The organism is Rhodococcus sp. APC 3903 (genome assembly GCF_030407755.1).
Lineage (GTDB): Bacteria > Actinomycetota > Actinomycetes > Mycobacteriales > Mycobacteriaceae > Rhodococcus_F > Rhodococcus_F erythropolis.
Map to the genome: position 1 here is coordinate 1 of NZ_JASDCV010000009.1, position 115,343 is coordinate 115,343.

General features: G+C 63.4%; 104 protein-coding genes, 2 tRNA genes and 1 pseudogene (1 of these 107 running past the window's edge). 30 read left to right on the top strand and 77 right to left on the bottom strand.

Annotated features, from left to right (window positions below; all coding sequences use genetic code 11):
- Window positions 1–217 precede the first annotated feature (217 nt).
- Window positions 218–952 carry a hypothetical protein gene (locus QMA15_RS14370; RefSeq protein ID WP_084326627.1) on the top strand — a complete coding sequence of 245 codons (735 nt, stop codon included), beginning with the start codon at window positions 218–220 and terminating at the stop codon, window positions 950–952.
- 115 nt (window positions 953–1,067) lie between these two features.
- On the opposite strand, the gene QMA15_RS14375 is transcribed toward QMA15_RS14370, so the two are convergent.
- Window positions 1,068–1,874: an AraC family transcriptional regulator gene (locus QMA15_RS14375; RefSeq protein WP_279163807.1), complete on the bottom strand. Its 807-nt coding sequence runs from the start codon at window positions 1,872–1,874 to the stop codon at window positions 1,068–1,070.
- A 144-nt stretch (window positions 1,875–2,018) separates the two neighbouring features.
- Between QMA15_RS14375 and QMA15_RS14380 the strand changes: the two genes are divergently transcribed.
- The 3 genes from QMA15_RS14380 (at window position 2,019) to QMA15_RS14390 (ending at window position 4,621) form a co-directional block, all read left to right on the top strand.
- The gene (locus tag QMA15_RS14380) at window positions 2,019–3,026 is read left to right on the top strand and encodes an iron-siderophore ABC transporter substrate-binding protein (RefSeq protein WP_232252705.1); all 1,008 of its coding nucleotides are present in this window, start codon (window positions 2,019–2,021) and stop codon (window positions 3,024–3,026) included.
- An 82-nt stretch (window positions 3,027–3,108) separates the two neighbouring features.
- Complete coding sequence (locus QMA15_RS14385; RefSeq protein ID WP_019747974.1) at window positions 3,109–3,342, top strand: hypothetical protein; 234 nt, start codon at window positions 3,109–3,111, stop codon at window positions 3,340–3,342.
- A gap of 97 nt (window positions 3,343–3,439) precedes the next feature.
- Window positions 3,440–4,621 (top strand): RtcB family protein, encoded by a 1,182-nt coding sequence (locus QMA15_RS14390; RefSeq protein ID WP_279163808.1) that lies wholly within the window; start codon window positions 3,440–3,442, stop codon window positions 4,619–4,621.
- 65 nt (window positions 4,622–4,686) lie between these two features.
- Here the strand turns inward: QMA15_RS14390 and QMA15_RS14395 are convergent, their stop codons facing one another.
- From QMA15_RS14395 to QMA15_RS14420, 6 genes are all read right to left on the bottom strand, one after another.
- Complete coding sequence (locus tag QMA15_RS14395; protein ID WP_003942715.1) at window positions 4,687–4,992, bottom strand: DUF2469 domain-containing protein; 306 nt, start codon at window positions 4,990–4,992, stop codon at window positions 4,687–4,689.
- A 37-nt stretch (window positions 4,993–5,029) separates the two neighbouring features.
- On the bottom strand, window positions 5,030–5,710 hold the full coding sequence (locus QMA15_RS14400) for a ribonuclease HII (RefSeq protein WP_024487346.1): 681 nt from the start codon (window positions 5,708–5,710) through the stop codon (window positions 5,030–5,032).
- A gap of 50 nt (window positions 5,711–5,760) precedes the next feature.
- Window positions 5,761–6,564 (bottom strand): signal peptidase I, encoded by an 804-nt coding sequence (gene lepB / locus QMA15_RS14405; RefSeq protein WP_003942787.1) that lies wholly within the window; start codon window positions 6,562–6,564, stop codon window positions 5,761–5,763.
- Window positions 6,565–6,619: 55 nt separating this feature from the next.
- A complete protein-coding gene (rplS, locus tag QMA15_RS14410; protein WP_003942791.1) occupies window positions 6,620–6,961 on the bottom strand; it encodes a 50S ribosomal protein L19 in 342 nt (113 codons plus the stop codon).
- 89 nt (window positions 6,962–7,050) lie between these two features.
- A complete protein-coding gene (locus QMA15_RS14415) occupies window positions 7,051–7,938 on the bottom strand; it encodes a hypothetical protein (protein ID WP_003942742.1) in 888 nt (295 codons plus the stop codon).
- A gap of 105 nt (window positions 7,939–8,043) precedes the next feature.
- Window positions 8,044–10,377, bottom strand: a complete 2,334-nt coding sequence (locus QMA15_RS14420; RefSeq protein ID WP_070796224.1) for a Tex family protein — start codon at window positions 10,375–10,377, stop codon at window positions 8,044–8,046.
- 75 nt (window positions 10,378–10,452) lie between these two features.
- On the opposite strand from QMA15_RS14420, the gene QMA15_RS14425 reads away from it, so the two are divergent.
- The gene (locus QMA15_RS14425; protein ID WP_029255127.1) at window positions 10,453–11,439 is read left to right on the top strand and encodes a serine hydrolase; all 987 of its coding nucleotides are present in this window, start codon (window positions 10,453–10,455) and stop codon (window positions 11,437–11,439) included.
- 26 nt (window positions 11,440–11,465) lie between these two features.
- Here QMA15_RS14425 and rffA read toward each other — a convergent pair whose 3' ends face one another.
- Entirely contained in the window at window positions 11,466–12,608 is a 1,143-nt protein-coding gene (gene rffA, locus QMA15_RS14430; protein WP_060938670.1) for a dTDP-4-amino-4,6-dideoxygalactose transaminase, read from the bottom strand.
- Complete coding sequence (locus tag QMA15_RS14435; RefSeq protein WP_019747967.1) at window positions 12,598–13,584, bottom strand: glycosyltransferase; 987 nt, start codon at window positions 13,582–13,584, stop codon at window positions 12,598–12,600. Before QMA15_RS14435 ends, rffA begins: the two co-directional genes overlap by 11 nt.
- Window positions 13,585–13,756: 172 nt before the next feature.
- Between QMA15_RS14435 and QMA15_RS14440 the strand changes: the two genes are divergently transcribed.
- Both QMA15_RS14440 and QMA15_RS14445 read left to right on the top strand, forming a co-directional pair.
- A complete protein-coding gene (locus tag QMA15_RS14440; RefSeq protein ID WP_279163809.1) occupies window positions 13,757–15,955 on the top strand; it encodes a hypothetical protein in 2,199 nt (732 codons plus the stop codon).
- The gene (locus QMA15_RS14445) at window positions 15,952–16,398 is read left to right on the top strand and encodes a GtrA family protein (protein ID WP_020969332.1); all 447 of its coding nucleotides are present in this window, start codon (window positions 15,952–15,954) and stop codon (window positions 16,396–16,398) included. The genes QMA15_RS14440 and QMA15_RS14445 overlap by 4 nt, the downstream gene beginning before the upstream one ends.
- 5 nt (window positions 16,399–16,403) lie before the next feature.
- Here the strand turns inward: QMA15_RS14445 and QMA15_RS14450 are convergent, their stop codons facing one another.
- Complete coding sequence (locus tag QMA15_RS14450) at window positions 16,404–16,982, bottom strand: TetR/AcrR family transcriptional regulator (protein ID WP_020969331.1); 579 nt, start codon at window positions 16,980–16,982, stop codon at window positions 16,404–16,406.
- Window positions 16,983–17,050: 68 nt separating this feature from the next.
- On the opposite strand from QMA15_RS14450, the gene QMA15_RS14455 reads away from it, so the two are divergent.
- Window positions 17,051–17,626, top strand: a complete 576-nt coding sequence (locus tag QMA15_RS14455) for a dihydrofolate reductase family protein (protein ID WP_046378394.1) — start codon at window positions 17,051–17,053, stop codon at window positions 17,624–17,626.
- Here the strand turns inward: QMA15_RS14455 and trmD are convergent.
- From trmD to QMA15_RS14575, 24 genes are all read right to left on the bottom strand, one after another.
- Window positions 17,623–18,327 (bottom strand): tRNA (guanosine(37)-N1)-methyltransferase TrmD, encoded by a 705-nt coding sequence (gene trmD / locus QMA15_RS14460; RefSeq protein WP_019747962.1) that lies wholly within the window; start codon window positions 18,325–18,327, stop codon window positions 17,623–17,625. The two genes, QMA15_RS14455 and trmD, sit on opposite strands and share 4 nt — an antisense overlap.
- Window positions 18,328–18,336: 9 nt before the next feature.
- Window positions 18,337–18,909: a ribosome maturation factor RimM gene (rimM, locus tag QMA15_RS14465; protein ID WP_021343908.1), complete on the bottom strand. Its 573-nt coding sequence runs from the start codon at window positions 18,907–18,909 to the stop codon at window positions 18,337–18,339.
- Window positions 18,910–18,923: 14 nt separating this feature from the next.
- Complete coding sequence (locus QMA15_RS14470) at window positions 18,924–19,166, bottom strand: RNA-binding protein (protein WP_003939023.1); 243 nt, start codon at window positions 19,164–19,166, stop codon at window positions 18,924–18,926.
- Entirely contained in the window at window positions 19,163–19,633 is a 471-nt protein-coding gene (gene rpsP, locus QMA15_RS14475) for a 30S ribosomal protein S16 (RefSeq protein ID WP_003942818.1), read from the bottom strand. Before rpsP ends, QMA15_RS14470 begins: the two co-directional genes overlap by 4 nt.
- Window positions 19,634–19,842: 209 nt before the next feature.
- Window positions 19,843–20,925 (bottom strand): amidohydrolase family protein, encoded by a 1,083-nt coding sequence (locus tag QMA15_RS14480; protein WP_060938667.1) that lies wholly within the window; start codon window positions 20,923–20,925, stop codon window positions 19,843–19,845.
- A 3-nt stretch (window positions 20,926–20,928) separates the two neighbouring features.
- Window positions 20,929–22,506: a signal recognition particle protein gene (ffh, locus tag QMA15_RS14485; RefSeq protein WP_003942713.1), complete on the bottom strand. Its 1,578-nt coding sequence runs from the start codon at window positions 22,504–22,506 to the stop codon at window positions 20,929–20,931.
- Window positions 22,507–22,621: 115 nt separating this feature from the next.
- On the bottom strand, window positions 22,622–25,129 hold the full coding sequence (locus tag QMA15_RS14490; RefSeq protein WP_069146078.1) for a [protein-PII] uridylyltransferase: 2,508 nt from the start codon (window positions 25,127–25,129) through the stop codon (window positions 22,622–22,624).
- Window positions 25,119–25,457 (bottom strand): P-II family nitrogen regulator, encoded by a 339-nt coding sequence (locus QMA15_RS14495; protein ID WP_003942772.1) that lies wholly within the window; start codon window positions 25,455–25,457, stop codon window positions 25,119–25,121. Before QMA15_RS14495 ends, QMA15_RS14490 begins: the two co-directional genes overlap by 11 nt.
- A 56-nt stretch (window positions 25,458–25,513) precedes the next feature.
- Window positions 25,514–26,773 (bottom strand): ammonium transporter, encoded by a 1,260-nt coding sequence (locus QMA15_RS14500; RefSeq protein ID WP_042450902.1) that lies wholly within the window; start codon window positions 26,771–26,773, stop codon window positions 25,514–25,516.
- Window positions 26,774–27,020: 247 nt separating this feature from the next.
- Window positions 27,021–28,469 (bottom strand): signal recognition particle-docking protein FtsY, encoded by a 1,449-nt coding sequence (gene ftsY / locus QMA15_RS14505; protein ID WP_279163810.1) that lies wholly within the window; start codon window positions 28,467–28,469, stop codon window positions 27,021–27,023.
- 42 nt (window positions 28,470–28,511) lie between these two features.
- Complete coding sequence (gene smc / locus QMA15_RS14510) at window positions 28,512–32,099, bottom strand: chromosome segregation protein SMC (protein ID WP_279163811.1); 3,588 nt, start codon at window positions 32,097–32,099, stop codon at window positions 28,512–28,514.
- 26 nt (window positions 32,100–32,125) lie between these two features.
- Window positions 32,126–32,410 (bottom strand): acylphosphatase, encoded by a 285-nt coding sequence (locus QMA15_RS14515; protein WP_290285115.1) that lies wholly within the window; start codon window positions 32,408–32,410, stop codon window positions 32,126–32,128.
- A 5-nt stretch (window positions 32,411–32,415) separates the two neighbouring features.
- Window positions 32,416–33,339, bottom strand: coding sequence for an SMP-30/gluconolactonase/LRE family protein (locus tag QMA15_RS14520; RefSeq protein ID WP_047888817.1), 924 nt, complete (start codon window positions 33,337–33,339; stop codon window positions 32,416–32,418).
- Window positions 33,339–33,791 carry an OsmC family protein gene (locus tag QMA15_RS14525; RefSeq protein ID WP_020907278.1) on the bottom strand — a complete coding sequence of 151 codons (453 nt, stop codon included), beginning with the start codon at window positions 33,789–33,791 and terminating at the stop codon, window positions 33,339–33,341. Before QMA15_RS14525 ends, QMA15_RS14520 begins: the two co-directional genes overlap by 1 nt.
- A gap of 41 nt (window positions 33,792–33,832) precedes the next feature.
- Entirely contained in the window at window positions 33,833–34,702 is an 870-nt protein-coding gene (gene mutM / locus QMA15_RS14530; protein WP_019747953.1) for a bifunctional DNA-formamidopyrimidine glycosylase/DNA-(apurinic or apyrimidinic site) lyase, read from the bottom strand.
- A gap of 8 nt (window positions 34,703–34,710) precedes the next feature.
- Window positions 34,711–35,484, bottom strand: a complete 774-nt coding sequence (gene rnc, locus QMA15_RS14535; protein ID WP_019747952.1) for a ribonuclease III — start codon at window positions 35,482–35,484, stop codon at window positions 34,711–34,713.
- Window positions 35,485–35,503: 19 nt separating this feature from the next.
- Window positions 35,504–35,686 (bottom strand): 50S ribosomal protein L32, encoded by a 183-nt coding sequence (gene rpmF / locus QMA15_RS14540; protein ID WP_007729318.1) that lies wholly within the window; start codon window positions 35,684–35,686, stop codon window positions 35,504–35,506.
- A 2-nt stretch (window positions 35,687–35,688) separates the two neighbouring features.
- Entirely contained in the window at window positions 35,689–36,249 is a 561-nt protein-coding gene (locus QMA15_RS14545; RefSeq protein ID WP_007729319.1) for a YceD family protein, read from the bottom strand.
- Between the two features lie 189 nt (window positions 36,250–36,438).
- Complete coding sequence (locus QMA15_RS14550; protein ID WP_003942696.1) at window positions 36,439–37,200, bottom strand: DivIVA domain-containing protein; 762 nt, start codon at window positions 37,198–37,200, stop codon at window positions 36,439–36,441.
- 131 nt (window positions 37,201–37,331) lie between these two features.
- On the bottom strand, window positions 37,332–37,826 hold the full coding sequence (gene coaD / locus QMA15_RS14555; RefSeq protein WP_003942776.1) for a pantetheine-phosphate adenylyltransferase: 495 nt from the start codon (window positions 37,824–37,826) through the stop codon (window positions 37,332–37,334).
- Window positions 37,823–38,389, bottom strand: a complete 567-nt coding sequence (gene rsmD, locus QMA15_RS14560) for a 16S rRNA (guanine(966)-N(2))-methyltransferase RsmD (RefSeq protein ID WP_003942746.1) — start codon at window positions 38,387–38,389, stop codon at window positions 37,823–37,825. The genes coaD and rsmD overlap by 4 nt, the downstream gene beginning before the upstream one ends.
- Window positions 38,386–41,790, bottom strand: a complete 3,405-nt coding sequence (locus QMA15_RS14565) for a pyruvate carboxylase (RefSeq protein ID WP_020969323.1) — start codon at window positions 41,788–41,790, stop codon at window positions 38,386–38,388. Before QMA15_RS14565 ends, rsmD begins: the two co-directional genes overlap by 4 nt.
- 120 nt (window positions 41,791–41,910) lie before the next feature.
- The gene (recG, locus tag QMA15_RS14570) at window positions 41,911–44,172 is read right to left on the bottom strand and encodes an ATP-dependent DNA helicase RecG (protein WP_029255116.1); all 2,262 of its coding nucleotides are present in this window, start codon (window positions 44,170–44,172) and stop codon (window positions 41,911–41,913) included.
- 73 nt (window positions 44,173–44,245) lie between these two features.
- Window positions 44,246–45,955, bottom strand: coding sequence for a DAK2 domain-containing protein (locus QMA15_RS14575; protein ID WP_020907273.1), 1,710 nt, complete (start codon window positions 45,953–45,955; stop codon window positions 44,246–44,248).
- Between the two features lie 348 nt (window positions 45,956–46,303).
- Between QMA15_RS14575 and rpmB the strand changes: the two genes are divergently transcribed.
- Window positions 46,304–46,495, top strand: a complete 192-nt coding sequence (rpmB, locus tag QMA15_RS14580; protein WP_003942669.1) for a 50S ribosomal protein L28 — start codon at window positions 46,304–46,306, stop codon at window positions 46,493–46,495.
- Window positions 46,496–46,626: 131 nt separating this feature from the next.
- Window positions 46,627–47,421 carry an enoyl-CoA hydratase-related protein gene (locus QMA15_RS14585; protein ID WP_019747947.1) on the top strand — a complete coding sequence of 265 codons (795 nt, stop codon included), beginning with the start codon at window positions 46,627–46,629 and terminating at the stop codon, window positions 47,419–47,421.
- 66 nt (window positions 47,422–47,487) lie between these two features.
- Here the strand turns inward: QMA15_RS14585 and QMA15_RS14590 are convergent, their stop codons facing one another.
- The 3 genes from QMA15_RS14590 to QMA15_RS14600 are packed head-to-tail and all read right to left on the bottom strand — an operon-like array spanning window position 47,488 to window position 49,721.
- Window positions 47,488–48,159 (bottom strand): uracil-DNA glycosylase, encoded by a 672-nt coding sequence (locus tag QMA15_RS14590; protein ID WP_020907272.1) that lies wholly within the window; start codon window positions 48,157–48,159, stop codon window positions 47,488–47,490.
- Entirely contained in the window at window positions 48,159–48,680 is a 522-nt protein-coding gene (locus QMA15_RS14595) for a gamma carbonic anhydrase family protein (protein WP_020969320.1), read from the bottom strand. The genes QMA15_RS14590 and QMA15_RS14595 overlap by 1 nt, the downstream gene beginning before the upstream one ends.
- A 9-nt stretch (window positions 48,681–48,689) precedes the next feature.
- Complete coding sequence (locus QMA15_RS14600) at window positions 48,690–49,721, bottom strand: thiamine-phosphate kinase (RefSeq protein ID WP_279163812.1); 1,032 nt, start codon at window positions 49,719–49,721, stop codon at window positions 48,690–48,692.
- A 77-nt stretch (window positions 49,722–49,798) separates the two neighbouring features.
- Between QMA15_RS14600 and QMA15_RS14605 the strand changes: the two genes are divergently transcribed.
- Entirely contained in the window at window positions 49,799–50,491 is a 693-nt protein-coding gene (locus QMA15_RS14605; protein ID WP_259118614.1) for a DUF3515 domain-containing protein, read from the top strand.
- On the opposite strand, the gene QMA15_RS14610 is transcribed toward QMA15_RS14605, so the two are convergent.
- The 3 genes from QMA15_RS14610 to QMA15_RS14620 all read right to left on the bottom strand — a co-directional run bounded on the left by QMA15_RS14610 (window position 50,492) and on the right by QMA15_RS14620 (window position 53,817).
- Window positions 50,492–51,598, bottom strand: coding sequence for a D-alanine--D-alanine ligase family protein (locus tag QMA15_RS14610; RefSeq protein WP_024487352.1), 1,107 nt, complete (start codon window positions 51,596–51,598; stop codon window positions 50,492–50,494).
- Window positions 51,599–51,670: 72 nt separating this feature from the next.
- Window positions 51,671–52,822, bottom strand: a complete 1,152-nt coding sequence (locus QMA15_RS14615) for a cystathionine gamma-lyase (RefSeq protein ID WP_279163813.1) — start codon at window positions 52,820–52,822, stop codon at window positions 51,671–51,673.
- Entirely contained in the window at window positions 52,819–53,817 is a 999-nt protein-coding gene (locus QMA15_RS14620; protein WP_029255111.1) for an NAD(P)H-dependent glycerol-3-phosphate dehydrogenase, read from the bottom strand. Before QMA15_RS14620 ends, QMA15_RS14615 begins: the two co-directional genes overlap by 4 nt.
- Window positions 53,818–53,943: 126 nt before the next feature.
- Between QMA15_RS14620 and cofC the strand changes: the two genes are divergently transcribed.
- The 3 genes from cofC to QMA15_RS14635 are packed head-to-tail and all read left to right on the top strand — an operon-like array spanning window position 53,944 to window position 57,932.
- A complete protein-coding gene (gene cofC, locus QMA15_RS14625) occupies window positions 53,944–54,693 on the top strand; it encodes a 2-phospho-L-lactate guanylyltransferase (protein WP_346771970.1) in 750 nt (249 codons plus the stop codon).
- Between the two features lie 51 nt (window positions 54,694–54,744).
- Window positions 54,745–56,988 (top strand): RNA degradosome polyphosphate kinase, encoded by a 2,244-nt coding sequence (locus QMA15_RS14630; RefSeq protein ID WP_003942685.1) that lies wholly within the window; start codon window positions 54,745–54,747, stop codon window positions 56,986–56,988.
- A gap of 17 nt (window positions 56,989–57,005) precedes the next feature.
- The gene (locus QMA15_RS14635; protein WP_019747939.1) at window positions 57,006–57,932 is read left to right on the top strand and encodes an NUDIX hydrolase; all 927 of its coding nucleotides are present in this window, start codon (window positions 57,006–57,008) and stop codon (window positions 57,930–57,932) included.
- Window positions 57,933–58,097: 165 nt separating this feature from the next.
- On the opposite strand, the gene QMA15_RS14640 is transcribed toward QMA15_RS14635, so the two are convergent.
- From QMA15_RS14640 to leuC, 3 genes are all read right to left on the bottom strand, one after another.
- Window positions 58,098–58,727 carry an HU family DNA-binding protein gene (locus QMA15_RS14640; protein ID WP_019747938.1) on the bottom strand — a complete coding sequence of 210 codons (630 nt, stop codon included), beginning with the start codon at window positions 58,725–58,727 and terminating at the stop codon, window positions 58,098–58,100.
- A gap of 157 nt (window positions 58,728–58,884) precedes the next feature.
- A complete protein-coding gene (gene leuD / locus QMA15_RS14645; protein WP_019747937.1) occupies window positions 58,885–59,493 on the bottom strand; it encodes a 3-isopropylmalate dehydratase small subunit in 609 nt (202 codons plus the stop codon).
- A 28-nt stretch (window positions 59,494–59,521) separates the two neighbouring features.
- Window positions 59,522–60,943: a 3-isopropylmalate dehydratase large subunit gene (gene leuC / locus QMA15_RS14650; protein ID WP_046378385.1), complete on the bottom strand. Its 1,422-nt coding sequence runs from the start codon at window positions 60,941–60,943 to the stop codon at window positions 59,522–59,524.
- A 178-nt stretch (window positions 60,944–61,121) separates the two neighbouring features.
- Here leuC and QMA15_RS14655 point away from each other — a divergent pair, with 178 nt between their 5' ends.
- From QMA15_RS14655 to QMA15_RS14665, 3 genes are all read left to right on the top strand, one after another.
- A complete protein-coding gene (locus tag QMA15_RS14655) occupies window positions 61,122–61,823 on the top strand; it encodes an IclR family transcriptional regulator (protein WP_007729342.1) in 702 nt (233 codons plus the stop codon).
- Between the two features lie 59 nt (window positions 61,824–61,882).
- The gene (locus QMA15_RS14660; RefSeq protein WP_020907263.1) at window positions 61,883–62,380 is read left to right on the top strand and encodes a PPOX class F420-dependent oxidoreductase; all 498 of its coding nucleotides are present in this window, start codon (window positions 61,883–61,885) and stop codon (window positions 62,378–62,380) included.
- An 89-nt stretch (window positions 62,381–62,469) separates the two neighbouring features.
- The gene (locus QMA15_RS14665; RefSeq protein WP_007729345.1) at window positions 62,470–62,667 is read left to right on the top strand and encodes a DUF5302 domain-containing protein; all 198 of its coding nucleotides are present in this window, start codon (window positions 62,470–62,472) and stop codon (window positions 62,665–62,667) included.
- Between the two features lie 139 nt (window positions 62,668–62,806).
- On the opposite strand, the gene QMA15_RS14670 is transcribed toward QMA15_RS14665, so the two are convergent.
- From QMA15_RS14670 to QMA15_RS14715, 10 genes are all read right to left on the bottom strand, one after another.
- Window positions 62,807–62,879, bottom strand: a tRNA-Glu gene (locus tag QMA15_RS14670).
- Window positions 62,880–62,974: 95 nt separating this feature from the next.
- Window positions 62,975–63,046: transfer RNA gene (locus QMA15_RS14675), tRNA-Gln, on the bottom strand.
- A 156-nt stretch (window positions 63,047–63,202) separates the two neighbouring features.
- Window positions 63,203–64,678 carry a glutamate--tRNA ligase gene (gene gltX, locus QMA15_RS14680; protein WP_279163818.1) on the bottom strand — a complete coding sequence of 492 codons (1,476 nt, stop codon included), beginning with the start codon at window positions 64,676–64,678 and terminating at the stop codon, window positions 63,203–63,205.
- Window positions 64,679–64,751: 73 nt separating this feature from the next.
- Window positions 64,752–65,912: an alkane 1-monooxygenase gene (locus QMA15_RS14685; RefSeq protein WP_020969312.1), complete on the bottom strand. Its 1,161-nt coding sequence runs from the start codon at window positions 65,910–65,912 to the stop codon at window positions 64,752–64,754.
- A gap of 390 nt (window positions 65,913–66,302) precedes the next feature.
- Window positions 66,303–67,076, bottom strand: a complete 774-nt coding sequence (locus QMA15_RS14690) for a fumarylacetoacetate hydrolase family protein (protein ID WP_020969311.1) — start codon at window positions 67,074–67,076, stop codon at window positions 66,303–66,305.
- Window positions 67,077–67,160: 84 nt separating this feature from the next.
- On the bottom strand, window positions 67,161–68,174 hold the full coding sequence (locus tag QMA15_RS14695; RefSeq protein ID WP_279163819.1) for a 3-isopropylmalate dehydrogenase: 1,014 nt from the start codon (window positions 68,172–68,174) through the stop codon (window positions 67,161–67,163).
- Window positions 68,175–68,248: 74 nt separating this feature from the next.
- Window positions 68,249–69,841 (bottom strand): phosphoglycerate dehydrogenase, encoded by a 1,593-nt coding sequence (gene serA / locus QMA15_RS14700; RefSeq protein ID WP_003944758.1) that lies wholly within the window; start codon window positions 69,839–69,841, stop codon window positions 68,249–68,251.
- 250 nt (window positions 69,842–70,091) lie between these two features.
- On the bottom strand, window positions 70,092–71,093 hold the full coding sequence (gene ilvC, locus QMA15_RS14705; protein ID WP_029255107.1) for a ketol-acid reductoisomerase: 1,002 nt from the start codon (window positions 71,091–71,093) through the stop codon (window positions 70,092–70,094).
- A gap of 53 nt (window positions 71,094–71,146) precedes the next feature.
- Window positions 71,147–71,650: an acetolactate synthase small subunit gene (gene ilvN / locus QMA15_RS14710; protein ID WP_003944718.1), complete on the bottom strand. Its 504-nt coding sequence runs from the start codon at window positions 71,648–71,650 to the stop codon at window positions 71,147–71,149.
- On the bottom strand, window positions 71,647–73,587 hold the full coding sequence (locus tag QMA15_RS14715) for an acetolactate synthase large subunit (RefSeq protein WP_019747929.1): 1,941 nt from the start codon (window positions 73,585–73,587) through the stop codon (window positions 71,647–71,649). Before QMA15_RS14715 ends, ilvN begins: the two co-directional genes overlap by 4 nt.
- Before the next feature lie 266 nt (window positions 73,588–73,853).
- Here QMA15_RS14715 and QMA15_RS14720 point away from each other — a divergent pair, with 266 nt between their 5' ends.
- The 3 genes from QMA15_RS14720 (at window position 73,854) to QMA15_RS14730 (ending at window position 78,630) form a co-directional block, all read left to right on the top strand.
- Window positions 73,854–74,375 carry a PH domain-containing protein gene (locus tag QMA15_RS14720; protein ID WP_030535410.1) on the top strand — a complete coding sequence of 174 codons (522 nt, stop codon included), beginning with the start codon at window positions 73,854–73,856 and terminating at the stop codon, window positions 74,373–74,375.
- A 72-nt stretch (window positions 74,376–74,447) separates the two neighbouring features.
- A complete protein-coding gene (gene ilvD, locus QMA15_RS14725; protein ID WP_019747927.1) occupies window positions 74,448–76,289 on the top strand; it encodes a dihydroxy-acid dehydratase in 1,842 nt (613 codons plus the stop codon).
- Between the two features lie 805 nt (window positions 76,290–77,094).
- Window positions 77,095–78,630 (top strand): amino acid permease, encoded by a 1,536-nt coding sequence (locus QMA15_RS14730; protein WP_020907256.1) that lies wholly within the window; start codon window positions 77,095–77,097, stop codon window positions 78,628–78,630.
- Window positions 78,631–78,698: 68 nt separating this feature from the next.
- On the opposite strand, the gene QMA15_RS14735 is transcribed toward QMA15_RS14730, so the two are convergent.
- Window positions 78,699–79,526: a DoxX family protein gene (locus QMA15_RS14735; protein WP_020907255.1), complete on the bottom strand. Its 828-nt coding sequence runs from the start codon at window positions 79,524–79,526 to the stop codon at window positions 78,699–78,701.
- A 90-nt stretch (window positions 79,527–79,616) separates the two neighbouring features.
- Between QMA15_RS14735 and QMA15_RS14740 the strand changes: the two genes are divergently transcribed.
- A complete protein-coding gene (locus QMA15_RS14740; protein ID WP_279163820.1) occupies window positions 79,617–80,747 on the top strand; it encodes a PQQ-dependent sugar dehydrogenase in 1,131 nt (376 codons plus the stop codon).
- 140 nt (window positions 80,748–80,887) lie between these two features.
- The gene (locus tag QMA15_RS14745; RefSeq protein WP_019747921.1) at window positions 80,888–81,934 is read left to right on the top strand and encodes an NAD(P)-dependent alcohol dehydrogenase; all 1,047 of its coding nucleotides are present in this window, start codon (window positions 80,888–80,890) and stop codon (window positions 81,932–81,934) included.
- Between the two features lie 89 nt (window positions 81,935–82,023).
- Here the strand turns inward: QMA15_RS14745 and gatB are convergent, their stop codons facing one another.
- From gatB to QMA15_RS14765, 4 genes are all read right to left on the bottom strand, one after another.
- Window positions 82,024–83,535, bottom strand: coding sequence for an Asp-tRNA(Asn)/Glu-tRNA(Gln) amidotransferase subunit GatB (gatB, locus tag QMA15_RS14750; RefSeq protein ID WP_019747920.1), 1,512 nt, complete (start codon window positions 83,533–83,535; stop codon window positions 82,024–82,026).
- Window positions 83,536–83,560: 25 nt separating this feature from the next.
- Window positions 83,561–84,592 carry an ATP-dependent 6-phosphofructokinase gene (locus QMA15_RS14755; RefSeq protein ID WP_019747919.1) on the bottom strand — a complete coding sequence of 344 codons (1,032 nt, stop codon included), beginning with the start codon at window positions 84,590–84,592 and terminating at the stop codon, window positions 83,561–83,563.
- Window positions 84,593–84,707: 115 nt separating this feature from the next.
- On the bottom strand, window positions 84,708–85,370 hold the full coding sequence (locus QMA15_RS14760) for a response regulator transcription factor (RefSeq protein WP_007729374.1): 663 nt from the start codon (window positions 85,368–85,370) through the stop codon (window positions 84,708–84,710).
- A gap of 9 nt (window positions 85,371–85,379) precedes the next feature.
- Window positions 85,380–86,654 (bottom strand): histidine kinase, encoded by a 1,275-nt coding sequence (locus QMA15_RS14765; RefSeq protein WP_279163821.1) that lies wholly within the window; start codon window positions 86,652–86,654, stop codon window positions 85,380–85,382.
- Window positions 86,655–86,818: 164 nt separating this feature from the next.
- Here QMA15_RS14765 and QMA15_RS14770 point away from each other — a divergent pair, with 164 nt between their 5' ends.
- Window positions 86,819–87,493, top strand: coding sequence for a hypothetical protein (locus tag QMA15_RS14770; RefSeq protein ID WP_029255103.1), 675 nt, complete (start codon window positions 86,819–86,821; stop codon window positions 87,491–87,493).
- Complete coding sequence (locus tag QMA15_RS14775; RefSeq protein WP_290285149.1) at window positions 87,490–88,878, top strand: alpha/beta-hydrolase family protein; 1,389 nt, start codon at window positions 87,490–87,492, stop codon at window positions 88,876–88,878. Before QMA15_RS14770 ends, QMA15_RS14775 begins: the two co-directional genes overlap by 4 nt.
- A gap of 57 nt (window positions 88,879–88,935) precedes the next feature.
- On the opposite strand, the gene gatA is transcribed toward QMA15_RS14775, so the two are convergent.
- Together gatA and gatC are read right to left on the bottom strand one after the other, a co-directional pair.
- A complete protein-coding gene (gene gatA, locus QMA15_RS14780) occupies window positions 88,936–90,414 on the bottom strand; it encodes an Asp-tRNA(Asn)/Glu-tRNA(Gln) amidotransferase subunit GatA (protein ID WP_021343887.1) in 1,479 nt (492 codons plus the stop codon).
- On the bottom strand, window positions 90,411–90,710 hold the full coding sequence (gatC, locus tag QMA15_RS14785; RefSeq protein WP_003944747.1) for an Asp-tRNA(Asn)/Glu-tRNA(Gln) amidotransferase subunit GatC: 300 nt from the start codon (window positions 90,708–90,710) through the stop codon (window positions 90,411–90,413). Before gatC ends, gatA begins: the two co-directional genes overlap by 4 nt.
- Window positions 90,711–91,011: 301 nt before the next feature.
- On the opposite strand from gatC, the gene QMA15_RS14790 reads away from it, so the two are divergent.
- The gene (locus tag QMA15_RS14790; RefSeq protein ID WP_020969299.1) at window positions 91,012–91,662 is read left to right on the top strand and encodes a hypothetical protein; all 651 of its coding nucleotides are present in this window, start codon (window positions 91,012–91,014) and stop codon (window positions 91,660–91,662) included.
- Window positions 91,663–91,675: 13 nt separating this feature from the next.
- Here QMA15_RS14790 and QMA15_RS14795 read toward each other — a convergent pair whose 3' ends face one another.
- From QMA15_RS14795 to QMA15_RS14835, 9 genes are all read right to left on the bottom strand, one after another.
- Window positions 91,676–92,164 carry a GNAT family N-acetyltransferase gene (locus QMA15_RS14795; protein ID WP_019747912.1) on the bottom strand — a complete coding sequence of 163 codons (489 nt, stop codon included), beginning with the start codon at window positions 92,162–92,164 and terminating at the stop codon, window positions 91,676–91,678.
- Window positions 92,165–92,211: 47 nt separating this feature from the next.
- A complete protein-coding gene (ligA, locus tag QMA15_RS14800) occupies window positions 92,212–94,314 on the bottom strand; it encodes an NAD-dependent DNA ligase LigA (RefSeq protein ID WP_195791154.1) in 2,103 nt (700 codons plus the stop codon).
- 61 nt (window positions 94,315–94,375) lie between these two features.
- On the bottom strand, window positions 94,376–95,398 hold the full coding sequence (locus QMA15_RS14805) for a methionine synthase (protein WP_021343883.1): 1,023 nt from the start codon (window positions 95,396–95,398) through the stop codon (window positions 94,376–94,378).
- Window positions 95,395–96,507 carry a tRNA 2-thiouridine(34) synthase MnmA gene (mnmA, locus tag QMA15_RS14810; protein ID WP_003944736.1) on the bottom strand — a complete coding sequence of 371 codons (1,113 nt, stop codon included), beginning with the start codon at window positions 96,505–96,507 and terminating at the stop codon, window positions 95,395–95,397. Before mnmA ends, QMA15_RS14805 begins: the two co-directional genes overlap by 4 nt.
- Entirely contained in the window at window positions 96,507–97,736 is a 1,230-nt protein-coding gene (locus tag QMA15_RS14815) for a cysteine desulfurase family protein (RefSeq protein WP_279163823.1), read from the bottom strand. Before QMA15_RS14815 ends, mnmA begins: the two co-directional genes overlap by 1 nt.
- Window positions 97,737–97,788: 52 nt before the next feature.
- Complete coding sequence (locus QMA15_RS14820) at window positions 97,789–98,688, bottom strand: lysophospholipid acyltransferase family protein (RefSeq protein ID WP_020907246.1); 900 nt, start codon at window positions 98,686–98,688, stop codon at window positions 97,789–97,791.
- Window positions 98,688–99,524, bottom strand: a complete 837-nt coding sequence (locus tag QMA15_RS14825; RefSeq protein WP_080910884.1) for a GNAT family N-acyltransferase — start codon at window positions 99,522–99,524, stop codon at window positions 98,688–98,690. The genes QMA15_RS14820 and QMA15_RS14825 overlap by 1 nt, the downstream gene beginning before the upstream one ends.
- Before the next feature lie 135 nt (window positions 99,525–99,659).
- Window positions 99,660–100,616 (bottom strand): electron transfer flavoprotein subunit alpha/FixB family protein, encoded by a 957-nt coding sequence (locus QMA15_RS14830; RefSeq protein ID WP_003944698.1) that lies wholly within the window; start codon window positions 100,614–100,616, stop codon window positions 99,660–99,662.
- A 48-nt stretch (window positions 100,617–100,664) separates the two neighbouring features.
- Window positions 100,665–101,465: an electron transfer flavoprotein subunit beta/FixA family protein gene (locus QMA15_RS14835; RefSeq protein ID WP_279163824.1), complete on the bottom strand. Its 801-nt coding sequence runs from the start codon at window positions 101,463–101,465 to the stop codon at window positions 100,665–100,667.
- Between the two features lie 271 nt (window positions 101,466–101,736).
- Between QMA15_RS14835 and QMA15_RS14840 the strand changes: the two genes are divergently transcribed.
- Genes QMA15_RS14840 through QMA15_RS14850 form a run of 3 tightly spaced genes read left to right on the top strand, consistent with a single transcriptional unit; the run spans window position 101,737 to window position 105,337 of the window.
- Window positions 101,737–102,531 carry a class I SAM-dependent methyltransferase gene (locus tag QMA15_RS14840; protein WP_084326032.1) on the top strand — a complete coding sequence of 265 codons (795 nt, stop codon included), beginning with the start codon at window positions 101,737–101,739 and terminating at the stop codon, window positions 102,529–102,531.
- 29 nt (window positions 102,532–102,560) lie between these two features.
- A complete protein-coding gene (locus QMA15_RS14845; RefSeq protein ID WP_021343881.1) occupies window positions 102,561–104,096 on the top strand; it encodes a glycoside hydrolase family 57 protein in 1,536 nt (511 codons plus the stop codon).
- Entirely contained in the window at window positions 104,093–105,337 is a 1,245-nt protein-coding gene (locus QMA15_RS14850) for a glycosyltransferase family 4 protein (RefSeq protein ID WP_020907242.1), read from the top strand. The genes QMA15_RS14845 and QMA15_RS14850 overlap by 4 nt, the downstream gene beginning before the upstream one ends.
- A 10-nt stretch (window positions 105,338–105,347) precedes the next feature.
- On the opposite strand, the gene QMA15_RS14855 is transcribed toward QMA15_RS14850, so the two are convergent.
- Both QMA15_RS14855 and QMA15_RS14860 read right to left on the bottom strand, forming a co-directional pair.
- Window positions 105,348–105,983, bottom strand: a complete 636-nt coding sequence (locus QMA15_RS14855; protein ID WP_019747902.1) for a maleylpyruvate isomerase family mycothiol-dependent enzyme — start codon at window positions 105,981–105,983, stop codon at window positions 105,348–105,350.
- Between the two features lie 97 nt (window positions 105,984–106,080).
- Window positions 106,081–106,845 (bottom strand): acyltransferase, encoded by a 765-nt coding sequence (locus QMA15_RS14860; protein WP_279163825.1) that lies wholly within the window; start codon window positions 106,843–106,845, stop codon window positions 106,081–106,083.
- Window positions 106,846–106,982: 137 nt separating this feature from the next.
- Between QMA15_RS14860 and QMA15_RS14865 the strand changes: the two genes are divergently transcribed.
- The gene (locus QMA15_RS14865; RefSeq protein ID WP_007729417.1) at window positions 106,983–108,290 is read left to right on the top strand and encodes a PQQ-binding-like beta-propeller repeat protein; all 1,308 of its coding nucleotides are present in this window, start codon (window positions 106,983–106,985) and stop codon (window positions 108,288–108,290) included.
- A gap of 1 nt (window position 108,291) precedes the next feature.
- Here QMA15_RS14865 and QMA15_RS14870 read toward each other — a convergent pair whose 3' ends face one another.
- From QMA15_RS14870 to QMA15_RS14890, 5 genes are read right to left on the bottom strand one after another with little or no spacing between them, the layout of a single operon-like run.
- Entirely contained in the window at window positions 108,292–109,449 is a 1,158-nt protein-coding gene (locus QMA15_RS14870; protein WP_279163826.1) for a class I SAM-dependent methyltransferase, read from the bottom strand.
- 1 nt (window position 109,450) lies between these two features.
- Entirely contained in the window at window positions 109,451–110,467 is a 1,017-nt protein-coding gene (locus QMA15_RS14875; RefSeq protein WP_003944733.1) for a class I SAM-dependent methyltransferase, read from the bottom strand.
- Window positions 110,468–110,520: 53 nt separating this feature from the next.
- Window positions 110,521–111,300 (bottom strand): enoyl-CoA hydratase-related protein, encoded by a 780-nt coding sequence (locus QMA15_RS14880; RefSeq protein ID WP_003944701.1) that lies wholly within the window; start codon window positions 111,298–111,300, stop codon window positions 110,521–110,523.
- Between the two features lie 10 nt (window positions 111,301–111,310).
- Entirely contained in the window at window positions 111,311–112,129 is an 819-nt protein-coding gene (locus QMA15_RS14885; protein ID WP_003944751.1) for an NUDIX domain-containing protein, read from the bottom strand.
- Window positions 112,130–112,185: 56 nt separating this feature from the next.
- The gene (locus tag QMA15_RS14890; protein ID WP_003944728.1) at window positions 112,186–113,007 is read right to left on the bottom strand and encodes an ABC transporter ATP-binding protein; all 822 of its coding nucleotides are present in this window, start codon (window positions 113,005–113,007) and stop codon (window positions 112,186–112,188) included.
- Window positions 113,008–113,058: 51 nt separating this feature from the next.
- Between QMA15_RS14890 and glgX the strand changes: the two are divergent.
- Window positions 113,059–115,101 (top strand): annotated as a pseudogene (gene glgX, locus QMA15_RS14895) (glycogen debranching protein GlgX); the annotation flags it as partial.
- Here glgX and QMA15_RS32785 read toward each other — a convergent pair.
- Window positions 115,014–115,343, bottom strand: partial view of a membrane protein gene (locus QMA15_RS32785; RefSeq protein WP_341464805.1) — the final stretch only. The gene runs 465 nt beyond the window's last position; only the last 330 of its 795 coding nucleotides appear in the window; its start codon lies beyond the right edge, outside the window; it ends in the stop codon at window positions 115,014–115,016. The pseudogene glgX and the gene QMA15_RS32785 sit on opposite strands and share 88 nt — an antisense overlap.

Below are 115,343 nucleotides of genomic sequence, written 5' to 3' on the forward strand. Positions count from 1 at the left end.
CGTCCCAACCACCACCCTCGACCCACCACCACAAAACCAAGCCACCCAAAAACAACCTGTTGACAACTCAGAACCTGTGGAATTCGGCAGCGCAACACACCAACGGCGACCCGAACCGTGACAATTTTCTGAAATCCCCACAATTTGGACGAAAGTCCAGTAGAACTAGTTACAGTTTTGCTCAAACCGTCACGCACCCCGCTGAATGGAGTTCTACATGGCCCGCCGCTCACTTCGCCACGCAGTAGCAACCACTACATCCCTCGTTCTCCTCGCCGCCGGCGTCACTGTTGGACTTGGAGCCTCGGTGGCGCAAGCAGCACCGGCATGCGCGCTCAACCAGTCGGTCACCGACAGTTGGGCCGGTTCCCTCGGGACGCCGTACACCGTCAGCAAGGAGGTTGTCGGCGATGGCAAGGTCGCCGCGGGTCAGACGGTCACCTACATCACCAAGGTTTCCGGTTCCGGAGCCCTCGTCAATCAGATCCGCGATTTCCACCCGGCAGGATTCCAGCTGGTCAAGGCTCGCCTGAACGTCAAATGGCTTATCGGCGACCAGAAGTGGGACGACGTCACCAAGACCGTCGTTGTCGGCAACAACTCCGTGGTGGCAAAGGGCGGCGGATGGACCACTGCGGGCGGCGGCGTCATCGCTTTGGAAACCACCTACAAAGTTCCCGATAACGCAGTTGTAGGCACGCAGCTCGACAGCGGCGCCGGCACCAACATTGTGCTGGCGGCGGGCGACTGGAACATCAATCCGATGGGCGTCTGCGTCACCATCCGGCAGCCGAACCCCGTAGAGGCGGGCGCCGGAAGCCTCGAGGACATGGGCTTCGGCTCACTCAACTCCGGATCAGGCCAGGTATTCGGCTCCCTGACCGACCCGCAGGGGTCGATGACCAATGTCATCAGCGGTGTCTTGGGCAATGTGCTCGGCAACATGAGCTGACTCAGTTCAGATTAGTAAATCGGCCGAGCTACCAGCAGATGCTGGTAGCTCGGCCCATTTCTACTTTGCCGAACAAAGCTTTGCCGTCAACCGAGTTCAAGAAATCATCAGCAAATCACCGCATCAGCTTTCCGCCGTACCGGGCCGGCGTCGTACCGAAGGTTTCCCGAAATGCGGCGATGAACCCACTGCTGGTGCGGTAACCAACCTGCGGGGCAACGTCATTGACACCCTCACCCCGCGCGAGCATCTCGAGTGATGCGTACATGCGTGCTCGAGTTCTCCACTGCCCGAAGGTAATCCCGGTATCGGCGACAAAGGCTCGCATCAAGGTCTTGGAACTGACCCCGAGTTCGCCCGCCCACTCCCCCAGCGTCCGTGAGTCTGCCGGATCGGCAAGGATGCAGGCAGAAACCGAACTCGCCGCAGCATTGCGAGGAACCGCGAGGACGTCGTGCCGTTCGGGCGCGGCAGCAAGAATGTCGTAGAGCAACTCCTGACTCATCAACCGCCGAGCATCGTCGATGGTCCGGTCGGCGAGATGGCGCAGCAATTGAGCGGACAGAGCATCGACTTCGAGAACAAGTGGCTGAGTCCACCGCGGCCCGGCAGGGCGTAGATCCGGACGCGCATAGGCCGCAATCATGCACCCCTCCGTCAGAAGTGTCATGTCGTGGAGAACGGTGCCCGGCAACCAGACCAAGTGCTCGCTGTGCAGGTGCCACACATTGCCTCCGGCAGCGATCTGCATCATCCCTTCACTCATCCAGGCGATCTGATGCTCGGGGTGTCGATGAGCTCCGTACGCAGTCACTCCGTCGACGACGTTGGTGTAGACCTGAAAATCTTTGAATGTCCGTCCGCGACTATCGGGCAGCGCTAGCAAGGACTTTGGGCGAGTCGAGTACTCGATAGTGGACATTTTGCGTCTCTCTGGGCGTATCCGAGTCCATCCTGAAGGATGGACCGACGATCCCGCAAAGGTTAGCCTCACTTTATTGCTGACGCGACCAGTTCAGCACTTCACGCGGAACTCAGATCACTTCGCCCACCACTTCGAAGGAGCATGCACGTGCCCTCACGTAGCACCCGAATCCTCGCCGCCTTATTCACGACGGCCGCGATCATCGGGTTCTCGACCGCCTGTGGAACCTCGCAAGGCGTCGACACCGCATCAGCGACCCAGAGCAACGACGCATTCCCCGTGACGATCGAGCACGCACAGGGGTCGACGACAATCGATGCCGAACCGCAGCGGGTAGTGACACTCGGATACACCGATCACGAACCACTGCTCGCCTTGGGAGTCGAACCCGTAGGCATGGCCGAATGGTGGGGGTCCGGCATGGATGAAAGCTGGCCGTGGACGAAGAATTACTGGAAGGGGAAAACTCCGACCTACATCAACAGCGGCGGAGACTTCAACTTCGAGCAAATCGCCTCCCTCGCACCAGATCTGATCCTAGCGCTGTACGCCGACATCGACACGGAGACCTACAAGAAGCTGACCTCGATTGCGCCGACTGTCGCGCAGAGCAAGGACTACGACGCATACACAACGCCGTGGACCGACATGACACTCACCGCCGGGCGCGCCCTCGGCAAAGAACCACAAGCTCAGCAACTGATCGCGGATACCGAAAACGCGTTTGCCACCGCTCGCGCTGCACACCCGGAGTTTTCCGGGCAAACCGCAACGATCGTCAACCTCGACACTCCCGAGGGATACGTGTTCTCGTCGCACGACCCACGCGGCATCTTCCTCTCGTCACTCGGATTCACCCTCCCCCCGACGGTCGACGCATTCGTCGGCGACCAGTTCGGCGACTGGCTGCCGAACGAGCGATACGACATCCTCGAACCCGTTGATCGTTTGATCGTGATGGCCGATCCGGAGGGAGAGAAGGCCCTCCCCGGCAACACTCTCTACCAGCGGCTACCCGCTGTGAAAAACGGAAATGCGATAGTCGTGCGATACACCGCAGATCCACCCGTCGGCGCGGCGATGTCCGGCAATACCGTCCTGAGCATTCCGTACGCCATCGACCAACTGACCGCCACATTGTCGAAGTAACCAACAATTCCAGGTATCGAAAATATGTTCGAATGATGCTAGCCTCAAACCCAGGAAGCACTCACGGACATCGAGGATCACCATGGACGAGGTACCGGAGACAGCGCTAGATCTTGCACGACTCGATCTGGCTCGGCTGGTCGACGAGTTGACGGTTCTCGACCAGCGACGCGTCGACATCGGCGAGAGCTTGGTTCAACTCGAGTACCTCTACGCCAGGATGGGCGCACGGCAACAAGCAGATGCTGCTCGAAAAGCCTTCCAGGAGAAGTACGTCGGACGAATCTACGAACTCGCAGACGGTCTGCGCACCTGAAAAGAGGTTGCACACAACCACTGACGGAGCGCATGGTCATTCCTGCACGACACACCGGACCGATCGGTTCGGCTGTGAACTATGTGGGAGAAATCTGATGGAGAAGATCACCAAGAGGCTGTGGAACTGGGCATCGATACTCGACGAGAACACTCGCGAGCAAGCGCTGCGTACGTCCCAGATGCCTTTTGTCCGTCCACATCTGGCACTTATGCCGGATGCGCACCTCGGTGCGGGAGCGACGGTGGGTTCGGTCATTCCGACGGAAGGCGCAATCATGCCCGCCGCCGTCGGAGTCGATATCGGCTGCGGAATGATCGCGGTCAAAACCCAGTTCAGTGCACGCGACCTTCAAGGCCGCGACCTGAGCGTTCTTCGCCACAGCATCGAACGCTCCGTTCCGCTCTCGGCGGGTGTCTACAACAAGACGCTGAGCGACACGGCGCAAATCCGCATCGCAGAACTCGAGGCAATGGCGGGCGATCGCCTGGCCTTCTACGACAAGTTCAAGAACAACTGGAGGTTTCAGCTCGGAACGCTGGGTTCTGGCAACCACTTCATCGAGGTGACGCTCGACGAGAGCGACGGCGTCTGGCTGTTCCTGCACTCGGGCAGTCGCGGTATCGGAAACAAGCTCGCACAGCATCACATCAAGATCGCCAAGGACTTGTGCGAGCGGTGGTACATCAACCTTCCCGATCCGGATCTGGCCTACCTGGTCGAGAAGACGCCCGAATTCGACTCGTACATCACCGATCTCAACTGGGCTCAGCACTTCGCTCTGCTCAACCGCGAAGAGATGATGGACCGCGTGGTGAAGGACTTCGCGCACTTCATGGGTGACGGCAAGCCCGCGATCATCGACGAGGTCGAGCGGATCAACTGCCACCACAACTTCACCCAGAAGGAGTTCCATATGGGCCGGGGTGTGTGGCTGAGCCGTAAGGGTGCGATCAAGGCAGACGAGGGCACGCCCGGGCTCATCCCCGGTTCGATGGGGACGGCGAGTTACGTCGTCGTCGGGAAGGGAAACGTGCCGTCGTTCAAGTCCAGCCCCCACGGCGCGGGTCGGGTGTACGGACGTAACCAGGCACGCAAGACCTTTACGATCGAAGATCTCGACAAAGCGATGGTCGGCATCGAATACGAGCGTTCCGCGGCGTTCCTCGACGAGATCCCGGGTGCGTACAAGGACATCGACGTCGTGATGGACGACGCGAAGGACTTGGTCGAGATTCGACACACGCTGCGTCAGATCGTGAATGTCAAGGGCAACTGACCCCGCGCAACTCCGCGAAATGCGAAGTGCCCCGCCGATATCGGCGGGGCACTTCGTTGTCAAGATCAGTCAGGAAGGCGCAGATCCGGCTTGTCCAGCTCTTCGATGTTGACGTCCTTGAACGTCACGACGCGTACGTACTTCACGAATCGCGCCGGGCGGTACATGTCCCACACCCAGGCGTCGGACATCCGCAGTTCGAAGTAGATCTCCCCGTCTGAATTGTGGGGCAGCAACTCGACCGTGTTGGCCAGGTAGAAACGTCGTTCGGTCTCCACGACGTAGGAGAACTGTCCGACGATGTCCCGGTATTCACGGTAGAGCGACAGCTCCATCTCGGTTTCGTACTTCTCGAGATCCTCGGCACTCATCGGTTTAGCCAGTCCTCCCAGTTCGTCTGAACGTCCATCATCCCGTACGGCCCGCGCGTTGTTCCAACCGGACTCCCGCAGCCACCACGTTTGCGTACGTCATGCGATGCTCGGGGCACGGCCCCAGCTCGTCGAGAGCGTCCATGTGCAGTGGCGTGCTGTATCCCTTGTGAATCGCGAAGCCGTATCCGGGATGAGTGTCGTCCATCTCGGTCATCACACGATCTCGGGTCACCTTCGCGAGAACGCTCGCCGCGGCGATACATGCAGCGGCGCCGTCACCGCCGATGACCGGCAGCGACGGAGCCGTCAAACCCGGAACCCGGAACCCGTCGGTGAGGACATAGCCCGGTTCGAGGTCGAGGCCCGCAACTGCTCGTCGCATCCCCTCGATGTTGGCAACGTGGATACCGATCTGATCGACTTCCGCAGCGGGTACCGAAATAACACTCCACGCCAACGCCAAGCGCTTGATCGCCGGGAAAAGCTCCTCGCGCGCACGTTCGGTCAGCTTCTTCGAATCGTCGAGCCGCGCCAGTGCCGCTTGCGGTTTCGGCGCCAGGACACACGCTGCAATGACGAGTGGACCAGCGCACGCTCCGCGCCCGGCTTCGTCGACGCCGGCGACCGGACCGAGTCCGGTTCGCGCCAACGCAGACTCCATCGTCCGCAGACCTGCCGATCTGCGAATGACGACGCGAGGGGGCCAACTACTCACTGTCTCTGCCTACTCGGAACTACGCGAATCCATGTGTGCGGTACGACAACTCAATTGCCCTGAATATCAGGCGCATCGATGCCGCCCATTCGCGACGGGGGAAGGACGATGAATCGAGCTTGACCGATGATGTTGTCGATCGGGACTGTTCCCTGGAACTCGTCGTCCACGTGGTAGCGCGAGTCGGCGGAATTGCTGCGGTTGTCACCCATGACCCACACGTGGCCCTCGGGAACGGTGATCGGTCCGAAGCAGCGGCCCGACTTCAATTCGGTGTCACACGTTTGTGTTCCCGGAGTGAACGGGAAATCCATCTTGATGTACGGCTCGTCGAGCGGCTTGCCGTCGACCAGGACTCGGCCCTGATCGTCACAGCATTCGACGGTCTGGCCGCCGGTAGCGATCACTCGCTTGACCAAGTCGTTCTCGTCCGGCGGAACGAGGCCGACCCACGAACCGACCTCTTGAATGCCGCGAACGACAACGTTGTCGGACCGATTGGACACATATTTCGTGTTCCACGAATCGGGTCCCTTGAAGACGACGACGTCGCCGGGTTCCGGATCGCCGAAGCGGTATCCGATCTTCTCCACCACGATGCGGTCACCGGTACATCCTGCACAGCCGTGCAGTGTCGGTTCCATCGACTCGGATGGGATGAGAAAAACTCTGAAGACAAATGCCTGAAGGACGATGCTGAGTACCAGCGCTACGCCGATCAGAACAGGGAGTTCTCGCAGGAACGATCGCTGTTTCTTCTGCGGCCGATGTGAGGTCGGTTCCGCGGAACCGCTTGATCCCTCGTGATTCTCGGGTCCGGACGACAATGCCTGCTCCTTCGAAGAATCTGCCACAGAAACCAGATTAGCCCGACACCGCGCGTACGCGGTGCCGGGCTCATCGGAAAGATCAGCGCTTTTCCTTGATCTTCGCCTTCTTGCCACGAAGCTCACGGAGGTAGTACAGCTTGGCGCGACGGACGTCACCGCGGGTCAGAACCTCGATGGAGGCCAGCGTGGGGCTGTGAACCGGGAAGGTGCGCTCGACGCCGACGCCGAAGGAGACCTTACGGACGGTGAAGGTCTCGCGAACGCCGCCGCCCTGGCGACGAATAACGACGCCCTTGAAGACCTGCACGCGCTCCTTGGAGCCTTCGATAACCTTGACGTTCACGTTGAGCGTGTCGCCGGGACGGAACTCGGGGATGTCGTCGCGGAGCGACTTTTTGTCCAGGAAGTCCAGGGTGTTCATATGTCATCCTTGTATTTCGCAGGAGCAGAGGAACCGAGCGGCACGCGTTTCGGTCTCCCGAAACGGCGCTCGTCTGGTTCGTGCCCAGATCAAGTGCTGCTGCCTGGTCCAGGCAACCCGTCCATTGTGCCAGACGCGGATACCAGCGGGGAAATCGGTGGCGGCGGAGCCGCGTGAATGGTGTGGTCCAATTCCTGCTCGGCCGCCGTCATCGCATGCTCGACGCTCGGCGATCCGGCAATCAGATCCTGGACGTAGATCTTGGCCCTGATGACCGGTCGCCGCCACTTCCGCTCACGCTCGAGCGCGCGGTTCATCCGTTTCGGCTTACGCGTGTACCGCCAGCGAGCCCACGGTGCACCCGGCCGGCTCAAGCGAACCGCTCCGATTACCAGCAGCGGAAAGACGAACAGGCCGACGAGCCCCGTCCATATCTTCCCCTTGAGAATCACGATTGCCGCCAAGGCGAAGTTGATCAACGCGACAAAAACGAAGACCAATTTGATCCACGGATCCCGTTCTTCACGGAATCCGGCGACGTCGAGCAATTCGAGCGGGCGGAAACCCAACAGCACCAGACCGGTCACGGCGATTGCGACGAAAACCGCATCCACCGAGGTCCGACCTTGCTCGGACCAGTACACATCCTTCAGATAGAAGATCAGTGCGAACTCGTCGAGCACCAATGCCGCACCCATACCGAAGATCGCCGCCAGGACGGCACCGGTGGTCTGCGAACCATCGACGTAGACCGCGATCAGCGCACCACCGGAGATCATCATGGCGATCACACCGAACACGACGTGATGCACGTGCTGACCTCCGGGCGCGATGTTGCCCGGCCACCATTTCACCTGCGCACGGATCATCCGGACGCTGAGACGGATGAAGAGGAAGGCAGAGAGGAATCCGAGCAGGAAGAACAGCAATGGCAATCGGCCATGGGCGATGATCTCGCGCTCGAGCCACTCCCGCATCACTGTCCTCCCTTCACCGAATTTCAGATCCGATCATTCTTTCGATTGATACCGCCAACCGACTCGAATGAGACGATACGGACTCCGAAAACCCGGCGGACGGAATTACTTGCCGAAGCCCGCCTTGCGCAGAGCCTCAGCCATCGACCCGGCAGCAGGCGCGCGGTTGTCCGGACGCGACTCGCGTCCACCCTGACGTCCGCCACTACCTCGTTGCTGCCCCTGACGCTGACCCTGTGGCTGGCCCTGACGCTGTGGTTGCCCACCTCGCGGGCCTTCGGACTTGCGGGGTGCGCCCACCTCGTCGTCGAGACGAAGCGTCAGCCCGATGCGTTGGCGTGCCTCGTCCACTTCGAGGACCTTCACCTTGACGACGTCACCTGACTTGACGACCTCGCGTGGGTCCTTGACGAAGTTGTGTGACATCGCCGAGACGTGAACCAGACCGTCCTGATGAACTCCGATGTCGACGAAGGCACCGAAGGCTGCGACGTTGGTGACCACACCTTCGAGAGTCATACCGGGCTTGAGATGCGCGACTTTCTCGATGCCTGCGGCAAAGGTCGCGGTCTTGAATTCGGGTCGTGGATCTCGTCCCGGCTTCTCCAACTCGGAGATGATGTCGGTGACGGTCGGTAGACCGAATCGCTCGTCGACGTAGTCGGACGCCTTGACCGATCGAAGTGCCTGCGAGTTTCCGATCACGGTGCGCACGTCCCCGCCGGCACTGGCAACGATCTTGCGAACCACCGGATATGCCTCCGGGTGGACGCTCGACGCGTCGAGAGGGTCGTCGCCGTCGGTGATCCGCAAGAAGCCTGCGCACTGCTCGAAAGCCTTGGGTCCCAGTCGGGAGACGTCCTTGAGTCCCTTGCGGGACTTGAACGGACCGTTCTGGTCCCGATGGGCGACGATGCTCTCCGCTAGGGAACCTGCGATTCCGGACACCCGAGCGAGAAGTGGCACGGACGCGGTGTTGACGTCGACGCCGACCGAGTTGACGGCATCCTCGACGACGGCGTCGAGCGAACGTGAGAGCAGCGATTCAGTGATGTCGTGCTGGTACTGACCGACACCGATGGACTTGGGATCGATCTTGACCAACTCCGCCAACGGATCCTGCAGGCGACGCGCAATGGACACCGCACCGCGAATCGAGACGTCGAGGTCGGGAAGTTCCTGCGACGCGTAGGCCGAAGCCGAGTACACCGATGCGCCTGCCTCGGAGACGACGATCTTGGTCAGGTTGGGCGCGCCGGTCTTCTTGATCAGTTCGGTAGCGAGCGTGTCGGTCTCGCGTGAGGCCGTGCCGTTGCCGATGGCGATCAGTTCGACGCCGTGCTTGGCGACCAGCCCGGCAAGCGTCGCAAGCGCCGCGTCCCACTTGTTCTGCGGCTGGTGCGGGTAAATCGTCTCGTATGCAACAACTTTGCCGGTTCCGTCGACGACGGCAACCTTAGTTCCGGTGCGAAATCCGGGGTCGAGTCCCATGGTGGGTCGGGCGCCGGCGGGAGCCGCGAGGAGTAGATCCTTGAGGTTGGTGGCGAAGACGTCGACGGCGTCCTTTTCGGCCGACTGCCGCAGACGCATTCGAGTGTCGATACCGAGCGTGACGGCGAACTTCGTCTTCCACGCCCACTTGACGGTGTCGAGAAGCCACCCGTCGGCGGCCCGACCACGGTCGGCGATCTCGAACCGCGACGCGATGCGGCCTTCGTAGACCGTGCGCTCCCCCGGCGCGAGTTCTTCGGTGTCGGCCGCCATGTTGAGCGACAGCACTTCTTCCTTCTCTCCGCGCAGGACGGCGAGGATGCGGTGCGAGGGCAATTTGGAGAACGGTTCCGAGAACTCGAAGTAGTCAGCAAACTTCGAGCCATCGGTTTCCTTGCCCTTGCGGACCGATGAGACGACCTGGCCGCGACTCCACATAAGCTCGCGCAATTCACCGACCAGATCGGCGTCCTCGGCGAAGCGCTCCACGAGGATCGACCGGGCACCGTCGAGTTGCTCGTCCGAATACTGCGCGGGATCGGTGGTGGGATCTCCGATGAGAGCGTCCGCGACAGGCTCGTGGCCGGCCTCGCGGGCGATCTGCGCCTTGGTGCGCCGCTTCGGTTTGAAGGGGAGGTAGATGTCCTCCAGCCGCGCTTTTGTCTCGGCCAGCATGATCTGACCGCGCAGTTGATCGTCGAGTTTGCCCTGAGAGTCGATCTCCGTGAGCACGGCGTCACGACGGTCGTCGAGCTCGCGGAGATACCGCAGCCGCTCGTCCAGAAGTCGCAACTGGGCGTCGTCGAGCGTGCCGGTGACTTCCTTGCGGTACCGGGCGATGAAGGGCACCGTGGCTCCGCCGTCGAGAAGGTCGACTGCTGCTGCAACCTGGCCTTCGCGGACGTCGAGTTCCTCGGCAATGCGCTGGTTCACGGTCTTGAGAATCACGAGATCCGACCCTACCGCTATCCTGAGACAAGAAGATCGGCAACAGTGCCGTGTCAGGGCTACCGGGGGAAACAGATGAGTACGCGGTACGTCCGGATTGCCGCAATGGCGGCCGCAGTTACTTTTGCGGCTTCGTGCAGCGGTGGACAGAACCCGGATGATTCGATGCAGACCCCCGCCTTCCCCGACACCAATGTTCCGGTCGCGGAGACTCTCGACGGCCGACTGGCTCAAGCTCAGGTGGCGGCGCTCGGGCGTGGTGCGGACGTATCCATCGCCGTCCTCGATCGATCCTCGGACAAGTACCTCGATGTTGCCGGCGACCAGCAAATCGAAACTGCCTCGGTGGCAAAACTTTTCATCGCCGAGGATCTCCTCCATCAGGACGCTCGCGGCGAGCGGCCCATCACGGACGACGATCGCACCCTCATGGCGGCAATGCTCGAATCCTCCGACGACACCGCAGCCAACCTGCTGTGGGACGAGGTCGGCGGTCAGGAGGTGATCACCCGGGTTGCCGAGCGTTACGCACTGACCGCGACGACGCCGCCGTGGGACGGAATGTGGTGGAACACCGAGACCACGACGCACGACCTGGTCACTTTCTACAACGGCGTCCTCGACGACTCCGACCAGCTCGGACCTGAGCGGGTCGAGCAATTCGTCGAGTACCTGCGGCAATCCACTCCCGAAGGAACCGACGGCTACGACCAGAGGTTCGGATTGCCCGAGGCCTTGTTCGGCGAGTCGGTCATCGGAGTCAAGCAAGGCTGGATGTGCTGTGTCGAGGACAAGTGGATCCATCTGTCCACCGGCATCGTCGGTGACGACAACCGATACATCATCGCAATCGGTTCGCGAGAAGACGTCCAGTACACGGACGAGGACAGCTTCTATCCCGACACCTCGTTCACCGACGCCGTCGACGACGAAAGCGCACTGCACGCACGTGACACGGTCACCGGCGTCACACAGATTCTCTTCCCGAGCGGAAGCATCGACGACTGGGCGGCGGCATCCACGACCGCGGATTCGGTGATGCCCGAAGCTTCCGGGCCCTGATTCGATCCACGCGGTCGTGTTAGTCCTCAAGCCTGCTTGTACTCGAGGACGGAACCGATGACCCGTTCCTGTTGTTCGGACGTGAGCATGGGCCACAGCGGCAGTCGAAGGATCGACGCGGAGAACTCGGCGCTACGCACACACGGCTCCGGCGTTCGTCCGTAGCGCACACCGGCCGCACTCGTATCGAGCGGAATGTAGTGGAACGGCGCCACGATTCCGTCGGCGGCAAGATGCCGAATCAAACCGTCGCGGCTCTCTTCGGTAGGCATCTTGAGATAGAACAGGTGCGCGGTGTGCTCGCGATCATCAGGAACCGCCATGGGAACGACACCGTTCTCGGACGCCCACTCGCCCAGACTCACGCTGTAGGCATCCCAGACGCGATGCCTGGCCGCCTGAATCGCGTCGAACTCCGAGAGTTGTGCGTCGAGGACAGCGGCATTGAGTTCACTGGGCAGATAACTCGACCCGATGTCCTGCCACGAATACTTGTCGACCTGGCCGCGCAGGAAACGCGCACGGTCGGTCCCCTTCTCACGGATGATTTCGGCGCGGGTCATCAACTGATCGTCCGAGAGCAACAGCGCGCCACCCTCGCCGCAGTGAACGTTCTTGGTGTCGTGAAAACTCTGCGTACCGATAGTTCCGATGGTGCCGAGCGCCCGCCCGCGCCACTTTCCGCCGAGCCCGTGAGCGTTGTCTTCGATCAACGCGACGCCGTGGAGTTCCGCGAGGTCGACGAGAGGTTCCATGTCGGCGGCGACTCCGCCGTAATGCATGACCAGTACAGCTTTCGTGCGTTCCGTGATCGCCGCTGCGACGCAGTCGGGATCGATATTGCCGGTACTCGGATCGATGTCGACGAAAACAACAGTGGCACCGCGCAACGCGACGGCGGTTGCCGCCGAACTGAACGCGAAGCTCGGAACTATTACCTCGTCGCCCGGGCCCAATTCGAGCAGCAGCGCACCCAATTCGAGTGCGTGCGTGCACGAGGTGGTCAGCAGAGCATGCGTGGATCCGGTGATCGCCTTGAGCGCTGCAGTCGCGGACTTGGTGAAACGTCCGTCACCGTGAATGTGATCGGACTCCAGAACCGTTGCCAGATTCGACAATTCATTCGATGCCCGATAGGGGCGGGAGAAGATGATGCGATCAGTGCTCACGACTACGCCGATCGATCGAGGTTCCGGGCCGCGGGGAATCGACTGTCAGATACAGCGGCTTTCCGACAAGGACGTGCAGTGCCACGCCAAGGTATTCGGCGATGAGACCGAGCGAGAACAGGATCGCACCCGAACAGACCAGCAGCGCCATGATGATCGACGCCCATCCTTCCGGGTCGTTGTTGTCACCGGTCATGGCTTGGACGAAGATCACCGCAGCCATGATCACACCGGCCGACGCCAGGGTGACCCCGAGCAGACTCACCAGCCGCAGACCGCGGGTTCCGCTACACAACACCATCTTCCAGAACAACGAGAACAAACGGCGATAGTTGTACCCCGATTCCTCGCGGCCTTCCGCTCGAAGTGTCACCGGCGCAGTGGCGGTATTGCCGACGACCCACGTCAGCGCGACGTCCAGATACACGCCGTTGGCGGCGACGCCGGCCAACTGTCGGCCGATGTCACCTCGGATCAGGCGGTAACTTTCGAATCTCGTCGAATCAGGGAACGCGAATACCGTCGCCAAGACGATCTTTGCACCGCGCGAGGTCAGGTTCCGCAAGAATCCATGCGGGCGGGTGTTCGTGGGTTTGGAATACACGAGATCGGATCGCTCCGTCAGCGCGGTGTCGAGGAAAGCCCCGATGTGCACCGGGTCGTGCTGGCCGTCTTCGTCCATCGTCACGATCCACTGGCCACGTGCAACGGCCATACCGGCGATAGTCGCCGCGTCCTGGCCGTAGTTGCGACTGAGCCACACGACACGCACCTGATCGAAACGGCGCTCCAACTCGAGTAACACGACGTCGGAACGGTCCGGACCGTTGTCGTGAACCAGCACGATCTCGTCGACGGTGAATTGCGCTCCACCGGGCGTCGAACTCGGTGCGCACAGGCCGTCCAACTCCTCGACGAGCGCCGTGATCGTCTTTTCGCCCTGATAAACGGGCACTACGACGGAAATCGAGTGCACTCGCTTCCACTCCCTTCAGGGGGCTCGACTGGCGCCGAGAGACAGGCACGATCGGGCCCACACCGTCGCGAACTTTAACACGCAGAGATGTCCGGACTTCGGATGCCGACGGCGCGTGATGCGCTCGCGTCTCCGCGCGCCCCACCTGCCCTGTTAAGGTCTGGAACTCGTGGTGGAAACTCGCACTCTCGCCCGGGCAGACGTGTACAAGTGGGGCGCCGTCACGGCGGTCGGTGTCATCGCCGGCTACCTGGCCGTGGTGCTCGCGAACGCTCGTCACTTCTACACCGACGACACCGAGTCCCAGTACGCGCCGCTGTCGGTCATGCTCGGCCGTAGCCTGCGAGAAGGACACCTGCCGGTACTCGTCCCCGAGAACTGGATGGCGGGCAACTACGCGATCGAGGAAGCGGGCCTTCTCAATCCGCCACAACTTCTGATCGACCTGATCGCACCGTCCTTCGACAACCTGGCGCTGTACGCGACGATCGTGAAATTGATCTTCGCGATCATCCTTGCGCTGGGCGTCTATCGGATCTGCCTGGAGTACGGCTCGAAGCCCACGTGGGCTGCGGTCGCCGGAGTCTCGATTCCGTTCACCGGTTTCCTCCTGTTCTTCGACTCGGCCAGTTGGATGACAGCCTTCACCGGCACTGCCTGGATGGTTCAGGCGTGGGCCTCGGCAATCCGCTACGCCAGAGGCAAGAGCGGTCCGATCCCGACCTTCGTGTTCTTGTATCTCGCGATGTCGGTCCAATATGTTTTCCCCGCAGTCGAATCCGGCTTGATGATCGTCGCAGTCGCGATCGGCGAAGTTGTCTATCAGCGGCGTTGGCTGCCGTCGCTGCGGCTTCTGGCGGTGTCCGCCTCTGCCGCCCTCGCCGGTCTCGCGACGTATCTGCCGAGCCTGCTCACCGCCGACGTCACCTGGCGCGGTGCATCCGAAGTCAAGAACGACGCATTCCTTGCCGTTCCCTGGTCGGAATCGCTGAACGCGAGCCTGCCGAGCACGATGCCCGCATTCTCCTCGTGGTGGGGATACATCCAGACCATGCCCATGGTCTACGTCGCGTGGTTCCTCATTCCGGCTCCGGCGTTCATCGACTGGGGCAAGGCACGCGCCGCGGCACGCGAATTGACCGCCGTCGGGATCTTCACGGTCGCCGTCCTCATGTGGACTGCCGGGCCGAGCACAATCGGCCCACTGCGGTGGCCCGCGCGCGTGCTTCCGATGGTGGCCATCGGACTCCTGCTTCTGGTGTGCATCCTGCTCGGGCGTTACGCCACGACCGACAAGTTGCGCGGACGCTGCGTTGCAGCGGGAATCCTCGTGGGCCTGCTTTTGATCAGGTCCGCCTCGGCAGCTCCCGGGCTCGCGAAATGGCATGTGATCTCAGCCCTGGTCGTTGCCGCACTCGGCGCTGCGATGGTGTGGCTGGGCCGCACCAAGGGCACCGCGCTCGCATGCCTGTTGGCAATCGCCGCGGTCTCCCCCATCGCCTACGCCCAGGTTCGGGCCGCGCAACCAACCCCAATGAGCTGGGACCTGCCCGAATCCCGCTCGGAGATGAAAGAGGCCTTCCCCGACTTCGAAGGCACGACACTGCAACTGGGCGACCGTGCACTCATCGCACCCGGGGACAAAACCCTCGACGGAGCGTACGGTTCCCTGGCTTTCGGCAACTACCCCAAAGACCTCGAACTGACCTACACCAGCGGCTACACCCCCAACGGGCACTTCTACTTCGGTGATCTGCTCTGCATGCGCTGGGACATGAGCGTCTGCCCCGACGCCTTCCGACGGGCATTCACCGTCGAACCCACCACCGGCCGCACCATCGTCGACCTGATGAAGGTGGACCGCGTCGTACTGCAGAACGCCCTCTACCCCGATGCACGTAAGAGCCAGGCCCCCGACGGGTGGACCTGGGTGGACTACCCCGGTCACGAGAACTACATCTCCGTGCTCGAACGCGTCGACGGCCCCGTCTCGACACGAAACGGTCGCATCGCCGATACCCGTGGCGTCGAAGCTGTTTCGACCGCGGAATCGAACATGTCGAGCACCCTTCGTGTCAGTTCGGAGACCGGCGGCAAGGTTGTGTTCGCACGGCTCGGCTGGCCCGGGTATCGAGCTAGCCTCGACGGCCAGCCTGTCCCGATCGACGTCGTCGCGAAGTCCTTTGTCACCGTGGACATCCCAGCCGGGACGAAGGACGCTGAACTTGTCCTCACGTGGCGACCCCCGGGATGGAAGGTCGGCGGCGCTTCGATGGTCGCCGGAATCCTCGGCCTCGGCGTGCTCGAGTGGATGTATCTGCGGACACGACGCAAGGACCGGATCAACACCGTGAAAACCGAGTCTTCATGACCGAAGACATCGCATCACCCGAGAACCCCGGCCCACTGCTGCGGGTGGTCAAGCATCAACCCATCGCGTTTGCCATTGTCGGAGTGGCCAATACGGCGATCGGATACGGGCTCTTCGTGATCTGGTCACTGATCCTCGACAACAAGGATCTGTATCAAGTGGCCGTGATCGGTGCGTACTCCATCAGCGTGCTCATCGCTTTCGTTCTGCATCGGACGTTGGTTTTCCGCGTCCGCGGACATGTGGCACGCGACCTGGGCGCGTTCATCGTCGTCAATTCCGGTGGCCTCGTGCTGAATCTGATACTCGGAACAATCGCGGTGTCGATTCTGCATGCCCCGCCGCTTCCCGCCCAGGCGGTTGTCATGTTGATCGTTGCCGGGGTGAGTTTCTTCGGTCATCGATACTTCTCGTTCCGCCGCAAACCTGCCGAGCGGCACTGACCCTTCTACGATTCGCGGGGTAGCGCTCGATCCACCGCGGCCTCGACGATCGTACGAATATCTTCCTCCCCGAACAGGTTCGGCAATGTCAGTCGATCCAGTACGAGCCAGTTCAGCGACAAATAGAGCAGGCGAACGGTCATCGCATCACCCGGCACGCCCGACGCCAGATGATTGGCTACGTTCAGATCGAAGTCTTCTCGGATGCGGACGGTCAGGACCGCTCGCAGGTCCGGACGACGTATCGCCTCCAGCCGCAACTCCATGAGCGCGAGGAAACCCGTTCCAAACGAGGTGACCCGCTCGACCACGTCGAGCATGAGCGTCACCAGTCGCTCACGATCGGTGCCGTTGACGGGATCGATCAATCCCTCGAGGTCGTCCGGAATCAGTCGCTCGTAGATCCGGCCACCGGCCTGCGTGAGTAGGTCGTCGCGATTGGAGAAGTAGTTCGACGCTGTCCCGTTCGGCACGGCTGCCTGGGTGTCGACGGCTCGAAAAGTCAAGCCTCGAGCACCCTCTCGGGCCAACACCTCGATTGCCGCGTCGATCAGGGCAAGCCGTCGTTCCGGGTTCTTTCGCACTTGACATCACTCCTGACACGACCCTAAGTTAAACCACTACAAACATAGTACTACGAACGGAGCGTTTGATGCGAAAGCTTGTGTACTACGTGGGAGCTTCCCTCGACGGCTACATCGCGGGACCAGACGGCGAATTCGATTTCTTCCCGGTTTCCGAACAGATCACGGCCTGGATATGCGATCGATATCCCGAGACCGTGCCAACGCATGTACGGCCCGCTCTCGGAATCGAGGACGCACCCAACAGAACCTTCGACACGGTCGTCATGGGCCGCGGCTCTTACGAGCCCGGGCTGAGCCTCGGCGTGACCAGCCCTTTTGCGCACCTGCGCCAGTTCGTCGTCTCCAGCACCCTCCCTGACGCCGAGGATCCCGCGGTCACCATCGTTCGCACCGATCCACGTGCGGTCGTCAGATCCCTCAAAGAGGAAGAAGGACAAGATATCTGGCTGTGCGGCGGCGGAACTCTCGCCGGCGAACTACTACCGGAGATCGACGAGTTGATCGTCAAAAGGTATCCGGTTGTCGCCGGCGCGGGCATACCGCTGATCAGAGGTAACTTCGAGCCGACACTGTTCACACCGACTGCAACCGAATCGCTCGACGACGGCGCAAGCATCACCTGGTTGAAGAGAAATACCTAAGGAAGTAGATCCGGTCGACGCTCGGCCGTGCGCTGCAGCGACTGCTCATGGCGCCAGGCTTTGATCTTCGCGTGATCTCCGGAAAGCAGAACAGGCGGAACCTCGAGATCACGCCACACGGCGGGGCGAGTGTAACTGGGCCCTTCGAGGAGCCCGTCGGAGAACGAATCCTCTTGGTGTGAGAGCTGATTGCCGAGAACGCCGGGCATCAGTCGCACAACAGCCTCGACCATCACCAGCACGGCTGCTTCACCGCCGATCAGAACGTAATCGCCGATACTGACTTCTTCGACGCGAACCCGCTTGGCGGCGTCGTCGAAGACGCGTTGATCGATACCTTCGTATCGGCCGCAGGCGAAGACAAGGTGCTTGGCGGTGGCCCAGCGATGTGCGGTCGCCTGAGTGAACGGGACGCCGGCGGGAGTCGGCACCACCAGGATCGTCTCGGCATCATCCGGGCCGGAAGAATCGGAGCGACCGATCACGTCGTCCAGCGCCGGACCCCAGACGGTGGGTTTCATGACCATGCCGGGCCCGCCGCCGTACGGGGAATCGTCGACCGCTTTGTGTACGTCATGGGTCCACGACCGAAGATCGTGGACGTCGACCGAGATCAAGCCACGTTCGATTGCCTTGCCCAGCAAGGCAGCACGAAGCGGTTCGAGATACTCGGGAAAGATGGTGACGACGTCGAGACGCATGACAAACGATCAGTCGTTGTCTGAGTTCGAATTGTCGCTGTTCGACTTGTCGCCGAAGTCCGGGTCGAGCAGTCCCTCGGGAGGCTCGATCACCACGACGCCGTCGGCAATCGACACCGAGGTGACGATGGCGGCGACAAACGGGATCAGCAATTCACCGGACGTCTCACCGGTACGGCGAATCGAAAGCAATTCGCCTGCGGCGGAATGCAATACCTCGATGACCGAACCGACCTCGGTACCGTCCGTGAGGACGACCTTCAGTCCTTCGAGTTCGTGATCGTAGAACTCGTCCGGATCATCCGAAGGCTCGAGTTCGGAACTGTCGATGACAAACAGTGTGCCGCGCAACGCATCTGCGTCGCCACGGTCACTGACGCCTTCGAGGCGCAGCAGAAGCCGCCCGGAATGATCCCGGGCGGCTTCCACTGTGTACGACTTCAGTGTGGACTCGCGCGGCTTGCGCCCACGCAGCACAGAACCTACGGCAAAACGATCTTCGGGCTCGTCTGTACGAACCTCGACTACCAATTCACCTTTGATGCCATGCGACTTCGCGACACGACCGACTACGAGTTCCACCTGTTTACTGCCGTCTACTGATCGGTGTCGACGACATCAACACGGATACCGCGGCCACCGATGCCGGAGACCAAGGTCCGCAGAGCGGTCGCCGTGCGACCACCCCGACCGATGACCTTGCCGAGATCGTCGGGGTGCACGTGCACCTCGACGGTCCGTCCCCGACGTCCGGTGATCAGCTCGACACGCACATCGTCGGGATTGGCGACGATGCCACGCACGAGATGCTCTACCGCATCAGCGACGACGGCACTCACTTGTCAGCAGCCTCGGCGTCTGCAGCGGGAGCCTCGGCGTCAGCCGCGGTGTCTTCTGCCTTGGCCTCGTCAGCCTTTGCAGCCTTCTTCTTCTTGGGGGTGATTGCTTCTGCGACCGGCTCGTTCTCGGCCTGCGCGAGTGCAGCCTGGAAGAGCTCGAGCTTGGTGGGCTTGGCTTCCTTGACGCGCAGGGTGCCTTCGGTGCCCGGCAGGCCCTTGAACTTCTGCCAGTCACCGGTGATCTTGAGGAGTGCCTCGACGGGCTCGGTGGGCTGTGCGCCCACGGACAGCCAGTACTGAGCGCGCTCGGAATCGATGTCGATCAGCGAGGGCTCTTCCTTGGGGTGGTACTTGCCGATGGTCTCGATCGCACGGCCGTCACGACGGGTGCGCGAGTCGGCGATGACAACGCGGTACTGAGCGTTGCGGATCTTGCCGAGGCGGGTGAGCTTGATTTTGACAGCCACAGCTGCAGTTCTCCTTCAGCGCGCACAACAGTGCTGCGCATGTCACGTGCAATTCAGCGACCCACACGATTTGTGAGCCCGGTTTTGCCTCTATCCTGTGACCGTCGCAGCGGTACGTAACCGGTTGCGACGAACAATGGTCCATTGTGCCAGATGGGTGGGCTCGTTCGGAAACCACCCTGTGCGCGCTTCGAGAGTGCAGGGACTCCCTAACCACTCACGGGGGTGCCGCGGAGGATCACACGCATCGGCTTCGCGAGCACATCGGGGTTTCCGCGCGGATCTTCGGAATAAACCACCAGGTCGGCGGGCGCTCCCTCTTCGATGCCCTGGGCACCCAACCAACTCCGCGCATCCCAGCTGGCTGCGCCCAACGCCTGGTGAGCTGTCAATCCGGCAACTTCGAGTTCGGCGATCTCGTCGGCGATCCGCCCGTGCCTGATCGAACCGCCGGCATCCGTTCCGGCATAGATCGGAATCCCGGCCTCGTGAGCGGCACCGATTGTCTGGTGCCGACGAGCGTGCAAATCGCGCATGTGCGCCGCGTAGATCGGATACCGCGTGGCGGAGTCCGCGATCTCGGGGAAAGTAGCGATGTTGATCAGCGTCGGAACCAGGGCCGTGCCGTGCGCGACCATCGACTCGATGGTCGCGTCCGTCAATCCGGTGCCGTGCTCGATGCAGTCGATACCGGCGTTGATCAGGCCGGGCAAAGCGTCTTCGGCAAAAACGTGAGCGGTGACCTTTGCGCCTTCGGCGTGGGCGGCAGCGATGGCCTCGACCAGGATCTCGTCGCTCCACAAGGGAGCCAGATCGCCGACGGAACGATCGATCCAGTCGCCGACGAGCTTGACCCAGCCGTCACCAGCGCGTGCCTGACGCACTACCTCGGCCGGCAACTGAGATTCGTCGTCCAGGTCGACCGGCAAGCCCGGGATGTACCGCTTGGGTGCCGCGATGTGCTGACCTGCGCGAATGATTCGCGGCAAATCGAGGCGCTCGTCGATGAACCTGGTGTCGACCGGTGATCCGGCGTCGCGGAGCAACAGCACGCCCGCGTCACGTTCGGTCTTCGCCTGCTCCAGCAAGCCGTCGACGGTTTCGCCCCCGCCACCGCCGTAGCGGATACCGACGTGACAATGCGCATCCACGAGACCCGGTGTGATCCAACCCGATTCGACGATCGTCTCCGCACCGGACACCGGCTCGAAGGAAATCAGCCCGTCGACGATCCACAATTCGATCGGCTCGGCATCGGGCAGACCGATACCCCGCAGATGAAGCGCAGCCACCGACTACTTCTTGGGCAGCTTGAGCTGGGAAAGATCGATGCCTTCCAGTCCGGGCGGCAACTGATCGAGACCCTTGGGCATGTTCGACAGGTCGGGCATACCGGCCGGCATTCCGCCAGGCATACCCGGGAATCCGCCCATACCGGGGAATCCTCCGCGCATCTTGGGCTGCGTCGGGCCCTTGCCGCCCTTCTTGCCCTTCTTGCCCTTCTTGCTGCGAACCTGCTTACGTGCGCCGGGCATGCCCATACGGCCGGCCATGGCAGCCATCATCTTGCGGGCTTCGAAGAAGCGATCCACCAACTGGTTGACGTCGGAAACCTTGACGCCCGAACCGTTCGCGATGCGCAGTCGGCGTGAGGCGTTGATGATCTTCGGATCGTCGCGCTCGGCCGGCGTCATACCGCGGATGATGGCCTGAATGCGATCGAGTTGCTTCTCGTCGACGTTGGCCAGCGCGTCCTTCATGCCGCCGGCACCCGGCAGCATGCCGAGGAGGTTGCCGATCGGGCCCATCTTGCGGACGGCCATCATCTGATCGAGGAAGTCTTCGAGTGTGAGCTGACCGGAACCGATCTTCGCTGCGGTCGCTTCGGCCTGATCGGCGTCGAAAACCTGCTCGGCCTGCTCGATGAGGCTCAGGACATCGCCCATACCGAGGATCCGGCTGGCCATGCGATCGGGGTGGAAGACGTCGAAGTCTTCGAGCTTCTCGCCGGTGGACGCGAAAAGGATCGGCTGGCCGGTGACCTCGCGGACGCTCAGTGCGGCGCCACCGCGGGCGTCGCCGTCGAGCTTGGTGAGGACGACACCGGTGATGCCGACTCCCTCACGGAACGCGTCGGCGGTACTGACCGCGTCCTGACCGATCATGGCGTCGAGGACGAAGATGGTCTCGTCCGGGTTGACGGCGTCACGGATACCGGCGGCCTGAGCCATCAGCTCCGAGTCGATACCGAGGCGACCGGCGGTGTCGACGATCACGACGTCGTAGTGCTTGTTGCGGGCTTCCTCGACGCCGGCGCGGGCGACCTCGACGGGGTCGGCTGCGGAAACGCCGAGGGCGTTCTCGCCACCGCCGATGGAGGTACCGGGGTGCGGCGCGAAGACTGCCGCGCCCGCACGCTCACCGACGATCTGAAGCTGAGTGACGGCGCCGGGACGCTGAAGGTCGCAGGCAACGAGGAGGGGCGTGTGCCCCTGGTCCTTGAGCCACTTGGCCAACTTTCCGGCCAGCGTGGTCTTACCGGAACCCTGCAGACCGGCCAACATGATGACCGTCGGCGGAGTCTTGGCGAACTGGAGTCGACGAGTTTCGCCGCCGAGAACCTCGACCAGCTCTTCGTTGACGATCTTGACGACCTGCTGAGCCGGGTTCAGTGCACCCGAGACCTCGGCGCCCTTGGCGCGTTCCTTGATCTTGGCGATGAAGCTGCGCACTACGGGAAGCGCGACGTCGGCCTCGAGCAGGGCAAGGCGGATCTCGCGGGCCGTAGCGTCGATGTCGGCGCCGGACAGACGACCCTTGCCACGCAGATCCTTGAGAGATCCGGTCAATCTGTCGGAAAGGGATTCGAACACCGAGTGCGCTCCTGAAGGTCGTGCGAGTTAGCCGTGGATATTCTCGGGCACCAGCCTAGCCGCTACGCCCGCACCGATCCCAGCCGATGCGGGCGTAACTGCCGAAACCGGTCCGTCAATCCTCTTTCTTCTTCGGTTGTGGCACCGGAACCACCGCCAGCACCGCCTCCTCGACGCGCTCTCGCGCCGCGCGGGTATCGGCCTCACCGAAGTCGAGGCAGAACGCGTCGACCACCGAGGAACCCAACGTGGCGACCTTCGCCCACCGGATGTCGGCACCACTGTGTTCGAGTGCTGCGGCCAGTCGGCAAAGCAGGCCGACGCGGTCTTCGGTACGCAATTCGAGGATCGCGTGACCGTCACCGGGCGCGTCGAACCAGATGACCCGCGGCGGCGCCTGCGAATAGAGCACCGGAACCGCCGAATCCTTGTTTGTCTGGATCGGGTCGTCCCACTGCTCTGCCCGTGCCTCCTCGTCCTTGGCGTCGAGAAGTTCGAGCAGATTCAGTTCACCGGCCGAAGCGCGGATCAATTCCTGCCTGAGCAGCACCGCCTGCGGCGGTGTGCCGAACCTCGGTGTGACGACAAACGAATTGACCGCCGAACCCGCATGCGACCCCAGCGAAGCGGAATGCACCCGCAACGACTGCAGCGCCAGAACTCCGGCAGCCCGAGACAGCAACCCGGGCGCGTCGGGCGCGATGACGGTCACGACGTAGGTGTGCGGATTCTCGGCCGGTACGAGCGAGACGTGAACCCCGCCATCCTCGGCAATGGCCAACTGCTCGGGAGCGAGTGGATCGGGTTGTGGGAGTTCCTCCCCCGCCATCAACAAACGGCAACGACGCACGAGCTCACCGATCAGAGACGACTTCCAGTCGCCCCAGACGCCAGGCCCGGTGGCCAGCGAATCCGCCTCCGCCAACGAATGCAGGAGATCGAGAAGCGTCCCGTCCCCTTCGAGTGCGTCGACCACTCGCTGAACCGTTGCCGGATCGTCGAGGTCGCGACGGGTCGCGGTTTCCGGCAGCAGCAAGTGATAGCGCACCATCGCCGTCAACGTCGCGACGTCGGAAGGCCAGAGCCCCAAGCGATTTCCGATCGCGGTGGCCAATTCGGCACCGACGACGCTGTGGTCTCCCCCTCGCCCCTTCCCGATGTCGTGGATCAACGCACCGAGCATGAGCAGATCCGGCCTAGCGACGCGAGTGGTGAATCCGCTTGCATACGCGGCGGTTTCGACCAGGTGGCGATCCACCGTCCACGTATGGACGGCGTCGCGCGGCGGAAGATCGCGAATGGTCCCCCACTCCGGCAGGAGTCGACCCCAGAGCCCGGTCCTGTCCATCGCCTCGATCACCGGAACGGCACGCGATCCCGAACCGAGCACGACCAAGAGATCGTTGACCGCATTTTTCGGCCACGGCTCACGCAGTTCCGGGGCGTTGTCGGCCAGGCGATTGAGCGTCGACGCGGAGATCGGCATGCCGTTGGTGGCCGCCGCTGCCGCGACCCGCATCACCAGACCGGGATCCTTCTTCGGCCTCGCATCGCGCGCCAGGACAACTTCGCCGGCATGCTCGACGACGCCCTCGTCCAGTGGTCGCCGCACCGGCGCGCGACGCAGCCGCGACAAACCACGCCGGGGCAAGGAGTTTCCGGCGGTACGGATACCGACGTCCACCGAATAGCTGATGGTGCGCGCCGATTCGCTGAGAAGGCGGGCCAGATCGAATCGATCACCGATCCGCAGCGCCGCACCGATTTCGTCGGCGTCCTGCGCTCGCAGTTGATCGCGGGCGCGACCGGCAACGCGGTGAAGTTCGGTGCGCACGTCGAGCAACCGCCTGTGCGCAAGTGCCAGACCGCCGCCGGGCGAGTTGGGCCCCAGCCCTGGCATCCCGTCGGTCAATTGCGCGATGGACAGGGCGTTGAGCAGTTGGACGTCACGCAGCCCGCCACGGCCGCTCTTGAGATCCGGTTCGGCGCGATGGGCGATCTCGCCGCTGCGCTCCCACCTCGTACGGGTCTGGGTGATCAATTCGTCGAATCGGCTGCGGATGTCCATGCGCCACTGTCGACGGACACCACTGATCAACAGGTTGCTCAGCTCCACGTCGCCGGCAATGTGGCGTGCTTCGAGCATTCCGAGTGCCGCCGTCATGTCGGTGGCCGCAACCTGAAGCGCCTGCGGAAGCGTCCGCACGCTGTGGTCGAGTTTGATGTGCGCGTCCCACAGCGGGTACCACAGGCTGTCCGCAACCTGGGCCACGACTGCCGGGTCCATGTCGTCGTGCAGCAGAATCAGATCGAGATCGGAATACGGCAACAGTTCGCGTCGGCCCAGACCACCCACGGCGACGATGGCAAACCCACAATCCGGTTTGATGCCCAGTTCGGTCCCCTTGGTGGTCAACCAGAATTCGTGCAGATCGACCAGTGCATGTCGCAGTGAGGGGGCGTCGAGCCTCCTGTTCTTGACGCCTCCGGTGAGTAGGGCCTTGCGTGCGCGGGCCAGGTCCGCAGCTTCGTCGGATCCCCCTGACGAGACCGGCCCTGGCCCCGTCGCTTTCGCGACGGAACCAGGGCCGAAGTTCTCGGACCCTTTCGGGTCAGAGTGCATCGCCACCGCGTTCCCCGGTGCGAACCCGGATGACCGACTCGACTGGCGAGACCCACACCTTGCCGTCACCGATCTTGCCGGTTCGAGCGGCCTCGACGATCACCTCGACCACCTTGTCCACGGCCGCGTCGTCGACGACGACCTCGACCCGGACCTTGGGTACGAAGTCCACGGAGTACTCCGCGCCTCGGTACACCTCGGTGTGGCCCTTCTGTCGGCCGTAGCCCTGAACTTCGCTGACTGTCATACCCAGCACTCCGGCCTGCTCGAGTCCGGTCTTGACGTCCTCGAGCGTGAACGGCTTGACGATTGCTGTGATCAGCTTCATGTGCTCATCCCTTTCCAAACTCTGAAGTGCCTGAATTCACTTTAATCACGTGCTGATCACGCGAGGTCGTATGCGGTCTCTGCGTGTTCAGTCTCATCGATGCCGCGTGCCTCGTCCTCGGCCGAGATTCGCCAGCCCAGGGGCTTGAGTGCGAAGCCGATGATCGTCGTCAGAACGCCGGTGAAGACGAGTGCTGCGAGTGCGATCACGATCTGAACCACCAGTTGCTTGTAGTCGCCGCCGTAGAAGAGGCCGGTTGCGGTGCCGAAGAATCCGATACCGATCGTGCCCCACAGGCCGGAGACAAGGTGCACGCCGACGACGTCGAGCGAGTCGTCGAAGCCGAAGCGGAACTTCAGGCCGACTGCGAGAGCGGACAGGATGCCGGCTACGGCGCCGAGGAAGATGGAACCGACCGGGTTGAGCGCACCGGCAGCAGGGGTGATGGCGACCAGACCGGCGACCGCACCGGAAGCTGCGCCGAGGCTGGTGGCGTGACCGTCACGAATACGCTCGGTGGCGAGCCAGGCCAGGACTGCGGCACACGTCGCGGTGGTCGTGTTGACCCAGGCGAGACCGGCGTTACCGTCGGCGGCGAATGCCGAGCCGGCGTTGAAGCCGAACCAACCGAACCAGAGAAGTGCTGCGCCGAGCATCACGAAGGGCAGGTTGTGCGGACGGAAGGCGGTCTTGCCGAAGCCGAGACGCTTGCCGACGATGAGGGCGAGGACCAGACCGGCCATACCCGCGTTGATGTGAACAACTGTGCCACCGGCGAAGTCGATCGGAGCGACGTTGGCGACGGTGACTCCGTCGTCGTTGACCGTGGTGCCGAAGAGCTTTGCCGCGATGCCGTCCTCGGAGCCCGAGAGGAGTCCGCCGCCCCAGACCATGTGTGCGAGGGGGAAGTAGACGACGGTGACCCAGATACCCGAGAACAGGAGCCAGGTGCCGAACTTGACCCGCTCGGCCAGGGCACCACTGATAAGGGCGGTGGTGATGATCGCGAATGTCACCTGGAACGCGATGTCGATGACGTTGGGGTAGCCCCACGCGCCGGCGATGAAGTTGCCGTCAGCATCGGTGATGCTGTTCTTGAGGCCGAAGAACTCGAACGGGTTGGCAAAAATGCCCCCGATGTTCTCGGTGCCGTAGGACATCGACCATCCCCACAGAACGTAGATGACGCCGATGACGGCCATGGCCCCGAAGGACATCATCATCATGTTCAGGACGGACTTGGACCGAGACATCCCGCCGTAGAAGAAAGCGAGGCCGGGTGTCATCAGCAAGACCAGAGATGCAGCCATCAGCATCCATGCGGCGTTACCGGAGTTCGCCAACAAATCGTCGGTACTCACTTACTACCTCCTAGTCGCACGTGCCGGGCAGCACGTCGTTAAGGAGAAGAGTGCTGGGCTGGTGTTTCGTCCATGGCGCTGTCGCGTTTCGCAGACGTGAACCAATTGCCCAACTTTGTTGCAAACAGGTTTCGCCAGGGGGTTCTACCGACCCTGTGCGCCTTTTCGGTAGTTCGCGCTACCAAAAAGGCGCACGGGGGCGTCAGCCCAGGAGGGCGTCGACGAATGCACCCGGCTCGAAGGGCGCCAGGTCGTCGGCACCTTCACCGAGACCGACCAACTTCACCGGCACACCCAGTTCATGCTGAACCTGGAAGACGATTCCGCCCTTGGCGGTTCCGTCCAGCTTGGTCAGTACGACGCCGGTGATGTCCACGACCTCCGCGAACACTCGAGCCTGTGCCAGTCCGTTCTGGCCGACCGTCGCATCGAGAACCAGCAGAACGTCGTCGACCGACGCCTTCTTCTCGATGACCCGCTTGACCTTGCCGAGCTCGTCCATCAGACCGGTCTTGGTGTGCAAACGGCCGGCGGTGTCGATGAGGACCACGTCGACGCCGTCCGCGATGCCCCGTGAGACCGCGTCGAAGGCAATCGCAGCGGGATCGCCACCCTCCTTGCCACGAACAACTTCAGCGCCGACACGCTCGGCCCACGTCTGGAGCTGATCAGCAGCGGCCGCGCGGAACGTGTCCGCGGCACCGAGCACGACGCGACGACCGTCGGCGACGAGCACGCGAGCCAGCTTGCCGGTGGTGGTGGTCTTGCCGGTTCCGTTGACGCCGACGACGAGCAGAACAGCCGGGTGATCATCGTGCGGCAACGCGCGGATGGAGCGGTCCAGTTCGGGACGCAGCTCGGCGATCAACACCTCACGCAAGAGCGCGCGGGCGGCAGCCTCGGTCCGGACGCTGCGGGCCGCCATCTGCTCACGAAGCTTCGTGACAACCTTTTCCGTGGTCGCGGAGCCGAGGTCTGCGATGAGAAGGGTGTCCTCGACTTCTTCCCACGAGTCCTCGTCCAGATCGCCGCCACCGAGCAGACCGAGCAAGCTCTTGCCGACCGCTGACTGCGAGCGGGAGAGGCGCCCGCGCAGTCGGTCCAGCCGACCCTCGGTCGGGTCGATCTCGTCCAACACGAGCGGTGCAGGCTCGACGGACTCGGGAACTACGACGGGCTCGGGTACGACTGCAGGTTCGGGAACGACAACAGGTTCGGGAACGACAGGTTCTTCGACAACAGGTTCTGCTACTGGTGGTTCTTCTACGACCGGCTTTTCGATTACCGGCTCTTCGACAACCGGTTCCTCGACAACAGCGGGTTCTTCGACAACCGGCTCCTCGACGACGGCCGGCTTCTCCGCAACAGGTTCTTCGATGATCGGTTTTTCGACGACAGGCGGCTTCTCCGCGACCGGCGGCGTCGGAACCACCGGAGGTGGCGCCGTTGCCGTCGAGCCTTGACTGAAGTTGAACCCGCCGCCGGCCTTGTAGCCGCCTGACTTGTCCTTCTCGGGGGTGCCGAGCTCCGGCTTCGTCTCGGGCGCCTTCAGCGACACCTGCCCCTTGCGGTAGCGCAGGAATCCGGCAACGAGAACGACGAGTAGTACGGCCGCTACAGCCGCGATGATGATCCAAGCCTGGGTAGTCACCGGCCCATTGTTTCAGGCTCCGACCCGGAAAGTGAGCAGGGCTTACGTCGAGGCCATGTCTTGACCGCGAAGTCGCTGCGAAATCACGGTGGTGATGCCGTCGCCGCGCATGCTGACTCCGTACAACGCGTCGGCGATTTCCATCGTCGGTTTCTGGTGAGTGATCACGATCAACTGCGACTTCTCCCGCAATTGTTCGAAGAGTCCGATCAGCCGCCGCAGGTTGGTGTCGTCCAACGCCGCCTCGACCTCGTCCATCACGTAGAACGGGGACGGGCGTGCCCGGAAGATCGCGACCAGCATGGCCACCGCGGTCAAGGACTTCTCGCCGCCCGACAGCAACGACAACCGCTTGACCTTCTTACCGGGCGGACGCGCCTCGACTTCGATGCCTGTGGTCAGCATGTCCGACGGATCGGTGAGAACCAGTCGTCCTTCTCCCCCGGGGAACAATTTCTCGAACACGCCCACGAACTCACGCTCGACGTCGGCATAGGCCTCGGTGAACACCTGCAGAATTCGCGCGTCCACGTCTGCGACCACAGCAAGAAGGTCCTTGCGTGCGGTCTTGACGTCTTCGAGCTGAGTGGAGAGGAAGGTGTACCGCTCCTCGAGAGCTGCGAATTCCTCGAGCGCCAGCGGATTGACCTTGCCGAGGGTGGCGAGGTCTTTCTCCGCACGCTTCGCGCGCCGTTCCTGAGTCGCACGATCGTACGGAAGCGGAGCGGGGGCGGTTACCTGCTCCCCACGCTCCTTGGCCTGCTCGTACTCCTCGATTTCGAGAGCGGTCGGCGGCAGTTCGACGTCGGGTCCGTACTCGGCGATCAGATCATCGAGGCCGATACCGTACTGATCGAGGATCGACTCCTCGAGTTGTTCGATGCGCAGCGCTGCCTGAGCCTTCGCAACCTCGTCGCGATGGACGGCGTCGGTGAGCGAAGCGAGCTGTCCGGTCAGTGCCCGGACGATCTCGCGGACCTGATCCAGCTTGGCCGTGCACTCGGAGCGGGCCCGAGCCAACTCGTCGCGATGAGCAAGAGCTCCAGCGACGACGGCCTCGAGTTCGGCCGCCACGCGCTGCCCCGACTCGGCGACGGCAGCTGCAACCTCCGCAGCGTGCGCTCTGGCGCGCAGAGCCCGCTCGGCGCGAATTCGTGCCTCTCGTTCGGCAGCAGCGGCGCGGCGAAGCGAATCAGCCTTTCCGCGTACGGATTCCGCACGTTCTTCGGCGGTGCGCACGGCAAGGCGAGCATCCATTTCGACTATGCGCACTTCGGCCAGCGCTGCTGCGGCCATTTCGCGATCGGCAGCGGTCGATTCCGCACCGTGTCCCGGTGCAGTGCCGTCGGTTTCGGCGACGCGCAGACGTTCTTCCAGGTCCGCCAGCTTTGTCAGCGACTCACCGCGGCCCTCCTCGGCACGCACTCGCTGGGCAGTCAACCGCTCGGATTCCGCATGGGCGACTCGTGCTGCCTGCCCCAATCTGCCCAACTGCTCGTAGATCGCGGACATGGCAGCGTCCGACTCGTTGAGCGCGGCCAAAGTCTGCTCCGCGGTCTCGCGTCGAGCGGCCTGTTCGGCCAGAGCGCCGGACAGCGCCGCATCGAGTTCCTCGGATCGGCTCTCCGTTGCCGCCAGTTCCGCTGCTGACGCGTCGATCGCCGCCTGTACCTCCAGCGTGCTGGGTTGCCGATCCGAGCCACCGATCATCCACCCCGAACCGTGCAGATCGCCGGAACGCGTCACTGCACGAATTCCCTTGTGATCAGCAACAACTCGAATCGCGTCCTCGAGGGTCTCGACCAGGACAACGCCATCGAGTATTGCGGTCAACCCCGCACGCAACTCGTCAGGGCAGTCGATGACGTCGACGGCAGGACGACTGCCCGGTGCGATCTCGGCCTCGCGTTTGATCACCGGTTCACCGCTCACGATCAGCGACGCACGCCCACCGTCCTGATCTGCCAGCGCTGCAACAGCGGAGCGAGCCGAGTCCAGCGACTGCGCCACGACGGCGTCCGCCGCCGGCCCCATCGCGGCAGCGATGGCAGCTTCGTAGCCGGGTTCGACGTGAATCAATCCGACCAGCGAGGTGATGCCGTCGTCGCGCCGATGTTCGAGCAGCCAGCCGCCACCGTCCTTGCGCTGCAAGCCCATCGACAGTGCCTCGACGCGCGCACGGAGCGAAGCTATGCGTTGCCCGCTCGTCTTTTCTTCCTCACGAAGTTCTTCGACACGTGCGTCGATCATCTCGAGAGCTTCGACGGCGCGTTCATGATTGGTGTCGAGGCCTACTTCACCGGCGTCGAGGTCCCCGATGCTTTCCTGCACCGTGTCGAACTCGGCTTGTGCGGCATCCCCACGCAGACGAGCCTCGTCGATGGCCTCGGTCAGTCGCGAAACTTCCGCGTCGACGGATTCGACGCGGGTACGCAGAGTGTCTACCTGACCGGAGAGTCGAGCAAGTCCTTCACGGCGGTCGGCGACGGCACGAACTTCCGCCATGTGCGCCCGTTCCGCTTCTGCTGCAGCATCTTCGGTGGCTGCCAGCTGGTCCCGAGCAGCTTCCGACGCCGCTCGCGCGATTTCGACGCCTTCGAGGAGTTCGGCCTCCTCGGCCGCAAGACGTTCGGCGCGCGCTTCCATCTCGTCCGGGTCCTGGCCGCGGTTGCCGACGGGTTCGGAGTCGAGATGTCGTGCACGCTCGCGGGCGATGCGCACGGTGGCGTTGACTCGTTCGGCAAGCGCGGAGAGCTGGAACCAACTCTGCGCTGCCGCTTCCGATCCCGGAGTCAGACGAGCGAGAGCTTGCTCCTGGCGCCCGAGTTCGAGGTTGGCCTCGTCGAGCGCGGACGCCACCTCGTTGTGCTGTTCGCGGGCCGCTTTCTCGTCCTGCGCCTGGTCGTTCAGTTGGGTTCGACGGGTCACCAGGTCGTCAGCGGCCAGCCGCATCTTGGCATCACGCAGGTCAGCCTGGACCGTCTGTGCTCGCCGAGCAACCTCGGCCTGGCGTCCCAGCGGTTTGAGTTGCCGACGCAGTTCCGCGGTGAGGTCACTGAGTCGAGCGAGATTGGCCTGCATGGAATCGAGCTTGCGTACCGCTTTTTCCTTGCGGCGGCGATGTTTGAGGACTCCCGCGGCTTCTTCGATGAAGGCGCGTCGATCCTCGGGGCGGGATTCGAGGATCGCGGCGAGCCGTCCCTGCCCGACGATGACATGCATTTCGCGGCCGATACCGGAGTCGCTGAGCAGTTCCTGGACGTCCATCAGACGGCAGGACGAGCCGTTGATCTCGTACTCCCCCGCGCCGTCGCGGAACATCCGGCGCGTGATCGACACCTCGGAGTACTCGATCGGGAGCGCGCCGTCGGCGTTGTCGATGGTCAAGGTCACCTCGGCGCGGCCCAGCGGCGCGCGGCCGGAGGTGCCGGCAAAGATGACGTCTTCCATCTTGCCGCCGCGCAGAGCCTTGGCGCCCTGCTCGCCCATCACCCAGGTCAACGCATCGACGACGTTGGATTTACCCGAGCCGTTCGGCCCGACGACACAGGTGATCCCCGGCTCGAACCGAAGAGTCGTTGCCGACGCAAAGGATTTGAATCCCTTGAGTGTCAGACTCTTGAGGTGCATGGGGGGAAACTTTACCGCCAAACCGGTCAGCGTTCGACGAACCCTGTCAGGTCGCCCCTGGCGGGGTCCCAGCTGTCGACCACGAGATCCACCGTGCCCGGTGATGTTCCCGAGCGAAGCAACTCCAACAATCTCTCGAGCTGCGTGCGTTCGCCTTCCGCCACGACGAGCACTCGACCGTCACGCTGATTCGACGCATATCCGATCAACCCGAGTTCGAGGGCGCGGGCCCTGGTCCACCACCGGAACCCGACGCCCTGAACATATCCGTGAACCCACGCCGTCAACCGCACAGGCGGTGTCTCAGTCATGACGTTCAGCCCGCCACACGTTCGAGACGGTGGACGTCGCCGAGGAAACCGGTGGTGTAGAGCGAGTTGGGGTCCCAGCCCGGGCCGGCACCGAACTTCACCGCGGATGTGAACGGCAGACCCGAGGCGATCTCACACGAAGATCCCGAATCCGGATCGACGCGAACAACTTTGCCGCCGGCATTGAATGCGACGTACAACGCGCCGTCCGGTCCGACGGTCAGATCGTCCGCCATGTTTGCCGGACCGAACCCGGGGAGCGTGATCGTTCGCACCGGCCCGCCCAGATCGTGTGCGTCGAGGACGTGGACCGCGGTCACCATGTCGAAAGTGGTCGTTACGTAGATCGTCGAACCGGAGCGTGCGAGGCCGTCGACGGTGCCGAGATCCTCACGAACGATCGAACTGGTTCCGTCACTGTCGATGACCGTGAGCCCCGGCCGGGTCAGGGTGCGAGCTGTGAGGAAACGGTTACCGTCCAGCGGCACAAGCCCGTTCGGCATCACCAGACCGTCGGCAATCGTTGTCACCGATCCGTCTGCGACGTCGACCTTACGAAGGCTGCCGTCGGCGATTCCGAACAGACCCGAGACAGTCGAGTTGCCCGTGGTGAAGTACACGGAACCGTCACGCGCGACCAGCCCGCCAGGTCCGGTGACGTCACCGACCAAAGTTGTCCGTGTTCCGTCCGGCGCCACTTTCAGCAGTGCACCCGGCCCGATCAGAGCCGACTGCGACAACACCATCGATCCGCTGCCGTCGAATTCGAGATTCTCGAGCATTCCGGCACCAGTCGTCACGACGCTCGACGTCCATTTGCCGCAACCACCGTCCGAGCCGTCGGCCGGGACCGAGGCCTGTGCCGGAGCACTCACCGCCACAACGGAACCCAGTGCGATCGCAGCGACAACACTGCCGGCGCGGGACATCAGGCTTCCGTGTCGAACGACAGCGTGACCTTGGTTCCGGCCTTGAGAGTGCGCCCGACCGTGCACACCTTGTCGACGGAACGCTCGACGAGAGTGATGAGGCGCTGCTGCGCTTCGGCATCCAACTCACTGAGGTCGAGTTCGAGAACCTCGTCGAGCTGCGGGTAGACCTCGTTTTCACGATCGGCGGCACCGGACACTCGGACCGTCGCGTCGTAGTTGTCACCGAGGCGGCGAGAGATCGGGAAGTCTGAGCTCATCCCGGTGCATGCAGCCAGTGCAATTTTGAGGAGTTCGCCGGGCGTGAAGACTCCTGGCACCGATTCGGAGCCGATGAGAACCTCTGCGCCGCGCGAACTCTTGCCGGTGTAGAGGCGGGTTCCTGTGCGTTCCACCCAAAGCTCCGTGTGAGCTGGGGCGGTTGCAGTGTTGTCTGGAGTCTGTTCAGCCATGACGCAATCTTGCCACTCCGCCGAACCGAAGGGGCGGAGACCTAGGCGATTCGCCGTGCCCTCGGGGTCGGCTGACACCGCGGGCAACTGAACGACGATCGATTCATGAACTTCTCACGCTTGATCGGCGCGCCGCATCGCGGGCACGGAAGATTCTCCTGCCCGTACGCCGACAGCGACCGGTCGAAGTAGCCCGATTCCCCGTTGACGTTCACGTACAGCGCGTCGAAGGACGTACCGCCCTGATCGAGCGCCTCGCCCATCACCGAGTGCGCCGCGGTCAACAGTTCTCGAAGTTTGGGCCTGGTGAGCGATTCGGCGATTCGGTTGCCGTGAATCTTTGCACGCCACAATGATTCGTCGGCGTAGATGTTTCCGATTCCGGAGACCACTGTCTGGTCGAGAATCGCCCGCTTGATCTCGGTGTGCTTGCCCCGCAGGACTTTCACGACGGATTCGAGATCGAACGCAGCATCCATGGGATCGCGAGCGATGTGCGCCACCGACTCGGGCAGCATCGTTCCGTCGACCTCGACGAGGGGTGAAATCGACCAGCCACCGAAGGTCCGCTGGTCGACGAATCGAAGATCAGCCCCGGAATCGAGGGCCAACCGAATGCGTAGGTGCTTTTCCCAGTCGACTGTCGGGGGTTGGACCAACATCTGTCCGCTCATCCCGAGATGAACCACCAGTCCGACACCGGCAGGCTCGAGAACCAGCCACAGATACTTGCCGCGACGCTCTGCCGAAGCGATGGTCTGCCCGGTGAGTTGGCCGATCAAGTCCTCGGAACCGAGAATGTGGCGCCTGATCGCGCGGGGATGGAGGACCTCGACGGCCTCGATCGCCGCACCTACAGCATGAGACTGTAGGCCGCGGCGAACGACTTCGACTTCGGGAAGCTCAGGCAAGAGTGAACTCAGCCGGCGAGATCAGACGGGTTGTCAGCAGCGACTGCGCTAGCAGCGGCATTCTCCGACATCGTCTTCCATGCCGAACTTGCTGCCTTCTGCTCGGCTTCCTTCTTGGAACGACCGACACCGACGCCCAAGGGCTTGCCACTGATGAGAACTGTGGCCGTGAATTCCTTGTCGTGATCGGGTCCGGTAGCGGTGATCTCGTAGACGGGAACTCCGGCACCGTGTTCTGCGGTCAGTTCCTGCAGACTCGTCTTCCAATCCAGACCCGCGCCGAGAAGCGGTGCGCGAGTGAGTAGATCGTCGAACAGATCGAGAACAACACGTCGCGCAGTATCGATGCCGTGCTGCAGGTGAATGGCGCCGAGAATCGACTCCATACCGTCGGCGAGGATGGACGGCTTGTCACGGCCGCCCGTCATTTCCTCACCCTTACCCAGCAGCAGGTGCGCTCCGAGTCCACCTTCACCCAGAGTCCTGGCAACCTCGGCGAGTGCATGCATGTTGACCACGCTGGCACGAATCTTCGCCAGATCACCTTCGGATTTGTCCGGGTGGGACAGATAAAGATTTTCGGTCACCGTGACGCCGAGAACGGAATCCCCGAGAAATTCGAGGCGCTCGTTCGTGGGCAGTCCGCCGTTCTCGTACGCGTACGAGCGGTGCGTTAGAGCCAGGGTCAGAAGACCGGGCTCTATATCTACGCCGACAGCGGCGAGGAGCTTGTCGTGATTGCCCTCGCCGCCGGCGGCTGAAACTGTATTTTCGCTCGTCATAGTCTTTCTCCGGGGAGAACTAGACAGCAGCGGTTACCTGGCGGCCCTTGTAAGTACCGCATGACGGGCATGCGATGTGGGGAAGGGTCTGCTCGCCACAGCCACGGTTGGGGCAGGTAACGAGGGTGGGCACAGTGGTCTTCCACTGGCTACGACGCGACCGCGTGTTGGATCGCGACATTTTGCGCTTGGGGACAGCCACTTCTACTTCTCCTCGGCTTCGGTGATCACAAGATTTTCGCTGGTGTTTGATTCCACGCCAAATTTGGCCGCGAGACCAGCCCAGCGAGGATCAAGTATGTCATGCCCATGCCCAGATTCCGCAATCGCCAGGCGAATGCCACATTCTGAGCACAATCCCAGGCAATCGTCACTGCACAGAGGCTGGAGCGGAAGCGCCAGACCGACTGCATCGACGATGACCGGTTCGAGGTCGATTTCGTCGTCTTCGACCGCGTAGACCTCTCCCTCTTCCGTCGTCTCCTCGGTGGTGCTGTCCGGGTAAGCGAACAACTCCGTGAGATAGATGTCCACGGTGTCAGTGAAAGGTTCAAGGCACCGCGAGCATTCACCCTTGGTGGGTGCGTGCACGTTTCCGGTGACGAGAACGCCTTCGGACACTGCTTCGAGACGAAGATCGAGATCTATGTCCGCGCCCGCTTCGATCGCGATCAGATCGAGACCGATACGGTTCGGGGACTGAATTGTTCTCTCGACGGTACGCATCGACCCTGGACGACGACCGAGCTTGACCGTGTCCAGCAAAAATCCCGCATCACTTGACTGATGCGACGAACTACGACGATGCGTTGACAAAGAGAACTCACCTAACTGTTGAAACTGGTATGGGCAACCACTCCACAATACGGCAGCTACAACGCAAATCCCAATTCCGTCCACGAAAAAGTGGGCCGCCCCATATCGGACGACCCACCCTCGACTGTCTCGTTCGCTCTAGCGACGACGCTCCGAACGACGATCGTCGTCCTGGTAGTCGGGGACTCCCGAACCTGTTCGAAGCTGTTGACGACCACGCCCGACCGATCGAACCGTTCCGGTGAGGAACTCTTCGAACTCGGCCAACTTGGTGTCCACGTACAGGTCACACTCCGAACGCATCCTGTCGGACTCGGCATGAGCGGCGTCGATCACTCGCGCGGATTCCGCGTGAGCTGACTGGACAACCTCGGTCTGCGACACCAGACGAGCCTGCTCCGCCGTTCCCTCCGCCACCGAATGTTCGTACGAGGCCTGGCCGGACTCGATCATCCGATCGGCCTCGGCACGCGCCCGTCCGGTGACGGCCTCGTACTCACGACGGCCGTCGGTGACGGTCCGTTCCGCTTCTGCTTCGGCGTCCTCGACCAACTGATCGGCGTGCGCACGCGCTTCGGCAACCATGCGATCGGCCTGAGCCTTGGCATCGGACAGAATCCGGTCGGCGTCGTCGCGTGCGTTCTCGACAGTCGAGGTTGCCTCGGCATTGGCGCTGCTGACTGTCTTCTCGGCGTTTGCTCGCGCGTCACCGACCAATTTGTCGCGATGATCGAGGACGTCCTGAGCGTCGTCCAGCTCGCTCGGAATTGCGTCCCGGACGTCGTCGAGTAGCTCGAGTACGTCACCGCGAGGCACAACACACCCTGCGGTCATGGGAACACCGCGCGCCTCTTCGACAATTGCGACCAGTTCGTCCAGTGCCTCGAATACGCGGTACACAAGCAACCCCAATCTCTACCGGCCGAAATCGGCCCACATCGTCACCGGTCCACTCGGACCTGTGCCCGTTCCTGTCCAAGTTTGCCGGAAGAACGGCCAACGGGGTGTCGTCGTGGTCGGTGTGTCGGGGATCAGCTGTTTTCGGCTGCTCGTTCGGCGATACGCGCGAGTAGCCGAGAATGCACCTTGGCCGGGAGCATGTCGGAGACGTCGCCGCCGAAGGTCGCAACTTCCTTCACCAGAGAACTCGACAGGTAGCTGTAGGTCGGGTTCGTGGCAACGAAGAGCGTGTCGACGCCCGTGAGCTTCTGATTCATCTGAGCCATCTGCAGCTCGTAATCGAAGTCGTTCGCGCCGCGCAGACCCTTGACGATCGCGCTGAGGCCTTCTTGTTTCGCGTAGTCGACCAACAATCCGTGCCACGACGTGACGCGAACGTTGGGCAGGTGGCTCGTCGCGTCTTCGAGCATCTCGATCCGCTCGTCGATCGTGAACATGCCACGCTTGCTCTTGTTGATCAGCACGGTGACCACGACCTCGTCGAATTGCGCAGCAACTCTTCCGATTACGTCGAGGTGACCGTTGGTCACAGGGTCGAAGGATCCGGGGCAGACGGCGCCAGTCATGAGTCCAGACCGTAGCAGGTGGCCAGCTCGATGCGGGCTTCACCGTAGTTCTTGGCCTTGATCGGCTCGTAGCCCTGAGGCCACACGGTCTCCGGCGAGCGCGACGAACGTTCGAGTACGACGATCGTGCCCTCCCCCACCCATTTGTTGGCCTGCAGATCAGCGAGCATGGACACGACGGCCTCGTCGGTTACCGCATACGGCGGGTCCGCGATCACGATGTCGTATTCACGCGCGCTCGGACCCGAGACCACGGCCGCAACCGGAGCGGCGCGAACCGTCGCCCCCGGCAACGCGACAGTGCCGATGTTCGCCTTGATGACGGCAGCAGCCTTGGCATCGGATTCCACGAGAACAACGTGCTCGGCTCCCCGAGAGAGCGCCTCGAGGCCGAGAGCACCCGAACCCGCAAAGAGGTCGAGAACCGCGCACCCTTCGAGATCGATGCGCGCTTCGAGAGCACTGAACAGCGCCTCACGAACCCGATCCGACGTCGGACGGGTGCCGCTCGGCGGGACTCGCAGGCGTCGACCGCCCGCGAGTCCCGAGATGATGCGTGTCACTCTGCGGCGCTCTCCCCCGTCGAGACGACTACCAGCAGGTCTCCGCCCTCGACCTGTTGGACGGCGCTGATCGCGATCCGCGAGACGACGCCGGCGCGCGGCGAGGTGATCGCCGCTTCCATCTTCATCGCTTCGATCGTGGCCACGGTGTCGCCGGCCTCGATCTTCTGGCCTTCCTTGACCGCGAGCGTCACGACGCCCGCGAACGGTGCAGCCACGTGGCCCGGGTTGTTCTTGTCGGCCTTCTCCGCCACCGGTACGTCACTGGCAATCGAGCGATCGCGGATCGAGACCGGGCGGAGCTGGCCGTTCAGGATGCACATGACAGTGCGGTAGCCGCGCTCGTCGGGCTCGGAGATCGCCTCGAGACCGATGATCAGTTCCACGCCGGGAGCCAACTCGACCCGGTGCTCGTCGCCGCGCCGCAAACCGTAGAAGAACTGGTTTGCCGAAAGCCGCGACGTGTCACCGTACTTCTCGCGGTGTTCGAGGAATTCCTTTGTCGGGCCGGGGAACAGCAGACGGTTCAGCGTCGCCTGACGGTCCTTCGACGAGCCCTCTAGCAGCACCTCGTCCTCAGCGGACAACGTCGCTTCCGGCTTGGCCTGGCCACGTCCTTCGAGTGCCTTGCTGCGGAACGGTTCCGGCCAACCACCGGGAGGCGTACCGAGTTCACCGCGCAGGAAGCCCACCACGGAGTCGGGAATGTCGAACTTCGCCGGATCTGCGGCGAACTCCTCCGAAGGCACGCCGGCACCGACAAGATGGAGCGCGAGGTCGCCGACGACCTTCGACGACGGCGTCACCTTCACGAGATGCCCGAGCATGCGGTCTGCGTCGGCGTACTTGGCTTCGACCTCTTCGAACCGGTCGCCGAGACCGAGAGCAACGGCCTGCGTCCGGAGGTTGGAGAGCTGGCCGCCCGGAATCTCGTGCGTGTACACGCGACCCGTCGGCGCCGGCAGTCCGGATTCGAACGGCGCGTACACCTTTCGCAGCGCCTCCCAGTACGGCTCGAGGTCGCACACGTTCTGCAGGTTCAGTCCGGTGTCGAACTCGGAGTGCGCGGCAGCGGCGACGATGGCCGAGAGCGCAGGCTGGCTGGTGGTTCCGGCCAGTGCCGCGGAAGCACCGTCGACTGCGTCGGCGCCCGCCTGCCACGCTGCGAAGTACGTGGCCAGCTGTCCACCGGGAGTGTCGTGCGTGTGAACGTGAACCGGCAGATCGAAGTTGCTGCGTAGCGCCGTCACCAGCTTGGTAGCTGCCGGAGCGCGCAGCAGGCCTGCCATGTCCTTGATCGCGAGCACGTGAGCGCCGGCATCGACGATCTCTTCGGCCAACTTCAGGTAGTAGTCGAGCGTGTACAGAGTTTCGTTCGGATCCGACAGATCACCGGTGTAGCTCAGCGCAACCTCCGCGAGGGCCGTTCCGGTTTCACGCACCGCGTCGATGGCGGGCCGCATCTGGTCGACGTTGTTGAGCGCGTCGAAGATTCGGAAGATGTCGATACCGGTGTCGGTGGCTTCCTGAACGAATGCGCGCGTGACCTTTTCGGGATACGGCGTGTAGCCCACGGTGTTTCGGCCGCGAAGAAGCATCTGAAGGCAGATGTTCGGGATCGCCTCGCGGAGTGCGGCGAGCCGGTACCACGGATCCTCGTGCAGGAAGCGAAGTCCCACATCATAGGTCGCGCCGCCCCAGGCTTCGATCGAGAGCAGTTCCGGCGTCAACCGCGCAACGTGCCCGGCTACTCCGAGCAGTCCGCTGGTCCGAACTCGCGTGGCCAACAACGACTGGTGCGCGTCACGGAAGGTGGTGTCGGTGACGCCGACGGCCTTCTGCTCACGCAACGCCTTCGCGAAACCTTCGGGTCCAAGTTCGAGCAGTCGCTGACGGCTACCGGCAGGAGGAGGCGTCGAGAGATCGATCTTGGGCAGCTTGTCCTGCGGGTACACCGCCGAGGGCCGCTCACCGTGAGGCTTGTTGACCGTCACATCCGCGAGGTAGGTCAGGATCTTCGTGCCGCGGTCTGCCGAAGAACGCAGAGTCAGCAGCTGAGGACGTTCCTCGATGAAGGAGGTCGTCACGCGTCCGGCCCGGAAGTCCGGGTCGTCGAGAACCGCCTGCAGGAACGGAATGTTGGTCGAGACGCCACGAATGCGGAACTCGGTGACCGCGCGGCGAGCCCTCGCGACAGCGGCTTCGAGGTCACGACCACGGCAGGTGAGCTTGACCAGCATCGAGTCGAAGTACGCGCCGACCTCGGCTCCGAGCGTCGCGCCGCCGTCCAGGCGGATGCCGGCTCCGCCCGGGGTGCGGTACGCGGTGATGCGGCCGGTGTCCGGGCGGAATCCGTTGGCCGGATCCTCGGTCGTGATGCGGCACTGCAGCGCCGCGCCGCGAAGCTTGATCGTGTCCTGTGACAGACCAAGTTCTTCAAGCGTCGAACCGGACGCGATCTTGAGCTGCGACTGGACCAGGTCCACGTCCGTCACTTCTTCGGTGACGGTGTGCTCCACCTGAATTCGCGGGTTCATCTCGATGAAGACGTGATTGCCGCGCTTGTCGAGGAGGAACTCGACGGTGCCTGCGCACGTGTACCCGATCTCCTTCGCGAACGCGACGGCGTCGGCACAGATCTTGGCGCGCAACTCTTCCGAGAGATTGGGCGCCGGAGCAAGCTCGATCACCTTCTGGTGGCGACGCTGCAGCGAGCAGTCACGCTCGAAGAGGTGGATGACGTTGCCCTGCTCGTCGGCGAGGATCTGCACTTCGATGTGCCGGGGGTCGATGACGGCCTGCTCGAGAAAGACCGTCGAATCGCCGAAGGCCGATTCCGCTTCGCGCGCTGCGGCTTCGATCGATTCCTTGAGCTGTGAGCGCTCCGCAACGCGGCGCATTCCGCGTCCACCGCCGCCTGCAACGGCCTTGACGAAGATCGGGAAGGTCATGTCCTCGGCGGCCGCGAGCAACTCGTCGATGTCCGCTGACGGCTCCGAGGACGCGAGCACGGGGAGACCGGCGGCCTTTGCCGCTGCGATGGCCCGAGCCTTGTTTCCGGTCAACTCGAGGATCTCGGCGGACGGGCCGACGAACTTGATGCCTGCCTCGGCGCACGCCGCCGACAGATCCGGGTTCTCGGAAAGGAAGCCGTAACCGGGGTAGATGGCGTCGGCTCCGGCACTCTTGGCGGCGGCGACGATTTCCTCGACTGAGAGATACGCCCGAACGGGGTGACCCTTCTCCCCGATCTGGTAGCTCTCGTCTGCCTTGAGACGGTGGATCGAGTTCCGATCCTCGTACGGGAACACCGCGACGGTTCCGGCACCTAGTTCGTAGGCGGCGCGGAAGGCACGGATCGCAATTTCGCCGCGGTTCGCGACGAGCACTTTGGAGAACATTCGAGAAAACTACCCCGATTTCATCTTGCGTCTACATGCGGAGTCTCATATTTCGGACTGAATCGAGAAACCAACCCGGCGGTCCTCGTGCTATTCGATTTCAGCTTGTCGTCATACCCGTCACGACTTTTCGAGGTACTCGATCCGGTCGGAGTCCAGGGCAGCGGTCACCATGGAAGCGAGGGCGGGATGATCCTCGAGCGACGGATCGGAGTCGACGATTCCCTGAGCGAACTCCCTGGCGGACTCGAGGATGTCTCCGTGGGCCATGAGGGATAGCAGCCGCAGATTCGAGGTTGTGCCAGACTGCGCCGCACCGAGGATGTCTCCTTCACGTCTGGTCGCGAGGTCGAGTTGCGCCAGTTCGAACCCGTCGTTGGTCGCTGCCACCGCCGAGAGTCGCTCGTACGCCGGCCCGCCGGGATTGCTGCCGGTGACGAGGATGCACAGTCCCTGGTGCTTGCCTCGACCGACTCGTCCACGGAGTTGATGGAGCTGACTGACGCCGAACCGCTCGGCGTCGACGATCACCATCACCGTCGCGTTCGGAACGTCCACACCGACTTCGACGACAGTCGTACAGACGAGGACGTCGATGTCACCGACATTGAACGCGCTCATCACGACGTCTTTCTCATCGGAAGGCAGTCGACCGTGCAGCAACCCGACTCGCAGATCGGCCAGCGGGCCACTCGACAGCTCTTCGAAGACGTCGACTGCCGACTTGGTCTCGGGCTGTTTCTCCTCGGTGAACTGGTCCTCACCGGCACCCTGCTCACCGTCGCCGATGCGTGAGCACACGACATACGCCTGACGGCCAGCGGCAACGTCCTCACGGATTCGTTCCCACGCGCGATCCACCCACTGCGGCTTCTGCTTCGCGGGCACGACGCTGCTCTTGATCGGGGTTCGCCCACGCGGTAGTTCCCGCAGGGTCGACACCTCGAGGTCGCCGAGCACCGTCATGGCGATGGTTCGCGGAATCGGCGTTGCCGTCATCACCAGCAGATGCGGACTCAGACCTTCACGGGCACGTGATCGCAACTGATCACGTTGCTCGACGCCGAAGCGGTGCTGCTCGTCGACGACAACCATGCCGAGGTTGAAGAACTCCACGTTGTCCTGGATGAGCGCATGGGTACCGATGACGATCCCGGCATCGCCGGTCACGGCTTCGAGCAGCGCTGCGCGCTTCGCAGCGACAGGCAGCGAGCCGGTCAGAAGGGCGATACGGGTGGAATGTTCGGCCGAACCGAGTTCACCACCTGCCGCCAGCGGGCCCATCATCTTGCGCAGTGATCGCGCGTGCTGATTTGCCAGGACCTCGGTCGGTGCGAGCAACGCGCACTGATAACCGGCGTCGACGACCTGCAGCATCGCGCGCAGAGCCACGATCGTCTTGCCTGACCCGACCTCGCCCTGAAGAAGCCTGCTCATCGGGTGTGGGCGGGCGAGGTCGCTGGAGATCTCCTCCGCGACTGCTTGCTGTCCCTCCGTCAGAGTGAACGGGAGCATCTCCTCGAACTGATCCGCGATCCCGCCGGCAACCGGAGCGCAGGCCGGCGCCACACGCTCGGAATTGTCGTGACGACGCATCGCGAGAACCAACTGCAGAGACAGCGCCTCGTCGAAACGCAGACGATCTTGAGATCGTTCAATGTCCTCCTTGGTATCCGGGAGGTGAACGGTGCGCAGTGCCTCGTCCAAACCGATGAATCCGTGCTCGGCCCGAGTCTCGGCGGGCAACGGCTCCTCGATCGGATCGAGTTGATCGAGCACTTGCCGCACGCACCGCATGATGGTCCAGCTCTCGACCTCGCGGGTCGCCGGGTACAGCGGGATCAATGCGCGGTCGAAGACGGACAGATCGAGTTCGGCGCCGGGATCCTGATTTGCGCGAGCCAGACCGGCAAGGTCACCGGCCCCCTTGATGGATGCAAGCGGAACTACCGAATCCTCCTCGCCGACACGAGGTTCCGGGAGGATCAGGTAGCTCGGGTGGGTGAGAGACCACTTGCCGCGGAAGTACTTCACCGTCCCGGAGAACATCGCGCGCACGCCGGGCTTGATGACGTGCCGCACCTTCTGCGGGTTGAAGAACGTGACGTCGACGGTTTGCGAATCAGTCGCGAGCGATACTCGCAACATCTGCCCCGGACGGTTCTTCATCTTCACGACCGCAGCCGACGCCACCCGCGCGATAATGGTGATGTGCTCACCCTCGGGCGGCTCCTTCTCGGCAAGTTCCTTGCCTGCCGACGCGTACCGGTGTGGGTAGTGACGCAGCAGGTCCTCGACCGTCCGAATCTCGAATGCCTCGTCGAGCGCGTCCGCGGTCTTCTTTCCCAGCAGCCGATCGAGTGGGTCGGCGAGCGTCGCCATCAGTTCCTCCAGCACAGTGTCGCGGTAAGCACATGTGTTCGTATATCAGTAGTCACCGACAGACCCGGTTCGATCACTCCACACCCAACTGGAACAGGTCACCCGGCTGATCACCCTGATAGACGAGCACGTCGACGCCCGGATGGTGCGCGATGACGTGCGCCTCGAGCTGCCCGGCCAGGTCGTCCGGCGCGTCGGCGCCCATGAGTAGGGTCACGAGTTCGCCACCGGATCCGAGCGCGAGGTCGACCAGTCGCGCACTCGACTCCGCGACGTCGGGACCGATGAGCACCACCTCGTGCCCCATCAGACCGATCGCGTCACCCGGATCACATGTCCCGACGTACGTCAGCGAACGCTCGACCGCAATTCGCAATGATCCCCAGCGCGTCGCAGCCGCCGCCTCGGACATCGTGAAGCCGTCGTCGGCGACGTTGCGTTGAGCGTCGTGAACGGCAAGTGCGGCCAAGCCCTGAACCATCGACGATGTCGACAGCAGCAGAACCTGGTGAAGCGGATCGCGTGCAGCGGCACTGACTGCGACCAGTTCCTGAGCCGTCAAGGCTCCGTTCGGCAGCACCAGAACTTCACTTCGCTCCATCTGACGAATGCGGCCGAGCAGTTGCGCACGTGTCACCGGCGCGTCGTCGCACCGAAGAACCGTCGCACCCTCACTCTCGAACAACGCCGCCGCACTCTCACCGGCAACGACGGCCAGAACGCCGCGGGCACCGGCACCCGGGAATCGCCTCTCCGCCCGTGCCACCAACTGGTCGCGTTCGTCGACGAGAAAACTGCTGATGCGAATACCGTGGACCTTCCCGGCTTCGAGGCCGGCTTCGACGGCTGCACCGGCATCGCAGCAATGCACGTGCACCGACCAGCCACCGAAGCCGTCGCTGACGATGACCGTCGAATCTCCGAGGACGGACAGCCGCGTGCGCAGCGCCGTCATGCGATCGTCGTCCGAGTCGTCGACGAGGTACATGACCTCGAAATCCTGTTCCGAGTGATCACCACATTCGATCGGGCTCTTGTGAGCCCAATCGTGATCGAATGCGCTGACGTCGACAACTGCGCTCGACCTCGGGTCCGGCGTCCCCAGATCCTCGCGAACCTGCGACTTCCCGGTCACCACCTCGACAAAAGCGTCGAGGATCAGAACCAGACCGAATCCCCCGGCATCGACCACCCCGGCCGACGCCAGAACGTCCAGTTGCTCCGGGGTCTTGTTCAGCGCGATCGCAGCCGCATCGGCAGCGGCGGCAACCACGGAAGCAAGGTCCTCGCCGCTCGGCGTCTTGGTGTCGACGCACTCCTGCGCTGCCTCACCCGACGCGCGCAGAACCGTGACGATGGTGCCTTCCACCAGATCGGAGACAGCCCGAGAAGCCAGTCCCGTCGCCGTGGTCAGTGAGTTCGCAAAGCTCCGGCCGTCGATGTGCTCGCCTTGAACGCTCTCCGCGATACCCCGGATCACCTGGGAGAGGATCACTCCGGAATTACCGCGTGCACCGGACACCGCGCCCCGAGCCAGCGCGTTCGCGACGCGGCCGGCACTGCGGACGTCGTCCTCGATCGTCTCGGCGGAATCGAGCGCGGCCCGCATCGTGAACAACAGGTTGGTGCCGGTATCCGAATCAGGGATGGGAAAGACGTTGAGGCTGTTGATCTCACCGCGACGTTTCTGGAGGCTGTCGACCGCCCGGCGGGCCCAGCGCCGCAGCAGATGTCCGTCCGCGACGGATTCCGCTTCTTCGGCGACGCGTTGCACTTCCCCCACTGACGGTTCCCCTCCACGATGGACAGACAGACGATGGAAAGACTGACGATGAAAAAGAGATCGGTGATCGGTGCAGTCGAGGGTAGTCCGACGCTTCTGCGCGACCGTCATTACCGGGCGGTTTGGCCATTCGGGCCGGAAGCGGTTACTCTTACACGGTTGCCTCGAACGGGCTACACGAAATAATGCTGCACTTTGTTTGTTGCTGATTGACTGTTTTCACGTTCGACTGCACAGTGAGCGGTCAAGGATCGGTTCGAAGTCGAGTATATTCGGATTGTAATTCTGGCTGCCCTACCGTGTAGGGTAACCACTTCAATATTCATTTCTAACAAGGAGTTCGCGACTATGGCTGCCGTCTGCGACGTATGCGCCAAGGGGCCCGGCTTCGGTAAGTCGGTCTCGCACTCGCACCGGCGTACCAATCGTCGCTGGAACCCGAACATTCAGTCTGTTCGTACCGAGGTTGCCCCGGGTAACACCCGTAAGGTCAACGTGTGCACCTCCTGCCTGAAGGCAGGCAAGGTCGCTCGGGGCTGATTGCCCGAGCACAAACTATTGCAGGCTCTGCCCCCGTCACCGAAGTGACGGGGGCAGAGCTGTTTCTATGTGTCTGTATCTATGTGTCCCCGTGTTTCGTATGGCTGTCCGACACCCGTAATGTGCGTTGAGTGACTTCCATCGATGACCTGAGCAAAGTGACCCTCGACGAGGGCGTACTCCGCATCACCATTTCCACCGCCGCCAACGGCACCTCCCTCGACGACGAAGGACTGGTTCAGGGCGCGCAGGCGCTCGAGACAGTCGGAAACGACATCGGGAGCATCCTTCTGGTCGGCGAAGGCGCAAACTTCTGTGCCGGCGGCAACGTCCGTGCGTTCGCCGCAGCCCCTGACCGCGGCGAGTACGTCGCCGAGGTTGCCCGTGTCTTCCACGTGTTCGTTCGCGCGCTCGACGCCGCGACCGCTCCAGTGGTGGCCGGGGTCCACGGATGGGCTGCCGGCGCCGGAATGAGCCTGGTCTGCCTCGCCGACGTCGCAATCGGCGGCACCGGCACCAAGCTCCGCCCCGCGTACCCCTCCATCGGTTTCACCCCGGACGGCGGAATGTCGTGGACACTCCCCCGCATCGTCGGCGTGGCACGCGCTCGCGAGATTCTTCTCAACGATTCGGTGATCGGTGGCGACGAAGCCGTCCGGCTGGGGATCCTCACCCGACTCGTCGGCGACGACGAGGTCCAGGAAGAGGCAGCTCGCCTCGCACGCGCCTTGGCCAACGGGCCGAGCACGTCGTACTCGGGAATCAAAGCGCTGCTGCGTTCGTCACGGACGAACTCGCTCGCCGAGCAACTCGACGCCGAGGCTGCGTCCATCGCCCTCGCGGCGAACAGCCCGATCGGGCGCGAGGGTGTCGACGCATTCGTCGACAAGCGTCGCCCCGATTTCACTTCCGCAAAGCAGGCCTAGTCAGCTGGCATGCCGAATGTCGTGTCACGACGTTCGGCATGCCAGGTGAGTGCAGGCGCAGTTCGATCAGCCCAGATTCCAGTCGACCGGGTCGGCCCCGAGTCCGGTCAAGAGTTCGTTCGCACGACTGAACGGGCGCGAACCGAAGAAGCCGCGCGAAGCCGAAAGCGGTGACGGGTGCGCTGATTCGATGATCGGTGTGTCGCCCAGCATCGGCGCGAGAGTGGCCGCGTCACGACCCCACAAGATCGCCACCATCGGTGACGACCGCGCCACCAAAGCGCGGATAGCCTGCTCGGTCACCGGCTCCCAGCCCTTCTTACGATGAGAAGCGGCTTGACCCGGCTGCACGGTGAGTACGCGATTGAGAAGCAGCACACCTTGTTTCGACCACGGCGTCAGATCGCCGTTCGGCGGTATCGGCAACCCGAGATCCTGGTGATACTCCTTGTAGATATTACCGAGACTTCGTGGAACCGGCCGCACGTCCGGGGCAACCGAAAAGCTCAACCCGACAGCATGACCGGGCGTCGGATAGGGATCTTGACCGACGATGAGCACCCGAACGTCGTCGAACGGGTTCGTGAATGCACGCAAGACGTTCTCTCCCGCAGGCAGATACTCCCGTCCCGCAGCGATCTCTTCGCGCAAGAACTTACCCATCGCGGAGATCTGCTCCGAGACCGGTTCGAGTGCCCGCGCCCACCCTGGATCGACGATCTCTGCAAGCGGCGCCATCAGTCGAGCCTGCGCAACGCGTCGCGGTAGTACGCCGCATTGGCTGCGTACATCTTGACGTTTCCGTCGAGGTGGCCGAGCGGAACTTCGTATCCCGCACGGACCTTGGCGGGCACACCGAGTGCCATGCTGCGCGGGGGAACCTGCATCTTGTTGGCCACCACCGCACCCGCGGCGACGATCGACCCCGTCCCGATCACCGTTCCGTTGAGAACCACGGATCCCGATGCGATCAGGCAGTGGTCCTCGATGGTCGACCCCTCGATGTGCGCGTTGTGGCCCACCACGCAACCGGAACCGATGACAGTCGCATCGATGGCGGTGCAATGGATGACAGTTCCGTCCTGGATGTTGGATCCGGTTCCCACCGAAATGGTTCCGTAGTCACCACGCAATACCGCCTGCGGCCAGATCGAGGTGCCCGCCGCGAGAGTCACAGCGCCGATCACCACCGCGTCCGGGTGAACGTATGCGTCCGGATGAATGTCCGGAACTCTGTCTCCAAGTGCATATACAGCCATGAAAGCAACCTATACCGCGGTGGTGCCGGTGGTCGAAAAGCTGTGCCAGCCCCCACCGCTCTCGCGAAGCGAACCGTCGACGCTCACGCCGGAACCGGCCGCAACCTCACCGATCACAGTCCAACCCGACGGAATCTCGACCTCAGGCCCGAAAGTTGCTGCAAATCCGTGATCTTCACCACCGGAGAGGATCCAGTCCAGCGGATCGACGTCGAGCGCCTCGGCCGCCGATGCGACATCGAGTGAGGTGGGAACCGCGGCCGAGACGATGTCGAACCGCACGTGCGAGGCCTCTGCGAGATGTCGAAGGTCCGCGATCAATCCGTCGGATACGTCCGTCATGGAATGTGCTGATTCTGCGGCGTCCCATGCCGATTGATACGGCGGATTCGGAACACGATGAGCGGCAAGCAAGTCTGGAAAGCTTTCGGCTTCGTCGAGCAGTAGTGCCAACCCGGCTGCCGAGCAACCGAACAACCCGGCGACCGCGATCTTGTCACCGATCTTTGCTCCCGAACGCAGAACTGCCGGACGGCCACCGAGATCGCCGAGCACGGTCACCGACACCACGACCACCGGCGACTGGACCAGGTCACCGCCGACCACACCGGCCCCCAGATCGGTTGCCGCGTCCCAGATTCCCGCGGAGATTGCGTCGATCACGTCGACCGGAGTCGAAGGCGGGCATCCCAGAGACACGGTGAATGCCGTCGGCCGCGCTCCCATCGAGACGACATCCGCAGCGTTCTGTGCCACTGCCTTTCGGCCGATGTCGCGTGGCGAAGACCAATCCATTCGGAAATGCCGACCTTCGACCAGCATGTCGGACGAGACAACCACACGGCCGTCTCCGGACGTCACGATCGCGGCATCGTCACCCGGCCCCAATTCGGTGGTGACCGGTTGGATTCGGCCGACCAGAGATCGCGCGATCACGTCGAACTCCCCCACCTGTTCAACAGTGTGCTCTGACCCGAACTCAGATGATGCTGTGAACTCAGATGATGCAGCGAACTCCGATGATGCGATGAGTGTCTCCAATGCCGACGCAATTCGCTCGTAAGCGGCCTGCGGTACCTTCTAGCTGTGGTCGTGAATGCTTCTGCAAGCTCACACGTGTGTCGGCAATCCTACCGATTCACCGACGTGCCCTCAGAAGTGACAAGACCGCTGATCGACTGGACCAGGACCCGAGCGAAGAACTGAGCATGGCAGAAAACACCTCCACCGCAGACAACGCCGACATCGACCCCGATAGTGACAACGATCCGTCCGAGCGCCGCAGTCCGGCGCTGATCGCCACCGCCATCGCGCTCCCGGTAGCCCTGATCGTCGGAGTGGTGATCGCGGCCGTCGTCGCGGGAAACAACCCTGAACTCTCGCCGGTAGCGCTGGGACCCGTACCGGCACCGGCAGCGGAGTCGGAGGCCTGCGTTTCCCTCCTCGGTGCGCTCCCCGACAAGATCGACGACTTCACGAAAGCCGAGTTGGTTGACCCCGCTCCGGCTGGAGCGGCAGCTTGGCAGCGCAGCGAAGGTGAGCCGATCGTGTTGCGCTGCGGGCTCGACCGTCCGACCGAGTTCGACCAGGCTGCAGCACTTCAGGTTGTGAACGGTGTCCAATGGTTCCAGGTCTCGGGAACCGACGTCGGTCTGGCTGCGAGCACTTGGTTTGCCGTAGACCGCGGTGAGTACATCGGTATCACTATCCCCGACGGGACCGGCCCGACGCCGATTCAGGAGATCTCCGACACCATCACGGCGACTCTCGAACAGAAGCCCCTCGACCCGGCGCCGGTCGCGGTTCCCTGATCAGCGAAGTCCGGTACCGCGAGCGATGGCGGTGTCGACCAGTGTCGAAATCAAAGTGCGGTAATCGATTCCGGTGGCGTTCCACATCTTCGGATACATCGAGATGGAAGTGAACCCGGGCATCGTGTTGATCTCGTTGATCACCGGGCCGTCAGCCGTGACGAAGAAATCGACCCGCGAGAGTCCCTGGCAATCGAGTGCCTTGAACGCGCGGACTGCAAGCTCCCTGATCTGGTCGCTCACCGACTCGTCGAGTTTCGCGGGGATGTCGAATTCGCAGACGTCGTCGAGGTACTTGGTGTCGAAGTCGTAGAACGCGTCCGAATCGGTGTCGGAATCCGGCATCCGGATCTCAGCGACCACACTCGCCTTGACGTCACCGTTCGGGAATTCGAGGACGCCGCATTCCACCTCACGGCCGATGATCGCGCCTTCGACGATCACCTTGGGATCGTGCAGGCGCGCATGAGCGATCGCCCCGTCCAGACCGTCCCAATTGCTCACCCGGGTGATACCGATGGACGAACCACCACGAGCGGGCTTCACGAACACGGGAAGGCCCAACTCCGCCTTCTGCTCTTCGGTCAGCGTTGCGATTCCCGGTCGAAGCACGACCTGCACTCCGACGGGAAGTCCTTCAGCGGCAAGAAGCTTCTTCGTGAACTCTTTGTCCATGCCGGCGGCGCTGGCCAGGACTCCGGGTCCGACATACGGAACCCCGGCAAGTTCGAGCAATCCCTGAATGGTGCCGTCTTCGCCGTAAGCCCCATGCAGAACGGGGAAAACGACGTCGACCGACGCGAGCACAGCACCGGCGTCGGAGCCGTCGAAGGAGATGACCTCGCCCTCGCGGGTGGGGTCCGCGCTGAGGACCACCGACGTTCCGTCTTTGTCGACCGACGGCAACGCGCGCCCGCTGATCGCGAGGGAGCTGGGGTCGCTCGACCCGAGGACCCAGGAACCGTCGACGGTGATGCCGATCGGTACGACGTCGTACCGATCCGGGTCGAGGTTGCTCAGGACGCTTCCGGCGGAAACACAGGACACTGAATGCTCATTGCTCCGGCCACCGAAGATCACGGCCACGCGGGTACGACTGCTGTTCACGCGTCAAACCGTACCGCCGAATCGACTTCGGCACGCGATCGGGCCGGGCCGGAAATCATCGACGTGGTCCGCTCACGCGTCGAGCGCGCGCTCGATGTCGGCCAGAAGATCGGCGGTGTCCTCGATGCCACAAGCGATTCGGACAAAACCCGCACTGACCGGATCGCCCCAGCGCGCACGACGATCCGCCGTCGTGTGGATCCCGCCGAAGCTGGTGGCGGCCGTGACGAGATTGCTCGCTTCGACGAACGAGTGGAATGCTTGAGCCGAATCCAACTCGACGCTCACCAATCCGCCGAATCGTTTCATCTGACCGGATGCCGTTGTGTAGGACGGGTCACCGCGAAGGCCGGGATAACGAACGGACCGGACCGCTTTGTGTCCAGCCAACATCTCGGCCAGGGCCAGCGCGTTGTCGCACTGACGCCCGAATCGCAGGCCTGCCGTGCCGAGACTCCGGTGCGCAAGCCACGTCTCGAAGGGGCCGAGCACTGTTCCCGAAAGAAGTCGCTCACGCTCGATCCGCTGACTCACCGCCGCATCGGAAGTAGCGACGTAACCTATCAGGAGGTCACTGTGCCCGCTGAGTGCCTTGGTACCGCTGGCCACCACGACGTCGGCACCCAATTCGAGCGGGCGCTGCCCCAGCGGTGTTGCAGTCGTGTTGTCGACGATCAGCAGCGCACCCGCTCGGTGGCACACGTCGGCGAGCACGCGAAGGTCGACCACGTCCAGCACCGGGTTGGACGGCGTCTCGGCGACGACGACCACGCGACCCGGTGACGCGTCGAGCAGTTCCCCGAAACTCGCGTCGCCCATCTGCAGGGTCGAGACTTCGCGAACGGTGATTCCCAACGGAGCCAACCGTTCGTTCGCGTACAACCGCACCTGGTAGTACCCATCCGAGGGCACGACGACGGTATCCCCGGCGACGAGCACGCTGCGCAAGGTCGCTGTGATCGCAGACATCCCCGACCCCATGACGAGTGCGTGGTCCGCCCCTTCGAGCGCCGCGAGCGCCGATTCGAGTCCGCGCCAACCCGGGTTCGACGCTCGAGCATAGGTATCGGACTCGGAGCCTTCGTCCACCGAAAGCTGGTACGGCGCAGCAAATATCGGGCCCATCTGCATGGGCTGACCCGCAGCGTGTTCGCGTGCAACGGCGCTCACGCTGCGCGTCGAATCCCCGTAACCCTCGAAGTCACTCACACCGATTTCACTCATTCCGGCTTCGTCCGGCGTCCGAGCAACTGACCGATCGCATCGCTGACGGCCATGCCTTCGTGGCACACCCGATGGACCGCGTCGGTCAACGGCATCTCCACGTCGTAGCCGGCAGCGAGTGCGCGTACCGACGTGCACGACTTCACACCCTCGGCGACCTGACCGTTGGTTGCCTTCTGTGCCGATTCCATCGACCCGCCCCGTCCGAGTCGCTCTCCGAACGTCCGGTTTCGCGACAACTCGGACGTGCAGGTCGCGACCAGGTCACCGACGCCCGCCAAGCCTGCAAGCGTCGACGCCTTGGCGCCGAGCGCGACACCGAGCCGAATCGTCTCGGCGAGACCACGGGTGATGATGCTGGCAACCGTGTTGTCGCCGAATCCACTACCGGCGGCCATGCCGCAGGCCAGCGCGATCACGTTCTTGCACGCGCCACCGATCTCGCAACCGATGACGTCGGAGTTGGTGTACGGCCTGAAATAGCCGGTAGCGCAAGCATCCTGGAGAGCGAGGGCACGCGAGGAATCCGAGCAGGCGATCACCGTGGCCGCTGGCTGCCCGCTGGCGATCTCGTGTGCAAGATTCGGGCCCGAGAGCACCGCGACGCGCCCCGGTTCCACGCCGGTCACCGACACGATGACCTGGCTCATGCGCATGAGCGTCCCGGTCTCGATTCCCTTGGCCAGACTCAGCAGAGTCGCATCGGGTCCGATCGAGCCTTTCCACTGCTCCAGGTTTCCCCGTAGCGACTGCGAGGGAACCGCCAGCACGATGAAGTCAGCGCCTGCCATCGCCTCCTCGTGGTGGTGGGTCGCGCGAATCGACGAAGGCAAAGCAATGCCCGGCAGATAGTCGCTGTTCTCGTGTGCGGTGTCGATGCGCTTCGCGACCTCTTCACGCCTGGCCCACATCGTCACGTCGGTTCCGGCCTCGGCCATCACCTTGGCCAACGCTGTTCCCCACGAACCTGCGCCCAATACAGCTGCCTTACTCACACGCTCACCCCGTCTACCCGGCGAAGCGGGTCGCCGCCAGAAAAATCGTCTGCACAGAGTATCGCCTGTGGTGCACTGCGGTGGGCAGCCGCGGACACCGAGCGTGATGACTGGCAAGATCGAGGGATGGACAGCGCGGAACCCCCGTACCCACACGTCGTGGAGACACCGCATACGCGCACGGAGATCGAACGCCCCATGCATGCGATAGTGGCCGTCAAGTCCTTGAGATCGGCCAAGTCCCGGCTCGCGGGCGAACTCGACGCGGACGCGCGTGCAGACCTCGTGTTGGCCATGCTTCACGACACCCTCGCGACCGTTGCCGCCGTCTCTGCCATCGACACCGTCACGGTGGTCACCCCAGACCCGACCGTTGCCGCTCTTGCGTATTCCGTCGGCGTGACGGTCTACGCCGATCCAGCTCCCCACATCTCGCTGACCAACGGCGCCTCACCGCGCGCGGAGGAAACCCTCAACGCAGCGTTGAGTGCAGCGGCCGCCGATATCCGAGCCAAACGCGGAGTGGTCGACCTCGTTGTGCTGCAAGCCGACTTGCCCGCGATGCGACCGAGCGAACTGACGGAGGCCGTGGCCGCCGCCCGAAGCGGTGGACGTTCAGTCGTCGTCGATCACCACGGCACCGGCACTTCCGCATTGTTTGCGTGTGGCGAGAGTGCGCTCGACCCCCGATTCGGTCCGGAATCCGCACGGGGACATGCTAATTCAGGTGCTCGTCCACTCAACGGCCAATGGCCGGGACTGCGCACCGACGTCGACACCCACGCCGACCTCGACACCGTGCGCGCACTGGGAGTAGGCCCCGCGACATTGGCTTCGTTGACCAGACTCAAGGCCACGCCGTCGAACAGTCGATGAATTTTCTTTCATCGATTGTCGGACCGCGCGATTGTGGGGGATGATCGACGAGTGAGCAATGGCGAAGCACTCGAAAACCGTATTTCCGAAGACCAGTCGGACGGAGACCACAGCTCCGGCCGGCACGAGAACGGCGCGGCCACCTCGCCGCGATCTCAGGCCGTCGCGGTCGCCACCAACATCCCGGGCGCTCCCCCTGCAGCTACCAAGGCAGAGCTACCCGAATTGCTCGTCGGACTTCCCGAGGATCGTTACCTAAACCGCGAACTCAGCTGGCTCGATTTCAATGCCCGTGTTCTCGCATTGGCTGCCGACGAGTCACTGCCGTTGCTCGAACGCGCAAAGTTCCTCGCCATCTTCGCTTCCAATCTCGACGAATTTTTCATGGTCCGGGTCGCCGGACTCAAGCGCCGCGACGAGACGGGACTGTCGGTCAGGTCCGCCGACGGCCTCTCCCCACGCGAACAATTGGCGCTCATTGCGCGTCGCACCCAGGAACTCGCCGACAAGCACGCACACGTGTTTCTCGACTCGGTCCGCCCTGCCCTGGCGGCAGAAGGCATTTCAATTGTTCGATGGGCCGACCTCAGCGCCGACGATCACGGCCGGCTCTCGGCGCATTTCCACGAGCAGGTCTTCCCGGTACTGACGCCGTTGGCAGTCGATCACGCCCACCCGTTCCCCTACATCAGCGGACTGAGCCTCAACCTCGCCGTGACAGTGAAGGACTCCGTCACCCGCGGCGAACACTTCGCTCGCGTCAAGGTTCCCGACAACGTCGGCCGGTTCGTGCGAGTCAAGAGCACGACGTCTTCGTCCACCATCGATTCGTTCCTCCCGATGGAAGAACTGATTTCGGCTCATCTGGACGTGCTGTTCCCCGGAATGGAAATCGTCGAACATCACGCCTTCCGAATCACACGCAACGCCGATTTCGAGGTCGAAGAGGATCGGGACGAGGATCTGCTGCAGGCACTCGAACGTGAATTGGCGCGTCGTCGTTTCGGTTCGCCCGTTCGCCTCGAAGTTGCCGACGACATGACCGAGCACATGCTCGAACTGCTTCTGCGTGAACTCGACGTCGATCCGGCTGACGTGATCGAGGTTTCCGGGCTCCTCGACTTGTCCTGCCTCTGGCAGGTTTACGCCGTCGATCGCCCGGCGCTCAAGGACGCTCCGTTCGTCCCGGCGACGCATCCGGCGTTCGGCGAGCGTGAGACACCGAAGAGTGTGTTCTCGACCCTGCGCGAGGGCGACGTGCTCGTCCACCACCCTTACGACTCGTTTTCCACCAGCGTTCAACGCTTCATCGAACAGGCCGCGGCCGACCCGCAGGTGCTCGCGATCAAGCAGACCCTGTACCGAACTTCGGGCGACTCCCCCATCGTCAACGCACTGATCGACGCCGCCGAGGCCGGCAAGCAAGTTGTTGCCCTCGTCGAGATCAAGGCGCGCTTCGACGAGCAAGCCAACATCAAGTGGGCACGCAAACTCGAGCAGGCCGGCGTTCACGTCGTCTACGGTCTCGTCGGTCTCAAGACTCACTGCAAGACCTGCCTCGTCGTCAGGCGCGAAGGTTCGACAATTCGTCGCTACTGCCACATCGGCACCGGCAACTACAACCCGAAGACCGCGCGCATGTACGAGGACGTCGGATTGCTCACCGCAGCACCGGAGATCGGTGCTGACCTCACCGACCTCTTCAACTCGCTGACCGGATACTCCCGAAAGACGAGCTACCGCAACCTTCTCGTTGCGCCGTACGGGGTTCGCCGCGGGATCATCGAGCGGATCGACAACGAGATCGCTCACAAGCTTGCAGGCCGCGATGCCGGTATCCGCTTGAAAGCCAACGCATTGGTCGACGAGCAGGTCATCGACGCGTTGTACCGCGCGTCCAAGGCCGGTATCCCCGTCGAGATCGTGGTCCGCGGAATCTGCGCGCTCAAGCCGGGTGTTCCGGGCCTCAGCGAAAACATCGAAGTACGTTCCATTCTCGGGCGGTTCCTCGAACACTCGCGAATGTTCCATTTCCGCTCGGCCGACGAATTCTGGATCGGCAGCGCAGACATGATGCACCGCAACCTCGATCGCCGCGTCGAGGTCATGGTGCAGGTCAAGGATCCGAAACTGTCGAAGCAACTCGGTGACATCTTCGATTCCGCGCTCGATCCGCGAACTCGCTGCTGGGTACTGCATCCGGACGGCAGTTGGGTCGCTGCACCCGAACGCGGTGAGGACGTACGTGAGCATCAACAGTCGTTGATGCGCAGCCGCACCGCCAGCGGGTCTTGACGGGCTCGGATCACACCATGAGCGACAAGCCGGTCAAAGCCAACATCTTTGCCGCAGGCGCGGTTCTGTGGCGGAAGGCTCCCCAGGATCCTTCCGCCATCGAGATCGCCGTCGTACATCGACCGAAGTACGACGACTGGTCATTCCCCAAAGGAAAGCTCGATCCAGGCGAGACCTTCTTGACCGCAGCAGTTCGCGAGGTCCGCGAAGAGACCTCGATCACCGGACGTTTCGGAAGGCACCTCGGTGGCGTGACGTACCCGATCCCGGGACATCGCAAACTCAAACGAGTCGAATACTGGTCGGCCGAAGCAGTAGACGGAGATTTCGGGCCGAATAACGAAGTAGATGTTCTCTATTGGCTTCCGGTCGCCGAGGTCGCCGATCATCTTTCCTACCCGATGGATCGAATGATTCTTCGCCGCTTCGTTTCCATTCGGCCTGACACGAAAACGGTATTACTCGTCCGCCACGCAAAGGCTGGAAGCCGTAAGCGGTACAAGGGCGACGACAATTTGCGTCCACTCGACGCCAAGGGCAAAGAGCAATCCGCCGCCTTGGTCGAACAGCTGAAAATCTTCGGAGCCGATTCGGTTTTCGCGGCTGACCGTACGCGCTGCATCGACACCGTAATGCCGTTGGCGGAGGCATTGGGTGTCGAGATTTCGACGGAACCTCTTCTGACCGAAGAAGGTTACGAGGCCGATCCCGACGCCGCTCGGGCACGTGCGCTGCAGATCGCCGCACTGGAGGGCACTCCAGTGATCTGCAGCCAAGGAGGCGTCATCCCCGATTTGATGCGCTGGTGGGCTGATACGGCCGGTGTAACACTGCCCTCTGCACGCAACCGTAAGGCGAGCACTTGGGTGCTCTCGTTCCTCGACGGCCGTCTCGTCGCCGCCGATCACCTCGACAGCCCGCTCCCCAAAGTCGCCAACTCCTGAGGGATTTGGACCAACCGGCCCCAGTTCGATTCGGTAGTTTTGCAAAGCACTGAAACACAGGAGAATTCACACTTCTCCCAGACAGCAAAAAGAGGTGCAGCCGCGGATCAGATCCGCGGCTGCACCTCTTTGTCTTACGGCATCGGGTTTTTCACCCGAACGCGACTACTTTCCGCGCTTGGCCGGAGCCTTCTTGGCCGGAGCCTTCTTGGCTGCGGTCTTGGCCGGAGCCTTCTTGGCCGGAGCCTTCTTGGCCGGAGCCTTGGCTGCGGTCTTGGCCGGAGCCTTCTTGGCGGGAGCCTTGGTGGCAACCGTCTTCTTGGCTGCGGTCTTGGCCGGAGCCTTCTTGGCGGGAGCCTTCGCGGCAACCGTCTTCTTGGCTGCGGTCTTGGCCGGAGCCTTCTTTGCCGGAGCCTTCTTGGCTGCGGTCTTCTTGGCAGCAGCCTTCTTGGCTGCAGCCTTGGTGGCCGGTGCTGCTACGCCACGCTTGACTGCCGGGCCGGTGGCCGGAAGCTTCTGTCCACCAGCGATAACAGCCTTGAACTGCGCACCCGGACGGAAAGCCGGAACCGACGTCGGCTTGACCTTGACGGTCTCGCCCGTACGCGGGTTGCGTGCAACACGTGCTGCACGACGACGCTGCTCGAAGACTCCGAAGCCGGTGATGGTCACGCTCTCGCCACGGTGGACGGCGCGGACGATGGTGTCCACGACGTGCTCCACTGCGTCGGTCGCTGTGCGCCTGTCCGAACCCAGCTTTTCAGTCAGAACATCGATGAGCTCTGCCTTGTTCATTGAAATTCCTCCGCTAATTGTGGTCCACCGTCGGACCGACTGAGAACCACGGTAAACCTGATAACGGCAAGAGTCTATGTGCCACGCCAATTCTCATTCAACGTGACTGCGAAATGGTGACCTATTTCTCTTCCCGCGCGGAGTTGCGGATTTCGGTTCAGCCCTGCGAAATTCGGGCTGGAAGGGTAGTCGGTTTCCATGAAGGCCTTGACTTTTCGAACTCGGAAATCGCTTCTACCTGCCGCAATGTCAGTCCGATGTCGTCGAGACCCTCCAGCAGACGCCACCGTGTGTAGTCGTCAATATTGAACGGCACCACCGTAGTTCCGGCGCTCACGGTCCGATTCTCGAGATCTACTGTCAATTCCAGTCCGGGCTGCTCTTCGAGCAACTTCCAGAGCAATTCGACGTCGCTCTGCTCGACCTGTGCCGCCACGAGACCGGCTTTTCCGGCGTTCCCGCGGAAAATGTCGGCGAACCGGGAAGCGATGACGACCCGAAATCCGAAGTCGGAGAGAGCCCACACGGCATGCTCACGCGAAGAGCCCGTGCCGAAATCGGGACCGGCTACGAGGACACTTCCCTTGTCGTACGGAGCCAGATTGAGAATGAAGTTGGGGTCGGTGCGCCAGCCTGCAAACAGCCCGTCCTCGAATCCCGTGCGCGTCACCCGTTTCAGGTACACGGCAGGGATGATCTGATCGGTATCGACATTCGAGCGTCGCAGCGGGACGCCGATACCCTTGTGCGTGGTAAAGGATTCCATCGAAATTCTCCTCGAGATGGTAAGTGGGTCAGACCAGATCGGCCGGTGCCGAGAGCGTTCCGCGGACCGCAGTGGCAGCCGCGACGAGCGGGGAAACCAGATGGGTCCGACCGCCTTTACCCTGTCGGCCTTCGAAATTCCGGTTGGACGTCGATGCCGAACGCTCGCCGGGAGCAAGCTGGTCAGGGTTCATTCCCAAGCACATCGAGCAACCGGCCTGGCGCCATTCGGCCCCTGCCGCCGTGAAGATTTCACCGAGACCTTCACTTTCGGCTTGAGCACGCACCCGCATCGAGCCGGGAACGATGAGCATCCGAACGCCCTCTGCCACATGGCGACCCTCGAGCACCTCGGCCACCGCGCGCAGATCTTCGATGCGTCCGTTGGTGCACGAACCGACGAAGACGGTGTCGACAGCAACATCCCGAAGCGCCATGCCGGCGTCGAGACCCATGTAGGTGAGCGCCTTCTCGGCAGCCTGACGCTCGCTCTCGTCGACGATCAGTTCCGGATCGGGAACACGGTCACCGAGCGGTGCACCCTGTCCCGGATTGGTTCCCCACGTGACAAAAGGCGTCAATGCGCTTGCGTCGATGTGGACCTCGTTGTCGAATTCGGCGCCCTCGTCGGTCTTGAGCAACTCCCACGCGGCGACGGCTTCGTCCCACTCTGCGCCCGACGGTGCATGCGGACGGCCCTTGATGAACTCGTAAGTGATCTCGTCCGGTGCGATCATGCCCGCACGGGCTCCGGCCTCGATCGACATGTTGCAGATGGTCATACGAGCTTCCATCGACAGTTTGCGAATGGCCTCGCCGCGGTACTCCAGGACGTAGCCCTGGCCGCCGCCGGTGCCGATCTTGGCGATGACTGCCAGGATCAAGTCCTTGCTCGTGACGCCAGGAGGCAGCTCGCCGTCGACCGTGATCGCCATGGTCTTGAAGGGGCGCAACGACAATGTCTGCGTCGCCATCACGTGCTCGACCTCGCTGGTGCCGATTCCCATTGCGAGCGCACCGAATGCGCCGTGCGTCGACGTATGACTGTCGCCGCACACCACGGTGGTTCCCGGCTGAGTCAGGCCGAGCTGCGGTCCGACCACATGCACGATGCCCTGATCGAGATCGCCCATGCGGTGCAAGCGAACTCCGAACTCCTCGCAATTTCGGCGCAAGGTGTCGACCTGAGTCTTGGACACGGGATCGGCGATCGGCTTGTCGATGTCGATCGTCGGAACGTTGTGGTCCTCGGTGGCGATCGTCAGGTCGGGACGCCGCAACGGGCGTCCGGCCAAGCGAAGTCCGTCGAATGCCTGCGGGCTCGTCACTTCGTGAACGAGGTGGAGATCGATGTAGATGAGGTCGGGATCCTGCCCCTCCCCTTTCACGACAACGTGGTCGTCCCACACCTTCTCGGCGAGAGTGCGTGCTTTCTGTGCCATGTCTTCCACCTCTGTACGTAGCCTCGCGTCGGCGGACTACGGGCTGGCCCGCCGCGCGTGAAGTAGGTCCCCAGCCCTCGCAGCAGATGCAGGCTGCCCCTAGGAAATGCACTAGCCCTTCAGTAAATGCGCTAGTCCACCAGGAAATGCGCTATCATCCCACTATGCGAGAAACTGGTATCGACCTATGAGACAGCATAGCGGCATCGGCGTCCTGGACAAAGCAATGGGCGTTCTTCATGCAGTAGCTGAGGAACCGTGCAGCCTCACCGAACTCTGTGCACGAACCGGTTTGCCGCGCGCGACCGCCCATAGACTCGCCGTCGGTCTCGAAGTCCATCGACTCCTCACACGCGACTCGGACGGTCAGTGGTGCCCAGGGCCCGGACTCGCCGAACTCGCTGCCACCGCTAATGATCCACTCATTGCTGCGGCCGGACTCATCCTCCCCCGCCTTCGCGAAATCACCGGCGAAAGCGTCCAGCTGTACCGCCGGGAAGGCACCCAACGCATCTGCGTCGCGTCGATGGAACCGCCCACGGGCCTTCGCGACACAGTTCTCGTCGGGGCCAGGCTGCCGATGAATGCCGGTTCCGGCGCCAAGGTCCTTCTCGCATGGGCAGATCCACAAACCCAACGGACCGTTCTCGCCGATGCGTCGTTCGGCGAACGAGTGCTCCTCGAGGTTCGCCGGCGCGGCTGGGCACAGAGTGCAGCCGAACGTGAGCCGGGTGTCGCCAGCGTCGCGGCTCCCGTCCGAGACTCGGCAGGCGCTGTCATTGCCGCGATTTCGGTCTCCGGCCCCATCGATCGGATGGGTAGACGACCGGGAGCCCGCTGGGCGGCGGACCTTCTCGCAGCTGCCGAAGCGCTCCACAAGCGTCTGTAATTCGTGACACAGTAAGGCCTTCAGATCCTCGAGCACGCACGTAGGAGTACGACGCGACCATGGCAGGAAAGCAGCGTAGTCAGATCACGATGACCGAGGCCGAAATTTCGAGCTTCGTCGAAAAGAGCCGTACGGCAACGATGGCGACGTTGAGCGCCGACGGAATGCCTCACCTGATCGCGATGTGGTTCGCGATAGTCGACGGCGAAATCTGGTTCGAAACCAAAGCCAAGTCGCAGAAGGCGGTCAATCTTCGCCGGGACACTCGAATGTCCGTCCTGATCGAAGACGGTCTGACGTACGACACGCTGCGAGGAGTCTCGATGGAGGGCACCGGAGTGATCGTCGAGGATCCGGAAGCTCTCTTTGCCGTGGGAATCAGCGTCTGGGAGCGATACACGGGCCCGTACACGGAGGATCTCCGCCCGGCCGTCGAAGCGATGCTCCACAAGCGCGTCGCGGTACGGTTCGTTCCCGATCGAACTCGTTCGTGGGATCACCGCAAGCTCGGGATGCCTGCGATGCCTCTTTCCGGTTCTACTGCACCATCGCCGTAGACCCCGAGATTCGTGAAGCGAAATTCACGAGCTTTCGAATTCGGGCCGGCGTAGTTTCACCAACAGGCCCAACAACAAGGAGTGAGCATATGAGCGATCTCGACAGCAACACCCCGTCGGAACCCGAATCCCAATCGGAGGAAACCAAACGAAAGTTCCGTGAAGCCCTCGAACGGAAGAATCATCAGAACGCCAAATCGACCGACCATCGCGACGGACAGTCCAAGGTCCACAACACGCATGGCCCGGCCGATCACAAGCGAGAGTTCCGCCGTAAGAGCGGATAGCCGATCACGGACAACAGAGTGAGATGACGATCACCCCCAGTCGAAATCGACTGGGGGTGATCGTTTTTCGCATCGCCGGAAACATTTCCCATACATACGAAAAGACCCTCCGATCAATGATCGGAGGGTCTTTCCTTTGTAGCCCCGACGGGATTCGAACCCGCGCTACCGCCTTGAGAGGGCGGCGTCCTAGGCCGCTAGACGACGGGGCCAGGACACGCTTTTAAACGTGGTATTCAGTCTTGCTCTTGGATGCTCAGCAAGCTTAGCTTGTCTGAGTCCGGCCACAAAATCGACCGGATTTCCGCTGGGGTACCAGGACTCGAACCTAGAATGGCGGTACCAGAAACCGCTGTGTTGCCAATTACACCATACCCCAAGGTCTTGCTCACCAGCCTTGCCCGATCCGCTTCGCTGTTGTGCTCGGCGGCTCGTCTCCGGCCGAAAAGAAGATTACCAGTACCCCTGCCCCAAATACCAAATCGTATGGTCACCGGAGGTTTTTGCTTCATTTTCGGCCGGAAGACAGTCCGATCTAGGCGGTTACCGCTGCCCTACCGGCGCGCAACCGAGCAATCGAGACCTCACGACCGAGCAATTCCATCGACTCGTACAGCGGAGGGCTGATGTGAGAGCCGGTGATCGCGACCCGAACCGGAGCGAAGGCCTTACGCGGTTTGAGCTCCAGATCCTCGATGAGGGCCTTCTTGAGTGCTTCCTCGATACTGGCCGCAGTCCACTCCGAGGTTGCCTCGAGTGCCGCAAGAGACGCATCCAGAACCGGACCAGCGTCTTCCTTCAGGTTCTTTGCCGCCGCGGCCGGATCGAGAGCAAACGACGCCTCGTCGACGAACAGGAACTTCAGCAGATCCCACGCGTCGGACAGGACGACGATGCGCGTCTGCACGAGGTCCGCCGCAACAGTGAACGTGGATTCATCGACGTCGGCGCTGATGTGGCCGTGCTCCACCAGGAACGACTTCAGGCGGGCCGCGAAGTCGGCCGGCTGGAGCAAGCGAATGTGCTCGGCATTGATCGCGTCGGCCTTTTTCTGGTCGAAGCGGGCAGGGTTGGAGTTGACCTTCGAAACGTCGAAGGCCGCAACCATCTCGTCGAGTGAGAAGACATCGTGATCGTCGGCAATGCTCCATCCGAGCAGAGCCAAGTAGTTCAGCAGTCCCTCGGGAATGAAGCCCCGATCGCGGTGAATGAAGAGGTTGGACTCGGGATCGCGCTTGGAAAGCTTCTTGTTGCCCTGACCCATCACGAACGGCAGGTGCCCGAACGACGGTGTGAAATCGGCGACACCGATGCGGATCAAAGCCTCGTACAACGCGAGCTGACGCGGGGTCGAGGACAGCAGGTCCTCACCGCGCAGTACGTGGGTGATCTTCATCAACGCGTCGTCGACGGGGTTGACCAGCGTGTACAGCGGAATACCGTTCCCGCGAGTCAACGCGAAGTCCGGAACGGTGCCTGCCTTGAACGTGGTCTCGCCGCGAACCAGGTCGTTCCACGTCAGGTCGTGATCGGGCATCCGGAGGCGGACGACCGGCTTGCGACCCTCGGCGACGTAGGCAGCGCGCTGCTCGTCGCTGAGGTCGCGATCGAAGTTGTCGTATCCGAGCTTCGGGTCGCGTCCGGCCGCCTTGTGTCGCGCTTCGACCTCTTCATTGGTCGAGTAGGACTCGTAGGCCTCGCCCGCGGCCAGCAACTTGGCAACGACGTCGAGATGCAGGTCGCGACGCTCGGACTGGCGATACGGTGCGTGCGGCCCACCGACCTCCGGGCCCTCGTCCCAATTGAGCCCCAACCAGCGGAGGGCGTCGAGGATGGCCTGGTAGGACTCTTCACTGTCGCGCTGCGCATCGGTGTCTTCGATACGGAACACGAACGTGCCGCCGTGGTGTCGTGCGAATGCCCAGTTGAACAAGGCGGTGCGCACCAAACCTACGTGCGGGGTTCCGGTGGGTGACGGACAGAAACGGACGCGTACTTCGCTGTTGGTCATGGCTCACTTGGCTCGGCGATGATGGATGGTCGTACTACAGGTTAGTCCCGCAGCGCTTCCTCCATCCCGCCGATCACTTACCCGGCAAGACGTTGATACGTGTCATGTCACCGTCGTAGTAGGCGAGTAGTCGCTTGTCCATGACCTTTCGCCACAGCGGCGGCACCCACGCGCACACGATCATGACCGCGTAACCCGCTGGAAGTTGCGGCGCTTCGGCCGCACTGCGCAGGCTCTGGTACCGCAGACGCGGATTCGCGTGATGGTCACTGTGACGCTGAAGTTGATAGAGGAACAGATTGCTGACGACGTGGTCGCTGTTCCAGCTGTCCTCGGGCGAGCAGCGAACGTACGAGCCGTCAGGCCGCTTCGCACGTAGCAAGCCGTAGTGCTCGAGATAGTTGGCGGTCTCGAGGAACGTGAATCCGGCAATCGCCTGAACGGCCAGCCACGGTGCGATTTCCCACCCGAACACCGCGATCAGGCTGCCGAACAGGACAACACTCATCGCCCACGCGTTCAGGATGTTGTTCCGATAGCTCCACGTCCGTCTGCCTTGACGCTGCAGGCGAGCGCTTTCGATCCGCCATCCCGAGCGCAGGCCGCCGATGACACTGCGCGGCAAGAAGAACCAGAAGTTTTCCTTGTATCGCGAACTGGCCGGATCCTCCGGCGTCGCGACACGGACGTGGTGACCATGGTTGTGCTCGACGTAGAAATGGCCGTAGAAGGACTGCGCCAGCGCTACTTTCGCGAGCCACTTCTCGAGCTTCTCGCTCTTGTGCCCTAATTCATGCGCCGCGTTGATCCCCACACCGGCAACCACGCCGGCAGTCATCGCGAGCGCGAACTTCTCCCCCGCCGCCATCGGCGCATTCACCCAGCACCAGGCGACGAACACGAGACCGACGTATTGGAGGGGCAGGAACAGATACGTGCACCAGCGGTAGAAACGATCCTCTTGCAATTCAGGGATCGCTTCGTCCGGTGGGCTGTTACCGTCCTCGCCCGCCAATAGATCGATCAGGGGAATGACGATCACGATGAGCCAGGCCCCGATGGCCCAGAAGAGCCCGAGACTGAATTTGTCGACCAGGAACCACGCAGCGAACGGACTGAGGGGCACCAGCAAACCCAGTGGCCACAGGTAGCGCTTCTTGTCTCGCCACACCGGCCGCTGACCGTTCTGCGCTTGCCCTGCCGCTGTCCGGGAGCCTTCCGCGAAGGTCGTCATGTATCACCACGTTTCTGCGCAATCCACTCGATTGCCCCATCGGCTTCTCTTCAGTTATCGGTCACCCTACTGCTCAGCGTTACATTTCAGGGAATTTGGTCTGTTGTGAGCCGCGGCAGCAAACCGCGAGGCGAACTCTCTCAACCTGGCTAAATCAGACATAACGCCAGGAGGATCAGGAACGAAGCTTCGCCTGGCTCATGAAACCCGCAGGTCAGTCCCAGGGCCCGATTATCTCGAACCGGAGGGCAATCCCAATCGGCCACCGAACGTTAGTTACCATCTTGCAACTTTTCTTTGACAGACACCTCTCGACTCACACCACGACGAAGGCCCCATCCGGTGGGAATGGGGCCTTCGTAGTGACATGACGGAACGAACCGGGTCAGATCAATTCTTTGCGGTCACCGGGTTCGTGAGCGTGCCGATCCCCGACACCGTGACCGACACGGAATCTCCGTCGACGATCGGGCCGACTCCGGCGGGGGTTCCGGTGAGGATGACGTCGCCGGGCAGGAGGGTCATCACCGCCGAGATCCACTCGATGATCTTCGGAATGTCGTGAAGCAGGAAGGCGGTGCTGCTGTCCTGCTTGACCTGACCGTTCACCTCGGTCTTGATGTCAACGTCGGACGCATCGAGGCTGGTTTCGATCCACGGACCGAGCGGGCAGAAGGTGTCGTGGCCCTTCGCGCGCGTCCATTGCCCGTCGTGACGCTGATGATCTCGCGCCGATACGTCGTTGGCGATCGTGTAGCCCAGGACCACGCTCAACGCCTTCGCCGCGGGTACGTCTTTGCAAGGCTGACCGATGACCACCGCGAGTTCACCCTCGAAATGCACCTCGTTGGACGTCGGAGGCAAGACGATCGGGGCGCCCGGGCCGACGATGGACGTATTGGGCTTGAGGAAGATCACGGGATCCGCGGGAGCTTCTCCGCCCATCTCCGCGATGTGATCTGCATAATTCTTGCCGATACAGATCACCTTGCTGGCGAGAATCGGAGCCAGCAGACGAACATCGGCGAGCGGCCAACTTCGGCCGGTAAAGGTGGGGTTCCCGAACGGGTGCTCCGCAATTTCCTTGGCGACGAGGGCATCCTCTTCACCTTCGATACTGACGAACGCAACACCATCGGGACTGGCAATTCGACCAAGACGCATACTGGCCAGTCTATCGGGGTGCCGGAAACGACTGACGCGCGCAAGCCGAAAGGCTTACGCGCGTCAGTCTCGTGAAAGAAATCCTTACAGCGCTGCAGTGATCCGGTCGCCGATCTCCGTCGTGGAGATGGGGCCTTCACCGCGGGTAACCAGGTCGGCAGCGACCACAGCCTCGACGCGAGCGGCGTCGTCCTCGCGTCCGAGATGGCGAAGAAGCAGTGCGGCCGAGAGGATCGCGGCGGTGGGATCTGCGATTCCCTTGCCGGCGATGTCCGGAGCACTGCCGTGCACGGGCTCGAACATCGACGGGTTGGTACCGGACGCGTCGATGTTTCCGCTTGCGGCCAAACCGATTCCACCGGTCACGGCACCGGCCAGGTCGGTGATGATGTCACCGAACAGGTTGTCCGTGACTATGACGTCGAACCGCGACGGGTCGGTCACCATGTAGATGGTGGCAGCGTCGATGTGGCAGTACGCGGTCTCGACGTCCGGGTACTCGGCCCCGACTGTCTCGATCGCACGCGTCCAGATTGCGCCCGCGTTGGAGAGCACGTTGGTCTTGTGAATCAAGGTGAGGTGCTTGGAACGTGTCTGCGCCAACGCGAATGCATAACGAACAACACGCTCGGCGCCGAACCAGGTGTTGATCGACACCTCGGTCGCGATCTCGTGATCGGTGCCGACGCGAATGGCGCCACCGTTACCGGTGTACGGGCCCTCGGTGCCTTCACGAACCACGACGAAGTCGATCTCCGGCTGGGCGGCCAATGGCGACAGCGCACCCGGGTACAGCTGTGCGGGGCGAAGATTCACGTGATGATCGAGCTGGAAACGCATGTTCAGCAGCAGACCACGCTCGAGGATGCCGGGTGCGACGATCCGCGGATCACCGATGGCGCCCAACAGGATTGCGTCGTGCTGACGGATCTGGTCCAGCTCGTCCGCCGGGAGCAACTCGCCGGTGGCGTTGTAGCGACGGGCACCGAGATCGTATTCGGTGGTTTCCAGATCCGGAACCAACTTGCCGAGCACCTTGAGTGCTTCGGCTGTGACCTCGACACCGATTCCGTCGCCCGGAATGACCGCAAGCTTCATGGAGTCCTCATCTCAGTAGAACTGTGCGCCTTTATTAACCGCGGGCGGTTAATAAAGGCGCACAGCAAAAACAATCAGGAAAGGTCGACCTGGGCGACGCGAGCGTCGAGCTGCGAGACGATTGCCTCGACCTCGGCGTCTCCGACGACGCGATCGACGCGCAGGATGACCGTTGCGCCTTCGCCTTCGGCATCCTGGCTCAGCGCTGCGGCGAGGATGTCCACGCCCGCGTTACCGAGCACGGTGCCGAGGACACCGAGAACGCCCGGGCGATCGCTGTAGTGAACGACGATGTTGTGACCCTCGGCGCGCAGGTCGAAGCTGCGTCCGTTGATGTTGACGATCTTCTCGACCTGCTGCAGACCGGTGAGTGCGCCGGTGACCGACGTGACCGTGCCGTCCGCGGCAACTGCGCGAACCTCGACCGCGCTGCGGTGAGCAAGAGCCTCGGAGTGCTTCTCGACCGATACGGTCACGCCGCGCTGCTCGGCCAGTGCCGGAGCGTTGACGAACGTGACGGCCTCGTCGCTGCTGGCGGAGAACACGCCGCGCAGTGCGGCCAGGCCGAGGATGTCGACGGTTTCGGCAGACAGCTCGCCGGTGGCGACAACCTGCACGGTCTGCACAGCTTCGGGCGACAACGTCGCAGCGAGGAGACCGAGCTTGCGGACCAGCTCGAGCCACGGAGCAACTTCTTCTCCGACGGGGCCGCCGGAGACGTTGACAGCCTCGGGAACGAATTCGCCCGCCAGAGCGAGGAGAACACTCTTCGCCACGTCGATGCCTGCGCGGTCCTGAGCCTCGGACGTCGATGCTCCGAGGTGCGGGGTGACGACGACGTTGTCGAGCTCGAAGAGCTTGGAATCGGTGCACGGCTCGGTGCTGAACACGTCGAGACCGGCGCCGCGGACCTTGCCGGAGACCAGTGCGTCGTAGAGCGCGTCTTCGTCGATCAGACCACCGCGGGCGGCGTTGACGATGATGACGCCGTCCTTGGCCTTGGCGAGACGCTCGGCGTTGATCAGGCCGGCCGTTTCCTTGGTCTTGGGCAGGTGCACGGAGATGAAGTCGGCGCGCTCGACGAGCTCGTCGATGGTGACCAGTTCGATGCCGAGCTGCGCGGCGCGAGCTGCGGGCAAGTAGGGGTCGTACGCGATGATGGTGGTTTCGAACGCGGCGAGACGCTGCGCGAACAGCTGGCCGATGCGGCCGAGTCCGACAACGCCGACGGTCTTGCCGAGGATCTCGACGCCGTTGAACTTGCTTCGCTTCCAGGTGTTCTCACGCAGGGTCTTGTCTGCTGCGGGAATCTGGCGAGCGGTCGACATGAGCAGAGCAACTGCGTGCTCGGCTGCCGAGTGGATGTTGGAGGTCGGTGCATTGACGACCATCACGCCGCGCTCGGTGGCTGCGGGGATCTCGACGTTGTCCAGGCCGACACCGGCGCGGCCGATGATCTTCAGCTTGGTGCCTGCGGCCAGAACCTCGGCGTCGACGGTGGTGGCGGAACGGACGAGAATCGCGTCGGCCTCGGGTACCGCGGCGAGCAGCGCCGGGCGGTCGGGTCCGTCGACCCAACGCACCTCCACACCGTCACCGAGCGCCTCGACTGTGGACGGCGCGAGCTTGTCGGCGATCAGAACAACGGGACGGCCAGGCTGGCTCACGTGCAAACTCCCTGATTAGGTGGGTGTGAAGGTGGTTTAACCACCGATAGTTTAGTGCGCGCTCACTTCGAATCCACAACGCGGTAGGCGATACCACATAGTGGACACTTTCGCGGGCGAATTCTCGATGGAATATGAATCCGGACTCAGCCGGCCCGGAAAACGACTCCGGCCCAATGCCGCGCTGGTTCAACGTAATTGAACCGGCGCGACATCAGGCCAGTGGAGACGTGGAGCGTGAAACTACGAATTACGCGGTTTCGGTGATCGGACGATCGACCCAGCTCATCAGGTCGCGCAGCTTCTTGCCGGTGACCTCGATGGGGTGCTCGGCGTTGGCCTTGCGCAGGCCTTCGAGCTCGGTGTTGCCGTTCTCGACGTTGGCAACCAGACGACGGGTGAACTCGCCGGACTGGATGTCGGCCAGGATCGCCTTCATGCGCTCCTTGGTGTCGGCGTCGATGACGCGCGGCCCGGAGAGGTATCCACCGAACTCAGCGGTGTCGGACACCGAGTAGTTCATGCGGGCGATGCCACCCTCGTACATGAGGTCGACGATGAGCTTGAGCTCGTGCAGAACCTCGAAGTACGCCATCTCGGGTGCGTAGCCGGCCTCGACCATGACCTCGAAACCGGTCTTGACCAGTTCCTCGGTGCCGCCGCAGAGCACAGCCTGCTCGCCGAAGAGGTCCGTCTCGGTCTCTTCCTTGAACGTGGTCTTGATGACGCCTGCGCGGGTTCCGCCGATGCCCTTGGCGTAGGACAGAGCGAGAGCCTGGCCTTCACCCTTGGGATCCTGGTCGATGGCGATGAGCGCGGGAACGCCCTTGCCGTCGACGAACTGACGACGCACCAGGTGGCCCGGCCCCTTGGGGGCAACCATGCCGACGGTGACGAACTCCGGAGCCTTGATCAGGTCGAAGTGAATGTTCAGGCCGTGACCGAAGAACAGCGCGTCGCCGTCCTTGAGGTTCGGCTCGATGTCGCCCTTGAAAATGCTGGCCTGAGCGGTGTCAGGTGCGAGCACCATGATGACGTCGGCCCACTCGGAAACCTCGGCCGGCGTACCGACTGTCAGGCCCTGCTCCTGCGCCTTTTCGCGGGACTTGGAGCCCTCCTTGAGGCCGATGCGCACATCGACGCCCGAGTCACGCAGGCTCAGCGAATGGGCGTGGCCCTGGCTTCCGTAGCCGATCACAGCAACCTTGCGGCCCTGAATGATCGACAGATCGGCATCGTCGTCGTAGAACATCTCGACTGCCACAGTTCTCAACCTCTCCTTGGATTTTTACGTGTCTAAAAGTACTAGCGGGTGGCCGTGATCGACTTCGGCCCTCGACCGACTGCCACGACCCCGGACTGAACGATCTCCCGGATACCGTACGGATCAAGCATCCGCAGCAGTGCATCCAGCTTGGACCGAGTACCGGTCGCCTCGATGGTGACGGACTCCGGGGAGACGTCGATCACCTTGGCGCGGAACAGGTTCACCGTTTCGATGACCTGCGTGCGCACGCTTGCATCTGCGCGCACCTTGATGAGCACGAGCTCGCGAGCGACGGATGCTTCACCGTCCTGCTCGACGATCTTGATGACGTTGATCAGCTTGTTGAGCTGCTTCGTCACCTGCTCGAGAGGGAACTCGTCGACCGTGACGACGATGGTCATACGTGAGATCTCGGGGATCTCGGTTCCGCCCACCGCAAGGGATTCGATGTTGAATCCGCGGCGGGAGAAAAGTGCGGAGACGCGGGCCAGCACGCCTGGCTTGTCCTCGACGAGAACACTGAGGGTGTGACTGGTGCTCACTTCTGATCCTCCCCTGTGCCCGCGGCGGGTCCGGCTTGCTCGCGTGACATGGCTTCGTGGATGACGGCGGGCTCGGCAACTGCCTCGTCGTCGTCGAACAGCGGCCGGATGCCCCGGGCCGCCATGATTTCGTCGTTGCTCGTTCCGGCAGCGACCATCGGCCACACCTGTGCGTCCGCGGTGACGATGAAGTCGATCACGACAGGCTTGTCGTTGATGGACTGCGCCTCACGGATCGCAGCTTCGACATCTTCTTCGCGCTCGACACGAATTCCGTGGCAGCCCAATGCTTCTGCGAGCTTGACGAAGTCCGGGATGCGGATGGCGCCGTGCGTTCCGAGGTTGGTGTTGGAGTAGCGCTCTTCGTAGAAGAGTGTCTGCCACTGACGCACCATGCCGAGGTTGCCGTTGTTGATGAGGGCAACCTTGATCGGGATACCTTCGAGTGCACAGGTTGCGAGTTCCTGATTGGTCATCTGGAAGCAGCCGTCGCCGTCGATCGCCCACACCTCGGTGTCGGGCATGCCCATCTTGGCACCCATGGCTGCGGGAACCGCGTACCCCATGGTGCCGAGCCCGCCCGAGTTGAGCCACGTGCGCGGCTTCTCGTAACCGACGAACTGCGCGGCCCACATCTGGTGCTGGCCGACGCCGGCACAGTAGATGGCATCCGGTCCGGCGAGCTTGCCGACGGTCTGGATGACGTACTCCGGGCTCAGCTGACCGTCGGTGGGACGGTCGTAGCTCAGCGGGTAGGTACGACGGATGTCGTTCAGGTACGCCCACCATTCCGAGAGTTCGAACGTGGTGCCCGTGGCCATGTCGGCACGGATAGCCTCGATGAGTTCGGTGATGACCTCTTTGCAGTCGCCCACGATCGGGACGTCGGCGTAGCGGTTCTTGCCGATCTCGGCCGGATCGATGTCGGCGTGGATGACCTTGGCATCGGGCGCGAAGGAATTCAGCTGGCCGGTAACGCGGTCGTCGAAACGCGCGCCGAGGGTGATCAGCAGATCGCTGCGCTGCAGAGCGGCGACTGCGGCAACGGTGCCGTGCATTCCCGGCATACCGCAGTTGAGGTCGTGACTGTCCGGGAACGCGCCGCGGGCCATCAGCGTGGTGACGACGGGGATACCGGTCAGCTCTGCCAATTCGAGCAGCTCCGGCGAGGAGTCCGACTTGATGACGCCGCCACCGACGTACAGAACCGGCGACTTGGCGTCGGCGATCAGACGTGCAGCTTCACGAACCTGCTTGCCGTGCGGCTTGGTGACCGGGCGGTATCCCGGCAGACGCATCTCCGGCGGCCACGAGAACGTGGTCTGCGACTGAAGGATGTCCTTGGGGATATCGACCAGGACGGCGCCGGGGCGCCCGCTGGCCGCGAGGTAGAAGGCCTCGGCCATGATGCGCGGGATGTCGATCGCGTCGGTGATCAGGAAGTTGTGCTTGGTGACCGGCATCGTGATGCCGGAGATGTCGGCTTCCTGGAAGCCGTCGGTACCGATCAGCGAGCGCGCCACCTGTCCGGTGATCGCGACGATCGGAACGGAGTCCATCTGCGCGTCGGCCAGTGGCGTGACCAGGTTGGTCGCACCGGGACCCGAGGTAGCCATGCAGACGCCGACCTTGCCGGTCGCCTGGGCGTAACCGGTGGCAGCGTGGCCTGCACCCTGCTCGTGGCGCACGAGCACGTGGCGGACCTTGACCGAATCGAAGAGTGGGTCGTAAACCGGGAGCACGGCACCGCCGGGAATGCCGAATACCGTGTCGACCTCGAGCTCCTCGAGGGCTCGAACCACAGACTGCGCGCCGGTTACCCGCTCAGGCGGGAGCTGGCGACGGTTGGCCGTCTGGGTTGCGGCAGCCGCGGTTGTCGGGCTCGGTGTCCCTGACTTGCGCGGCGTGGGTTGAGGCCGTGCTGTTGGTGCGCTCACTGGGAAATCCTCTGATTCTGGCTCCGGGCAACAAAAAACCCCCGTCAGCATCTGCTGAGCGAGGGTGGCGCGTCGTTATCTGGTGAGTTGAAAAATCGACTCAGGCGACGACGCGCCGGCCGATTACGAGCAACTCATTCTGTTTCACGCACTCGACAGTAGAGGCGCTAGTCGCGAACGGCAAACTTGGTGAGTCGACCGTCCCAGAATCTGAGATACATCGGCTGCAATGCGAAGATGTAGAGGTGTCAACTTCGCAGCAGCCCGTGCCACCGGCTCAATCATCCCACACGCCGAAACCACTTCGGCACGTCATCCGCATTTCGCAGCTCGCTTACATGGCGTGCGCGTTCCTCCTGTTCGCGGTCAGCTTCCCGATCTTCGGGTGGCCCGTCGCCTTCAGCTGGTTGCTGATCCTTCCGATCATCGCCGTCTATCTCGTCGCGCGACTGCGCACCACCGTCAGCCCTGACGGCCTCGAGGTCCGCTCGACGTTCTCCAAGCGCACCCTCGCCTGGGACGACGTCAAGGGTTTCCGCTTCCCGAAGCGCAGCTGGGCGCGCGCGGAACTCACCGACGGAACCGAGGTGACCCTGCCTGCGGTCAGCTTCGTCAGGCTTCCCGAGATCGCGATCGCCAGCGGCGGCCGCATCACTGATCCCTATGCATCGGCGGCAGAAGCCTTCGCCGCCAAGGAAGCCGAAGAGGAAGAAGCAGCTGCAGAAGCGGAAGCAGAATCCGAGGTCGCCGAGAACACACAGGACCAGCCCGAAGAGAAGCGCCCGTAGCACGCGAGTAGCGTTGAAAGGCCCTCGCTTCTATTTGAGTGGACCAGCAACGATCACATAAGGAACACGCCCATGCCCCCGTTGAGGTCACGCACCACCACCATCGGACGTAATGCTGCCGGAGCCCGATCCCTGTGGCGCGCCACAGGAATGACGGATTCCGACTTCGGAAAGCCGATCGTCGCCGTAGCGAACTCGTACACCCAGTTCGTACCCGGCCACGTGCATCTCAAGAACGTGGGCGAGATCGTTGCCGAGGCCATCAGTGCGGCCGGCGGCGTCGCTCGTGAGTTCCACACCATCGCAGTCGACGACGGCATCGCAATGGGCCACGGCGGCATGCTCTACTCGCTCCCGAGCCGCGAGATCATCGCCGATTCGGTCGAGTACATGGCAAACGCCCACACGGCCGACGCACTGGTGTGTATCTCCAACTGCGACAAGATCACTCCCGGCATGCTCAACGCCGCGATGCGTCTGAACATCCCGACCGTGTTCGTCTCCGGCGGTCCGATGGAAGCAGGCAAGGCAGTGGTCGTCGGCGGCGTGGCCCAAGCCCCCACCGATCTCATCACCGCGATCTCGGCCTCTGCCAACGATGCCGTGTCCGACGAAGGCCTCGACGAGGTCGAGCGCAGCGCGTGCCCGACATGCGGCTCGTGCTCGGGCATGTTCACCGCCAACTCCATGAACTGCCTGACCGAAGCCCTCGGCCTCGCATTGCCGGGCAACGGCTCCACGCTGGCAACTCACAAGGCTCGTCACGCACTCTTCTCTCGTGCGGGCACCACCGTGGTCGAGGCTGCCCTCAAGTACTACCGCGACGGCGACGAGTCGGTGCTGCCGCGCAACATCGCGACCCCGGCAGCGTTCCGCAACGCAATGGCTCTCGACGTCGCCATGGGCGGTTCCACCAACACCGTCCTGCACACGCTGGCTGCGGCGCAGGAAGGCGAGGTCGACTTCGACCTCGACACCATCGACGCGATCAGCCGCAAGGTGCCGTGCCTGTCCAAGGTCTCCCCCAACTCGGACTACCACATGGAGGACGTCCACCGCGCCGGCGGAATCCCCGCGCTGCTCGGTGAGCTTCGCCGCGGCGGACTCCTCGAAACCGATGTGTCCACCGTGCACACCAAGAGCTTCGACCAGTGGCTCGACGACTGGGACATCCGCTCCGGCAAGGCAACCGACGAGGCAATCGAGCTTTTCCACGCGGCTCCCGGCGGCGTGCGCACCATCGAACCGTTCTCCACGGACAACCGTTGGTCTGCTCTCGACACCGATGCGGCCGGCGGCTGCATCCGCGACGTCGAGAACGCCTACACCGTCGAAGGCGGCTTGGTTGTCCTGCGCGGCAACATCGCACTCGACGGCGCAATCCTCAAGACTGCCGGCATCGACGAGGAACTGTTCTCCTTCCAGGGCCCGGCGCTGGTCGTCGAATCTCAGGAAGAAGCCGTCTCGGTCATCTTGCAGAAGAAGATCAAAGCCGGCGACGTTCTCGTCGTGCGTTACGAAGGCCCCAAGGGTGGCCCCGGTATGCAGGAAATGCTGCACCCCACTGCCTTCCTCAAGGGCGCAGGCCTCGGCAAGGAATGCGCACTGATCACCGACGGTCGTTTCTCGGGCGGAACCTCCGGACTGTCCATCGGTCACATCTCCCCCGAGGCTGCCGCAGGCGGAGTCATCGGACTCGTCCAGAACGGCGATCAGGTCCGCATCGACGTCGCCTCGCGCACGCTCGAGATCCTGGTCGACGACGACGTCCTCGCCGAGCGACGCGCGAAGATGGAGGCCTCCGAGCGCCCGTGGCAGCCGGTCGATCGTCAGCGCACCGTGACGACAGCCCTACGCGCCTACGCCGCTCTGGCAACGTCCGCCGACAAGGGCGCGGTTCGCTACGTTCCGTAAGTTCTGCCACGAACGGACAAAAGATCCCCGGCCGCTTTCGGCCGGGGATCTTTTCTGTCAGCGTGCGAGATGAATCGGGATCAGATCCACGCCAGTTCCTCCGGAAAATCTTCATCCGGTGTTGTACGAGCATGCACCACAACCCAATCCGATCATCCCGTCGGTTTGGTACGCATCGTCGGCAGCACCTTCGACAACCACGCCGACACGTAGGACATGCGCATGGCGACCTGAGCCGGCGCAGCGTCCAGGGACTTCTTTCACACGAGAACGGATGAAAGGTCAGCGCCCATACGGAATTCCGCGACATCGCACATCCGGTCGAGTTCGGAAGCGTCGAGAGACGTCGGAGTACCACCACCGAACGCCACTGCGTCGTAGTGGGTTCAGTGGCCTGTCAGCCATCTTGCGCGGATACACATATACATAATTCTGGTACGGACGTACCGCAACGGTGAGACTCATTGACCACAAGACCGACCGACAGGTACCGAATAGTCGGCCGACACGCGGAGCACGAACGGAACGATATGAGCTATCAGACATTTCAGACTGAATCGCGCGTCCGGCTCGTGAGCGAATTCACTTGGACGTAGGGTTCCAGACACCAGCTGATCAATTCAGATACATGAGGGGGGATGACTTCCAGTCAGGTGATCATTTCGGTCAGTTCGAGCGAGCTGACTTGCACACGGCGCTCACCAGTGGTTCCCTCATCAGGTCGCTGAGACGCACATCACAACGACGACAGTCAGCCACCGCCCGCCACCCACAAGGTCGACGGGAAACAACCAAGGAGCAATACATGCCCGGAGTCGGCATATGGCGCACCAAATCCGTCGAGCAATCGATCGCGGACACCGACGAGCCTGAGACAAAGCTCAAGAAGGAACTGACCGCGAAGGACCTCACGGTATTCGGAGTCGCCGTCGTCATCGGCGCAGGCATCTTCACGCTGACTGCTCGAACCGCAGGCAATGTCGCAGGACCCTCGATTTCACTGGCATTCGTTCTCGCTGCGATCGCCTGTGGCCTTGCCGCGCTGTGTTACGCGGAGTTCGCCTCCACCGTTCCAGTCGCAGGCAGCGCATACACGTTCTCCTACGCGACGTTCGGTGAGTTCGCAGCCTGGATCATCGGCTGGGACCTCATCCTCGAGTTTGCTCTCGCCTCCGCCGTCGTCGGCAAGGGTTGGTCGCTGTACCTCGGCAACGTCATCGGGGCGAGCGGCAGCACCACCGCCCACATCGGGTCGATCAGCTTCGACTGGGGCGCCCTGCTCATCATCGGCGCGATCACCCTGATTCTCGCGATCGGCACCAAGGTTTCCTCGCGAGTCTCCGCGATCATTACCGCGATCAAGATCGCAGTAGTCCTGCTCGTCATCGTCGTGGGCGCGTTCTACATCAAGAAGGAGAACTACTCTCCCTTCATCCCGCCGTCCGAAGGATCCGAGAGCTCTGCAAGCGGAATCCATCAGACCTTGTTCTCCTGGCTGACCGGTGCAGGCGGAAGTAGCTACGGCGCCTACGGATTGCTCGCCGCAGCCAGCCTCGTGTTCTTTGCCTTCATCGGCTTCGATGTCGTCGCCACCACGGCCGAGGAAACCAAGAACCCGCAGAAGTCGTTGCCACGCGGAATCTTCGGCTCGCTCGCCATCGTCACCGTTCTCTACGTTGCCGTCACACTCGTCCTGACCGGCATGGTCAAGTACACCGAACTCAAGGACGGCAGTCCTCTGGTCGGCGATTCCAGCGCCACCCTCGCAACCGCATTCGAGGCCAACGGAATCGGTTGGGCACAAACCGCCATCAACTTCGGTGGCCTGGCCGGCCTCACGACAGTTGTCATGGTCATGATGCTCGGCCAGACCCGCGTCCTCTTCGCAATGTCCCGTGACGGCCTCATGCCGCGCAGCCTGGCCAAGACCAACGCCAAGGGCATCCCGATGCGCATCACGTTGATCGTCGGTGGCATCGTCGCCGTCCTGGCAGCCTTCTTCCCGATGGGCACGCTCGAAGAGATGGTCAACATCGGAACGCTGTTCGCATTCGTCCTGGTTTGTGTCGGTGTCATCGTCCTACGCCGCACCCGCCCCGACCTGCCGCGCGGATTCCGCGTCCCACTGGTGCCCTTCGTACCGATCGTCGCCGTGCTCGCCTGCGGTTGGCTGATGCTCAACCTCTCGGTCGAGACCTGGATCCGGTTCCTCGTCTGGATGGCCATCGGTGTTGTCGTGTACTTCGCCTACGGTCACCGCAAGTCGGTCCTCGGTCGCAAGCTCAAGGACGGAACAGCCATCCCGTCCGCGAACGCCGACCCGGTACTCGTCAAGGACTGATCCTTCACAGACGAACCGCCGCTCTCCGATTCGGAGAGCGGCGGTTCGTTTGTTCGACGGCGCGAGTTTCAGATGAGCGGATTGGCACCGTTCAGGAAGATCCAAGTGCAGACGCCCGCAGCGATGCCGAGGATCAAGACCACGAGCGATCCGACGAACGGGCGGGTTGCCCAGCCACGACGACCGTCGAGCGAAATACGGCCAGGACCCGTCAAAATGATGACGCCCGCACAGATTCCGAGCAGCATCTCGTACTCGGTACCGGCCGGGGCGAAGTACTCCAGTCCAGGTGCGCTCGCCTGACGCAGCGCCCACGCATTGATCATCACGGCCAGAACCGATGCTGCCGCAACGGGAGTCAGCAACCCCAGGATCAGGAGGGCGCCACCTGCGACCTCACCGACGGCGCCGAGGATCGCCATCCACTTCGCCTGCTGGAACCCGGCATCCGCCAGCATCGTCTCGAAACCGCCCAGACCCGGCCCGTTCCAGATACCGGTCAACTTCTGCAGACCGTGCACCAGTGCCGTTCCGCCGACGGCCAATCGCAGTGCAAGCAAACCGAGGTCGAGAGTGCCTCGGCCCCGCGGAGTCTCGGTGGTCCCTGCCACGGCTTCGGCGGTGGGGACGGCGGCGATCGGAGCGTCGTACGCCGTCTCTCGCTCGAGAGCCACTGTCGGCTGATCCGCGCCCGGCGCTCGGTATGTCGGTATCTGTTCGGTCAGCGAGTTGGCGTTCGTGGAACCGAAATCGAGATCGTCGTCGGTCCGCGGCAACGGATTCTTGGCGCTCACCGTCGGAAATTGTTCGGTGGGCGAGTCATACGGACTGGACACGTTGCCCGTCGGCTTGTCCGCATCCGACAACTCGCTGGGATCTTTTCGCTCGTCAGTCACGTAGGTGAGCCTATGGCCGATTCACGAACTCGACGGGGAACCTTGGTCCGGCGTGGCGGCATCTGCCGTGGGTTACGTAACGTCTTGGGCATGACTACGGGTAGGCATGCAGCGCTGGGCGCACTGGCTCTGGTGCTCGGGACATCGTTGCTCGCAGGTTGCGCGGACTTCGACGAATCGACTGCCTCGCCGTTCACACCCGAACCGACCAACCAGGCAAGCGCCGAAGTGCAGCCGGAGAACCCGCCGCCGTCGACCACGCCGCCGGCGCCGCGGACCGGCCCCCTCGGGCCGTGTCAGGACGCCGACACCGCCGTGATCGCAACCTGTCTCGACACCACCGGCGGCCTCGTCACACTCCCGGACGGGAACTCCGGGCTGGTGGCCGAACGGCGAACCGGCCGAATCATGCAGGTAGCCCCCAACACGACACCGGTCGAGGTTGCCAAGATCGATGTCGACGGCAGCGGCGACGGCGGACTGCTCGACATCGCCCTCTCCCCCACATTTGTCGAAGACAACCTGATCTATGCCTACGTCACCACCGGAACCGACAACCGGGTGGTCCGCATTGCTCCCGGTGACACCGCCAAGGAGGTCCTCGGCGGAATCCCGCGCGGTGCAAGCGGCAACGGCGGATCAGTCGAGTTCGCGGCCCCGGACCAGCTCATGGTCCTGACAGGCGATACCGGCAACCCTGCGGTTGCTCAGGATCCCGGCTCGTTGGCGGGGAAACTGTTGCGAGTCCGATCGTTGACGCCAAACGCTGCGCCGCCTCGCCCGGAAGTTGTTCTGTCCGGAATCGGTAACGGCGGCGGCGTGTGTGTCGATCCCGGCATCGCGACCTGGGTCACCGACCGAACCACTCTCGAAGATCGCCTCCAACGCGTCGGCTCCGACGGCACAGTGACGTCGCCCGCTTGGACCTGGCCCGACCGGCCCGGCGTCGGGGGGTGCATTGCGGCGCAGGGAGTGGTAGCTGTCGCGTTGGGGGCCGGCAAAGCGATCTCCGCATTGGCCGCTGACCCCGGAACGGGAGCGATCACCACCGCGCCGTCGGCAGTGGCGAAAGACACGTACGGCCAACTGGGCGGTTTGGCGCTCGGATCCGACGGCTTGATGTGGGCGAGCACGATCAACAAGACCGCGGGCGAGCCGGGGCCGAACGACGACAAGGTGGTCAAGATCCCGATGCCGAGTGGCAGCGGCGGGATCGACTGAACCGCGATCGCCGAAGCGCCATGTCTGTTCGGTCACGGATCCCGTGACCGAACATGCACAGATGCGTAGTCTTTTGTTAGCGGGGCTAAACACCCCGCACTTGCCAGGAGCGGTTGGCCAACCACGACAAAGGAGTCGGTATGAAGGCAATCCAGTACACGAGAATCGGCGCGGAACCCGAACTCACGGAGATTCCCAAACCCGAGCCCGGTCCAGGTGAAGTGCTCCTGGAAGTCACCGCTGCCGGCGTCTGCCACTCGGACGACTTCATCATGAGCCTGCCCGAAGAGCAGTACACCTACGGCCTTCCGCTCACGCTCGGCCACGAAGGCGCAGGCAAGGTCGCCGCCGTCGGCGAGGGTGTCGAAGGTCTCGACATCGGAACCAATGTCGTCGTCTACGGGCCTTGGGGTTGTGGCAACTGTTGGCACTGCTCACAAGGACTCGAGAACTATTGCTCTCGCGCCCAAGAACTCGGCATCAATCCTCCCGGTCTCGGTGCACCCGGCGCGTTGGCCGAGTTCATGATCGTCGATTCTCCTCGCCACCTTGTCCCGATCGGTGACCTCGACCCGGTCAAGACGGTGCCGCTGACCGACGCCGGTCTGACGCCGTATCACGCGATCAAGCGTTCTCTGCCGAAACTTCGCGGAGGCTCGTTCGCGGTTGTCATTGGTACCGGCGGTCTCGGCCACGTCGCTATTCAGCTCCTCCGTCACCTCTCGGCGGCAACGGTCATCGCTTTGGACGTGAGCGCGGACAAGCTCGAACTGGCAACCAAGGTAGGCGCTCACGAAGTGGTTCTGTCCGACAAGGACGCGGCCGAGAACGTCCGCAAGATCACTGGAAGTCAAGGCGCCGCATTGGTTCTCGACTTCGTCGGCTACCAGCCCACCATCGACACCGCGATGGCTGTCGCCGGCGTCGGATCAGACGTCACGATCGTCGGGATCGGGGACGGCCAGGCCCACGCCAAAGTCGGGTTCTTCCAAAGTCCTTACGAGGCTTCGGTGACAGTTCCCTATTGGGGTGCCCGCAACGAGTTGATCGAATTGATCGACCTCGCCCACGCCGGCATCTTCGACATCGCGGTGGAGACCTTCAGTCTCGACAACGGTGCCGAAGCGTATCGACGACTGGCTGCCGGAACGCTCAGCGGCCGTGCGGTTGTGGTCCCTGGTCTGTAGACCGACAGCGGTAGAACGACAGCGGAAAAACACTGATGCCCGGCCGAATTCGATTCGGCCGGGCATCAGTGTCAGAAATTCAGTGTGCGCTAGCTGCACGCCTCGATGACAAGTTCCTTCACACGAGCCGCGTCTGCCTGTCCTCGGGTGGCCTTCATGACGTCGCCGACGATCTTTCCGGCGGCCTGGACCTTGCCACTGCGGATCTTGTCCGCGATGTCAGGGTTGGCTGCGAGTGCTTCGTCGACGGCTGCCTTGAGCTTGGTTTCGTCACGTTCGACGACCAGCTCCGGGTGGGCCGCGACAACCTGCTCCGGGTCACCCTCGCCGTCGAGGACGTGATCGACGACCTGGCGAGCGACCTTGTTGTTGAGCTTGCCGCTGTCGATGAGAGCTACGACCTGCGCAACCTGCGCCGGGGTGATCGGCAGAGCGCCGAGTTCGACGCCGCGGGTGTTGGCCTGCTGCGACAGGTAGGACAGCCACCAGGAGCGCGCTGCCTCGGGCGAAGCACCGGCCTCGGTGGTCGCGATCACCAGATCGATGGCGCCGGCGTTGACGAGGTCACGCATGACCTCGTCGGAGATTCCCCAGTCCTTCTGGATCCGCGCGCGGCGAATCCAGGGAAGCTCCGGCAAGGTGCCGCGCAGTTCTTCGACCCACTCGGCGCTCGGAGCAACAGGCTCGAGATCCGGTTCCGGGAAGTAGCGGTAGTCCTCGGCCGTTTCCTTGCGGCGTCCGGCGGCGGTGGTGCCGTCGGCTTCCTGGAAGTGGCGGGTCTCCTGGATGACCTCGCCGCCGGCGTCGAGAACTGCTGCCTGACGGCGCATTTCGTAGCGAACTGCGACCTCGACGCTCTTGAGGGAGTTGACGTTCTTGGTCTCGGTACGCGTTCCGAGTTCCTTGGCGCCGATCGGCATCAGCGAGATGTTGGCGTCGCAGCGCATCGATCCCTGATCCATCCGCACGTCCGAGACGTCGAGTGATTTGAGCAGATCACGAAGCGCCGTCACGTAGGCGCGGGCAACCTCGGGAGCGCGCTCACCGGCACCGTGGATGGTCTTGGTGACGATCTCCACCAGCGGCACACCCGCACGGTTGTAGTCGAGCAGTGAGTGGCTCGCACCGTGGATACGGCCCGTAGCGCCACCGACGTGGAGGGACTTACCGGTGTCCTCCTCCATGTGCGCGCGCTCGATGTCGACACGCCACGTCGTCCCGTCGTCGAGGATCACGTCGAGATATCCCTCGGTTGCGATCGGCTCGTCGTACTGGGAAATCTGGTAGTTCTTCGGCTGATCCGGGTAGAAGTAGTTCTTGCGCGCGAATCGGCCCCAAGGCGTGATGGAGCAGTTGAGCGCAAGGCCGATCCGGATCGCGGACTCGACAGCGGCTGCGTTCACCACCGGCAACGAACCGGGCATGCCCAGACAGACCGGGCACACCTGGGTATTGGGTTCGGCACCGAACTCGGTGGGGCACGGGCAGAACATCTTGGTCGCGGTGCCGAGTTCTACGTGCACCTCCATACCCATCACAGGCTCGTACTTGGTCAGTACTTCGTCGTAATCGAGGATGTCGGGCGCATCGACAGCAGTCATGGTGATCAGTTTATGCGTCTGCGGCTCAGCCGAAGAATGCGGCTGCCTCCTCGTAGCGCTCCTTGGGCACCGTCTTGAGTTTGCGGGTCGCCTCGGCGAGCGGAACAAGGTCGATGGACGTTCCGTGCAACGCGACCATCTGACCGAAATCTCCGCGGTGAGCTGCGTCGGTGGCATGAACGCCGAAGCGAGTGGCGAGGATGCGGTCGTGCGGCGTCGGGGTGCCGCCGCGCTGAATGTGTCCGAGGACGGTGGTGCGAACTTCCTTGCCGATGCGGCGCTCGATCTCGTTTCCGAGCTGCTGCGCGACGCCGGTGAAGATCTTGTGGCCGAACTCGTCTATGCCACCTTCGCGCAGGGTCATCGACGCGGGGTCGGGCATCGCGCCTTCAGCGACGACGCAGATGAAGTGGGAGTCGCCGCGCTGGAAGCGCTTCTTGACCATCGCGCACACCTCGTCGACGTCGAACGGCTGTTCCGGAACCAGAGTCAGGTGTGCCCCCGACGCCAGTCCGGCTTGCAGCGCGATCCAGCCCGCGTGCCGGCCCATCACCTCGACGAGCATGACGCGCTGATGCGATTCAGCCGTGGTGTGGAGTCTGTCGATGGCGTCGGTGGCGACAGCCAAGGCGGTGTCGAAACCGAAAGTCACGTCAGTGCAATCGATGTCGTTGTCGATCGTCTTGGGCACACCGATCACGGGTACGCCGCTCTCGGAAAGCCAACTGGCCGCGGTGAGTGTGCCTTCGCCGCCGATCGGGATCAGGACGTCGATCCCGTTGTCGTCGAGGGTCTGCTTGATCTGATCGAGGCCCGCACGGAGTTTGTCGGGGTTCACGCGAGCGGTGCCGAGGATCGTGCCGCCGCGGGTGAGGATGCGGTTGATGCGGTCATCGGAGTCGAGCGGGACCTTGCGGTCCTCGAGCAATCCTCGCCAGCCGTCCCGGAATCCGACCACGGTACTGCCGTAACGACCGGCCGATGTACGTACGACGGCGCGGATGACCGCGTTCAAGCCCGGGCAGTCGCCGCCGCCCGTGAGGATTCCGATTCGCATAGTGCAGCACCTCTCGTGACCGGATTGTGGATCTTGGTGTCCATCTTCCCCCAGTCACCGTATTGCCGCAGGATAGCGGCGTTGCCGAGCCGCAACGCCGCGCCGCACGGGACCCCTAACCCGGCGTGACGAGCCCGCTTTCGTACGCCAACACGACTGCCTGGGCGCGATCGCGCAGATCGAGCTTGGACAGCACCTTCCCGACATGGGTCTTGACGGTCTGCTCGGCGACGAACAGCCGCTCGGCGATCTCGACGTTGGACAATCCGCGGGCGATCAGTTCGAGGACCTCGCGCTCACGCGGGGTCAGCGCATCGAGCGCTGCGGGCCGTGCGCGCGGTGCGGCCCGCCGGCTGGTCACATCGGCAATCAGGCGACGCGTCACCGTCGGCGCCAGCAAGGCCTGCCCTTCGGCGACGACGCGCACCGCCCGAATCAGTTCCTCAGCCGGTGCGTCCTTGAGCATGAACCCGCTCGCTCCGACGCTCAGGGCCTCGTAGACGTAGTCGTCGATGTCGAAAGTGGTGAGCATGAGGACTCGCACCGGCGGTTCCCATCCGGCGGACAGAATCTGGCGGGCAGCGTCGAGTCCGTTCATCTCGGGCATACGAACATCCATCAACACCACATCCGGACGCAATCGCGCGACCTCGGCGACGGCGATCTTGCCGTCCGGCGCATCGCCGATCACGCTGATGTCTGGCTGGGCGGAGAGTAGGGCTCCGAACCCTTGTCGAACCATCGCCTGGTCGTCTGCGATGAATACTGTGATGGGCACTCGGACAGCCTAGGCGGGCATCGACGGCAACTCGGCCCGGACCTCGAACCCTCCGTCCTCGCGCCGGTTTGCCAACAGCATGCCGCCCACCGCCGAAGCCCGCTCACGCATTCCGCGTATTCCGTTGCCACCAGTGGTTTCCGACGCCGAGTGCTGATTGCCACCCAATGGCGAAGGCCCGTTGTTCACGAGCGCGCTCACCGATTGCGGGCCGAACGCCACGGCGACCTCGATGGGTCCGCCTGGTGAATGCCTGGCCGCATTGGTAATCGACTCCTGAATGATCCGGTAGAGCGCAAGGCCCGTGGATTCCGAGACCGACGCTCGATCTCCGTCGACTCGCCACGACACCGGAAGTCCGGCACGGGTACTGCCGAGCAGCAGGTCGTCTAACTGATCGACGCCCGGTTGCGGGGCCGTCACCACGGAGTCACCGTCGCTGCGCAGCACTCCGAGGAGACCACGAATCTCGTTGAGCGCTGCTCGCCCTGTCTCACTTATCGATTCGAATTCGGTCCGGATCTCGGGAGTGACCGCATCGAGTCGGTACGGCGCACTCTGCGCTTGCACGACCACCATCGACATGTGGTGGGCCACGATGTCGTGCAAGTCGCGGGCGATCCGCGCCTTCTCCTCGAGGATCGTTCGCCGAGTGCGCTCGAGTTCACTGACTTCCTCCTGCTTGGCCAATTGACGACGAGAGAGAACCAACCAGCGGATCAGCAGGCAGAAGACCACCAGCGCGCTCAATCCGACAGCCCAACCGGCTCCGTCGCTTCCCGGAGCGTTGCCGAGGAAAAGCAGCACCGTGGCGATCCAGGCGACGCCGACAACCTGAATGGGCGCCCGCAGACTCACCGCGGCGAGCAACGACATCAGCACGATGATGTGGACGACCTGCCACGGGTAGTCGTAACCAGTTGTGTTGTCGAACACCAACGGGATGATCAGTGCCGACACCGCCGACACCGCCCACCCCAATGGAGCGTTGATCCGGATCAGGACAAACGGAAAGGCGGCCAACGCGGCGACGAACGGCATGATCGGCGGCGAAACATGATGCGTCAGTTGCAGTGTCGGCCAGGCAATCGAATAGAGGATCAGAGTGATCACTACGATGACGATGTTCCAGAACTGACCGCGGGCCACGAAACTGGTTGCCCGGCGCACCTTCTCCGAATGTACGACCGCCCCGTCGAGGCCGGACAGCATCGACCCGGCAGTGGTGTATGTCGGCGCGGGCACACCCGGTGCGCCTCTGTTCTTCCTTCGGACCTTGATCACCCGTCAAGCCTATGAAGGCGAACCCCGAAAGTCCTCATACTGCAGAGTGAGATCCCCCTACCTCCGAGGTATCACAGGGGAGGGAATTCTCACCCGATCGCACGTCGGAGAACCCCTCTCCAGAGCGATGACCGCCAGGATTGTCCGTTCATAGCGTGAACGGCATGCGGATCACACGAGTGAAAGACCTCTCTCGAAGCGCCGGCACCTGGGCTGCCCTGGCGCTGGCGGCAACGGCAGCGATCACCGTCACTGCCGGAGCGAGCGGAGCCGAGCCGCCGCGCACCGAGAATTCGAACGCATCCAGGGCGATCGCCACTGTGACTACCGCGGATGCCTCTGATGCTGCGACCACCATCCCGTCGGATTTCGCCGCATTTGCCGGCTACACGCCTACCGTCGTCGACGGATACCTCGCCAACCCCCACGGCGACTGCTCGTCACCGATTCCGCTTCCCGACGAATTCGACTCGGCCTGCAAAGCACACGATCTCGGGTACGACCTACTCCGCTACGCGCATTCGCACGGAACGGAACTGGGGCCGTGGGCCCGCCAGGTCCTCGACGGTCAGCTCGACGAGCGAATGCATGCGGCCTGTGAAGACCGCACGTCCTTTCTCTCACGTGGGTATTGCTTCGCGATGGCCGATGTCGCCGTCACAGCGGTGAACGGAAACTCTTGGCGCCAAAGCTATCTGACACCGGTCGCGGAATCGGGGTTCGGTTACGGCACGGCCGGAGTTCTGGCAGTTTCCGCCCTCGGCTTCACCCTGATGCGATCGCGGCGCCTCGATCCGTCGAACGAGTTCTCCTTCTCCCCGAAAGCGATTGCAGCATGAGCGTTCTGAATGCGTCACGGACCCCCGTCCTCGCCCGAGTCGGGGCGCTCGCACTCCCCCGGGTGTCCACGAGCGTCGCCATGGCAGCGATGTCCGCCATCTCGCTAGCTCCCGGACTCCTGCCGAGATCAGCCGTGCTCCAAGGGGTATTCAGCGGTCTGCTCGTCGCGGTCGGGCTACTGGCGATGTGGGCGTTCTCCGCGGTAGCCCGTCGGCTCGTCCCCGACCGGGCCAAGGTCCGATTCGACGAACGTCATTGGCGCATAACCGCGTTCGGGTTGTCGACTGCCGGCACCGCAGTTGCGATGTTCGCCGCCGCCGCTTGGCAGAACTCGCTGCGAGCAGCGATGGGCGCACCGCCTGCCGGGCTGATCCACTGGGTGGAGGCGGGGTGCATTGCCTCGCTGACCACCCTTGCACTCTGGGGCCTCGGGGTCGGACTTTCGAAGGCGCTGCGGTGGATGGGTTTCGCGCGGAGCGTGGGCGCACTGGTCATGGGAGTCCTCGGCGTGCAGTTGGTCGTCGGTCCCGCCGTCTGGAACGGCCTCGCCGATTCGTTCGACAAGTCCAACGCGTACATCGACACCGCTCTGACACAGCCACTTTCGGCCTCTGCGACAGGTAGCTCCGAATCGCTCATCTCGTGGACCTCGATGGGCGCGGAGGGACGCAAGTTCGTTGCTGCAGGCAAAGACTCGGTGCGCGTCTACGCCGGTGTGGATTCCGCACCCGATGCCGCATCGCGTGCCGCTCTCGCCGTGAACGAACTCGATCGCGTCGGCGGCTTCGCCCGCAACAGCGTCGTGGTGGCCGTTCCGACCGGCTCGGGCTGGATCGACACCCACGCAGTCGACGGTATCGAGCAACGGTTCGGCGGAGACGTCGCGATAGTCGGGCAGCAATACTCCGACGCACCCAGTTGGGCGACATTCCTGTTCAGCCGCGACGACGCCGAAGAATCAGCCACCGCCCTGTTCACAGCTGTCGGCAGCCACATTGCCGCGATGCCTGCCGAAGAGCGACCGGACCTGTTCCTCTACGGACAGAGCCTCGGCGCCGTCGGCGGCAGCGCCGCACTGACCGAGAGCAGTGCCACCGTCCCGTGCGACGTGTTGTGGGCCGGTCCCCCGGCCGGCGCGACACGGACGGACGGCGCAACCGTCCTAGCGAACACGTCCGACCCGGTGGTGTGGTGGTCCCCCGCCCTCGCGACGCAGAAGCCGGATCTGAGCCGTGCCGTGCAAGACGGCCCGATCCCGCAGTGGATCCCGGGCGTCACGTTCTTGCAGACCACCGTCGACATGCTCGGTTCGCTCGGTGTACCCGCCGGTCACGGCCACCGCTACGGAACCGATCAGGGAACAGCTTTGGGGACTTGCTCCTGAAACTGCTGTGCGCCTTTATTAACCGCGGGGGGTTAATAAAGGCGCACAGCAAACAGGTCAGACTGCAGTTGCAATCGGGCCGCGAGCAGCTTCGTAGGCGGCACCGACACGGTAGAGGCGCTCGTCAGCCATGGCGGGCGCCATGATCTGCAGGCCCACCGGCAGGTTGTCGTCCGCGGACAGACCCGATGGCACCGACATGGCGCAGTGTCCGGCCAGGTTGGTCGGCAGCGTGCACAGGTCGGAGAGGTACATGGCCAACGGATCGCCGACCTTCTCCCCCAACTTCCACGGCGTGAACGGGCTGGTCGGCGAGACCAGTACGTCTACCTTCTCGTAGGCCTTGTCGAAATCGCGTGCGATGAGGGTACGAACCTTGAGCGCCGAACCGTAGTAGGCGTCGTAGTAGCCCGAGGACAGTGCGTAGGTACCGATCATGATGCGGCGCTTGACTTCCGGGCCGAAACCGGCGGCGCGGGTTGCCGCCATGACCTGGTCGGCACTCATGTTGCCTTCGTCGACACGCAGTCCGTAACGCATGGCGTCGAAGCGGGCCAGGTTGGACGAGACCTCACTGGGCAGCACCAGGTAGTACGACGCGAGCGCATGCTCGAAGCTCGGGCACGAAACCTCGACAACTTCGGCGCCCAAAGCCTTGAGTTGCTCGACAGCAGCGTCGAAGGAAGCGATGACGCCGGGCTGGTAGCTGTCGGAGTGAAGTTCCTTGACCACACCGACTTTGACGCCGCGCAGGTCGCCGACTGCACCTTCACGTGCCGCAGCGACCACCGGACGCACGGGTGCGTCGATGGACGTGGAGTCACGCGGATCGTGCCCGGCGATGACCTCGTGCAGCAGAGCGGTGTCGAGCACGGTGCGACCACAGGGACCACCCTGATCGAGCGAGGAGGCGCACGCGACGAGCCCGAAGCGCGAGACAGTTCCGTACGTCGGCTTGGTTCCGACCGTCGCGGTGACCGCAGCGGGCTGACGGATCGAACCGCCGGTGTCGGTGCCGATGGCCAACGGGGCCTGACGGGACGCGAGCGCTGCAGCGCTACCACCACCGGATCCGCCGGGGATGCGGGTGACATCCCACGGGTTACGCGTCGGACCGAATGCGGAGTTCTCCGTGGAGGAGCCCATCGCAAATTCGTCGAGGTTCGTCTTGCCGAGGATCGGGATGCCCGCAGCGCGAAGCTTGCTCGTCAGGGTCGCGTCGTACGGCGCAACCCAGCCTTCGAGAATCTTCGACGCACAGGTGGTCGGCATGTCCGTCGTGGTGAAGATGTCCTTCAACGCGATCGGGACGCCGGCGAGTGCCGAAGCGGGTTCGTTTCCGCCTGCGAGCGAGTTGTCCACTGCTGCGGCGGCTTCGAGAGCCTTTTCGCCGGCAACGTGCAGGAAGGCGTGGTACTCGGTGTCGACGGCAGCGATGCGGTCGAGATGCGCCTGCGTGACCTCTACCGAGGACACCTCACGCGAGTGGATCTTGCCGGCCAGCTCAGCGGCGTCCAGCGTGGTCAGATCGGTCATTCGCCCTCTCCAAGGATCTGCGGAACCGCAAAGCGATCCTGTTCGACTGCGGGTGCTCCGGACAATGCCTGCTCGGGGGTCAACCCGGGCACGATCACGTCGGGGCGCGTCACGTTGGTGACGGCATTGGGGTTCGCCATGGGCGGGACGTCGTCGGCCGCAACCTCGGTGACCACCTTGACGTGGTTGAGAATCGAATCCAACTGACCGGCGAACTCGTCGAGTTCGGCATCGGACAGGGCGAGTCTGGACAGCCGCGCGAGGTGCGCGACCTCGTCACGGGAGATGGCAGGCACCGCGGGGCCCCTTTCGGAAGAGGACGTGAACATTGCCGGTCCAGCCTAGTTGCTCGCCGCGACAGACCTGTAAGCACGCCTGCTGTGTCCCTGTAAGCACGCCTGCTGTGTCGACCGGTACGCACGCCTACTGTGTCCACCGCCACGTCGAATCCACCTCGTGTTTCGCTCGTGTGACAAGCATGTGCACCCGGTGTGACCCCGCCGCGGCGCCCACCAACGCGTGCTGAGCAAGTGCAAAGATGGGTGTGGCCCGGGTCGACGTGATCCGGGCGAGAACCGATCAGCGAAAGGCACGCACGTGTCGTACCTGCTTCGCGTCCAACTGCCCGACCGACCCGGCAGCCTCGGCGCGCTCGCCGTAGCTCTCGGATCCGTGGGCGCAGACATCCTCTCCCTCGACGTCGTGGAGCGAGGCGACGGTTTTGCCATCGACGACCTCGTGGTCGACGTCGAACCCGGAGCACTGCCCGACACGTTGATCACCGCTGCCGAGCATCTGCCCGACGTGCTGGTCGATTCGATCCGCCCCTACGCCGGGATTCTCGACACCCATCGTGAGCTCGAACTCATCGATTCCGTTGCGACAGCCCGAAACGATCGACTACAGGTCCTCGTCGACGGCGCGCCGCGTGTACTGCGAGTCGGCTGGTGCGTCGTCGCGGACATCGGCAAGCACGGTGCGTACCGCGTCGTCGGTAGCGCCGGCGCGCCGGAAACCCATGCCACCGACATTCCGTGGATGCCACTGGACAAGCCCACCGCCCTCGACGGCGAGGCCGACTGGGTTCCGGACGTCTGGCGAGAGATGAACACCAGCCTCGCTGCCGCACCGCTCGGCTCCGGCAATCGCGTCCTCATGCTCGGTCGTCCCGGAGGACCCGAATTCCGCCCTTCGGAGATAGCCCGCCTCGGCTATCTCGCCGGAATCGTCGCGACAGTGCTGGGCTGACCAGGCTGGGTAATCAGGCCAGACCGCGAACCATGACCGTCAACTCCATACCGCGAATCGGCTCCCACGCGCGCTCCGGATCGGGGACGAACCCGTTGCGGTCGTAGATACGACGAGCATCGACCATCTCGGGCTGCGTCGAGATGACCACCGAGTGATCGCCTCGGTCGTAGGCTTCGGCGATCACTGCGCGAACCAATGCGGTTCCGGCGCCCGATCCCCGAGCCTGCGGCGAGACCGCGAGCATGCGGAACTCGAGTTCGCCCTTCTGCGCAACATCCGCGAAGGGCGTGCCGGGTTCGGCGATCGTCAAAGAACCCACGACCTCTTCGCCGAGAACGGCAACCAGCACCCGCCCCTGCTCCACCCGAGTTGCGGTGTCTCGCAGGCGCTCCGCGTACGGCGATCCGCCGGCGACAAATCCGCCACCCACGTACGACTGCACAGTCAGTTCCCCGACGGTCTCGAACTCAGCCGGTAGAACTTCACGAATCTCGATCATGGCGTCACTATCGCACCCAGCACACCAATCTCAGAAATCGGACAAAGTCACTCTGATTCGTCCAAATCGGTGGGAGCGACCGCATCCGGGCCATCTTCGAGCAACCGCCGGAAGCCGTCTTCGTCGAGCACCGGCACACCCAATTCGACTGCCTTGTCATGCTTGGAACCGGGCGCTTCACCGACGACGACAAACGCAGTCTTCTTCGAGACCGACCCAGCCGCCTTACCGCCGCGCACCAGAATCGCTTCCTTCGCCTGATCTCGCGAGTACGTCTCGAGCGAACCGGTGACGACGATCGAGAGACCCTCGAGATTGCGCGGAATCGAGTCGTCTCGCTCGTCCTCCATGCGCACCCCGGCCGAAGCCCACTTGTCGACGATCTGCTGATGCCAGTCGACGGAGAACCACTCCACGACAGCGGCGGCGATCGTGGATCCGACGCCGTCGACTGCAGCCAACTCGTCGACCGACGCTTCCCGAATACGTTGCAGCGAACCGAATTCGCCAGCCAACGCCCTCGCAGCAGTGGGGCCGACGTGCCGAATCGACAGTGCCACAAGCACTCTCCACAGCGGCTTGTCCTTGGCCGAATCCAGGTTGGCCAGCAAGCGTTTTCCGTTGGCAGACAGGGCTCCCGCATTGGTGCGGAAGATCGGAACTTCGATCAGTTTCTCGGCGTCGAGTGAGAAGAGGTCGCCCTCGTCACCGATGACCTTCGCCTCCAGCAGTCCGGTCGCGGCCTCGTAACCGAGCACCTCGATGTCGAATGCTCCGCGCCCCGAGACGTGGAACACGCGCTCGCGCAACTGCGCCGGGCAGTACTGCTGATTAGGGCATCGCACGTCGACGTCGCCCTCTTTCGCGGGTGCCAACAACGTGCCGCACTCGGGGCAATGCGTCGGCATCACGAACTCGCGCTCGGTACCGTCACGAACGTCTGCCACGGGACCGAGAACCTCGGGAATCACATCTCCGGCCTTGCGCAACACCACGGTGTCGCCGATCAGCACACCCTTGCGCTTGACCTCCGAGCCGTTGTGGAGGGTGGCCAAGGACACAGTGGAACCCGCCACTGTGACGGGTTCCATGTACGCGAACGGCGTCACGCGACCCGTACGGCCGACACTGACCCGGATGTCGAGGAGCTTGGTCGTGACCTCTTCCGGCGGGTACTTGTACGCGATCGCCCACCGCGGTGCGCGAGACGTGGTGCCCAGACGTCGATGCAACGACATCTCGTCGACCTTGACCACCAACCCGTCGATCTCGTGCTCGACGTCGTGGCGATGTTCTCCCCAGTACTTCATCTTCTCGACCACGGCGTCGGCGCCAACCACCCGCGAGGTGTGCGTGGACACCGGCAGCCCCCAGGCGGCGAGGGCCACGTAGGCGTCGTACTGCGAAGCCGGCTCGAAACCTTCCATGCGCCCGAACCCGTGGCAGATCATGCCGAGGCGACGACGCGCGGTGACGGCAGGATTCTTCTGACGCAGGGAGCCCGCCGCAGAGTTGCGCGGATTGGCGAACGGCGCCTTACCCTCCTCCACCAGGGAGGCATTGAGTGCCGCGAAGTCCTCGAGGCGGAAGAACACCTCTCCTCGCACCTCGAGCAAGCTTGGAATCGGGTATTCGTCCGTAGCGGTGAGCCGCTCCGGGATGTCGTTGATCGTCAGGGCATTGAGAGTGACCAACTCGCCCGTACGACCGTCGCCGCGGGTTGCCGCACGCACGAGTTTGCCGTTCTCGTAGACGAGATTGAGCGCGACACCGTCGATTTTCACTTCGCAGAGATAGTGCAGTTCCGGCCCGGTTTCCTGCTCTACCTTGGCGATCCATCCGCGGAGTTCGGACTCGTCGAAGACATTGTCGAGGCTGAGCATCCGCTCGAGGTGATCGACGGACGTGAAGTCCGTCGCGAATCCGCCGCCGACGAGTTGCGTCGGAGAGTCGGGAGTTCGCAGATCCGGGTACCGCTCTTCGAGAGCATTGAGCTGCCCGAGCAATGTGTCGAATGCACCGTCCGAAATGACGGGCGCGTCACGAACGTAGTAGCGGAACTGATGCTGGCGTACCTCTTCGGCCAGCTCCGTCCACTGCTCGCGCGCCTCGTTGGGCGCTGGCTGCATTGCATCCGCGGTTTCAGTCACAGCTAGAAGATTATCGGTTCACACCGACACACCACACGACTCCACGTCAGAACGCAACACATCAGAACGCCGACGGATCGTCTACCAATGCCTTGCCGACGTCTGTGCACAACCGAAGGGCTGCTCGACTCCACTCGAGGCTCGCACCCGCCAGACCACAGCTTGGGGTTACCGCGACCTGGTTCTGCAGGAGTTCACGCGAGAAGCCGAGACGATCGATCAGGGTGACGGCCGGCATCGCGCACTCTTTCCACGTCACCGGCTTTTCCGGCGGGGCGGAAGGAACCAGACCGAGCGCCAATTCCTTGCCGGCGTCGAACAACTGGCCGATGCCGTCCAGATCACGTGAGCCGATGAGCGACATGTCGAAGCTCACGCCGAACGCCTGGCTTCGCCTCAGCAGATCCCACGGCATGTCGGCGCCGCAACTGTGGACGATTGTGGGCAGTCCGCAACCGCTGATCGTCGAGTCGAGAACGGCGAGCGCCTCGGGTTCCGGCAGAGCCGGAACGCTCTCCATCTTGGTGCGCCCGGGTAGTGAACCGGCCAGCACTGCCGCGATCTGCGGCTCGTCCAATTGGATCACCACTCGGGCACCGGTACGACGAGTGACCTCGGCGGCGTGGCGCGCGAGCCCCTCACCAAGTGATTCGGCGATGTCCCGGAGTGCCCCACGGTCGACGAGAACTCGCGAACCGTTTGCAACCTCGATCTCGGCGCCGAGTGTCAGCGGGCCGGCAGCTTGGAGCTTGATCACGTGGTCTCCGCCGACCAGACGGGCCGATTCCCAGGCTTCCTCGAGTGCGTCGAGATCCTGATTCAGGAAGTCCTCGGCTCGCTTCGCGACGTTGCCCCGCCGAGGCACGACGCGATAGGCGCGGGTTGAGGCATCGAGGTTGATGTCGACCAGAATGGCGCCTGCTCGGCCGACCATGTCAGCGCCGAGACCGCGGCTCGGCAACTCCACCAGGTGTGGGAAACCGCCTAGTTCGCCAAGGATGGTTGCGGCGCTTTCGCGGGCGTCCGTGCCCGGCCAGGATCCGATTCCGGTGACGAGGCCACCGATGGAAACCTGCTGTGTCACAGTGTGTTCGGCTCGGATTCGGTGCCGGAGATGGTGCCACTGCCGAGAACCTGGTCGCCCAGTTCGCTGTCGGGGCGATACAGCACGACGGCCTGGCCCTTCGCGACGCCGGTCAGTGGTTCGCGCAACGAAATGGAGATGCCGCCGCCCGAAGTACCGTCGTCGACGGCCTCGGCGACGGCCTGCGCAAGTCCGCCGTGCGCACGAACCTGCACCATGCACTCGACGGGGCCTTCCGGCGCCTGGCCCGAGGTCCAGATCGCGCGCTGGGCCGAGATGGCCCAGACGTCGAGATTCTTGGCCGAACCGACTCGCACCGTTCCGGTTTCGGGCTCGATCGCGGTCACGTACCGCGGACGGCCGTCACCTGCGGGACCTTCGACGCCGAGCCCCTTGCGCTGTCCGATCGTGAAGCCGTGTACGCCGTCGTGTGCAGCGAGGACCTCACCCGAATCGGCATCGACGACGCTTCCCGGACGAACGCCGATGCGCGCACCCAGGAATGCTCGGGTATCGCCGGTCGGGATGAAGCAGATGTCATGGCTGTCAGGCTTGTTCGCCACAGCCAGACCGCGCTCGGCGGCTTCCTCACGGATCTGTTCTTTCGGCGTGTCACCGATCGGGAACATCGCTCGCGAAAGCTGATCAGCCGTCAGCACACCGAGGACATACGACTGGTCCTTGTCCGCGTCGACCGCCCGGCGCAGGACGCCGTCTTCGAGGCGCGCGTAATGACCGGTCGCCACGGCATCGAAGCCGAGAGCGACCGCACGGTCGGCCAGTGCTGTGAACTTGATCTTCTCGTTGCACCGCAGACACGGATTGGGGGTCTCACCCGCTGCGTACGACGCCACGAAGTCGTCGATCACGTCTTCCTTGAAGCGATCGGCGAAATCCCAGACGTAGAAGGGTATTCCGAGGACGTCGGCAGCGCGCCTGGCGTCGCCGGCATCTTCCTTCGAGCAGCATCCACGCGAACCCGTCCGCAATGCACCCGGCGCCGTGGACAGCGCAAGATGAACGCCGACGACGTCATGTCCGGCGGCAACTGCGCGGGCGGCGGCGACAGCGGAGTCGACACCTCCGCTCATGGCTGCGAGTACTCGCATCAGCGATCCCCTCCACGCGAACCGGCACCGGCAAGACCGGCGGCCCGAGCGCGCTCTACTACTTGTGGAAGCGCAGCGATCAGCGCGTCCACATCGGTGACACTCGACGTATGTCCGAGCGAAAATCTCAGTGAGCCACGCGCGACGGGCGATTCGACGCCCATCGCGATCAAGACATGGCTGGCTCTGGCCACACCGGCGGTGCACGCCGAACCGGTGGAACATTCGATACCGGCGGCGTCGAGCAGCATCAGCAACGAATCGCCCTCGCAGCCGGGGAAGGTGAAGTGCGCGTTACCGGGAAGCCGATCGGATCCGGTCGGGCCGTTGAGCACCGACTCGGGAAGAATCTCCAGGACTCCGTCGATCAAACGGTCACGCAACTGCGCCAATTCCCTTGTGCTGGAATCGAAGTTCTCGACGTTTGCGCGCAGCGCCGCAGCCATCCCGACAACGCCCGCAGTATCCGGAGTGCCCGAACGCAGATCACGTTCGTGTCCGCCGCCGTGAAGGAGCGGCACACACGGAACCTGGCGTCCGAGCAGCAGTGCGCCGACGCCGTGCGGACCACCGAACTTGTGCGCCGCGATGCTCAGCGCGGACAACTTGCTCGCCGCGAAATCGACCGGCAATTGCGCAACGGCCTGGACCGCGTCGCTGTGCATCGGAATCTCGAACTCAGCCGAAATCTCCGCCAACTCCACGATCGGCATGATGGAGCCGACCTCGTTGTTGGCCCACATCACCGTAACGAGTGCTACCTCGTCGGCGTGGACGGAAAGCTCGTCGCGCAGGGTCCGCGGGTCGACGACACCGTTCTCGTCGACCGGCAACCACGTCACGCGCGCACCCTCGTGCTGCTCGAGCCACTCGACGGCGTCGAGCACCGCATGATGCTCGACGGAGCTGACCAGGATGCGAGTGCGTCGCGGATCGGCGTCACGGCGAGCCCAGTAGATGCCCTTGACCGCGAGATTGTCGCTCTCGGTTCCGCCGGAGGTGAAGATGACCTCCGAAGGCCGCGCACCCAGGCTGGCAGCGATCGATTCCCGCGACTCCTCGACGCGGCGCCGGGCCGCACGGCCGGAACCGTGAAGCGAGGACGCGTTGCCCACGGTTTTGAAGGTATCGGTCATCGCCTCGATAGCGGCTGCCGACATCGGAGTCGTGGCGGCATGATCGAGGTACACCGGAAATCCGGCGTGGGCACTGGGTGCAGGCAGAGTCATGGCTTGACAAGGATAGCCCAGCACGAGAGTCCGCCCAGCCTCGCTCAGCAGGCTAAGCGGTCATTGCCGGGGAGGTATCGATTTGTCCCACGGCTTGTGTCACGAGTTCCGGTGCGGGGTCGAAGATGTCGTGAGCTGCCAAATCGATGGTTTCGACGCCACGTACGGCTCTCTCGCATCGCTGCGCGAGGTCGACTCGACACTCCCCTGCCTCCTCGAGCGGAGCCAGCCTGACCTTCACCTCGACGTTCTTCTGACGCAGGATCCGACGGATGGACTGACCGATAGTTTCGGTGCCGACAAAGCACGGTCCGGTGCACAGGGAACCGTCGGCGTTCTCGTAGCGGATCGCCATCGGCTGAACCGGGCATTCGGCGTCGACGGCAGCTTGGAACATTGCCGGGCGAAAACCTCCGTACGCCCGCCCGCACCAGGTCGTTCCCTCGGGAAACACCATTACGCGGACACCACGCTGAAGTCGTTCGCGGACGACGTCGACGGTTCCGGGAAGTTCACGCAGTCGGGCGCGATCGATGGGCACTACGCGCATCCGGCGCGCGAGACCACCGAGCACTGCCCAGTCGAGCAGGTCGGCACGGGCGACGAAGTTGGCCGGGGCAACGGCACTCGCGACGAGGACGTCGGTCCACGACACGTGACCGGCGACAACCATCACGCCCGCCGGTTCGGCGCGCCCCAACCGCTGATCGTCGACCGTGAGCTTCATTCCCAGACAACGCAGCAACGCGCGCGAGTATCCGCGTTGCATCTCCGTACGCCAGGTGCGCGGGAGCAGCCAGCCGGCCGAGAGCACCGGCGCAGTCACCAGTGCGGCGCCGACCATGACCCCGCGGGCCATCACGGTGATACTCGACACACCGGGTGCGTCCGTGGGTAGGCACCCGTCGCCGCAGGGGCTCGTCGGCACCCAGTACGGCACCGTCGCGGTCATCAGCCGATCCCCGATTCGTGTGCGGCGGCCGCCGATCGCAGCCGTTCCAGATAGCGCTTGTTGGCGGAGTGAAGGCCTTGCAGCGCAACAAAATCGGCTACACCGAACTCGGGATCGTGAGCAGGTTCCCCGCAGATCATCGCGCCCATCCGCAAGTAGCCACGTAGCAACGGCGGCATCGTCACGCGTTCCGGTGCGGCAATCTCGTCGAGCGTCAGACCGCCGAGGACCACCGGGTTTCGTGGCGTCACCCGCCGCGACCCCGGACTGGCGTGTTTGTTCATCACGAAGTCACGGACGCCGCGGACATCGGCGCCGGCAATTGAATCGGGGCTCGGCAAGATGGGCACGGAGACGCAGCCCATCACCCACTCGTATCCGGTCAGTTCGAGGTAGTGCAGAATGCCCGACCACATCAGGCTGAGGACGGATCCGGTGCGGTGCGCGGGATCGACGCAAGCGCGACCCATTTCGACGATCCTGTTCGCCACCGGATCGAGCGCGGAGATGTCGAATTCGGTTGCGGTGTAATACCCACCCGCCGCCGCAGCGGAATCCGGCGGCAGCATTCGGTAGCAGCCGACGTACTCCTCGGTGATGTTGTCACGAACGAGTAGATGATCACAGAATTCGTCGAAGCCGTCGGCGTCGAGTTCGAAGACCCCGGCCGAGGCCGGGAGGGAGAAGCCTGGCTCGGAGGCGAACACTCGGTATCGAAGGCGCTGCGCTGCGACACGATGCTCGCGGTCGGAGGAGACGATCAGGGAATATCTCGGCTGGGCGACCTCACGGCCGAGATTGTCACTCGCGGAGCGAAGGACTGACGTAATTGTCATGCGCAAGGTTTATCGAGCGCGAACGGCGTCTCGGTATCGGCGAAGTGACATGCCGATGCAGGCCGGGTGAATAAAGCACTGTGCGCCTTTATCAACCGCGGGGGGTTGATAAAGGCGCACAGCAGTTTGTGCTTTTTAGCCCTTGTGGGACTTCACAGCTTCGGTGAGCTGCGGTGCGACGTTGAACAGGTCGCCCACGATGCCGAAGTCGGCGATCTCGAAGATGGGTGCCTCTTCGTCCTTGTTGACCGCGACGATGGTCTTGGACGTCTGCATGCCGGCGCGGTGCTGGATGGCACCGGAAATGCCGAGCGCGATGTACAGCTGCGGGGAGACCGTCTTACCGGTCTGACCGACCTGGAACTGTCCGGGGTAGTAACCCGAGTCCACAGCGGCACGCGAAGCACCGACTGCAGCACCGAGGGAATCGGCCAGCTCTTCGACGACGGAGAACTTGTCCGCGCTGCCGACGCCACGTCCACCGGAGACGACAACCGACGCCTCGGTGAGCTCGGGGCGGTCGCCGCCGACGATGGGCTCACGCGAGGTGACCTTGACGGCACTCTCGTCCTGAGCCGGAACCTCGACGGTGATCTGCTCGCCTGCGCCGGCCTGCGGAGCAGCCTCGACTGCACCCGGACGAACCGAGTAGACGGGAACGTCGCCGTTGGCCTTGGCTTCGACGGTGAACGCGCCACCGAAGATGGAGTGGACGCCGGTGCCGTCAGCCTTGATCTCGATGACGTCGGTCAGCAGTCCGGAGCCCAGACGTGCGGCCAGACGACCGGCAACCTCTTTGCCCTCGGTGCCGGCTGCGGTGATGACTGCTGCCGGGCTGGTGGACTCGACCAGAGCGGCGAGAACGTCGACCTTGGGGGTGACGAGGTAGCCGTCGATGTCGTCGGACTCGGCGACGTAGATCTTCTCGGCTCCGGCTGCTGCCAGAGCGTCGGCGAGCTTTGCTGCGGTGCCCGCGGGGCCGGCGACAACTGCCGACGGCTCACCGAGTGCGCGTGCAGCGGTGATGAGTTCGGTGCTGACCTTCTTCAGCGCACCCTCTGCGTGCTCTACGAGCACAAGTACTTCTGCCATGACTTAACTCTCCCTGAGTTCTTCTGCTGGATGTCTAGAAGGGCGCGATCAGATGACCTTGTTGCTGACGAGGTAAGCGGCAATCTTGGTGCCACCGTCTCCCTCGTCGGCGATGCGCTCACCAGCGGTACGGGGGGGCTTCGGGGTGGAGGACGTCACGGTGGTGCCGGCGTTGGCAACTCCGACGGTCTCCGGGTCGACTCCGAGGTCGGCCAGCGTGTAAACGAGAACTTCCTTCTTCTTCGCGGCCATGATGCCCTTGAAGGACGGGAAGCGCGGCTCGTTGATCTTCTCGGTGACCGAGACGATCGCGGGCAGCGAAGCCTCGAGGCCGAAGACGCCCTCGTCGGTCTCGCGCTCACCGGTGATCTTGCCGTCGGCGACGACGACCTTGCGCAGCTGCGTGAGCTGCGGGATGCCCAGGTACTCGGCGACGATGGCCGGAACAGCGCCGACGCGGCCGTCGGTGGCCTCGTTGCCGGCGATGATCAGGTCGGCAGGCTCGTCGTTCTCGAAGGTGATCTGTCCGAGAGCAGCAGCGAGCGTCCATGCGGTCTGGATCGCGTCGGAGCCGTGCAGTGCCGGGTCGTTGATGTGGACGGCCTTGTCGGCGCCCATCGACAGAGCCTTGCGGATAGCGTCGGTGGCGCGGTCGGGACCTGCGGACAGCACCGTTACCTCACCGCCCTGAGCTTCCTTGATGAGGAGTGCTTCTTCGACGGAGCGCTCGTTGATCTCGTCGAGGACTGCGTCAGCGGCTTCACGGTCAAGCGTGTAGTCGCCGTCGGTCAGCTTGCGCTCGGACCATGTGTCGGGGACCTGCTTGATCAAAACAACGATATTCGTCATGGGTCTTCGTCGACCTCCTGTGTGTAATTCACCTGATAAATCGTCTGTGGTGCTCGCGCAGTCCGAGCGTCCGAAAAGAGAGTCCGACAGGTCTCCCCACGGGCGAATTTCTCGGTTCACGTCGGCTGTGCGTTAGATTACCCCACGTTAAGTTACCGGTGGGTAACTTAACGTGGAACCTCGTCCACCATAACGGCACGAACAGGAATTGACAGCAGTGATCTGGACCACGGCGAACACGTTCTACTCGGATGGCACTAATCTCGCACGGGTGAGTGAAACGAGTGTCAGCAACCACGAGGACGCACCCCTGCCCTTGACGGGCGAACGAACCGTGCCAGGAATCCCCGAGGAGAACTACTGGTTCCGACGCCACGAAGTGGTGTACCGCGCACTTCTGGAGCGCTGCACGGACCGCCGAGTCCTCGAGGCCGGATCCGGAGAAGGCTACGGCGCCAACATGATTGCGGACGTCGCAACGAAGGTTACCGGCCTCGACTACGACATCTCCGCGGTCGAACACGTCCGCGCGCGCTACCCCCGCGTCGAGATGCTCCACGGCAACCTCGCCGAGCTTCCACTGGCCGACAACTCGGTTGACGTCGTCGTCAATTTCCAGGTGATCGAGCACCTGTGGGATCAGGGTCAGTTCCTGCGCGAGTGCTTCCGAGTTCTCGCCCCCGGCGGTGAACTTCTGATCAGTACCCCCAACCGGATCACGTTCTCCCCCGGCCGCGACACGCCGCTCAACCCTTTCCACACTCGTGAGCTCAACGCCGCCGAAATGACCGAATTGCTCGAAGACGCCGGATTCCGCGTTCAGTTGATGACCGGCGTCCACCACGGTTCACGCCTGAAGGAACTCGACGCCAAGCACGGCGGATCGTTCATCAACGCGCAGATCGACCGCGCGTTGGCCGGTGAGCCCTGGCCCGACGATCTCACCCGCGACGTCGAAGGCATCACCGTCGACGACTTCAGCATCAGCGAACCCGACATCGACGACAGCCTCGACCTCGTCGCTATCGCCGTGAAAGAAACTGCCGTGAAGGAATCCGGCGAGTGAGTAACGCAACACCCGTCACCGAACCGGGGATGTTCGCCCTGGTTCTGCACTCCCATCTGCCGTGGCTCGCCAACCACGGCAGATGGCCCGTCGGCGAGGAATGGATCTACCAGTCCTGGGCTGCGTCGTACATTCCGCTCGCCGCCGCGCTACGACGCCTGGCCGACGAGGGCCGATCGCACCTGCTGACGCTGGGAATCACGCCGGTGCTCGCGGCCCAGTTGGACGATCCCCACTGCCTCGCCGGTATGCATCACTGGCTCGGCAACTGGCAGATCCGTGCACACGAGGCCGCCGGCATGCCGGACGCAGCGCACCGCGAACTCGGAGCGCGCGAACACCGAGCGTCCGCAGCGGCTCTCGAAGATTTCGAGACTCATTGGCAGCACGGCGCCTCACCCGTGTTCCGCGACCTCATCGACCGCGAGGCCTTCGAGCTTCTCGGCGGGCCGCTGGCCCACCCGTTCCAGCCGCTGCTCGACCCTCGCTTGCGTGCGTTCTCCCTCCGCGAAGGTCTCGCCGACGCGCATGCCCGGTGGAACCACACTCCGACCGGGATCTGGGGGCCCGAGTGCGGGTACACCCCGGGCATGGAGCGCGGGTACGCCGAAGCGGGTGTCACCCACTTCATGGTCGACGGTCCCGCCTTGCGCGGCGACACGTCCCTCGGTCGCCCGGTTCGAGAATCCGACGTGGTTGCCTTCGGCCGCGACCTGCAGGTCAGCTACCGCGTCTGGTCCCCGAAATCCGGATATCCGGGTCACGCTGCTTACCGCGACTTCCACACCTACGACCACGAGACGGGCCTCAAGCCGTCGCGGGTCACCGGACGGACCGTCGACTCCGCCGACAAGTTGCCGTACGACCCCGAACTCGCCGCCGCCGCCGTCGACAAGCATGTCGCCGACTTCGTCGAAACCGTTCGGGCGCGTCTGCGCAGTGAATCCACCCGCATCGGCCGCGACGCCCTCGTGGTCGCAGCATTCGACACCGAACTGTTCGGGCACTGGTGGCACGAAGGCCCGCAGTGGCTCGAAAAACTCCTGCGCGCGCTTCCGGAAGCCGGAATTCGCGTCGGCACCCTCGCCGACGCCAAGGAATCGGGATACGTGGGCGAACCCGTTCAGCTCGAGGATTCGTCCTGGGGATCGGGCAAGGACTGGCGCGTATGGGCCGGCGATCAGGTGTCCGACCTCGTGCAACTGAACTCCGAGGTGGTCGATACCGCCCTCACCACCGTGGACAAGTCTCGCGGCCGCGACAACGCACCCGGCCGACCGGAACTGCGAAACCGGGTCAACGATCAGGTCCTTCGCGAGACACTGATGACAGTTTCGAGCGATTGGGCATTCATGGTGAGCAAGGATTCGGCCGCGGGGTACGCCCGCGAACGCGCACACAAGCACGCCCACGCGACCCGGGAAATCTCCGAAGCGCTCGTTTCCGGCCGCGATGCCGTGGCCGAGCGGCTGGCCGAAGGCTGGAATCGCGCCGACGGATTGTTCCCGGGGCTGGATGCTCGCCGTCTGCCTGACACAGAACTGGTGAACGGGAGCGCGTCGTGAAGATTCTCATCGTCTCGTGGGAGTACCCACCGGTCGTTGTCGGCGGCCTCGGCCGACACGTCCACCATCTCGCCACCGAGCTTGCGGCTGCAGGCCACGAAGTCGTGGTTCTCTCGCGCCGCCCCTCCGGCACCGATGCGTCGACGCACCCGACGGTCACGCACATCTCCGAAGGCGTACTGGTCGTCGCAGTGGCCGAGGACCCGGCACACTTCGTCTTCGGCGAGGACATGCTCGCGTGGACCCTCGCGATGGGTCACGCGATGGTCCGTGCCGGGATGGCGCTGCACAAGCCAGGAGTGGGCGAGGGCTGGCAACCGGACGTCGTGCACGCACACGACTGGCTGGTCGCACATCCGGCGATCGCCTTGGCCGAATTCTATGACGTCCCACTGGTTTCCACCCTTCACGCCACCGAGGCGGGTCGCCACAGCGGTTGGATCTCCGGACGCATCAACCGCCAGGTCCACTCGGTCGAGTGGTGGCTGGCAAACGAATCCGACTCTCTCATAACCTGTTCGGCGTCCATGCAGGAAGAAGTGACCGAACTCTACGGTCCGACGCTGCCGCCGATCACTGTCATCCGCAACGGAATCGACGTGACCACGTGGAACTTTCGCGAACGTGGCCCGCGGTCAGGGCCGCCGAAACTCCTCTTCGTCGGCCGCCTGGAATACGAGAAGGGTGTGCAGGACGCTATCGCGGCACTCCCCCGAATCCGTCGTAGCCACCCCGGCACGACCCTCGCGATCGCGGGCGAAGGCACCCAGTTCACCTGGCTCTACCAACAGGCGCGCACACATCGCGTCGCGCGGGCAGTGGACTTTCTCGGCAACCTCGATCACACGGAACTGCTCAGCTGGCTGCACGGAGCGGACGCCATCGTCCTGCCGTCGCGCTACGAGCCGTTCGGGATCATCGCCCTCGAAGCGGCGGCAGCCGGCACGCCGCTGATCACGTCCACCGCAGGCGGACTGGGCGAAGCCGTCGTCGACGGGGTGACCGGGATGTCGTTCCAACCGGGTGACATCGCCGGGCTCACCTCGGCGGTCCGCGAGGTTCTCGACGATCCCGCCGGGGCGCAGGAACGGGCAGTGGCCGCCCGGGCACGCCTGACGTCGGACTTCGACTGGCATCAGGTCGCCGAGGAGACTGCTCACGTCTACGCGGGCGCAAAGCGTCGGGTGCGGCAGCCGTTGGCGCGGCCGCAGATTCCCGAGCGGCCGCTCCCTGGTCGCTGAAGCGCTGACCTCAGCGGGTCGGGAGGGGCGCGGTGAAGCGAGAACTCGCATCCCCGAGCAGATGGCCTGGTGGCAACATCCGGCCACACAACACCAGCAACAAGTCCTGCGCCGCTCCGTGAACCTCGGCGCCGGCGCCGTACGTCCAGTCTCGGTCGTCGGCGCGCAACCGAGCGCCGTCGAGGTCAGTTCCGAAATACTTCACGGTTTTGGGCGAGAGTCCGCTGAGCACACGAGTGAGCCGGTCTTCGGGTACCACGTAGTCGTCGCCGAGTGCCACGCGAATGTCCTGACCGTGGATCACGTCGTGTGAGAGTGCGCCCTCGAAGCCACCGCCCGGCGGCTTCCACGGGTGTGCGACGTTGTCGCGAAGCGAGGCAAGCAGTTGTTGCTCACCGACTTCCGACGCGTCGGCGAGCGCTCGCCGATTCGACATCTTGTTGAAGTTTCCGCGTGACTTGACCATTTCCACGACGAATCGCGGCGCCGAGTATCGGTAGGGCATGGTGATGTGCGCGATCACTTCGCGGACCCGCCACCCGTCGCACAGGGTCGGCGCGTTCCACTGCTCCGCGCTCAGGCCTTCGAGAAATCCCACCAGTTCGCGGCGCTGCGCCACGACCCATTCGGGTGTCTGTTCGCTCATGTCGGCACTCCTTTCACCGGCGCAGACTTTCGGCGCCGATACCGATACAGACCGGTGGCGGCGCCGAAAGTAATCGCTGGTTCTGCCAAAAAGTGAGCTACGACGCCGACGACGCGTCGGCAGCGTCCGCAGCAGCCTTCTTGCGTGCGATGTCCTCGAGTGCCGCGATGTACTTTGCACGATCGGCTGCGCCGGCTTCCCAATCGGACCTGCGGTTCTTGACCGCCTTCGCGGGCGAGCCGACCGCGATGCTGTAGTCCGGGATGTCTCCCTTGACGACGGCGTGCGCACCGAGGACACAACCGCGTCCGACGCGGGTATTTCGCAGCACGGTGACCTTCGCTGCCACCCAGGTGTCCGGGCCGATACGGACGGGGCCCTTGACGATGCCCTGGTCCTTGATCGGTGTGTTGATGTCGTCCATGCGGTGGTCGAAGTCGCAGATGTAGCACCAGTCGGCTACGAGCGTCGACGCACCGATTTCGATGTCGAGGTAGGTGTTGACGACGTTGTCCTTGCCGAAGACGACCTTGTCGCCGATGCGCAGCGAACCTTCGTGGCAACGGATCGCGTTGCCGTCGCCGATGTGTACCCAGCGCCCGATCTCGAGGCGGGACAGGTCGGGGGTCGAATGGATTTCGACGTTCTTGCCGAGGAACACCATGCCGCGCAGGATCACGTGCGGGTTGGCCATCTTGAACTTGGCGAGACGGTAGTACCGCACCAGATACCAGGGTGTGTACGCCTTGTTCGCCAGAACCCATTTGAGGGAATCGACCGTCAAGAACTTGGCCTGATCGCTGTCGCCTCGGCGTGATCCCCGCCATCGAGTGCGCAACGGTGCGCCCCACATGCTCGTCATGAGTGTTCAGCCTACGTGGGGCCGACTCACCGACCCTCGGGGTGTGCCCCGTCACGTTGCCCCGGTCGGGATAGTCTCTGGTCCGGGCTTGTGCAGTTACCGAGGGCTCTTGATCAAGTGAAGGCAGGGAGATTGTGATGCGGCGGGTCCTACGGTCGTCCGTGATGGTGTCGACGGCGATCGCTGCGGCCCTGATCGCCGGTTGCGGCAGCGACGACGGACGGGTGGACCGGTACGCGTCGGCGGGTTGGCCGGCCATGCATGCCGACGCCCGCAACAGCGACACGAGCCCGGTCACCGGATCACGCGATGTCGAGTTCGCATGGTCACGCCCTCTCGGCGGTCCGGTTGCCGCGTACGCCTCGGTGGCCGCGAACGGCCAGAGCTTCGTCACCGCCCGCACCGAGAACGGCTGCAATCTCTTCTCGTTCCAGATGGATACGGGTCGCAAGAAATGGTGCGCTCGACTCAACGACGGAGTAGTCGCGTCCACGCCCATCGTCGACACGGCCACCAATGTCTACGTCGGTGAGAGCGGCGCGATGATGTCCTTCACCGAGACTGGTCAATTGCGTTGGCGCACGCTCGTTGTAGGCACTCCTCTCTCGTCGCAGTTCACCGGCGACGGAAACCTGTTGTTCATCACCCAATTGGGTCAGATCAACGTGCTCGACCCGCAGACCGGCGCCAAAGTGGTTCCGTCGTTCGACCTGATCCCGCCGCCGTCGATCGACCAGGGCGCGAATGCAGAACTCATTCCCGACAACAAGGGTCTGAACGAGTGCTTCCTCGGCACGTCCGGCTGCCCGGTGGCCAATACGCCGGCAGTGGACCTGGGCACCGGCAAGTTCTACTTCACCTTCTACGGACCCAGTTCTCAGGCAGCCGATCTGGTCGCCATGAAGTACACGGGCGGCGACAATCCGTCCATCACCCGCGAGTGGTCCACCGACGCGCTTCCCGGTGGAACGGCGTCGAGCCCGGACCTGTCGAAGGACGGCAAGACCGTGTACGCCACCGACAACAACGGATCTCTCTGGGCAGTGAACGCCGAAACCGGTGACACCAGGTGGAGTTACGACATCGGCTTCAACTCGGCCGGTAGTGCCTCGACGTCCGACGACGGTTTGATCATTCCCGCCGGCGGCGACAAGGGCCACCTCCTTGCCGTGCGCGACGAGGGAGATCACGCCGAACTGGCCTGGGAACGTAAAGACCTTCTGCAACTGGGCGTTCCGGCGCAGACCGCCGGCAACACCGGATACACCGTCGTCCGCGAGGGTGAGAACGGACTGAGCCTGATCACCTTCGACACCGAAACCGGTGAGACGGTGGATCAGGACACGTTGCCGGGAGCAGTCGGCTTCACCGTCGGCACCTCGATCGGCCCCAAGGGCGAAGTGTTGACGCCCAGCGCAATCGGTGAGCTGTTCGTCTTCAAGTGAGCTAGCGGGACGCCTCACAGATGAAGGCCGACGCCGATCGTCCGATCCGCACGATCACGACGCTCAGCGCAAGCGAGCCCTTGAGCTTGAGCCGTGGACGCAGCACTGCCGGGTCAACGTCGACTCCTCGCACCAAAATTTCGGCCACACCGCAGTCCCGCTTGGACAGTGTCTGTTTGAGCAGTTTCTCCGAGTACTTGATCTGCTCGAGGATCCGGAATCCGCGAACTCCCTCAGGGACGCTGTCACCGGTCAGATAAGCGATGCGTGGATCGAGCTGCCAGAGGCCGTGTCTGGCCGCGTAGTGGCGCACGAGGCCTGCGCGCACTACCGCTCCGTCCGGGTCGATGATCCACTCCCCCGGAGCTTGCTCCGGAATCACGTCGTCCTCGGCGTCGGTGATCGCCCACCCGCTCCCGCCGGAGCGAAGCACCGAAGCTCGACGCGTGACGCCGGACTCGGCCAGTCCCGTCGACCACAGGCATGCTTCCTTGACGCCGCCGTCGAGCGAGACGACCTCGACTTCCCCGTCCCAGCCCAGATTGTCGAAATCGAGTCCGGGAGCACACTTCACCGCGAGATCACGGCCGGAGTACGCCTCGATGAGGTCCGGTAGCGGCGGCATCAACGCTGCCGGATCGTGAGTGCGGCGACCGCCCGATCGCCGGGCGGGGTCCGCCAGTACGACGGTGTCGCGTGTCGTCGGGCGGAGCGCGTCGGCCCGCAACAACGCTGCGCTCGGCACATTGCGCTGTGCCATCGCCAGGCGAACGGAATCGATGTCGCTGCCGATCACGCGATGCGCAACTCCGGTCAAGGCATGCAGTTCGGCGCCGATTGAGCACGTCACGTCGTGGACGTCGCGCCCGATCAGACGCTGCGCGCGGTGCGCCGCCACAACACCGGGAGTGGCCTGCTGCATCGCGTCGTCCGTGAACAACCACTGATCACTGCCGGGCAGTTTCGAAGCGGCCTTGCGTCGAAGCAGGACGGTGTCCACGAGCGCAGGCATGTGATCACCGAAACGCGTACGCGCCCGGCCGATGTCGGCCAGACGCGTACGCGTGGACAGTTCGAGCTGATCCACCTCGGCCAAGGCAGCTACGCCGGAATCACTTCCGAGATAGTCGACGTCGCCGAGGGTGAAGTCATAACCCAATTCAGTTGCCGGGCTTCACGCCGGTGATCATGACGTTGTAGAAGAATCCGCGAGGAACGACGTGGCGGAGCACCTTCTCGTCGACCCAGCTGAGCGTCTTCCAACCACCGAAAGCGAAACGTCCCCAGCCCCAACCGAGCTTCTCCGGCGGAACAGCTGCTTCGAAGGTACGGACCGGCCATCCGAGAAGCGCCGCGGCGAATTCCTCGGTGGCAGCGTGGACCTGATCGGCTCCCGCGGACTTCGCCATGTTCTCGAGGTCGGTGGGGTCGAACGTGTGGATGTCGACGACTGCTTCGAGCGCTGCTGCGCGAGAGGACTCGTCGAGCTCTTCCTGCGGGCGACGCCAATCTGCCAGGAACGGCAGCTTGGTCACGCGTGTGGTTGCTTCCCACGTCGCGCGGCCGAGCCAGCGGGCGTAGAAGTTACCGACAGTCGTGGGCTCACCGGCGAAGACGAAACGGCCGCCGGGCTTGAGGACACGAAGGACCTCGCGCAGCGACTTCTCGACGTCGGGAATGTGGTGCAGCACGGCGTGGCCGACGACCAGGTCGAAGGTGTTGTCCTCGTACGGAATGGTCTCGGCATCGGCAACACGGCCGTCGACCGGAAGTCCGAGGCTTTCTGCATTGCGCAGTGCGACCTTGACCATGCCGGGCGAGAGGTCGGTGACCGAACCGGTCTTGGCGACTCCACCCTGCATCAGGTTCAGGAGGAAGAATCCGGTGCCGCAACCCAGTTCGAGGGCGCGCTCGTACGGGAGCGGCTGATCGCCCGCGACGGCGTCGAAACGACCACGTGCGTAGTCGATGCAGCGCTCGTCGTACGAGATGGACCACTTGTCGTCGTAGGTTTCGGCTTCCCAGTCGTGGTAGAGCACCTGGGCGAGCTTGGTGTCCTTACGAGCGGCCTCGACCTCTTCGGCCGTGGCGTGCGGCCGCGGCGCGGGGTCGACTACCGAGGTGTCGGTAGCGGCGGGCGGCGTGACGGTTGCGTCGTCATTCGGGCTGGCTGTCATGGCGGCTATCCTACTCGCTGGTAAGAGATGAACAAGTTCTAGTTTAGGGGAGCCTACTCGCCCGTGAACTCGGCCTTGCCCGGACCGTTGGCGATGAACGACTCCATGCCGATCGCCTGATCCTTGGTCGCGAACAATCCGGCGAACAGATGCTGCTCGATCTTGAGCCCGGATTCCAGGTCGGTGTTCAGACCCTCGTCGATGGCTGCCTTGGCAGCAGCCAACGCACGTGACGCTCCCCCGACGAACTGCGAGGCCCACGTGCGAGCGGCGGTGTACACGTCGTCGGGAGCGACGACCTCGTCGACCAAACCGATGGCCAACGCCTCGTCAGCCCCGACGAAACGGCCGGTGAAGACCAGATCCTTGGCCTTGGCCGGTCCGATCAGACGAGCCAGGCGCTGCGTTCCGCCGCCACCGGGAATGATTCCGAGCAGAATCTCCGGAACTCCGAGCTTGGCGTTGTCTCCGACGATCCGGCGATCGGCCGAGAGTGCAACTTCGAGTCCGCCACCGAGTGCGTATCCGGTGATCGCGGCAACGGTCGGCTTCGGGATGGACGCCACGGCGCCGAGCCCGGCCTGCATGCCACCGATGGCGTCACGGATCTGGCCGTAATCCATCTCGGCCATTTCCTTGACATCGGCACCTGCTGCGAAGACTTTCTCGCCGCCGTAGACGATGACGGCCTTGACTGCCTTGTCGACGGTCGCAGCGTGTGCGGCAGCAGCCAACTCGTCCTGGACCTGACGGTTCAGAGCGTTCATGGGCGGGCGCGCCAGACGGATGGTGCCGATGCCTTCGGAAACCTCGAGAGTCACAAATTCAGCCATGATCGAGAGGTTACTTTGCCGCCTTGACCGACCACGGATGCGGCCCGGCGACGTAGTAACCGTCCTGATTCGGGAACTCGACGCGCAGAGTCTCCTCGTCGGTGATCAACGTAGGCAGGATGACGGGAATCTCCGGCTCGGCTGCGAGTATCTCCGCCACCGAGCTGAACTTGGCCAATTCGGTCAGCTGACTCCACGTCGGCGGCAACAGGATGCTGCCACCCTCCCGCCAATGCGCCAGCGCGTCCTGCGGGCTCTGCCAACGCACCTCGGCGGCCTCGGAGGTGACCCCGTCCGCGATCTGTCCGGTCGGTGACGCTGCGACGAAGAAGCGCGTGTCGTAGCGGCGGGTCTCGCCCACCGGCGTGATCCAGTTCGCCCACGGCCGCAGCAGATCCGTTCGCAGGACCAGGTTCTCCTTCTTCAGGAAATCGCTGAACGACAGCTCGTGCTTTTCGAGAGCTACTCGGTCCTGGGCGTAGCCGGCCGTGTCCGCGACGACGGTGTCCGCGGTCGGTCCGGCGAGTAGGACGCCGCACTCCTCGAACGTTTCCCGCACCGCAGCCAAGACGAGAGCCTTCGCCCGAGCCACATCCGTGCTGAACCGCTCGGCCCACCACTCGACCGACGGTCCGGCCCACTCGACCTCTGCCGTCGCATCGGACTTGTCGACGCCTCCGCCGGGGAAGACCGTCATGCCCCCGGCAAACGCCATCCCCTGTACTCGTTGAAGCAGGAAGATCTCGATCCCGGATTCGGCATCGCGCACCAAGATGACGGTCGACGCATCCTTGGGCTCGGGGACAGCATTTGCATTCTCGTTAGCCATGCTTCGCGAACCTACGCGATCTGTGATCTGGGACGCATTTCAGGTCCCACTGAAGCTCACGCGCGATGAGCTCCGGACGGCCTCGCGCGGCGCGCGAAGTATCGGCCGTCCGCCTTGTCGAGGCTGATGGACTGGCTGAATGCCGCGCTCAGATTTTCTGCGGTGATGACGTCGTCCAGAAGGCCCTGAGAGACGACCTCACCTTCCTTGAGAAGGAGTGCGTGAGTGAATCCCGGCGGGATCTCCTCGACGTGATGGGTGATCAGAACGGTAGCCGGGGCGTCCGGATCGGCAGCCAGTTCGGCGAGTCTGGCCACGAGTTCCTCACGGCCACCGAGATCGAGCCCGGCGGCGGGCTCGTCCAGGAGAAGAAGTTCGGGATCGGTCATCAAGGCTCGCGCGATGAGGACGCGCTTGCGCTCGCCTTCGGAAAGCGTCCCGTACGTGCGATCCGCCAGGTGCTCGGCGCCGAGGCTTTCGAGCATCTCCACAGCGCGCGAGGTGTCCATGGATTCGTACTCCTCGCGCCACCGACCGAGAACGGCGTAGCCCGCCGACACGACGAGGTCGCTGACCTTCTCGTCGCCGGGCACGCGGTTCGCCAACGACGACGAGGACAAACCGATTCGCGGGCGCAACTCGTTGACGTCGACCTTGCCGAGAACTTCGCCAAGGAGGTGGGCAGAACCACTGGTCGGGAAAGTCTCACCGGCCGCGATGCGCAGCAGCGAGGTCTTGCCGGCACCGTTGGGTCCGAGCACCACCCATCGCTCGTCCAGCTCCACTTTCCAGGTGACGGGCCCCACCAGAGTGGACCCTCCCCGACGGATGAGTACGTTGTCGAAATCGATGAGCAGATCTGGATCAGGTAGCGGCACCCGAACATCTTCCCGCACATTCTCCGGCCGTTCACGGCAGGATCATCTTGCGTGTCGCCTCTCATCGAAACTCGCACCCCGACGCCCGGGTCTCCGTTCCCACTCGGCGCCAACATCGTGGACTCCGGAACCCAGTTCGCGGTCCACGCACCAGCTGCGTCGAGCGTCCAGATCTGCCTGATCGACCAGGACGGAAACGAAGATCGCGTCGAACTCCGGCAACACACGTACGGAATCTGGCACGGGATCATCGCCGGGATCGGTGCGGGGCAGCGATACGGAATTCGGGCAAGCGGCCCGTGGAATCCACGCGCCGGACTGAGACTGAACCCACACAAGCTGCTCATCGATCCGTGGGCGTGCCGCATCGAGGGGGAACTCGGTGACCACCGTGCCCTCCTGTCGTACGCCGACGATCCTTTCGGCGACCCGTCTACCCTCGACTCGCTCGGCCACGTGCCGCTGTCCGTGGTGACTCCCGGCCTCGTGCCCGCCGGAGCCCGCCTCGAGACGCCGTGGGAGGAAAGCGTGATCTACGAACTGCATGTGGGCGCGTACACCGCCAGTCATCCAGGAGTACCCGCCGCCCACCGCGGAACGTACCTCGGCCTGACGGCACCGGCCGTGATCGATCACCTCGTCTCACTCGGCGTCACCGCCGTGGAACTGCTTCCCGTACAGGCGTTTCTGACCGAACAGAGCGTCCGCGAGCGAGGGATGCGCAACCACTGGGGATACTCGACGGCGTCGTACTTCGCCCCGCATCCCGGATACGCGGCAACTTCGGGCGGCGAAGTCACCGAGTTCCGGATCATGGTCGACGCACTACACGCGGCAGGCATCGAGGTCATCCTCGACGTCGTCTACAACCACACCTGCGAGCAGAGTGTCGACGGAATCAGTGTCAGCTGGCGAGGTTTGGACGGCCCCGGCTACTACCTTCTCGACGGCGACGGCCGCGACATCGACCTGACCGGGTGCGGCAACACGGTCGACGCCTGCTCCCCCATCGCCGTCCGCATGATCACCGACAGCCTCCGCTATTGGGCCACCGAAATGGGTGTCGACGGCTTCCGATTCGATCTCGCGAGCGCGTTGGGTAGGCCGCGCGGCGGCGGCTTCGACCAGCGGGCGTCCATCTTGTCGGCCATCTCCTCCGATCCGGTACTGACCCGGTGCAAGCTCATCGCCGAACCGTGGGATGCCACTGCCGACGGTTACCAGGTCGGAAACTTCGGACTCCAATGGTCGGAATGGAACGACAAGTACCGCAGCACTATTCGCCATTTCTGGAACGGCGGCTCCAGCGTCCGGAAGGTCGCGTCGCGCCTCGCCGGTTCCGAGGACATCTTTGCCGGCAGCGGCCGTCGCCCATGGGCGTCGATCAACTTCGTCACAGCGCACGACGGGTTCACCGCCGCCGATCTGGTCGCGTACAACCACAAGCACAACGAAGCCAACGGTGAAGACAATCGTGACGGCGCCGATCACAACGATTCGTTCAACCACGGAATCGAAGGCCCCAGCACCGATCCCGAGATTCAGGACGCCAGGGCACGTCATGTACGGGCGCTACTGGCCACGCTCGTGCTGTCGACAGGCACACCGATGCTCACCGCCGGAGACGAGTTCGGCCACAGTCTCGGCGGAAACAACAACGCGTATTGTGTTCCCACACTTGCCTCCCCAGCCGATTCGTGGGCCCTGGACTGGACGGCGGCCGATCAGTCGTTGGTGCAGTTCGTCTCCCGAGCGTTCGGATTACGCCGAGCGGCACCGGCGTTGCGTCAGCCCGAATTCTTCGAAGGCAGAAGAAGACTGGAACACCCGGACCTCGTCTGGTTCGACGCTGCCGGCGTCGAGTTCGACGACACCGCATGGTACGACGAGAGTCACCGAACGCTGCAGGCCTGGATCGACGGAGCCGACGTTCGGTCTCACACTCGGACCGGGCGCCCACTCGGTGACGACAGTTGGCTCCTGATCCTGCATTCCGGTGGACCGGTTCAGGTCACCGTCGGCACTCCGGAATGGTTCGACGGCACCTTGACTGCATCGTTCGATTCGGCGTCACCGACCGGCGAACCTGCCTCCACGGCCGAAGTTCCCGTCGGCACGGAGATCTCATTGACCGGACCCACGGTCTTGGCCTTACGTTCCGTGACACGTCCGCCGGTAACCGCTGCTGTCATGGAATCCGGCAGCAACTTGATCAGTAATTGAATGGTCGGCCCGATCCCGAAGGCGTACAACACTGTTCCGACGCCAACCGTTCCACCGAGGAGCCATCCGGTAGCGAGGACCGCGATTTCGATGCTGGTTCGCACGAGCCTGAC

What these genes read in the sequence shown, in the direction of transcription:
- QMA15_RS14815 (WP_279163823.1), bottom strand. Translation starts at nt 97,736, where the DNA reads ATGACTCTGCCTGCACCCAGTGCCCACGCCGGATTTCCGGTGTACCTC.
- rnc (WP_019747952.1), bottom strand. Translation starts at nt 35,484, where the DNA reads ATGACGAGCGAAAATACAGTTTCAGCCGCCGGCGGCGAGGGCAATCAC.
- QMA15_RS14830 (WP_003944698.1), bottom strand. Translation starts at nt 100,616, where the DNA reads ATGGCAGAAGTACTTGTGCTCGTAGAGCACGCAGAGGGTGCGCTGAAG.
- QMA15_RS14520 (WP_047888817.1), bottom strand. Translation starts at nt 33,339, where the DNA reads ATGTCCCGCGCCGGCAGTGTTGTCGCTGCGATCGCACTGGGTTCCGTT.
- QMA15_RS14820 (WP_020907246.1), bottom strand. Translation starts at nt 98,688, where the DNA reads ATGACCGCGACGGTGCCGTACTGGGTGCCGACGAGCCCCTGCGGCGAC.
- rpmB (WP_003942669.1), top strand. Translation starts at nt 46,304, where the DNA reads ATGGCTGCCGTCTGCGACGTATGCGCCAAGGGGCCCGGCTTCGGTAAG.
- QMA15_RS14795 (WP_019747912.1), bottom strand. Translation starts at nt 92,164, where the DNA reads ATGATCGAGATTCGTGAAGTTCTACCGGCTGAGTTCGAGACCGTCGGG.
- ilvC (WP_029255107.1), bottom strand. Translation starts at nt 71,093, where the DNA reads ATGTTCTACGACGACGATGCCGATCTGTCGATCATTCAGGGCCGCAAG.
- QMA15_RS14395 (WP_003942715.1), bottom strand. Translation starts at nt 4,992, where the DNA reads ATGAGTGCCGAGGATCTCGAGAAGTACGAAACCGAGATGGAGCTGTCG.
- QMA15_RS14590 (WP_020907272.1), bottom strand. Translation starts at nt 48,159, where the DNA reads ATGGCGCCGCTTGCAGAGATCGTCGATCCAGGGTGGGCGCGGGCACTC.
- QMA15_RS14565 (WP_020969323.1), bottom strand. Translation starts at nt 41,790, where the DNA reads ATGTTCTCCAAAGTGCTCGTCGCGAACCGCGGCGAAATTGCGATCCGT.
- QMA15_RS14755 (WP_019747919.1), bottom strand. Translation starts at nt 84,592, where the DNA reads ATGCGAATCGGAATCCTCACGGGCGGCGGCGACTGCCCGGGCTTGAAC.
- coaD (WP_003942776.1), bottom strand. Translation starts at nt 37,826, where the DNA reads ATGACTGGCGCCGTCTGCCCCGGATCCTTCGACCCTGTGACCAACGGT.
- QMA15_RS14495 (WP_003942772.1), bottom strand. Translation starts at nt 25,457, where the DNA reads ATGAAGCTGATCACAGCAATCGTCAAGCCGTTCACGCTCGAGGACGTC.
- gatB (WP_019747920.1), bottom strand. Translation starts at nt 83,535, where the DNA reads ATGACTGCTGTCGATGCGCCCGACATCCTCGATTACGACGAAGTACTG.
- QMA15_RS14660 (WP_020907263.1), top strand. Translation starts at nt 61,883, where the DNA reads ATGGCAGGAAAGCAGCGTAGTCAGATCACGATGACCGAGGCCGAAATT.
- QMA15_RS14695 (WP_279163819.1), bottom strand. Translation starts at nt 68,174, where the DNA reads ATGAAGCTTGCGGTCATTCCGGGCGACGGAATCGGTGTCGAGGTCACA.
- QMA15_RS14655 (WP_007729342.1), top strand. Translation starts at nt 61,122, where the DNA reads ATGAGACAGCATAGCGGCATCGGCGTCCTGGACAAAGCAATGGGCGTT.
- QMA15_RS14770 (WP_029255103.1), top strand. Translation starts at nt 86,819, where the DNA reads ATGCGGATCACACGAGTGAAAGACCTCTCTCGAAGCGCCGGCACCTGG.
- smc (WP_279163811.1), bottom strand. Translation starts at nt 32,099, where the DNA reads ATGCACCTCAAGAGTCTGACACTCAAGGGATTCAAATCCTTTGCGTCG.
- QMA15_RS14370 (WP_084326627.1), top strand. Translation starts at nt 218, where the DNA reads ATGGCCCGCCGCTCACTTCGCCACGCAGTAGCAACCACTACATCCCTC.
- QMA15_RS14875 (WP_003944733.1), bottom strand. Translation starts at nt 110,467, where the DNA reads ATGACAGCCAGCCCGAATGACGACGCAACCGTCACGCCGCCCGCCGCT.
- QMA15_RS14380 (WP_232252705.1), top strand. Translation starts at nt 2,019, where the DNA reads ATGCACGTGCCCTCACGTAGCACCCGAATCCTCGCCGCCTTATTCACG.
- QMA15_RS14745 (WP_019747921.1), top strand. Translation starts at nt 80,888, where the DNA reads ATGAAGGCAATCCAGTACACGAGAATCGGCGCGGAACCCGAACTCACG.
- QMA15_RS14525 (WP_020907278.1), bottom strand. Translation starts at nt 33,791, where the DNA reads ATGGCTGAACAGACTCCAGACAACACTGCAACCGCCCCAGCTCACACG.
- QMA15_RS14845 (WP_021343881.1), top strand. Translation starts at nt 102,561, where the DNA reads ATGTTCGCCCTGGTTCTGCACTCCCATCTGCCGTGGCTCGCCAACCAC.
- gltX (WP_279163818.1), bottom strand. Translation starts at nt 64,678, where the DNA reads ATGACCAACAGCGAAGTACGCGTCCGTTTCTGTCCGTCACCCACCGGA.
- QMA15_RS14595 (WP_020969320.1), bottom strand. Translation starts at nt 48,680, where the DNA reads ATGGCTGTATATGCACTTGGAGACAGAGTTCCGGACATTCATCCGGAC.
- leuD (WP_019747937.1), bottom strand. Translation starts at nt 59,493, where the DNA reads ATGGAATCCTTTACCACGCACAAGGGTATCGGCGTCCCGCTGCGACGC.
- gatA (WP_021343887.1), bottom strand. Translation starts at nt 90,414, where the DNA reads ATGACCGATCTGACCACGCTGGACGCCGCTGAGCTGGCCGGCAAGATC.
- QMA15_RS14425 (WP_029255127.1), top strand. Translation starts at nt 10,453, where the DNA reads ATGAGTACGCGGTACGTCCGGATTGCCGCAATGGCGGCCGCAGTTACT.
- QMA15_RS14685 (WP_020969312.1), bottom strand. Translation starts at nt 65,912, where the DNA reads ATGACGACCTTCGCGGAAGGCTCCCGGACAGCGGCAGGGCAAGCGCAG.
- QMA15_RS14445 (WP_020969332.1), top strand. Translation starts at nt 15,952, where the DNA reads ATGACCGAAGACATCGCATCACCCGAGAACCCCGGCCCACTGCTGCGG.
- rplS (WP_003942791.1), bottom strand. Translation starts at nt 6,961, where the DNA reads ATGAACACCCTGGACTTCCTGGACAAAAAGTCGCTCCGCGACGACATC.
- recG (WP_029255116.1), bottom strand. Translation starts at nt 44,172, where the DNA reads ATGGCGACGCTCGCCGACCCACTCGATCGGCTGCTGGGAAAGAAGACC.
- QMA15_RS14415 (WP_003942742.1), bottom strand. Translation starts at nt 7,938, where the DNA reads ATGCGGGAGTGGCTCGAGCGCGAGATCATCGCCCATGGCCGATTGCCA.
- QMA15_RS14615 (WP_279163813.1), bottom strand. Translation starts at nt 52,822, where the DNA reads ATGAGTGAAATCGGTGTGAGTGACTTCGAGGGTTACGGGGATTCGACG.
- QMA15_RS14385 (WP_019747974.1), top strand. Translation starts at nt 3,109, where the DNA reads ATGGACGAGGTACCGGAGACAGCGCTAGATCTTGCACGACTCGATCTG.
- QMA15_RS14690 (WP_020969311.1), bottom strand. Translation starts at nt 67,076, where the DNA reads ATGCGTCTTGGTCGAATTGCCAGTCCCGATGGTGTTGCGTTCGTCAGT.
- QMA15_RS14865 (WP_007729417.1), top strand. Translation starts at nt 106,983, where the DNA reads ATGCGGCGGGTCCTACGGTCGTCCGTGATGGTGTCGACGGCGATCGCT.
- QMA15_RS14825 (WP_080910884.1), bottom strand. Translation starts at nt 99,524, where the DNA reads ATGACAATTACGTCAGTCCTTCGCTCCGCGAGTGACAATCTCGGCCGT.
- QMA15_RS14775 (WP_290285149.1), top strand. Translation starts at nt 87,490, where the DNA reads ATGAGCGTTCTGAATGCGTCACGGACCCCCGTCCTCGCCCGAGTCGGG.
- QMA15_RS14640 (WP_019747938.1), bottom strand. Translation starts at nt 58,727, where the DNA reads ATGAACAAGGCAGAGCTCATCGATGTTCTGACTGAAAAGCTGGGTTCG.
- QMA15_RS14390 (WP_279163808.1), top strand. Translation starts at nt 3,440, where the DNA reads ATGGAGAAGATCACCAAGAGGCTGTGGAACTGGGCATCGATACTCGAC.
- QMA15_RS14500 (WP_042450902.1), bottom strand. Translation starts at nt 26,773, where the DNA reads ATGCTGATGGCTGCATCTCTGGTCTTGCTGATGACACCCGGCCTCGCT.
- ilvD (WP_019747927.1), top strand. Translation starts at nt 74,448, where the DNA reads ATGCCCCCGTTGAGGTCACGCACCACCACCATCGGACGTAATGCTGCC.
- QMA15_RS14515 (WP_290285115.1), bottom strand. Translation starts at nt 32,410, where the DNA reads ATGACTGAGACACCGCCTGTGCGGTTGACGGCGTGGGTTCACGGATAT.
- QMA15_RS14740 (WP_279163820.1), top strand. Translation starts at nt 79,617, where the DNA reads ATGACTACGGGTAGGCATGCAGCGCTGGGCGCACTGGCTCTGGTGCTC.
- mnmA (WP_003944736.1), bottom strand. Translation starts at nt 96,507, where the DNA reads ATGCGAGTACTCGCAGCCATGAGCGGAGGTGTCGACTCCGCTGTCGCC.
- cofC (WP_346771970.1), top strand. Translation starts at nt 53,944, where the DNA reads ATGGACAGCGCGGAACCCCCGTACCCACACGTCGTGGAGACACCGCAT.
- QMA15_RS14835 (WP_279163824.1), bottom strand. Translation starts at nt 101,465, where the DNA reads ATGACGAATATCGTTGTTTTGATCAAGCAGGTCCCCGACACATGGTCC.
- QMA15_RS14490 (WP_069146078.1), bottom strand. Translation starts at nt 25,129, where the DNA reads ATGCACTCTGACCCGAAAGGGTCCGAGAACTTCGGCCCTGGTTCCGTC.
- QMA15_RS14375 (WP_279163807.1), bottom strand. Translation starts at nt 1,874, where the DNA reads ATGTCCACTATCGAGTACTCGACTCGCCCAAAGTCCTTGCTAGCGCTG.
- QMA15_RS14730 (WP_020907256.1), top strand. Translation starts at nt 77,095, where the DNA reads ATGCCCGGAGTCGGCATATGGCGCACCAAATCCGTCGAGCAATCGATC.
- QMA15_RS14665 (WP_007729345.1), top strand. Translation starts at nt 62,470, where the DNA reads ATGAGCGATCTCGACAGCAACACCCCGTCGGAACCCGAATCCCAATCG.
- QMA15_RS14880 (WP_003944701.1), bottom strand. Translation starts at nt 111,300, where the DNA reads ATGGCTGAATTTGTGACTCTCGAGGTTTCCGAAGGCATCGGCACCATC.
- trmD (WP_019747962.1), bottom strand. Translation starts at nt 18,327, where the DNA reads ATGCGTCTCGACGTCGTCACCATCTTTCCCGAGTATCTCGAACCGCTT.
- QMA15_RS14885 (WP_003944751.1), bottom strand. Translation starts at nt 112,129, where the DNA reads ATGGCTAACGAGAATGCAAATGCTGTCCCCGAGCCCAAGGATGCGTCG.
- QMA15_RS14455 (WP_046378394.1), top strand. Translation starts at nt 17,051, where the DNA reads ATGCGAAAGCTTGTGTACTACGTGGGAGCTTCCCTCGACGGCTACATC.
- QMA15_RS14855 (WP_019747902.1), bottom strand. Translation starts at nt 105,983, where the DNA reads ATGAGCGAACAGACACCCGAATGGGTCGTGGCGCAGCGCCGCGAACTG.
- QMA15_RS14860 (WP_279163825.1), bottom strand. Translation starts at nt 106,845, where the DNA reads ATGACGAGCATGTGGGGCGCACCGTTGCGCACTCGATGGCGGGGATCA.
- QMA15_RS14635 (WP_019747939.1), top strand. Translation starts at nt 57,006, where the DNA reads ATGAGCGACAAGCCGGTCAAAGCCAACATCTTTGCCGCAGGCGCGGTT.